Raw genomic sequence first — 112098 nt, 5'->3', positions numbered from 1 at the left:
TGCCCGCATGAGCGGCAGGCCGGCCGTGATCACCGCGCAGAACGGGCCGGCCGCAGCGTTGCTGGTGGCGCCGCTGGCCGAGGCGCTGAAGGTCTCCATCCCCATCATTGCGCTGGTGCAGGACGTGGCGCGCGACCAGACCGACAGGAACGCCTTCCAGGACCTGGACCACATGGGCCTGTTCAAGCCCGTGACCAAGTGGGTGCGCCGCGTGGACCAGGCATCGCGCGTGGAAGACTATGTGGAGCAGGCCATCATCGCCGCCTGCAGCGGCCGGCCTGGCCCCGTGGCGCTGATGCTGCCGGCCGACCTGCTCACCGAGCCTGCCCAGCCGTCCAGCGTGCCCCGGCCCGCCGCACTGGCCCGCTTTCCGCTGGACCGCGCCGTGCCCGAACGGCAATTGCTGGAACAGGCCGTGGGCGCGCTGCTCCAGGCCCGCGCGCCGGTCATCGTTGCCGGTGGCGGCGTGCACATCTCGGGTGCCTGCGAGGCACTGAGCGCCTTTGCCGATGCGTTGAGCCTGCCCGTGGCCACCACCAACATGGGCAAGGGTGCCGTGGCCGAGACGCATGAGCTGTCGCTGGGCGTGGTCGCCAACTGCCTGGGGCCCAATGGCTCGGGCCGCTACCTGAAGGATTTCGTGGCCGGGGCCGACGTGGTGTTCCTGATCGGCAACCGCACCAACCAGAACGGCACGGACAGCTGGACGCTGTACCCGCGCGATGCGCAATTCATCCACCTCGATATCGACGGCCAGGAGATAGGGCGCAACTACGACGCCATGCGCCTGGTGGGCGATGCGCGGCTGGCGCTGCAAGCCATGCTGGACATCGCCGGGGCGCTGGATCTGTCGGCCCGTACCGGCCAGCGCGCTGCCTTGGCCGCACGCATTGCCGAGGGCAGGGAAAGGCACCGGGAGGAGTCGGCCGAAGTGCGCCTGTCCAGCGCCGCACCCATACGGCCCGAACGCATCATGCATGAGCTCGACGCCCTGCTGACCGCCGAGGACACCGTGGTGGCCGATGCCAGCTACTCCACGCTGTGGGTCACCAACTACCTGACCGCGCGCCGGGCCGGCCAGCGCTTCCTCACGCCGCGCGGCCTGGCGGGCCTGGGCTGGGGCATGCCCATGGCCATGGGCGCGCGCCTGGCGCAGGACGGCGGCCAGGTGTTCTGCCTGGTGGGCGACGGCGGCTTCGGCCATGTGTGGTCGGAGATGGAGACCTGCAGGCGCATGGGCATCAAGGTCATCACCGTCCTCATCAACAACGGAATCCTGGGCTACCAGAAGCATGCCGAGCATGTGAAGTTCGGAGAGCACACCTCCGCCGTGAACTTCAGCGGCGTGGACCATGCGGCCATCGCACGGGCCTGCGGCATCCACGGCGTGCGCGTGGAATCGGCCGATGCCATCGCCCCCGCGCTGCGCGCCGCCAGGGCAGCCGAAGAGGCCACGCTGATCGAGGTCATGTGCACCGAAGACGCCTTTCCCCCCATCACCTTCTACACGCCGGAGAGCCACTGATGAGCGCGCCTGAGAACTTCCCCATCCGCACGGCCCTGGTGACCGGCGCCGCACGCGGCATCGGCCTGGCCACCGCCATCGAACTGCTGCGCGACGGCCGCCGCGTGGTACTGGCCGACCTGGCTGCGCCCGACCTGGAACTGGTGCCGCAGGAACTGCGCGCCCGGGCCAGCGCCGTGGTGCTCGATGTCTGCGACGAGGCGGCCCGCCAGCGCGTGGTCGCGGACATGGTGCAGCGCCATGGCGGCGTGGACATCCTGGTCAACAACGCCGGCATCAGTCTCAAGAACGCTAGCGGCCAGTCCAACGGCATCCTCGACGTGGGGCTGGACGAGGTGCAGCAGATCCTGGACGTCAACCTGCTGTCCATGCTGCGCCTGTGCCAGCTGGCGCTGCCGGGCATGAAGCAGCGGGGCTGGGGGCGCATCGTCAACGTGTCCTCCCTGGCCGGGCGCGGCAAGTCCATCGTGGCCGGCCCCGCCTACATGCTGAGCAAGTCCGCCGTGCTGGGCCTGAGCCGCTCCATCGCCTCGGAGATGGGCCAGTACGGCATCACCACCAACTGCGTGGCGCCGGGCCGCATCCTGACGCCGATGGCGCAGCAGGCCGGCGACGAGGTCAACCGCCGCTATGCCGAGCAGATCCCCGTGCGGCGCCTGGGCGAGGCAGCCGAGGTCGGCGCTGCCATCCGCTATCTGTGCGGCGAGTCTGCGGGCTTCACCAATGGCGCCGTGATCGACGTCAACGGCGGCTTCTTCATGAATTGAGGAAGGACGACCCCCTGAGCGGCTGCGCCGCTTCCCCCTCTTGCTTCGCGGGGGGGGGCGGCACCCTCGGTGCGAGGCGGCCCTTCCTCGGTGCCCCCACTTCCAGGGCGTGCCTGTTTCCCGGTCAGTGGGTAGTACGCAGCACCGTGAAATCACGACTTCCAAAGACGACAGAACCCAAGATCGCAACGAGAGACAACCATGCATGCATATCCATCCCCCGCATCTCGCAGATGCCTGCTTTCGGCCTTCTGCGCGGCAGCGCTGGCGGCCGCAGCCGGCGCCCCGGCGCTGGCCCAGGGCACGGACGCGTTTCCCGAGCGGGAACTGACCCTGATCATCAACTACGGCGCAGGCGGCAATACCGACGTGGCCTCGCGCGCCATCGGCAATGCCATGGAGGGCCTGCTCAAAAAGCCCGTGGTGCCCAACAACCGCGCGGGAGCGCAGGGCACGCTGGGTGTCTCGTCGCTGGCCCGGCAAAAGCCCGACGGCTACACGCTGGGCGTGGTGACGTTTTCGACCATCGCCATCACGCCCCACCTCATGAAGGTGGACTACAAGGTCGATGACTTTGACTTCATCGCAGGCGTGGCCCGCTACCGCTATGGCGTGGCCGTGCGCGCGGACTCGCCCTACAAGACCATGGCCGACCTGGTGGCCGCGTCCCGCCAGGGCAAGGGCATCTTCTTTGGCGCGCCGTCCGCGCCCAACAACCTGGCCATGTACGAGCTGGGGCGCAAGACGGGCGGCAGGTTCGAGGAGATCAACTACAAGTCCGGCGCCGAGACCGTGGCCGGCCTGATCGGCGGGCAGGTCGATGTCATCGTGCAGAACCCTTCGGACATCGTCCAGCACGTCAAGGCCGGAAAAATGCGCCTGCTCGCCAGCGCCAGCCCCATGCGCTGGAAGGAGTTGCCGGAGGTGCCCACGCTCAGGGAGCAGGGCTACGACGTGGAGATCGACTCCTGGATCGGCCTGGCCTACCCCAAGGGCGTGCCCCCGGCCCTGCGCGACAGGCTGGAGCGCGTCGCCATGGCAGCCGCCGAGGGGCCCCAGGTGGCGCGCATCTTCGAGTCAGCCGGTGTGGACCCGGCGCCGCTCACCGGCGCCGAATACCGCAGAAAGCTGGTCCAGGGCCATGAGTCCATGGGCGCGGCCATCAAGGCGGCGAATCTGCCGCGCATGAACTGAGGGCGGTCCGGCTGCCCTGGGGGAATGGTGGAATGCAAACCATTCTTATTGCGGACGGCTAAAATACCGCCCCATGTCCGTGCCGCACACGCCTCCAGAATCCATGCTCCAGGTCCAGCAGCTGTATGTGGGCCACCATGCCTGGCTGCTGTCGCGTCTGAAGGCCAGGCTGCGCGACACGGCCGAGGCGCAGGATGTGGCGTCCGAGACCTTTGTGCGCGTGGTGGCCGCGCGCCCCGCTGCCGTGGTGCAGGAGCCGCGCGCCTTTCTGACCACCATTGCCAAGCGCCTGCTGTTCACGCTGTGGCGCCGGCGCGAGCTGGAGCGGGCCTATCTGGAGACCCTGGCCCTGCAGCCCGAGGAGCTGGCGCCTTCTCCCGAAGAGCGTGCCGTGCTGCTGGAGACGCTGGAGCACATCGCCCAGGCGCTGGACGGCCTGCCGCTCAAGGCGCGCCAGGCCTTTTTGCTGAGCCAGATCGACGGCCTGACCTACCAGGCCATTGCCGACCAGCTGGACATTTCCCTGAGCACGGTGCGCCGCCACATGGCCGAGGCCTTCCGGCGCATCGCCATCGCGCTGGCCCGCCAGCAGGCCGGCATTGCGGTGGCGCGCGGCGGCTGACATGGCGGCCTCTCTTTCGCAGGACGGCAGCAGTCTGGATGCCGCCACCGAGGCGGCTGTGGGCTGGCTGGTCACGCTGAACTCGGGCACCGTCAGCGATGGTGAGCGCCAGGGTTTCGAGCAATGGCTGCGGGCCGATGTTGGCCACCGCCTGGCCTGGGAGCGGCTGCAGGCACCGCTGCAGCAGATGCTATCGCCGCTGCGCACCGGCGCGCCTGCGGCCTCGGGCAGCCTGATGGGCCAGGCGCTGCAGCGTGCCGAATCGCGCATCCGCCGTCGCCGCAGCCTGCTGCGCGGCGCGCTGGGATTGGGCGGCATGGCCGTGGGCACCGCCTTCGTGGCCCACCGCCACGCACCCATCAGCCAATGGGCTGCCGACCTGCGCACCGGCACGGGCGAGCGGCGTGATTTTGCGTTGCCCGATGGCAGCACCATCACGCTGGATGCGCGTTCGGCGGCTGACCTGGACTTCAGTGGTGGCCGCCGCACCGTCATCCTGCGCCAGGGCACGCTGCTGGCGCATGCAGCGCCACAGGCCTGGGAGGCAGGGCAAGGCGCCGCCGCCTTCATCGTGCGCACGGCCCACGGCCAGGTGCGCGCGCTGGGCACGCGCTTCGTGGTGCGCCAGGAGGCCGGCAGCAGCCTGGTGAGCATGCTTGAGCACAGCGTGGAGATCACCACGCCACAGGGTGCAAGCCAGGTGCTGGCCCAAGGCCGCAGTGCACGCTTCGGTCCGGCGGGCATTGCCGAGGATGCGACCGAGCCCGGCACCGCCTCGGCTTGGCAGCGCGGCATGCTGGAGGCGCATGACCAGCCGCTGGGCGATGTGGTACAGGCCCTGCGCGCCTACCGCGCGGGCTTCATCCGCGTGGCGCCGCGTGCGGCGGCCCTGCATGTCTACGGCACCTTCTCGCTGGACGACACCGACCGCGCCCTGGCGGCGCTGGCCGAGACCCTGCCCATTGCCGTGAATGTCTACCAGCGTGGCTGGCTGGTGACCATCGAGTGAATGTCGAGTGACTATCGGGTGAGGTCGGTGCCTGCGCGCAAAAAAATGAACACTTTTTGCGGCGCGCTCGACAAGCCTTGGAAACCTGCTTTTCAGGCCCTTCCAACCTCCTTGTCGAGAACCCGCATGCTGCTCTCCTGCCCCTTGCCCTTGCGCACCTTGGCCGCTGCCGCCCTGGCCTGCGCGCTGAGCGCCCACGCCCAGACTTCCCCTTCCGCGCCCGCTGCGCCAGCCGCCTCGTCCGTGCGCAGCTACGACCTGCCGTCCCAGCCGCTGGGCAGCGCGCTGGCGCGCATAGGCGCCGAAAGCGGCCAGCAGATCGGCATTGACGCCGAGCTGGTGCGCGGCCTGACCGCGCCCGCCGTGCGCGGCAGCTACACGCCCGAGCAGGCCGCGCGCGCGGCGCTGCAGGGCAGCGGGCTGGAGCTGGTGCGCACGGGCTCGGGCAACTGGGGCCTGCGCACCGCAGCGCCTGCTCCAGCCTCCGCAGCTGCCGCGGCACGCACCGCAGGCACGGCCCAGGCCATGGCCGAGGTGCGCGTCACGGCCCAGGCCATCACCAGCCCCACCACCGAGCAGACCGGCTCCTACACCACGCGCGCTCTGAGCATCGGCAAGATGGAGCAGTCCATTCGCGAGACGCCGCAGTCCGTGACCGTGGTCACGCGCCAGCAGATGGATGACCAGAACCTGTCTTCCGTCGAAGACGTGATCCTGCAGACCACGGGCGCCACCAAGTCGCAGCGCAACTTCGGGGCCCACGTCTACATGATGCGCGGCTACGAGATCCCGGACTCCAACTACCTGCTCGACGGCGTGGCCGGCGGCACCTACAGCCCCACGGGCTGGGTGCCCATGGACACGGCCATCCTCGACCGCGTGGAGGTGCTGCGCGGCGCGGGCGCCCTGGTGGTCGGCGCGGGCGACCCCAGCGGCGTGGTCAACATGGTGCGCAAGCGCCCGCGTGCGGAAAAGCACTTCGAGTTTGCCCAGAGCATCGGCTCCTGGAACAACTTCCGCACCGAGATCGATGGAGGCGGCGCGCTCAACGAGGCCGGCACGGTGCGCGGCCGCGTGGTGGCCGCCTATACCGACCGCCACAGCTTCATCGACCTGGTGCATTCGCGCTCGCCCATGCTCTACGGCGTGATCGACGCCGACCTGGGCGCCGGCACCAAGGTCACGGCGGGCTACCGCCATGAGCAGACCGACATCGACGGCTACAGCATCTTCGGCCTGCCCAGCTACTCCAACGGCGCCTCGCTGGGCCTGCCGCGCTCCACTTCGCTGGGCCAGCGCTGGAACCGCCACGAGGCCCAGGTGGACGATGTGTTCGGCGAGGTCGAGCACCGCATGGGCGGCGACTGGGTGGCCAAGCTCACGCTCAACCACGGCAAGACCACCATCGACCAGAAGCTGGGGTCGGCGCGCGGCGCCATCGATCCCGTTACCCTGCAGGGCCTGCGCTACGTGGGCAACGATTTCATTGCGCGCGACATCGATGCCACGGGGCTGGATGCCAACGTCACCGGCAGCTTTCAGGCGCTGGGCGGCACGCACAAGGTCATGTTCGGCACCAGCTGGTCCCAGCAGAAGGTGCTGACCCAGTCGGCCTCCTCTGGCGAGGCCATGCCCCTGGACGTCTTCCGTTTCGACCATTCGCGCATCCCCGATCCCGTGGCCCCTCCTTATGACTTCGGTCTCAGGGAGCGCAAGCAACTGCTGGGCATCTACGGCAGCGGGCGCCTGCAGCTGGCCGAACGCCTGCACCTGCACCTGGGCGGGCGCCTGAACTGGTTCAAGTTCCGCTCCAACGACACCTTCACCGGCGCCCTGACCAACGACTACCGCGAAAACGGCCGCTTCACGCCCTATGCGGGCCTGGTCTACGACATCGATCCGCTCTGGTCCGTCTATGCCAGCTACACCAGCACCTTCCAGCCCCAGTCGCAGTACGCCACCGTGCAGGGCAACCGCCTCAAGCCCGCCGTGGGCGCCAACTACGAGGCCGGCATCAAGGGCGAACTGTTCGAGCGCAAGCTCAACGTGGCCTTCTCGGTCTTCAACATCAAGAAGCGCGACGTGGCCGTGTTCGACACCGGCAACGAAGGCCTGTGCCCCGGCGTGACCACCAATGACTGCTACCGCAACTCCAGCGTGCTGCGCAGCAAGGGCTTCGATGCCGAGATCGGTGGCGAGGTCGCGCGCGGCTGGCAGGTCTCTGGCGGCTACACCTGGCTGAACACGCGCGACGACGAAGGCAGCTCGCTGAGCACCGACACCCCGCGCAGCTTGCTGCGCGTGTCCACCAGCTACGCGCTGCCCGGCGAATGGTCGGCCTGGAAGGTGGGCGCCAACCTCAGCGCGCAAAGCCATGCCCGCGTGGACACCGTGCAAAACCCCGGCCATGCCGTGCTGGACCTGCGCGCCTCGTACCGCATCAACCGCAACTGGACGGCCGCGCTCAACATCGGCAACGTGACCGACAAGGTCTACTGGGCTGCCGTGGGCGGCGCGCGCAACGGCACCTACTACGGCATGCCGCGCAATGCCACGCTCACGCTGCGCGGAACCTTCTGAGCGGACTGCCCCTGTGCAGTCTTGCCGCTGCTCCTGTGGGGCGGCAAACGCGCGCAGGGGGCGATTGCCTGAGCCTCAGCGCGGCGCCAGGAACAGCTCCATGCGCTGCAGCTCCTCATCCAGCGCGCTGCGAAAGGCGGCATCGCCGGGCGCCGCGCCGGCCACATAGCCGAATGACGGCTCCAGCCGGCCCTCGCGCGCCTGCAGGTTGGCCCAGCCGATCACATGGCCGCGCCAGAGCATGGGCAGGGCGTAGTAGCCGAGCTGGCGCCGGGCCGGTGGCGTATAGGCCTCGAACTTGTAGGTCCAGCCCCAGAGCAGCGTGAAGCGGCGCCGGTCCCAGACCACGGGGTCGAAGGGCGCGAGCAGGCGCAGCCGCTCGTCGAAGGCATGGCGGCGCGAGCGTGGGTTCTCGTCGGCGGGCCAGTACCAGGTGGTTCCGTCTATGCGGCAGCTGGCCAGCTGCTCGCGCGCCAGCCGCAGCGCCGCCTGGGTCTGCTGCGCCAGATGGGGTGCGCCATAGCCCAGCAGGCGCACCAGGTAGGTCAGGCTGGGAGCCGGCAGCGGTGCGTACTTGCGCACCACCAGGTCGATCAGCGCGGCGGCGCGCCGGGCGCTGGCGGCGGGGCTGTCGTCGGCCGGCGGATGGGCGATGGCCTCGTAGACGCGCGTGCCGCTGTCACGGCGCTTGACGCGCAGCAGGCCGCGGTAGTGCATGCCGTCGAGCAACTGCGTGCTGGCGCTGCCCGAGCCGCCCCAGTAGTTCTTCACGCTTCCGTGCGAGAAATGCTGCTCCACCTCGCGCGGATGCGCGGCGCCGCGCTCGTGCACAAACGCCAGCACCTCGGCGGCCTTGCGCTGCGTCTCGGCATCCCAGGCCTTGCGGGCCTGGCGCGGGTGCATCAGCGCCAGGTGCTCACTGGGCAGAAAGCCGTAGTTGACCAGGCAGTCCTCGTCGATCGCCAGGCGCGCGTAGCGGCGCTCCAGGTCGCCGGCGCGGTAGTCCTTGACGCGGTGGCGCAGCGTCAGGTCCTGCGCCCGGGCCGGGGCGCGGATCGGGTCTGCCTGCACAAAACCCAGGCGCTGTATGGCCGCAGGCAGGGTGGTCGGCGTGAACAGGGTGCGCGCCACGGCATGGCGGCGCAGGTCGTCAAGGCTCGGTTCGGTGGGCATGGCTTGATTGGAGCACGGCAGGGCTGCCGGGCTGGCTGGTCGCCGTGCCGCCGTACTTCCTGATCCTGCCGTGCCGCTCAGGCCTTCCTGGCACGCCTGCGTCGCCACAGCGCGCGCAGCACCCAGCCCAGCGGCAGCACCACCAGCACCAGCCAGGGCAGCACGGCCGCCACGAAGGTGATCAGGGCGGCCATGCTCTCGCCCAGCACATGGCCGGCATCGCGCAGCGCGCGGCCTATGGGGCTGTAGCTGGTGCCGCCCTGCACCAGGGCGCGGGTGGGCGTGAACTGGATCTGTATGTGCTGCTTGCTGGTCTGCTGCTCCAGCACCTTGCGCTGGGCGGCCATGGCGTCCAGCTCGGCCTGCGTGTCCGACAGCGTGCGCTGTATCTCCAGCAGGTCGGACATGGTGCGCTTGGTCGTGGTGTCGCGCAGCATCAGGCGCAGGCTGTCGCGGAACTCGGTACGGTTCCTGATGCGCGCCTCCACGTCGATCACCTCGGCCGTCTTGTCCTCGCTGATGGTGTTCTGCGACACGATGGTGGCCACGCCGGCCAGCGTGCCCAGCAGCCGCTGCACATCGGCCGGCGCCACGCGCATCTCCAGCATGGCGTTGCCGGGCTGCTGGGGCGTCTCGCGCAGAAGGGATGCCGACAGCAGCTCGCAGCGCAGCGTGGCACACAGGTCGCGCACCTGGCCCCAGGCATCGGCCAGCTGTGCCTGCGGCACTTCCACGTTCAGCTCCTGGCGCACGGCCAGAAAGCGCTGGGCCATCTCGTCCTGCGCCGATGTCTCTGGTGCGGCTGCTGCCGCATCCTCGGCCTGCACGGTGGCGGCGCGGCCTTGCTTCATGCCGGCGCCGCCCGCCATGGGCGCGGGGGCGGGCGCAGATTCCATGGCTGCTGTGTCATGCCGCTGGTTGCAGCCCGCAAGGGCCAGCGTGGCAGCCAGTGCCAGCGCGGCCGGCAAGGCCATGCGGGAAGACAGAGTGGAAGGCCGGGGATGCGTCATGAATTTCCTCTTGAAAACAGGCAAGAACAGGCCGCTGTCAGGACTCAAAGCTCAAGGCTCAAGGCTCAGGGCTTGCCGCCGGGGCCGAACATGGTGTCCACCTCGGACTGCAGCTCGAAGATGTCGGACACGGTGTAGAGCCAGTCGCCCTTTTGCAGATGGCCGGGGTCCGGCGGCGTCTCCACGCAGGCCTTGACCAGGGTGAACTGGCCTGCCGGGTCGGGCAGGAACTTCAGGCCCGATATGGAAAACCGCGCCACCCGCCCCACGCCATCGTTGTAGCGCCGGCCCCGGGCGCGCACGTCGGCCAGCTCCGCCATCTGCGGCAGGTGGTCGAACACCGCGTCGTAGAACTCGACGATGGGGCTCTGGTTGGTCCGGGCGCAGCCGTGCACGTACAGGGCGTGGAAGCGCCCGTCCAGCTCCATGGCCACCACGTCGGCCGCGCGGTAGAAGGTAAGGCTGTCGGGCAGGCCCGGCGAGCGTTTGGGCGGCGCGGGCGGCGTGTCCAGGAAGTCCTGGCGGATCTGCGCCGACTTGCGAAAGAAATCATCGCTGAGCGCCACCTCGGCATTGAGCACATCGATGGCCGTGCGCGCGGCCGCGTTCAGGCCCGCGTCGGCCAGGCCGTTCCTGTGCAGCACGATGGCCAGGGCCAGCGCCGTCTTGTGCCGGTACAGCGCCGTTGCCTTGGCGTCGCCTGCGTGCAGCACGCAGCTCCAGCGCCGCAGCAGGGGCGGCAGGGCATGGCCGCCGTAGTTGGCCGCGATAGCGGCATCGTGCCGGCCCAGCGCAAACGTGCGCGCCATCACGCGCGCCACGTCTTCCTCCAGGGTCTGCACCAGGGTGTCGGCTGCCAGCTTGGACAGCGCCTGGGTATGGGTCATGGCCATGGCGTCACTGGCTCCAGTTCGATGGCAGGTTCCTGAAATCCGGCCGGCAGGCCATAGCCGCCGGTGCTGCGTTGTTCGTTGCGGTGCTCGATGCAGTGTTCGATGCTCAGGTCATGGGCTTGCATGGGTCTGTCGCAGGCGCCTTCGCGCCGGGGCAGTTGGAACGCCGGCCAGTGTGCCCCAAGCCGGGCCGCTGGCGGGGTGTGGGCGCCATCGGGTCTGTATCGATCCGCTACCGGCGCGGGCTGCCGTGCTGACGTCTTGCCGTCACATGAAGCGGCAAGACTGGTCATTTGCTTTTCATGCGGTTCATGCGGTTCATGCGGGTCATGTCAAAAGGGGGGCGCCGCCAGCCCCGGGGAGATGCACGATGTTCTGGGACAAGAAGCTCAGGCGCTGGGCCGAGGCCGTGCGTGCGCGGGCCGATCTGCCGGCGCGGCTGGTGCTGTGGAATGGCGAGCAGTTCGACTTCGGCCGCTTCGAGCAGCCGCGCGTCACGCTCACCGTGCGCAGCGCCTCGGCCCTGCCGCTGCTGCTGGACCCCAGCCTGGACCACCTGGGCCAGGCCTATGTGAAGGGCCAGATCGACATCGACGGCTGCCTGCCCGACATCATCGACTTCGGCTATGCGCTGGCTCGCCGCATGTCCAAGACCCAGGGCGCGGGCAAGGGGCCGGGGCGGCTGGCGCTTGCGGCGCGCGCGGCAAGGCGCTTTCGGCACAGCCGCAGCACGGACCGCGAATCCATCCAGTACCACTACGACGTGTCCGACGACTTCTACCGGCTCTGGCTGGACGAGGGCATGGTCTATTCCTGCGCCTACTTCGAGAACGGCGACGAGGACCTGGCCACCGCCCAGCGCAAGAAGCTGGACCACATCCTCACCAAGATCCGCCTGCAGCCGGGCCAGCGCCTGCTGGACATCGGCTGCGGCTGGGGCGCCCTGGTGCTGCGCGCGGCCCAGCACTTTGGCGCGCACTGCGTGGGCGTGACCCTGTCGCGCAACCAGTTCGAAGCGGCCACCGAGCGCGTGCGCGCCGCAGGCCTGGCCGACCGCATCGAGATCCGCCTGCAGGACTACCGCGACGTGCAGGGGCGCTTCGACCGCATCACCAGCGTCGGCATGTTCGAGCATGTGGGCCGCCGCAACCTGCCCATGTACTTTGCGCACATGCGCGAGCTGCTGGCCGATGACGGCCTGGCGCTGAACCACGGCATCACCTCCACCGATGCCGACGTGGGCGCCACGGCGTTGGGCGGCGGTGCGTTCATCGACCGCTATGTGTTTCCTGATGGCGAACTGCCGCACCTGAGCCTGGCGCTGGAGGCCATGCAGCGTGGGGGGCTGGAGGTGCTGGATGTGGAGGGGCTGCGGCGGCATTACGTGCGCACGTTGCAGTTGTGGCTGGAGCGGTTTGAGGCTTGTGTGCCGGAGATTCGGGCGTTGGTGGATGAGGAGAGGTTTCGGATTTGGAGGGTGTATCTGGCGGGGTGTGCTTATGCGTTTGAACACGATGACGTGTCTATCTTTCAGGTTGTTTGTCGGAGGGCGGGGCAGGGGGCTGCTTCGTTGGCTTGGTCGCGGCGGTATATGTACGAGCGGGAGCTGTCCTGATGTCTTGGCGCGCGGGCGGTGTGTAGCTTGTTCTTGACCCTGCCGGGGGGGTGTTTTTTCGAGGCCGGGTCTCGGCCCGGCGGCCGACCTACCTTTCTTTGATTCGTCAAAGAAACGTAGGCCAAAGAAAGACGACCCGGATGTCCGCGACCCCTTCGCTGCGCTGCGGGGCAACCTGCGTCGGGCCGCCTGCGGGGTTCGCCGTGAAACTCACTTCGCGCTGCGCGCTCCGTTCAGACAATCACGGCGAGTCAGATGACGAAGCAGTCCTGTCCTGCGGCAGGACTGCAACCCCGCAGGCGGCCCGACGCAGGCGCGGGCATACGGGAGGGGGGAGCGGAGCGGAATGCCGGGGGCAGGGGTCGCTGGCGCGGCTGATTGTTCTGGTTTTCTGGATGATCCATCCCGGCTGCGCCGGTTTATCGCGGGGGGCTGGCTGCCTAAGCTGGGTGCTTCATCCAAGCACAAGGAGCGTTTCCATGGCAGACCATTCCATTCGCGGCAAGGTGGCGCTGATTGCAGGCGGCGGCAAGAATCTGGGCGGGCTGATTGCCCGCGATCTGACGGGGCACGGCGCGCGGGCCGTGGTGGTGCACTACAACAGCGAGTCTTCCCGGGCCGAGGCGGAGACCACAGTGGCCGCAGTGCGTGCGCTGGGCGCAGAGGCCGTGGCGCTGCAGGGTGACCTGACGCGCGCTGGCGCTGTCGAGCGGCTTTTTGCGGAGGCCGTGGACGCCGTGGGCCGGCCGGACATTGCCATCAACACCGTGGGCAAGGTGCTCAAGAAGCCGCTGATGGAGATCAGCGAGGCGGAGTACGACGAGATGGCTGCCGTCAACGGCAAGTCGGCGTTTTTCTTCCTCAAGGAGGCGGGGCGCCATGTCAACGACCACGGCAAGATCGTGACCCTGGTGACCTCGCTGCTGGGCGCGTTCACGCCGTTCTATTCCTCCTACGCGGGCACCAAGGCGCCGGTGGAGCATTTCACGCGGGCGGCGGCCAAGGAGTTCGGGGCGCGGGGCATCTCGGTCACGGCCGTGGGGCCGGGGCCCATGGACACGCCGTTCTTCTACGGCCAGGAAGGCGCGGACGCCGTGGCCTATCACAAGAGCGCGGCGGCGCTGTCGCCGTTCTCGCCTTCGGGGCTGACGCATATCGAAGACGTGGTGCCCTTCATCCGCCACCTGGTCAGCGACGGCTGGTGGATCACCGGGCAGACCATCCTGATCAACGGCGGCTACACCACCAAGTAGGCCGACCGCTGCGCGGACTATGCTGCGTCCCATGGACCGACTCGACCGATACCGGATCTTCATGCAGGTGGCCGAGATGGGCAGCTTCATCAAGGCCGCCCATGCGCTGGACCTGCCACGCGCCACGGTGTCTGCCGCCGTGCAGCAGCTGGAAGAGCAGGTGGGCGCAAGGCTCCTGCACCGCACCACGCGCCAGGTGAGCCTGACGGCCGATGGTGCCCAGTTGCTGGAGCGTGTGCGCCCGCTGCTGTCAGAGGCCGAGGATGTGGAGCAGATGTTCCAGGCCCGCACGCGCCAGGCCACGGGCCGGCTGCATGTGGATGTGCCCAGCCGCATCGCCCGCCGCCTGCTGGCGCCCGCGCTGCCGGGGCTCATGCGCCGCCACCCGGGGCTGCAACTGGTGCTGGGCTCGTCAGACCGCGCCATCGACCTGGTGCAGGAAGGCGTGGACTGCGCCGTGCGCGTGGGCACGCTGCATGACAGCAGCCTGGTCGTGCGCCCGCTGGGCTGCATTGCCCTCATCAACTGCGCCAGCCCCGCCTACCTGCGCGAGCACGGCCTGCCCGAGCAGCCGCAGGACCTGCTGCACGGCCACTGGAGCGTGGGCTATGCCTCGCCGCGCACGGGGCGGGAACTGCCGTGGGAATGGAGTGGGGCGAGCGATGTGGATGGGGTGAATGGGGTGGATGGGCCGCAGACCCTGGCCGTGCCCAGCCGCGTGGTCACCAACAATGCAGAAAGCTACATCGCCTGCTGCCGCGCCGGTCTGGGGCTGATCCAGATCCCGCGCTATGACGTGCAGCACCTGCTGGACACGGGCGAGCTGGTGGAAGTGCTGCCCGCCCACCGCGCAGCGCCCATGCCCGTGGCGCTGCTGTACCCGCACCGCCGCCAGCGCTCGCGCCGGCTGGCGGTTTTCATCGACTGGTTCGAGGCGCTGATGCGGCCGAACCTGGAGCCGTAGGCGCAACCCCGGCCGCCCCAGCCACCGCAGTCGCCCCGGCCGCAGGCTGGGGCTGGGCCCCATCGTCGTCATGAATGGGCCGGTAGCCGGGCCCGAAGGACACATCGCCCAGCCGCCAGCCCTCGCGTCGGCGAAACGCCCCCCAGAACCGCTTGAGCGTATGCCACTGCATGGCCACCAGTCCGCGCTCGTTGTCGGCATCCACCTCGGGGTCGCTCACGCCCGTGGGGCGCACGGGCTCGTTGGTATAGAGCGCCGTGCCAAACAGCATGTCCCACCAGGGCAGCACCTGCCCAAAATTGCAGTTGTGGCGCGTGGGCCGCTCGGGGTCGCGCAGCATGTGGTGGTGGCGGTGGAACAGCGGGCCCACCAGCACGCGCTCACCCATGCGGCCCAGCCAGCCCAGGCGCAGCCGCACATTGGCGTGCGAGAAGTTCTGCACCAGCTCGCTCAGCAGCCCCAGCAGCGCAAACTCCGAAGGCTCCACCCCCATCGCCAGCCCCACCGTGGCCAGGATGAAGGACTGCAGCATGCCGTCCAGGTAATGGCTGCGGTCGTTGCTCCAGCAGCTCATCTGGCGCTGGCTGTGGTGCATGCTGTGCATGGCCCACCACCAGGGAATCACATGCTGGGCGCGGTGCATCCAGTAATACACCAGGTCGTAGACCACGTAGTACACCAGGAACAGCGCCACCGGATGGTCCGCAAACCACGGCACCCAGTGCTTGAGCCCCGTGGCCTCCTCGGCCGCAGGCCCGCCGCCCAGCATGCTGGCAAACGGCATCAGCACCAGAAAACTGAACAGCGGAAACAGCCCCAGCAGCATCAACAGCGTGTAGTTGCGGTCCACTGTGGTCAGCCGCCGGTCGCTCCAGCGCTCGGCCGGAAACAGGCTCTCCAGCGGCCGCATCACGCCTGCGATCAGGAACAACTGCAGCCCGGCAATCAGCACCGCTTCGGCAATCTCACGCGGATCACCGGCCGCCTGGGCGATGTCCAGCCAGTGGACGGTGGGGGTTACGGCGTGGGTGGCGAGCCAGGTGATGGCTGCCTGCCACAGCTCGGTCAGTGAAGTCATGTCTTGTGCCTGCAAGAAGGGCCGGGGGAAGGCTGGGGGTTGCGGGCGGGATTATGGGGTGGGGGTGTGGAGGGAGTGTGTGGGGGCAGGGAGCATGTTGATATTGAGGGGCTAGCAATAGACCTATTTACGCCCGGCGTCTATCGCTCATCTATCGGAGATAGTGCGCTGGTTTCCGATGGGCTGTTCATGCCATGCCCAGTACCGCCGCCAGCGATTGAGGTCCTCAAGCGGACTTCCCCGCGTTCGATCAACTCTTTCAGTGCATACATGACTTGCTCGGGATCAATCTCGCTGCGCGATGCGCGGGTGGATGTCGCTGATGGCCGGCATGGGGTAGCACTGTAGGTGTTCCAAGACCAGCGTGGCCAACCGTGACGGCTCAATGCCCTTGAGGGTGATCTCGCTGGTGAGCTGAAGGCTGCGAAACAGGCGCGGCGCTTGATAAATTTGATCGTGTTATAGAGCCTTGCCAAGATGCTGGTGTTCAGCTTTTCCAAGAATTCAGCGATGAGCCTTAACTTAGCCAATCGTGCATGCAATCTGGGATCAGTACATATACCGGCATGTAGCTGCCGCCTCCGCCGAAAAAGCCAACGCCGGGTATCACTCGACGTGCATTCCGGACCTCCCGGATCACCCGCATTGCCTCACGCCACATCAGAATCGGTGCCTCTGCTACAGCGTTACTTACGTCTTCGAGCGCCCAGGACGGCAGTTGGCAGCCGTTTAGGAATTTAAGTCCGATATCTGGATTTGAAAGATGGACATTGAAAAGCGCATCTTGGTGCGGCATTCCTGCGAGGGGGAACCAGTAGGTTTTGAACGCGCGGCCTAGTTCGAAGAGGTCGCTGACTGCCGGGAAGGCGGCGACGCTGGGTAAACCATACACGTTTGCCCTATCTGCGAACTCAAAAAGTTCCCGGTTGATTTTTCCCAGCATGTTCTGACCTTCGAGAACCTTAGGCCGTCGAGCGAACACTACTAACACCCTGAATTGCTGCTTGGCATGTCGCTCCTGCGCAACGCTGTTACCCTCGCGCGTAGCCCAGAAGTACATCGGCACAGCGGCACCGAACCTCTGCTTCAGGTGCGAGAGGAGTAGAGGCAAGATGGCGTACTCTGCAGTCCGCTCGGTGAAGAAGCTTGGCATAGGTTCAGGCCTGCAAGGCTGTAGTACTACTAAAAGGGTGTGACCGCGTAGATGGAATTTCCCATATGGGAAATTTCTAGTGAGGGAAGTTTTTCTTGAATACTCCAATCTCGATTCTGTTATCTTTGGTTACACAAGTCTATATTTTTCTCGGAGAGCTTTCCCGAGTCTTCAATAGTGCCAAGGAGGGTTGCCGTGCCAAGAGATTCGCTACAGCTTCGCAACGACTTAGTCGCATGCCTTCCGAGCCTTGTGATAGATAGGTCGCTTGCCGAGTCAGGGCAGCGCGTTGTCTATTTGGCTCACTTTGTGGACTCCAAAATTCCGGCAGACGTTTTGCCTACAGGTGAGGATGAGCCCGGCCAGAGGCCATTCCTCCAAGGCTGGGAAGCATGGGGCGTAGTTGTCGTGAAGGTGGTGTCCGGCGCGGACAACACTACTCTGGCCAGACTTCAAGCTGAAACTGCCATCCTTGAGGATGTCAGACCAGCTAGCTTTCCAAAGCTGTTGTTCTGTAACCTGTTCACAGAAAACCCAGTCACCGATGAGAGGCTCACCGAGCGTCTGTACGTCTCAGTCGAAGAGTTCGTAGACTCGATCCCACTTTGCGACATGGCAGATAAGTACAAGGGTGACGAGAGGGGGATCGCGACACTCGCGCTGGGAATTTCCAACGCGCTGATGCCACTGTGGGTTCACCACCGCAAGTTCGTTCATCGCGACATCAAACCTGCAAACTTGCTGATCCGGCCGTCGGGTGAAGTTGTTGTCATTGATCTCGGGATAGTGCGCGAGACGGGCTCGCCCGGGGTTACGCGTGACGGCCCTGGTCCTGGGCCATTCACACCCGGGTATGGCGCACCCGAGCAGATGGCAAATGAGAAGGAGGCAGTGACCTTCAAGACGGACTTTTTCTCTATCGGAGTAGTCATGTACCAACTTATGGCTGGCTTGGAACCTTTCGCCTCTAAGCCGGGCATGCAGATCCACGAAATCATGATTGCTGCGGCTGGATACGAACCTCCATCACTGGAGAAAGTCGCGGGCGCGTCGCAGGCTTTCTCTGACTTTGTTGCTAAAGCAATGATGAAGATGCCTTGGCAACGGCAGCGCACGCCAGCGCTGTTCATCGAAGAACTTCAGGCGATACTGGCAAATTAACAGAGGAGCACACATGGCGCTGAGACTACTCCATCAGGTCGGGCACAACAGCAACTGGAATGTGGATTCATTCCAGACGGACGGGTGTGGCGATGGCCTTATCCTGAGCCCGCTTCACCAGACGAAGACCACTGTGGAAAAGCTGCCGCTTGTGACTCGCTCAGCATCCATTTTCGACCCTCAATTTTATTTGCCCAGTTCGCGGAAGCCAAAGCTTCTGACGTACCCCTTCTTCCCGGAACAGGTCGATGGCGGGTTTCAGACTTCCACTTTTGTCGCGCATGCCTCTGAGGTGGCCAAAGCCTGCATAGATTTTCAGATTGAGCAGGGATTCAGAAAGGTCGTCGTGCCCACTAGGTACATCAATCAGATGTACCCGTCGTACTTCGATCAGCAGCGGATGTTTACCATTGATGCCTTCATGGAGCATGCGGGTGACCGACCTCTTTGTCTTTCGGTGGCACTCACGGCACCCATGATCCAGGATACGGACTGGCGCCGGCGCGTTCTGAACTGGATTACCTCGTTCCCAAATGTGGATGAGATTTATGTGATGTACGAGTACGAGCGCAACACAAAGCAGGTTCAAGACGCGCAGTTTCTGACCGACTGCATGACCTTCTGCTCCGATGTGCTGAACACAGGTCTTGGCCTAGTCTTGGGCTACACAAATACTGAAGGGCTTCTTTACTCCGCAGCCGGTGATCTAACCATCACCATGGGTGCGTTTGAGAACACGCGCATCTTCTCGGTGGACAAATTTTTAGAATCGGAAGGGGAGCGGCGTGGTCCCAAGGCGCGCATTTACCTTGCCGGATTGCTTAACTGGGTTCAGTTCGAGGATGCCAAGCGAATCCGTGACCGGGTGCCGCGCGTTTGGCAACAGGTTTATCGTGCGACGCCCTGGGCTGACGAGGCGTTGGCTCGCTTGATCGAGCCCACGTTTAATCAGCCGCCGCTATACAAGCACTACTTTCGCAACATGCAAGACCATGTCGACGAGCTTCGCCCTTTATCGATCGCTGAGCGTCGGGCATTTCTCATTCGCAAGGTCAATGCAGCGCTGGAGGCTTACCGGGAAATCGATCGAGCAGGCGTGCCGCTTGAGAAGCATGGTCAAGCTGGCCACCTGCAAGAATGGCGACGAGTTCTAACTAATGCCTGAAGCCAGCTTACGAGTGAGTGCTCGGGACGATAGCACCGCCTGTGCATGCCATCGTTTAGCGAGGCTCATAGGGCCTTGCGTAGCGGCGGCGTGGTGAATGAACAGGCCTTGCCCGCGCTCGATGGAAGCGAGACCCACGCCGGCGATTCGAAAACGGTCCAGCTGAGCAATGGCTGGTCTGGCGAAGGTGTGGTCCAGTACGACCCAGGACTCATCAGCGAATTGCAGATTTCTGTATGCCTGTACCAGTACACGCTGCCAGTCACTTATCTTGGCCTCGACCGCCACGAGTCGCTCGAACGGAGGCGTTCGAAGGCCGGAGATGGTCAATGAATCCCTTGACTGAGCTGCGACGCCCGCTGCTACTAGTTGCGCTACGACTCTCTGCGCGGCGGGTTCGGAGGTTCCCAAAAAGGCTGCGAGTTCGGTCCGGCTTTTAATGGCGTCGCCTACGCCTTGTCTGAGCAGAACGGCAAGACGAGGGGAGACCATTGCGGCAGCCCGCAAGGCCTTGGTACTACGCGGTGAACGTTTGGCTAGAACAAGGTCCGCGACGCCCACGCCTGCATCCACTTCTAGCTCCACACAATACTCTTGGCGCCGTGCGCGCGATACACAGGCGATGATGGCCTTTACGAGGGCTGCTTCCGATTCAAATCCAGTGCTTTTCACGTCTCTGTGCTCGTTCTCTTTTTGTTGGTGGGTTGTCGGCGCGACATTGGCATGACGACATGGGCTAGTGCTTGGCCTCGTCAATGTTCGATATCGGCGAGGAAGGTCAATGACTGGCGGTCTTGCTGCGTGCCTTGATCAATTGCACTCAAGGCCATGAGTTAAAGAAAACGTGGCCCAGCGCACCCTGCAAACCAAGAATTGTGAGCCATGACTCACGCACAACCAGGTTCGATGGGACAAGCAACCTTCGCCACCACTCCCCAACCCAAACTTGAAGACTTGGCCATCGACGCCGTCCTGCACCTGGGCGCTGCCCTCGAAGTGCTGGAGCTGCACGCCAGCCACAAGGTCACGGCCATCAATTGCGTCTGCCGCGACCTGCTGCGCATCTACTACGCCAAGGCCGATCAGGCGCAGTCGCTGGAGCCGCAGGACAAGGAACTGCTGGGCCTGCTGCACGACACGGCGGTGGATTTAGGCTATGCCGTCGAGGTGGTGGACCATCTGAATGGCGACGAGGCCGACGACCCCATCCTCTATGCCGTGAGCTATCTGCTCAAGGCGGCCAAGCGGTTTGCGGATGAGGGCGTTGCTGCGGCGCTTGCCGTGAAGGGGTAGGGCGCAGGGCTGCCGCCTGCGTTGCAGGGGCGGGGCATCAAGGGCAGGGTTTGAGGTGCGCGGCCGTGGCCTGTTCGGTGAGCGGGTCTTCGGCCAGGGCCTGCAGCAGCGCGTCCAGCAGGCCGGGAAAGCGCGCGTCCAGGTCTTCACGGCGCAGGGAGAGCAGGTTTTCGCGGCCGTCGGGGCGCTGCCAGATCACGCCGCTGTCGCGCAGCACGCGCCAGTGGTGGGTCATGGTGGATTTGGACTGGCCCTGCAAGAGCGAGCCGCAGGCGCGCTCATGGCCTGCGGCCAGCGCGCGCACCACGGCCAGGCGCAGGGGGTTGCCCAGGGCGTTGAGCAGGTTTTCCAGGCGTATCTGTTCGCGGTCGGGGTGGTTGGCAAGCATGAATCGTCCAGTCGATGGGGCGCCACTGTGCCATGGAAGCAATGCCGCACGTCGCTGATGCGGCGTGGCGCGGGCAGTTATCTGGCAGACAGGGGCATGGCGTGGTGAAAACATGAATCGTTCTGCAAGAAGTTGCGGAAGATAGTACGATTGTCTTCGTACATTCCAATTGTCATCAACCCTCATTCAACCCCCGCGAGAATCCGACCCTTCGAACCGGCAGATCACGCACTTACGCTTTCGTAGCACCCAGGAGTCCTTTCATGGCCCGCCATACCCCCATAGAACGCTATCGCAACATTGGTATCTCCGCGCACATCGATGCCGGCAAGACCACCACGACCGAGCGCATCCTGTTCTACACCGGGGTGAGCCACAAGCTGGGCGAGGTGCACGAAGGCGCCGCCATCATGGACTGGATGGAGCAGGAGCAGGAGCGCGGCATCACCATCACCTCGGCGGCCACCACCTGCTTCTGGAAGGGCATGGACGGCCGCTTTGACCAGCACCGCATCAACATCATCGACACCCCGGGCCACGTGGACTTCACCATCGAGGTGGAGCGCTCCATGCGCGTGCTCGACGGCGCCGTGATGGTCTATGACGCCGTTGGCGGCGTGCAGCCGCAGTCAGAGACGGTCTGGCGCCAGGCCAACAAGTACAAGGTGCCGCGCCTGGCCTTCGTCAACAAGATGGACCGCACGGGCGCGGATTTTCTGCGCGTGCGGCAGATGATGATCGACCGCCTCAAGGCCAACCCCGTGCCCATCGTGCTGCCCATTGGCGCGGAGCAGCAGTTCACCGGCGTGGTGGACCTGCTCAAGATGAAGGCCATCATCTGGGACGAGGCCACGCAGGGCATGAAGTTCGAGTACCAGGAGATTCCCGCAGCCATGGTGGCAGACGCCAAGAAGTGGCGCGAGTCCATGGTGGAGGCGGCTGCCGAGGCCAGCGAAGACCTGATGAACCGCTACCTGGAAGAGGGCGACCTGCCCGAGGCCGACATCCTGCGCGGCCTGCGCCTGCGCACCATTGCGGGCGAGATCCAGCCCATGCTGTGCGGCTCGGCCTTCAAGAACAAGGGTGTGCAGCGCCTGCTGGACGCCGTGGTCGAGCTCATGCCTTCCCCGCTGGAAGTGCCGCCCGTGGAAGGCCACGCGGAAGACGGCTCCATCATCGTGCGCCATGCCGATGACCGCGAGAAGTTCTCTGCCCTGGCCTTCAAGCTGATGACCGACCCCTTCGTGGGCCAGCTCACCTTTGTGCGCGTCTACTCGGGCGTGCTCAACAAGGGCGACAGCGTGCTCAACTCCGTCAAGGACAAGAAGGAGCGCATTGGCCGCATCGTGCAGATGCATGCCAATGAACGCTTGGAGGTTGATGAAATCCACGCCGGCGACATTGCCGCCTGTGTGGGCCTGAAGGACGTGACCACGGGCGAGACCCTGTGCGACCCGTCCGCGCCCATCGTGCTGGAGAAGATGGTCTTCCCCGAGCCCGTGATCGCCCAGGCCGTGGAGCCCAAGTCCAAGGCCGACCAGGAAAAGATGGGCATTGCCCTGTCGCGCCTGGCGGCCGAAGACCCGTCGTTCCGCGTGCGCACCGATGAGGAATCGGGGCAGACCATCATCGCCGGCATGGGCGAGCTGCACCTGGAAATCATCGTGGACCGCATGAAGCGCGAGTTCAACGTGGAAGCCAACGTGGGCAAGCCCCAGGTGGCCTACCGCGAGACCATCCGCAAGAAAGTCACCGATGTGGACGGCAAGTTCGTGCGCCAGTCCGGCGGCAAGGGCCAGTACGGCCACGTGGTCTTCACGGTCGAGCCTCAGGAACCCGGCAAGGGCTTCGAGTTTGTCGACGCCATCAAGGGCGGCGTGGTGCCGCGCGAGTACATCCCTGCGGTGGAAAAGGGCGTGGTAGAGGCATTGACCAGCGGCGTGCTGGCCGGCTACCCCGTGGTGGACGTCAAGGTCACGCTGACCTTCGGCTCGTACCACGACGTGGACTCGAACGAAATGGCCTTCAAGATGGCGGCCATCTTCGGCTTCAAGGAAGCGGCCAGGAAGGCCAGCCCCGTCATCCTGGAGCCCATGATGGCCGTGGAAGTCGAGACGCCCGAAGACTACGCCGGCACCGTCATGGGCGACCTGTCCTCGCGGCGCGGCATGGTGCAGGGCATGGACGACATGGCCGGCGGCGGCAAGTCCATCAAGGCCGAAGTGCCCCTGTCCGAAATGTTCGGCTACGCCACCTCCCTGCGCTCGCAAACGCAAGGCCGTGCCACCTACTCCATGGAGTTCAAGCACTACGCCGAAGCACCGCGCAACGTGGCCGAGGCGGTGATCAACGCGCGGGTCAAGTAAAAGAGTCTGCGCCACAGGCCAGGCCGTGAGGCCATGGCCGTGGCCGTGGCTCTCACCCTCCCGTATGTCCACGCCTGCGTCGGGCCGCCTGCGGGGTTGCAGTCCTGCCGCAGGACAGGACTGCCTCGTCATCTGACTCGCCGTGATTGTTTGAACGTAGCGCGCAGCGCGAAGTGAGTTTCACGGCGAACCCCGCAGGCGGCCCGGCGCAGGTTGCCCGCAGCGAAGCGAAGGGACGTGGACATTCGGGTCGTCTTTCTTTGGCCTACGTTTCTTCGGCCGGCGTACCGGTGACGAATCAAAGAAAGGTAGGTCGGCCGCCGGGCCGAGACCCGGCCTCGAAAAGCAACCCCCCGGCAGGGGCAAAAAGCGCACCGAACCCACGCCCAACGAAAAACAGCTCCTTGAAGGAGCTGTTTTTCATAAGAGAGGAGAAGCCGGAATCAAGCCTCAGGCTGCTGCTCAGACTCAGCAGTTTCAGCATCAGCGACGGGAGCCGCCTCACCAGAATCCGCCAAAGCCTGCCGCACACCAGCCTTCTCGCCAGCCGAAGCAAACTTGCTGTACTTGCCAACGATGCCGACCAGCGCACCATAAATGCGCGGATTGCCCGCCAGGCATTCCTTCTGCTCCAGGAAATCCGCCTCGCCCGTGAAGTTGCCGACCAGGCCGCCGGCCTCGGTCACCAGCAGGCTGCCGGCGGCCACGTCCCAGATCTGCAGGCCGCTTTCGAAGAAGCCATCGGCAAAGCCGGCTGCCACGTAGGCCAGGTCCAGCGCGGCGGCGCCGGGGCGGCGCACGCCTGCGGTTTCCTGCATCACGTCGCCCAGCATGTTCATGTACTGCTTGAAGTTGTCACCACGGCGGAAGGGGAAGCCGGTGGAGATCAGGCTGTCCTTGAGCTGGATGCGCTTGGACACGCGGATGCGGCGGTCATTCAGGTAGGCGCCGCGGCCGCGCGTGGCCGTGAACAGGTCGTTGCGCGAGGGGTCGTACACCACGGCGTGCTCCACCTTGCCCTTGAAGGACAGGGCAATGCTCACGCAGTACACGGGGAAGCCGTGGATGAAGTTGGTGGTGCCGTCCAGCGGATCGATGATCCAGACGTAGTCGGAGTTCTTGGCGCCGAACTCGTTGCCCGATTCCTCGGCCAGGATGCCGTGGCCCGGGTAGGCGCCCAGCAAGGTTTCGATGATGGCCTGCTCGGCCGCCTTGTCCACCTCGGTCACAAAGTCGTTGACCTGCTTTTGTGCGACACGCACGGATTCCACGTCAAGAGCCGCGCGGTTGATGATGGCGCCGGCGGCGCGTGCGGCCTTGATGGCCACGTTGAGCATGGGATGCAGGTTGGTCGACATAGATTGTGAGGCGTTGGCGGAGCAGCGGCTGTGCAAGGAGAGGACGGTCCTCTCTGGCAAAAGCAGGCTGTTTGACGCGGGTAAGAACGGAAAAAGCCGCGTCCGGCGATGCGGGGCGGCGACAATAGCGCGCAATTTTACCCGCCTTGTCCGTTTTGTGCTGCGCAACCTGTCCCGTCTTGGGGGCTCTGCCGGCGCCGGCAGGCCAGCGACGCCATGAAAACCCGATTCGTACTGATAGAAACCAGCCACGCCGGCAATGTGGGCGCCGCCGCCCGCGCCCTGAAGACCATGGGCTTTGACGACCTGGTGCTGGTGCGCCCGCGCTGGCCCAACGTGCTGCGCAAGGAAGAGACCATCCAGCGGGCCAGCGGCGCGCTGGACGTGCTGGGCAATGCGCGCGTGGTCGAGACGCTGGAGGAGGCGCTGGACGGCATCAGCCACCTGTGCGCCACGGCCATGACGCCGCGCGACTTCGGCCCGCCCACGCGCACGCCGCGCCAGCATTTCGAGCTGCTGCTCAGCGGGGCGCTGGATGTGCTGGCTGCGCCCGATGAAGCGGCGCCGCCCACCGATGCATCCGTGTCCGCACCGGCTCCCGCGCCGCGCTGCAACCAGTCCGGCGTGGCCTTCCTGTTCGGCTGCGAGCGCTTCGGCATGAGCAACGACGATGTCTACCGCAGCGATGTGGCGCTGTCGATTCCGTCCAATCCGCAGTTTGGCTCGCTGAACCTGGGGGCGGCCATCCAGGTGGTGGCTTACGAATGGCGCCAGGCGCTGGGCGGCTTTCCCGTGGTGGAGCACACGCCTGCGCCGCAGCGCGCCGACGCGGCCCAGGTGGCCGGCATGCTGGGCCATTGGGAGCAGGCGCTGGCGCATATCGGCTTTCTTGATCCGGCCGCGCCCAAGAAGCTGATGCCGCGCCTCAACCAGCTTTTCAACCGCTCGCAACTGACCACCGAGGAAATCCACATCCTGCGCGGTGTTGCGAAGGCCATGCTGCAGAGCACCCCACCGAAACGCTAGACTGAGCGGTCTTGTCAACAATAACCAGCCCCTAGATGCTTGACCGCCTGCGCTCCGATATCCAGTGCATCCTCGACCGCGACCCTGCGGCACGCAGCACCTGGGAGGTCATCACCTGTTATCCGGGTCTTCATGCGATCTGGCTGCAGCGCCCGGCGCACTGGTGCTGGAACCATGGCCTCAAGTGGCTGGGGCGCTTCATCTCGCACATCGGCCGCTGGCTCACGGGCATCGAGATCCACCCCGGCGCCGTCATCGGCGAGCGCGTCTTCATAGACCACGGCATGGGCGTCGTCATCGGCGAGACGGCCGTGGTCGGCGACGGCTGCACCATCTACCACGGCGTGACCCTGGGCGGCACCTCGCTGTACAAGGGCGCCAAGCGCCATCCCACGCTGGGCCGCGATGTGGTGGTCAGCGCGGGCGCCAAGGTGCTGGGCGGCTTTGAGGTGGGCGACGGCGCCAAGATCGGCAGCAATGCCGTGGTCATCAAGCCCGTGCCCGCAGGCGCCACGGCCGTGGGCATTCCGGCGCGAATCATCGCCAGCAAGAACGGCCACAGCGCCGACGTGACCGAGCACGACCTGGCATCGGCCAAGGCCGAGTCCATTAAGGTCCCGGCCTCTGCCGCGCCCCAGCCGTTCACGGCCTACGGCATCACCCAGGAAATGGACCCCGTGGCCCAGGCCATGCGCGGCCTGAGCGATGGCGCGGCCGCGCACGAGCAGCAGATCGCGCTGCTGTGGGAGGCCATTGCCAAGCTCTCTGCCGGCAGCAAGGTGGGCGACTGCGTGCCCTGCGAGTCCGAGCGCCCGCAGGCCTTCCAGAAGGACAAGATCGACCAGATCATGGGCAAGTAGGCCTGCAGAAGATCACCAAAGATCCCCCAAGATCCCCCAAGAAGACCGGAGACTCCGACCAGCATGAACGTTGAACAGGCCTTGCATGCGCGCCGCTCCGTGCGCGCCTTCCTGCCCCAGTCGCCCGATGCGGCCCTGGTGCGCTCCCTGATGGAACAGTCGGCACAAGCGGCCTCGGGCGGCAACCTGCAGCCCTGGCGCGTGCTGGCGCTGACGGGCGAGCCGCTGCAGCAGCTGCTCACCGCCGTTGCCGAAGCCGAGCCCCAGGACGCCCAGCCCGGCCTGTCCTACCCGCCCAACCTCTGGGAGCCCTACCGCAGCCGGCGCTTTGCCAATGGCGAGGAGCTGTACCAGTCGCTGGGCATTCCGCGCGACGACAAGCCCGCGCGGCTGGAGCAGCTGGCGCGCAACGGCCAGTTCTTCGGCGCGCCCGTGGGCCTGATCGTGGCGGTGGACGAGCGCATGGGCCTGCCGCAATGGGTGGACCTGGGCATCTACCTGCAGTCCTTCATGCTGCTGGCCTGTGCCAATGGCCTGGCCACCTGCGCCCAGGGCTTCTGGCGCCGCTACAACGACGCCGTGACCCAGGCGCTGGCGCTGCCCGAGGGCTACCACGTGGCCTTCGGCATTGCGCTGGGCTACGAGGACAAGGATGCCCCCATCAACGGCTGGCGCGCCACGCGCGCACCGGTGGCCGAATGGGCACAGATGCGCGGCTTCGACTGAGCAGGGCTTTCAGGCCCCTGGGCAAACCCGCAGGGCAAGGGCGTCTTGCCATCCCCTATACTGCGCTCTGCTCCGGGGTGTGCTGATGCACTGAGATGCCAACCGGTCCATGCGCTGCATGGGCCAGGCGGCGAACCCGACGAACTTGATCCGGTTGATACCGGCGGAAGAAGAGCGGGACCCTGAAGCGGGGCCGAAGTCAGAGGATGGAAGTCCGCCACGGCGGATACACGCAGGGCCGCAACGGCCAGGCAGGCCACCATCCGATGCGCATCGACCCTTGCCAACCAAGGCTGCTCGTGCGCCTTGGCGTGCGTGGCAACCAGGGGCCAAGGCCATACGGCCCTGGCAGGCCCACACTGGCATAGCCCGGTGCGCGGCCTTTGGCACAGCCCAAGGAGTGTCCGGTTCCCGGAGCGTTGTTGATCGACGCTTTGAACGCAAGGAACCCGACATGAACGCTCCCGATTCCATCTTCACCCCCGCAGCCGGCGAAGCTCCAGACGCACAGCGTTTTTCCGACCTGCTGGCGCAGTCGCGCAAGCCGTTCCCGGCCTCCACCAAGAGCTATCTGCAAGGCAGCCTGCACAGCGGCCTCAACGTGCCCGTGCGCGATATCCAGCTGACCAATGGCGAGCAGGTCAGCGTCTATGACACCTCGGGCCCCTACACCGACCCGGCCGTGGCCATCGACGTGCGCAGCGGCCTGCCCGGCGTGCGCAATGCCTGGATCGAGTCGCGCGGCGACAGCGAGTACTACGCCGGGCGCCTGCGCCAGGCCCTGGACGACGGCGGCAAGCGCGGCGAGGAAGACGAGCGCGTGGCCCGCCTGCGGGCCGAGGCCGCATCGCTGCAGCGCCAACCGCGCCGCGCCAAGAGCGGCGGCAACGTCACCCAGATGCACTACGCGCGCAAGGGCATCATCACGCCCGAGATGGAATACGTGGCCCTGCGCGAGAACGGCCGCCGCGAATGGATGGCCGAGTACCAGAAGGACGCCGCGCGCGAGGCGCGCCTGGCCGGCAACGGCCTGGGCGCCGCCATCCCCAAGATCATCACGCCCGAATTCGTGCGCGACGAAGTGGCGCGCGGCCGCGCCATCATCCCGGCCAACATCAACCACCCCGAGATCGAGCCCATGGCCATCGGGCGCAACTTCAAGGTCAAGATCAACGCCAACATCGGCAACTCGGCCGTCACCTCCAGCATCGAGGAAGAGGTCGAGAAGCTGGTCTGGGCCATCCGCTGGGGTGCGGACAACGTGATGGACCTGTCCACCGGCAAGAACATCCACACCACGCGCGACTGGATCATCCGCAACTCGCCCGTGCCCATCGGCACCGTGCCCATCTACCAGGCGCTGGAGAAAGTGGGCGGCATCGCCGAGGACCTGACCTGGCCCATCTTCCGCGACACCCTGATCGAGCAGGCCGAGCAGGGCGTGGACTACTTCACCATCCACGCCGGCGTGCGACTGGCCTACATCCACCTCACGGCCCAGCGCCGCACGGGCATCGTCTCGCGCGGCGGCTCCATCATGGCCAAGTGGTGCATGGCCCACCACCGCGAGAGCTTCCTGTACGAGCACTTCGAGGACATCTGCGACATCATGAAGCAGTACGACGTCAGCTTCTCGCTGGGCGACGGACTGCGCCCCGGCAGCGCCTCGGATGCCAATGACGAAGCCCAGTTCGCCGAACTCAAGACCCTGGGCGAGCTGACCCAACTGGCCTGGAAGCACGACGTGCAGACCATGATCGAAGGCCCCGGCCACGTGCCCATGCACATGATCCAGGCCAACATGACCGAGCAGCTCAAGCACTGCCACGAGGCGCCGTTCTACACCCTGGGCCCGCTGACCATCGACATCGCCCCCGGCTACGACCACATCGCCAGCGCCATCGGCGCGGCCATGATCGGCTGGTTCGGCACCGCCATGCTGTGCTACGTCACGCCCAAGGAACACCTGGGCCTGCCCGACCGCGACGACGTCAAGCAAGGCATCATCGCGTACAAGATCGCAGCCCACGCGGCCGACGTCGCCAAGGGCCACCCCGGCGCCCGCGCCCGCGACGACGCGCTGAGCCAGGCCCGCTTCGACTTCCGCTGGCAGGACCAGTTCAACCTGGGCCTGGACCCCGACACCGCCCAGGCCTACCACGACGAAACCCTGCCCAAGGACAGCGCCAAGGTGGCGCACTTCTGCTCCATGTGCGGCCCCAAGTTCTGCTCCATGAAGATCACCCAGGAAGTGCGCGAATTCGCCGCTGCCAAGGGCGTGGCCGAGCAGGAAGGCATTGCCGCCGGAATGCAGGCCAAGGCCGAGGAATTCAACCGCGCGGGCGGCGAGTTCTATATCCCCATCGTGGCGGCCAGCAGCGATACGACGGCGCGTTGAAATCCGCTGGCTCCTGATCGGTATTGCACTGTGTAGGCTGTTCTTTCCCCACGGTCGATCCAGTTCTGGATCGCATCCCTGACACCGCAGGCGCTGATGTGCCTGCGGTGTTTTTGCTTTGGGGTTCAAGGCGAAGGGCGCAGCCGCTGATCGAGGGGCCTGATACGAGAGTTGCCGCCCAAGCCCTTCGCAAGGCTGAATATTTGCAGAATTTAAATAGTCATCAACTATCGAAATTAAATTATCAATAATTGATGAAGAACTCATGCCACGAAGCGTCGCACAGGCGACACGTTTTTAGAAACTGCTAGCCAGGCGGCCGCTTGTGCCGTTGCTTCATATTGAAGATAGATGTGGTGCCATGCTTTTTATTGAGGTAACATGAAATGCGGTAAGAGGTGGCGCGACGTATGCGGCATACCGATAGAAAAATGAATTCCCGAAAAGGGTATTGAATTCCTCTCGAGACAAAGAATACGCCTGGAATAATGCTGAAACAGGATCCATGAATAGTGACCATGCGCATTCTCCTGATTGCTTACGAATTTCCCCCGATAATTTCAGGTCAATCGCTGCGATGGTTTTATCTGGCAAACGAGTTTGCAAAACAGGGTATTGAAGTCCATGTGCTCTGTCCGAATATGCCGGCGCTACCTCCATTCAGTGAAGAACTTCATGGTGATGTGATCGTGCATCGAACATGGGCCGGGCCGTATGTGGGTGTTTCGCAGAGCATCTATCTGCTCATGTCCAGATTGAAGAATCAGAAGGACTCTCCAGGCAAGGTCGTTCCAGTGGATCCATCGCACCAGTCCACCACCTTGTTGAAAATATACCGTTGGGGTCGGCAGTTTCTCGATCGAATCATATTTCCCGATCTCCGAAGTGAATGGGTTTTTTCTGCCTCGCTGCGATTGATCCAGTTGCTTGGATCGAAATCATATAACGCAATTGTGTCTTCCCATGAGCCTGGTGCGAGCCTGATTCTGGGATTGCTAGGCAAACGGATCTCCCAGCTACCCCTCATTGCCGATCTGGCCGACCCGGTTGTTGCGCCACATGCGCCAAAATGGCGCTACCGCTTTGACCTTGCCTTTGAAGCCATGGTGCTCAAGCGGGCTGACGCCGCCGTTGTGACAACGGAAGCTGCTTCCGAACTGTTCATGAATCGCCATGGCCTGCAGGATATCCGTGAAAAATTCTCATGCGTGACACAAGGCTTTCCAAGCAGAGGTGAGAAAAGCACTCATATCGGTCATCGGTGCTCAGAACTGCTGAAAATAGTCTACACAGGGAATTTCTACGAAGATTTCCGATCGCCAGCGCAACTTGCCATCGCTCTGAAGTCGCTGGAAGACTTGACTATTCAGGTTGATTTCTACGGAAATCACACCGCCTATCAATCGCTGTTCGAAGGAATCGGGAAGGTCATATTCCATGGGGCCGTGGATCATCACATCTGCCTGATGGCTCAACAGAGCTGTGACGTTCTTCTCAGCCTGGGTAACCGACAGGCATTTCAGGTCCCGGGGAAAATTTATGAATACTTGGGCGCGGGAGTTCCCATACTGCATATTGCCATGTCCGAAACGGACGAGGCCGGACTGTTGATTTCGAATGTTGGCGCCGGATGGGCTGTGTGTAACGAATCAGGCCATATAGCGGGGGCAATAAGAGATCTCCATGCAAAGTGGCTGGAGAATGGTTTGAAAGGCGCGCTGGCACGCCGTGAAGATGCCATTGAAGAATATTCCTGGAATCGAAGAGCAGCCCAATATGCAAGAATCATAAGGCGAGTCGCTGATATTTCGGATGGCATCAACTGATTGATTTTGCGAAGAGCAATGAAAATCAAGTCGCTAACGACATTATTATTTGAGCTTAGGTAGCACCACACTTTGAATACGAAAATATGACTAAACTTGAGTCAGATACGCAAGAAAAAAAGAGGCCATGGCGCATAGGCATCTTTGGTACTTTTGACGTTCAAAACTATGGAGATTTGCTTTTTCCGATACTTGCGGAGATGGAGCTTTCGCAACGGCTGGGTTCGGTGGAACTGATTCCGTTTTCATACCATGCCAAATCTCTGGAGGATTGGCCATACAAGGTGGTTTCTCTTGCCGATCTGCCCAACATGGCGATTGAACTCGATGCCATTTTGATAGGTGGTGGTTTCATCATTCGCTTCGACTCATTCGTCGCGCCTGGATATGTGCCGACCGAAGCGTGGATTCATCATCCCACAGGATATTGGTTGACCCCAGCCTTGATCGGGGTCCAGCTTGGAATACCGGTCATCTGGAACGCTCCGGGCATGCATTGCAATGAAATACCGCAGTGGAGCCATCCGTTGCTTTCCTTGGTGCTGCAGTGCAGCCCCTACATTGCGGTGCGTGATGAGCCCAGCAAGAAGGCACTGGAACAATTCGTGGATCATGACCGTGTGAAGCTGGTTCCCGACACGGCATTTTCGTTGGGTCAGCATATGAATGGCCACCCTGCGCAAGAAGCGGCCAGAATTCTTAGGGAGCAACTGGGCCTGAGGAAGCCTTATGTAGTCATTCAGGCGACCCAGAATCTGGAAAAATTAACAGACCACATCAAACGGTTTCGCTCCGAGTTGCCAGACCTCGAATTTCTTCTCTTGCGTCTGGGCCCGGTGCTGTGTGACCATGAGGCATTCATTGATCGAGAATTGCCAAATACCTACAGCCTGGCTGAATGGCCATCGCCCATGGTTCTCGCGGCACTGGTTGCAGAATCAGAAGGTGTTGCTGGGCATAGTTATCATCTTGCAATAACTGCACTTTGCGCAGGAATTCCTGTATTTACGCCCAGCGATCTTTCAATAGGGAAATTTACCGCACTCTCGAGGTTCAGCAGCGTGTATCCATTGTCTACGATGGATTGTGATGATCCACACTGGCTGAGCAGTCGTATTGGCCGAAAGAGTCCATTGGATTTGATGGCGAATGCGCGGGACGAAGTAAAGCTGCATTGGGACCAGGTGGCTGATTCCATCAAGTCCAGCGGCTCGAGTTCAAGGATCGCAATGAACAAATTCCTGATGTCACTGCCGTTTTTTCTTGAGAGTGATAAAAGCGGAACAGCGGAGACGGGATTGCAGGAAAAAAGTTGATTGAGTCAATGCAGGGCTGCTGCTGATTCGTTGGAAAAGCGTCCGAGGTCACACCAACCAGCCATTCGATTCGGATCCATCCTATCAATTTCCATGAAAAATAATACTGAAGAGCAATCGCTATGTTCCTCCACTGTCGGTATCCCAGAAGGGGAGGTCGATCAATCCGGCATGGAGGGACAATCTGGAGTTTCACGCGGGGAAATCCTCGCCTTGCGACAGACCATTGATGAGCTGGAGCGGGAGCTGAAACACAGCAAAGATATCATTGCGTCGCGTGATGTGGGGATTGCATGGCTCAGGAGCGAAGTTGCTGCAATAAAGTTGACGCTTGAGCGGCGAAGGAAAAGCTTCCGATACCTGATGGTCGATGGCCTGCACCTGATTGCAGACCGCTCTCGATTGGCTCGAAACCTGGGGAACATGCTGCTACCCAGCCGGTTAAAGGCCCTGTTGCACTCGGAGTCTCTCAAGAATCAACTGTCAAGCCAGCTGCACGCCCTTCAATCTCTGCAAGGAGATGAGCAAGCATTGTTTCCTGGGGTCAGCAACGGGAAAATGGATATTGTCTGTTTTGCCAACATCGAGTGGTCTGCTCGCTACCAGCGGCCGCAGCATATCATGTCTCAATTCGCGGCCAAGGGACATCGCATTTTCTATATTGCGCGCTCCATCATGCCGGCACAAGGCGAACCGTATGTCATGAAGCAGGTTGCCTCGAATATCTATGAAATAGGGCTTGAGTTTCATGATTCCGAAGACTTCTATGCGCACAGGATGTCTCAGGAAAATCTGAGCGCCGCCAACAGGTCATTGGCACGGTTGATGGTGGACGCCAAGATCAGAGAGGCGCTGATTGTTGTTCACCTGTCCTACTGGACAGCATTGGCGGTCGAACTCCAGCAGAAGCGAGCCTGGCGCCTCCAATACGATTGCATGGATGAGTGGGCAGATTTTCCAGATATAGGTCAGCAACTTCTCCAGGAGGAAGAAATCCTGATCGACAAAGCTGACCTGGTGACTGTCACGGCTTCCTTGCTTGAGAAGAAGTGGCAGGCCGCCAGCAAGAAGTGCATCCTGGTCAGAAACGGGGTGGAGTTTGAATTTTTCTCGTCCAACTGTGTGAAGAATGAGCTTCTGGCACACTTGGAAAAACCAGTCATCGGATTCTACGGTGCACTGGCTCCCTGGGTTGATTTCCAACTTGTGCATTACTTGGCGACAAATCGCCCGAACTGGAGCTTTGTGCTTGTCGGCGATTGCTTCGTCAAGGATATGGCTGGGATAGATCGATTGCCCAATGTGCACTTGCTTGGGAAGAAGGCCTATGAATACATGCCACGCTATCTGCATGGCTTTGATGTCTGCCTGATCCCATTCAAATTGAACAAGGTCACCCATGCGGTGGATCCTGTGAAATTCTATGAATACATAAGCGTGGGCAAGCCCGTTGTCAGTGTTCCTCTGGAGGAGATGGCAATATATGGAGACTACGTTTACTTCGCCCGGGAATATGCGGATTTCCTGAACAAGGTCGAGGTTGCGCTGAAGGAAAATGATCCAGGTCTGACCCAGCGCCGAATTCAGCTGGCCAAAAATAATGGCTGGCACCACCGCTATCTTTCAATGGAACAGGCGCTGCAGACCTTGTATGAAAAATGTTCCATCGTCGTCGTCAGCTACAACAACGCCGATCTGACGCGACAGTGTATTGAGAGCATTGTGGCCCGTACGATGTATCCCAACTACGAAGTGATCATCGTGGACAATGCTTCCCAGGATGACACTCGTGACATGCTACGCAGCATGCAGCGTCAATTCCCGGGCTTGAAGTTGAAATTGATCATCAACGATCAAAACCGTGGCTTCGCTGCGGCCAACAACCAAGGCATTGCGCAGGCCGAGGGGAAGTATGTCGTACTCCTCAACAACGATACCGTGGTCACCAACGATTGGCTGGAGTCCATGCTTCGGCATTTGCAGAACAGTGACATAGGTCTGGTGGGGCCGGTAACCAACTCCGTGGGAAATGAGGCGAAGATCGCCGTTGACTACGTCAATATAGAGCAAATGCACGAGTTTGCCGCTCGCTATACGATTGCAAACGAGGGGCGTCACTTTGAAATTTCCGTATTGGCCATGTTTTGCGTGGCAATGCGTCGTGAGGTGTTCGATGAAATCGGTGAGCTTGATGAAGCGTTCGGCATTGGCATGTTTGAAGATGATGACTACTGCCGCCGAATACAGGCGGCTGGGTATCGGACTGTGTGTGCGGAAGACTCCTTTGTTCATCACTATGGACAAGCTTCGTTCAAGAAGCTGATTGACTCAGGTGAGTATCAGGCGATCTGGGACCGGAATCAGGCGTATTTCGAGAAAAAGTGGGGTGCATGGACGCCCCATACCAATAACCGCAACACCGAAAGGCTCACATGATTTCTGACGAAGAAATTACCGCGGCGCACTGGTCAAAGAATGTGGCGAGCTCCGATGCGTTTTCTCCGCAACTGTACTGGCTTGCCATTCCGGCCGTACAGCGGCGTTTTCAGAGAAAGGCCTGTGCCGGTACCCGGCATGAATGGTGGGGAACCTATTGCATGGAGGAATTTTTTGATCGCCCGCAGTCCTCCGCAAAAATGTTGAGCATTGGTTGCGGAAGTGGCTCTCTGGAACGCGAACTGTTCCGGTTGAACGCTTTTGGAGAATTTGATGCCATTGATATTGCCTCTGGCGCCATCGATATTGCCAGAGCCGAGGCTCGTTCAATGGGGGCAGACAATATCAACTATTTTGTCAGGGATGTTCAAAGCGTCCCGCTGGGAAGCGGGATCTACGACGCTGTCTGGTTCAATGGATCTCTGCACCACATAAAGCATCTGGAATTGGTTTGCCAATCCGTTCGTGCGGCACTTAAGCCTGGGGGATGGGTGTTTTTCAATGAATACGTAGGAGCAAATCAGTTTGCGTTCAACGAATTCCAGCGTACCGTCATCTCCAGCGCGTTTCAATTGCTGCCACCTGCGTATCGTCGGTCTTTTCAAGTGGAACATTTTGGAAAGGTGCAGCATGCAGTCCAACTGCCCGATCCGATTGAAGTGGCAAGGGTTGACCCGTCCGAGGCCATCAGGTCACAGGATATACGAAAAGTACTGTCCGAGAACTTTGTTGAATGTGCATTCAATCCCTGTGGTGGGAATATATTGCAATTTGCCTTGCACGGAATTGCTGGAAATTTTGTGGAAAGCAACCCGCGTTCAATGGCATTGCTTGAAATGCTGTTTCAGATAGAGGATGCGTTGATCTCGAACAGTTTTCTTGAATCGGATTTCGCTGTCGGTGTCATGAGGGCTCCCTGATCCATCAGGTTGATTTCTGGTTGTTGGGCGCCGATGTATCCAGCTCAATCCCCAGATCTACGATTCCGAGAAATGGAGTATTGCGCCCGGTGACCGTGTCAAAGCTCAATAGCCCCACTTGTTTGTCGATCAGCAGAGATGTCTCTTCAGTATGTCCATTCATCAATTTGATGGTGATGTGATACCGACCGGGTGTCAGCTTGGCTGGAAAGCGGAAGGTGAGGCTTGCTTCCAACCATTCGCCACACGGCATGCGGGAAGAGATTTGAAAGTTTTTCCCACCCACCACAAGAAGTCTTGCCTCTTGTACGGTGAGGCTGATATTGGGCAAGAGGACGGATTGATGAAATCGACAATTGATTCTGATGTCGATGGTCTCGCCAAATACGAATGATGAGTAGTGACTGCCTGTGTTGGTGAAGTGGGCGGAGATGATTTCACCCTCTGTAGTGCCGAAGGCGATACGCGCATCATTCACTGTGGTCTTCAATGCTACAGGCGTGGCGCCGCCGCTGGCCCATTGGCGTTGCTCATCCCTCATATCGAGTAAGTACATTTCCGCCATCTCTTCAGGGGAGCCTATTGATTTCAACCTTCCTTCACTGAGGTAAATGGCCTTGTTGCAGAATCTCTTAACCATGCTCATATCGTGAGATACAAAAAGCAGTGTCGTCCCTTTTTGTGCCAGTGCCTCCAGCCGCCCGAGACATTTGAACTGGAATGAGGCATCTCCCACCGCCAATGCTTCATCAATGACCAGAATATCTGGGTCGATACATACAGACACGGAAAACGCCAGCCGAACAAGCATTCCGCTTGAATAGGTTTTGGTGGGTTGATCCATGAAATCACCGATATTTGCAAAATCAGCGATTTCATCAAAGCGGGCATCCATTGCCGCTTTGTCCATGCCGAGCAATGCGCCATTGAGGTAGACATTTTCTCTGCCTGTGAACTCGGGGTTGAAGCCTGAGCCCAATTCCAGCAAGGCTGCGATCTTCCCTCTGGTCACGATATTTCCAGCACTGGCATTGAGTGTGCGACAAATCAGCTGCAATAGAGTGGATTTGCCGCTCCCATTTCGACCAATGATCCCGACGGCATCGCCTTTGGTGACGCGAAAAGAGATATCCTTCAGTGCCCAAAACTCGCGAAATCGCCGCCGTCTCCCAAAGGGAAGCATCTGCATGAACCGGTCCTGCGGGCTGTCATAGACCCGGTAGCATTTGCTCAGCGCTTCAACCTCGATGGAGAAATCAAAGGACATCGGCAAACCCCTCACGGCTTTTCTGAAAGAAGCAGAGTCCCAGGAAGGCGAAAAGACCGGACGCAAGAGTTGATGCAAGCAAAGGCATCGCATCCGGTGTTTTCCCCCAATAGAGCACCATCCGTGCATTCTCGATGACTTGAGCCAATGGATTGAGTTCGATCAGGCTTTTCAGCTCAGCAGGCAAAGTGCTCGTTGGATAGAAAATGGGAGTCAAAAACATCAAAGGCAATAGTAGCGCACCAATGATGTGCCCAACATCCCTAAAATAAACGCCGATGGCACTGAAGATCCATGAAAGTCCCGCCGTCATGAGTATCAGCGGCAGCAATATCACAGGGTAGAGAATGACAGTCCAATGAGGCAGCCCGATCACCAGGCTGTAGAAAGCAAGCAAGACCAGCAGGCTGATACCCATGTGAAATACCGCTACTCCAAGGCTTGTCCATGGCAAGATCTCAAGAGGAAAGACTATTTTCTTCACATAGTTGGGTGTGGATGTGATCAATGCCGGCGCACGGGTGACACATTCTGAAAATAGCCCAAAAACCGTCATTCCAATGAATATGAGAATTGCAAACTCAAAAGATGAGCCGTTACCTCCGATCCATTTGACTGAGAATACATTCCTGAATACCAGGGTATAAACCATCAGCGTAAAAAATGGGCTGATGATTGACCATAGCCAACCCATGACCGAGTTTCTATAGCGCGAATCTATTTCGCGCATGACAATGGCTTGTATCAAATGCCTGTGTTGCCACGGAATAAATGGCTTGGCGATGTCTCCGAATGCTGTTTTTGGCATATGCTTCTAGTTTCGAGACAGGCCGAAGAAATGCTCATCAATATGCAAACGGCGCTTGTGCTGGTTGGTGCAAGCTGCTTCAGCCTGCAACATAGTCGTGCAATTCCAATTCCGAGCCAGGTGGCCACATTGAGCTGATGGACCCCGGCTGATAGAAAGTCACTGTCACACTGCGACGCGATTCACGTACCCGTGCAGAGACCTGGGTCACCTCATGCCAGGAATCATCTGAACGCACGAAGGCTGCCGAGTTCCCGACAATGGGGTTGACAAGGGCTGCGACGTCCTTTGCATCTGATGAGTTCAATATTGCAAGGCAACCACCGTCTGCCGGAAGCCAGTGCTCATTGAAATAGAACACATGCGTAACCTTTTTCTCGGGAAGATCACGGTGTGGCCCGAGAAGTGCCCCGGATCCATAGTGGTAAAGATTCGCCTCCATGGGGAAATTGGACAAATCGATGCCTGTGAGGGATGACATGGCATTGCGGTAATTGTTGGAAATCAAGTCTTGAGCGAACCTTACCCAGCTAGGACTTAGGTATTCTGGGCGGGATAGGCGATTTTCGCCCATGGGAACCAAGGAGCGGGCATCGTATCGATAGTCCTTTTCTCCACCATAGGCCTCTATGGTCCGGAAGTGATCGAATGGGTAAGTCTGAGCAAGCGAAGCGCAGTCCTGTGCTGAATACAGATCAGATATTTCCGCCCAGCGGAAAGGAGTTGTATTCAATTGGCAATTCAAAATTTGATTGAAATCGAGCATCGCTTTGAATTGTGGAGTGGTAATTAAATTATACGATTTTCATAAAAATAATCAACGCCCGAACTGCAACTCTTGCGTTAGGTGATGCATGACTTCACAGTGTGATGAAGCTATTAGTTTTTAACCAATAACACGGCTGTGCGAAAGATGGAATGGGGTTGTCTACCTGTTTGGTGCGGTAGCGGCACATGCGTCCCTGGCTGTCCATGCGCCCGGCAAGTCTCGCTTGCCAACCCTCATCCTTCACCGTGCGTTTGCCTGTTGAGTGATAGCTGTCCCGTGGCCTGCAGCAGCAGTGCACGCGCAGCGTCCAGCGAGGGACCCGCATGCTCATCGATCCGCCGGATATAGGGAGATGTGAGCACAGCCATGGCCTGACCATCGGGTCCGAGGATGGGGTAGGAGATGTCCACCACACCATAGGACTGCAGGCTTTCGCTCTGCCTGTAGCCCGTGCTGCGTATCTGTTCCAGCATGTCGTGCAGCTGTGCCTCGGGCAGATGTACCTCGCCTTCCAAAGGCGTGTGCTCGGCCAGCATCTGCGCGCGGCGTTCGGGTGTCTGGCAGGCCAGCAGCACATGGCCTGACCCGGTGTCCAGCAGCCCGACGCGTGCGCCCAGCCTGATTGACAGGCCCCAGTTCCCGGGGCCGGGGACCTGGGCCACGATCAGGACATTGCCACGGTCGTAGAGGCCCAGGTGGCAGGACTGCTCGGCCTGCCGCGCATAGGCATCCATGACGGGCAGCGCCTGGGTCACGAGGCGGTTGACGGGCGGGTGGCGGTGCGCCAGCGCGAACATCTTGAGGCTGAGCGCATGGCGGTCGCCGCCGGCCGAGCGCATCACATATTGCCGGGCCACCAGCCGCTCGAGCATGCGGTAGATCTCGCTGGGGCCCCGGCCCAGTTCCTTGACGATCTCGGCGCGTGTCAGTCCATCGGGGTGCTCGGCCAGCAGCTCCAGGATGTCCAGCCCCTTGTCCAGTGCCGGCGCGCGGTAGCGCTCGCTGTCTTCTGCGTTGTCCAGTGCTTTGCTCATGCGTGCAGATCTTACGTTCGGGATAGGACTGATCCTGTTTTGGAGGATGCCTTGCGCATCGGGGCAATGCTCTGGGTAAACCATAGGTGCCGAGTTTGAATTTATTCATAAATAATAAATTCATGGATGAATGATTTTGCCGAACCAAGGCATTTTGGTCATAGGCAAGAGGCGATCCCGTCACACCGCCGCACCGCCGGAGTCCCGGCACACATGAGGAGGCCAGTTCCATGGCAGCACTGCATGGCGTTTCCCAGGCACCGGCCAAACGGGTCGGCATGGCTTGGCGGTTCTCAGCCGCTGTTGCGGCGTTGGCATGCGCGGGGGCAGCGCTGGCGGCGGAACCCGGCGCGGCGCAAGGCAGGATCGGGGTCAACCTGCCGCTGCTGACCTCGCCGTTCTGGCAGGCCTACAACGGCTACCTCCCGCAAATGGCGAAGGCCCTCGAGGTCGACGTCCTGGCGCCGGTGAACTCCAACCAGGACCCGGCCCAGCAGATCACCGATGTGGCCAATCTGATCAACCTCGGCGCCAAGGGGTTGGTGGTGGCACCATTGGATTCGGCGGCCATTGGTCGCGCGCTCGCCTTGGCCGAGCAGGGGAAGATTCCTGTGGTGGCGGTGGACGTGGCGCCTACCCGGGGCAAGGTGGCGATGGTGGTGCGTGCCGACAACCGCGCCTATGGCACGCGGTCCTGCCAGTACCTGGGCGCGCAGGTGAAGGCGGGCAAGGTGGTGCAGATCATGGGGGACCTGGCATCGGTCAACGGCCGTGATCGGGCCGAGGCTTTTCGCAGTTGCATGAAGGATTTCCCGGCGCTGCAGGTGCTGGAGATTCCCGCGGCCTGGAAGTCCGATGCCGCCGCCGCCGCGCTCGATGGCCTGCTGTCCGCGCATCCGGACCTGAAGGGCATCTACATGCACGCAGGCGGTGTCTATCTGGCGCCTACGTTGCAGACGCTGCGGCGCAGGGGGCTGCTGCATCCGGCTGGCGATCCGCGGCACATCGTGGTGATCAGCAACGACGGCATCGCGCAGGAGCTGGACGCCATCCGCAAGGGCGAGATCGACGCCACCATCTCGCAGCCCGCCGATCTTTACGCAAAGTACGGCCTGTACTACATCAAGGCAGCGCTGGCCGGGCAGTCGTTCAAGCCCGGGCCCACCCCGCATGGCAGCCGCATCGTGGAGGTGGCTCCGGGCATTCTGGAGGACCAGTTGCCCGCGCCCGTCGTGACGCGCGACAACGTGGAGGACAAGTCGCTGTGGGCCAACCAGCCATGACGATGCCCCCCGGATTCATGGCTGACAGACCGGGCACGCCGGTGATGGAGGCGCGTGGGCTCGGCTTGCGTTTCGGCTCCACGACGGCCTTGCACGATGTGAGCCTGGCGGTCATGCCGGGCGAGTCGCATGCACTGGCTGGCCGCAACGGCGCAGGCAAGTCCACCTTGGTCGCCCTGCTGACCGGCCTGCACCAGCCCGGCACGGGAAGCATCCGCTTCAACGGCCAGCCCGCGCCTGCGGTGACCGACCGCATGGCCTGGCGCCAGCATGTGGCCTGTGTCTACCAGCATTCGACCATCATCGGCAAGCTGTCGGTGGCCGAGAACCTGTTCATCAACCGGCAGCCGCTGCGCCATGGCTGGATTTCCTGGCGCGTGCTGCGGCGCGAGGCAAGGGCCTTGCTGGATGCCTGGCAGATCGATGTGCACGAGGATGCGCTGGCCGGGGATCTGACGGTGGAGGCGCGCCAGCTGGTGGAGATCGCACGGGCGCTGTCGCTGGGCGCGCGCTTCATCATCCTGGACGAACCCACGGCGCAGCTTGACCACGACGAGACGCGGCGGCTGCTCAGGCGCGTGCACGATCTGCAGCAAGGCGGCGTCACGTTTCTCTTCATCTCGCACCACTTGCAGGAGATCTATGAGATTTGCCAGACGGTGACCGTGCTGCGCGATGCGCGCCATGTGGTGACGGCGCCGGTGGCGCAGTTGCCCCGGCAGGCACTGATCGAGGCCATGACGGGCGAGCGGGACAGCCTGGCCGGCTCGCCTTGCACCGCCCACGCACCCCCGGCAGGCTGGGGCACGGGCGTTGCCCCCGTGGTGCTGGCGCTGCAGCAGGTGTGCGGCAAGGGTTTCGGGGCTGTCAGCCTGCAGGTGCGGCGTGGCGAGATCGTGGGGTTGACGGGCTCCACCAGCAGCGGGCGCACGGCCGTGGGCGAGGCGGTGGCGGGTCTGCGGCGCACGACGGCGGGCCGGATTCTGGTGTCGGGCCGCGTGCTGCCGCCCGGTGATGTGGGCGCCGCACTGGCGCACGGCGTGGGTTGCGTGCCGCAGGACAGGCACCGCCAGGGCCTGGTGCCGGGGCAGTCCATTGCCGAGAACGCCACCATGACCATCATGGACAGGCTGGGCCGGTTCGGCTTCGTTGCGCCGGCGCGCCGGCAGGCGGCGGCGATGTCGGCCATGCGTGCACTCGATGTGGCGGCCAGCGGGCCGCAGCAGGCCGTGTCCGGCCTGTCGGGCGGCAATCAGCAGAAGGTGGTGATGGCGCGCGCGCTGGCCAGCGAGCCCGATGTGCTGGTGCTCATCGATCCCACTGCGGGTGTGGATGTGAAGTCCCGGCAGGCATTGCTGGCCGTGGTGGAGGGTGAGCGACTGCAGGGCCGGGCCGTGCTGCTGGCGAGCAGCGAGCTGGACGACCTGCGCACCTGTGACCGCGTGCTGGTGATGTCGCATGGCCATGTGGTGGCCGAACTCGCCAGAGGCTGGGACGACGGTGAACTGATTGCATCCATGGAAGGAGTGAGCCTGCATGCGCACTGACGCCTTTGTCTCGCCGAACACGGCTGTGCCCGTGCCGGCCGCCGGGCGGCTCGCCCTGCACCGGCTGCGCGACTATGCACTGGTGCCTGCGCTGGCCCTGCTGTTCTTGCTGGGAGCCTTGACCAGCCCCAGCTTTCTGACACCGGCCAACCTGGTCAGCATCCTGGGGGCCTCCGCAGCCCTGGCGCTGGTGGTGCTGGCGGAGTCGCTGATCATCATCACGGGCAAGTTCGATCTGTCGGTGGAGTCCACGGTGGGCATTGCGCCGGCGGTGGGCGCCATGCTGGTGATTCCTGCAGCCTCGGGAGGCTTTGGCACGGAATGGCCGGTGGCGGCGGGGCTGCTGGCCATCGCGGCCGTGGGCGCGTGCACGGGTTTTCTCAATGGCCTGTTGGTCGTCAGGCTGCGGCTCAATGCCTTCATCGTCACGCTGGCGATGCTGATCGTGCTGCGCGGCGTGCTGGTGGGCGCGACCAGGGGCGGCACCCTGTTCGACATGCCGCAGCCTTTCTTCGCCCTGGCCACGGCCACGCTGCTGGGGCTGCCGCTGTCGGTCTGGCTGGCGGCGCTGGCGTTCGGCACGGCCGCCGTGGTGCTGCGCCACCACCGGCTGGGCCGCGCGCTGTATGCGATTGGCGGCAACCCCCATGCGGCGCGCGCGGCGGGCATCAATGTGGACCGTATTACCTGGGGCGTCTTCGTGCTGGCCGGCGTGCTGGCCGCAGTGGGCGGGCTGGTGGTCACGGGCTATGTGGGCGCGATCAATGCCAACCAGGGCAGCTCGATGATTTTCACGGTGTTCGCGGCGGCCGTCATCGGCGGTATTTCGCTCGATGGCGGCAAGGGCTCCATGTCGGGCGCGCTGTGCGGCGTGCTGCTGCTGGGCGTGGTGCAGAACCTGTTGACGCTGGCGCAGGTGCCATCGTTCTGGATACAGGCCATCTACGGCGCCATCATCCTCGGCGCCCTGATGCTGGCCCGGCTCGCAGGTGAGCAGCAGCAATAGGCGCGGCCCGCGAATCGCCCGTGCAGAACCCTTTTCAAGCAAGGGAAGGAATGGCTCCATGAGACTCGCCGGAAAACACATTCTCGTCACCGCAGCCGGGCAGGGCATAGGGCGTGCCTGCGCGCTGATGTTTGCCCGCGAAGGTGCCTGCGTGCTGGCCACCGACATCGACCTGCAGGCGCTGGCCGAGCTGGAGGGCAGGGATGGCCTGCGCACGCGGCGGCTGGATGTGACGGATGCGGCCGACATCCTGGCACTGGCCGGGCAGGAGAGGGCTTTCGATGCTGTGCTCAACTGCGCGGGCTTCGTGCACCACGGCAGCATCCTGGACTGCAGCGACGAGGACTGGGCCTTTGCGTGGCAGCTCAACGTCACCTCCATGCACCGCATCATCCGCGCCCTGCTGCCCGCCATGCTGGCCCAGGGCGGCGGCTCGATCATCAACATGTCGTCCGCGGCCTCCAGCGTGAAGGGCGTGCCCCTTCGCCATGCCTATGGCGCCACCAAGGCTGCCGTGGTCGGGCTGACCAAGGCCGTGGCGGCCGACTTCGTCACGCGGGGCATACGCTGCAACGCCATCTGCCCTGGCACGGTGGAGTCTCCGTCGCTGCAGGCGCGCATCGCCAGCCAGGCCCGGCAGCAGGGCGTGCCGCTGCAGCAGGTGCGCGCCGCCTTCGTGGCGCGCCAGCCCATGGGGCGGGTAGGCCAGCCCGAGGAGATCGCCGCGCTGGCCACCTATCTCGCCAGCGATGAATCCCGCTTCGTCACCGGCACGCTGAGCGTGATCGACGGCGGCTGGTCCAACTGAACTGCACAGGACTGCTCCATGAAATTGCTGCGATACGGCCCCAGGGGCCATGAAAGACCGGGCCTGCTCGATGCGCAAGGGCGTGTGCGCGACCTCTCGGGCGTGGTGGACGACATTGCCGGCCCTGTGCTGCTGCCGGACAGCCTGGCGCAACTGGCCGCCCTGGACCCCTTGCAGCTGCCCCTGGTGGAAGGCGTGCCGCAGCACACGCTGCGTCTGGGCCCCTGCGTGGGGCGGGTGGGCAAGTTCGTGTGCATAGGCCTCAACTACTCGGACCATGCGGCCGAGGCCGGCATGCAGGTGCCGCCCGAGCCCGTGGTGTTTGGCAAGTGGACCAGTGCCATCTGCGGCCCGGACGACGCCATCGAGATTCCGCCCGGCTCCGTGAAGACGGATTGGGAGGTGGAGCTTGGCGTGGTCATAGGCCAGGGCGGGCGCCATATCGACGAGGCCCGGGCCATGCAGCACGTGGCGGGCTATTGCGTGGTCAACGACATCTCCGAGCGCGAGTACCAGCTCGAGCGCGGCGGCACCTGGGACAAGGGCAAGGGCTGCGACGGCTTCGGCCCGCTGGGGCCCTGGCTGGTCACGGCCGACGAGGTGCCCGATCCGCAGGCGCTGCGCATGTGGCTGGATGTGGACGGCCGGCGCATGCAGGACGGCAGCACGGCCACCATGGTGTTCGGCGTGGCCTTTCTCGTCAGCTACCTGAGCCGCTTCATGAGCCTGCAACCGGGCGATGTGATCTCCACCGGCACGCCGCCGGGCGTGGGCATGGGCCAGAAGCCGCCCATGTACCTGCGTGCCGGGCAGGCCATGCGGCTGGGCATCGCCGGCCTGGGCGAGCAGCGCCAGACCATGGTGGCGGCCCGCGTGCAACCGAATCCCTCGACAACCGGCAAGGCCTGAGAAGACCATGACGCGAATCCTGTCCCTGCGCGTGCTCGATGTGCGCTTTCCGACCTCCAGGCACCTGGATGGGTCTGACGCCATGAACCCGGACCCGGACTACTCCGCCGCCTATGTGATCCTGGAGACGGACACGCCTGGCCTTGAGGGGCACGGGCTGACCTTCACCATCGGGCGCGGCAACGAGGTCTGCTGCGCCGCCATCGAGGCCATGCGGCACCTGGTGGAGGGCGTGGAGCTTGACTGGGTCCGCCAGGACATGGGGCGCTTTTGGCGCCACATCACCTCCGACAGCCAGTTGCGCTGGATCGGCCCGGACAAGGGGGCGATGCACCTGGCCACCGGCGCCGTGGTCAATGCCGTGTGGGACCTGTGGGCCAAGGCCGAGGGCAAGCCGCTGTGGCGCCTGGTGGCCGATTTCACGCCCGAGGAGTTCGTCCGCGCGCTGGACTTCCGCTACATGACGGATGCCCTGACCGAAGCCCAGGCGCTGGAGCTGCTGCATCGCCAGTCGCCGCGCAAGGCCGAGTGCATCGGCGTGCTGGAGCGCGAGGGCTATCCCTGCTACACGACCTCGGCCGGCTGGCTGGGCTATGACGACGACAAGCTGCGCCGCCTGTGTCGCGAGGCGGTGGCCGGCGGCTTCAACCACGTCAAGCTCAAGGTGGGGCGCAGCCTGCAGGACGACATCCGGCGCGTGTCCATTGCGCGCGAGGTGCTGGGGCCGGACCGCCAACTGATGATCGACGCCAACCAGGCCTGGGAGGTGGGGCAGGCCATCGGCTGGGTGCGGGAGTTGGCCTTTGCCAGGCCCTGGTTCATCGAGGAGCCGACCAGCCCTGACGATGTGGAGGGCCACCGCGCGGTGCGCGAAGCCGTTGCCCCGGTCCAGGTCGCCTCTGGAGAGATGTGCCAGAACCGCATTCTCTTCAAGCAGTTCATCCTGCGTGGCGCCATCGACGTGGTGCAGATCGACGCCTGCCGGCTGGGAGGGGTCAACGAGGTGCTGCTGGTACTCCTGCTGGCCGCAAAGTACGGTCTGCCCGTGTGTCCGCATGCCGGGGGCGTGGGCCTTTGCGAGTATGTGCAGCATCTGTCCATGATCGATTTCGTCTGCGTGTCCGGCACGCGTGAGGGGCGCGTGATCGAGTACGTGGACCATCTGCACGAGCACTTCGTGGATCCCTGCGTGGTACGCAATGCGGCCTATATGCCTCCCGGTGCGCCCGGCTTTTCCATCACGATGAAGCCGGAATCTCTCCACAGATACCGCTTCCCGGCCTGAGCGATGGACGAAGCACCTTCCCTGCAGCGCATAGACGCGCATCTGCACTTCTGGCATTACAGCGCCCGGGACTATCCCTGGATAGGCGAGGGCATGCAGGCGCTGGCGGTGGATTGCACGCCGGAGCAGGTATTGCCGCAGTTGGAAGCCTGCGGCCTGACCGGCGCCATTGCCGTGCAGGCCAGGGGCAGTGTCGATGAAACGCGATACCTGCTGGATCTGGCGCGGCGGCACAGCGGGATTTGCGGCGTCGTGGGATGGGAGGATCTGGCCTGCGACGGCATTGGCGAGCGCCTGCAGTCCTGGCGTGCCGAGCCGGCGCTGTGCGGGTGGCGCCATCAGGTGCAGGATGAGCCTGATGCCTCGGCTTTTGTGTGCTCTGCGACATTCGCACGCGGTCTGTCCGTGCTGCAGCGCCAGGGCTGGACGTACGACGTGCTGGTGTTCGACCACCAGATGGATGCGGCCGCCGCCTTGTGTGCACGGCATGACGCGCACTGGATGGTGCTGGATCACCTGGGCAAGCCGCCACTGGCCGGGCTGGCCCGGGACCAACACAAGGGCCAGGCCCAGGCCGCGTTCGGCCGCTGGCAGGCATCGCTGCAGCGCTTCGCCCCGCTGTCGCATGTCGCGTGCAAGCTCTCGGGCCTGGTGACCGAGGCCGACTGGCGATCCGGCCTGCGCGAGCCTGACCGGGCCTGCCTGCTTCAATGCCTGGACACGGCCTTGCAGGTGTTCGGTCCGCAGCGGCTGATGTTTGGCTCCGACTGGCCGGTCTGCCTGCTGGCCGCGCCATACGCCACGGTCTTTGAGCTGGTGGATGGTTGGGCGTCGTCGCGGCTGTCGGTGTCCGAGCGCGAGGCGCTGTGGGGCGGCACCGCCGCGCGCTGCTACGGCCTGCAGCCGCAAGGCATGACCTGACCACATGGGAGGCAGCATGGACCTGAACCTGAAAGACAAGACCTTCATCGTCACGGGCGGTGCCAGCGGCATCGGGGCGGCCATCTCGCTGCGGCTGGCCGGCGAAGGTGCGGTTCCGCTGATCTGCGGCAAGGACACCATGTCCGCGCGGTTTGAGGCGCAGCTCATGGAGCTGCAGCCCCGGGCCCGCCACTTCCGCTTCGACCTGGTCGATGAACAGGCATGCGGGGAGATGGTGGCCCGCGCTGCGGCGGACTGCGGCCACATCGACGGCCTGGTGAACAACGCGGGCATCAATGACGGCGTAGGCCTGGAGGCAGGGCGCGACGCCTTCGTGCGCTCGCTGCAGGCCAACCTGGTGCACTACTACGTCATGGCCCACCATTGCCTGCCGCACCTCAAGGCCAGCCGTGGCGCCATCGTCAACATCTCGTCCAAGACCGCGCTGACCGGGCAGGGCCAGGCCAGCGGCTACTGCGCGGCCAAGGGGGCCCAGCTCTCGCTGACGCGCGAATGGGCTGCCGCGCTGGCAGCCGATGGCGTGCGCGTCAATGCCGTGGTGCCCGCGGAGGTGATGACGCCGATGTACCTGCACTGGCTGGGCCGCTTCGACGACCCGGGGCGCCAGCTGGAACAGGTCAGCGCACGGATTCCGCTGGGCCGGCGCATGACGGCGGCCGAGGAGATTGCGGACACGGTCGTCTTTCTTCTGTCCGAGCGGGCATCGCACACCACGGGGCAATGGCTGTTTGTCGATGGCGGCTACACCCACTTGGACCGCGCGCTGACCTGACCACCATGGAGACACCATGCGCCAATGCCTTGCACTCGACCTCAGGGATGACCCGGCACTGATCGCCCGCTATGAAGCCCTGCATCGCAGGATCTGGCCGGAGGTGGCGGCGCATCTGCGCAGCCATGGCGTCACCGGCATGGAAATCCACCGCCTTGGAACGCGCATGGTGATGGTCATGGAAACCGATGACGCGGTGCATGACCCCCGGGCCATGTCCCTGGCCGCTGCCATCGACCCGAAGCTGCGCAAATGGGAGGCGCTGATGTGGACCTTCCAGGCGCCCACGCCCTGGACACCTCCCGGCGACAAGTGGACTCCCATGGCCTGCATCTTCCGGCTGGCAGATGCTGCGGCGGACTGAGCATCCGGCGGCCATGCCCCATCCCCGAACGTCGCTCGCCCCCCTTCCAGGGGAAAACACCGGGGCGCCCGCGCCGCAAATGCATAGGTCTGCGCATGAATCGTTCAGGCCTGGCGCCATCCCTGCGGAGAATTCATGAAAGCAGCCTGCAGGGCATCGCAACCACGGGACTGCATGCGCCCGCAAGAACAAGAAGCACAAGAACAAGAAAAAGGGCTGGCGACTGGTTTCAAGCTGCTCCCCATGGCAGCCGTGCTGCGGCCATGGGGATTTTCGCCAATCGGCAATGTCAAGGAGGAGAGGGAGATGAATAAACGCATGATCCGCAGCGCTGGCCTGGCCGCGCTGGCGCTGGGCACGGCCCTGGCGGCCCAGGCCCAGAGTTCGGTCACGCTCTATGGGCGTGTGGTCGCGGGGGTGGACTACCAGAGCAATGTGTACGACCCGGCCACGGGGGGCTCTGGCAATCTGTGGCGGGCCGTGGGCAACCAGTGGGGCACGAGCATGCTGGGTTTCAAGGGGGAGGAGGATCTGGGCGGCGGGCTGCATGCGCTGTTCACGCTGGAGTCGGGCTTCAGCATCGACGATGCCAAGTTCAACGGCGCAGGTTTCTTCAACCGCCGCACCTTCGTGGGCCTGCGCAGCGGCTGGGGCACGCTGAAACTGGGCAAGGACCTGTCGATCTCGGATGCGCACTGGGCGCTGGACCCCACGGGCCAGCAGTTCATCGGCTCGGCCACGCTGGTGCGGGGGCGCAACTGGGGCGGGCATGACAACATGATTTCCTACGAAACGCCCAGCTGGGGCGGCCTGCGCGTGCTGGCGCTGACCGGCCTGGGCGAGCAGCCGCAGGGCGCATCGCGGCTGCGCAAGGATGCGCTGTCCGTGTCCTATACCGCGCCCACGTTCGAGTTGCGCGCCATCTACGATGTGGCCCGCGACGCCAATGGCCGCTTCAGCGATCTGTACACCACCTCCCGCAACCTGACGCTGGGCGGCACGGTGACGCTGTCCGCGCTCAAGCTGTTCGCGGGCTATGAGCAGTTGTCCGCGCCCGACAGCGCGGCTGGCGTGCCCAACAAGGCGCGGCAGTACTGGATGGGCGCGCGCTACAAGGTGTCAGGCCCGCTGACGCTGATCGGCGCGGGCTACCGCACCACGGTCAACAAGGGCGGCGGCAGCGCCAACCTGTTCATGGCGGGCGCCGACTACGCGCTGTCCAAGCGCACGCTGCTGTACGCCAGCGTGGGCAATGTGCGCAATGGCGGCAATGCGAACTTCTCGGTGGAGACCACCAACAACAACCCGGCGCCGGGCGGCAGCCAGACCGGCTTCTACGTGGGCATGGCGCATTCGTTCTGACTCTGGCGGACCCCGGGTGGTGGCTTCAGGAAGCCGGCCACCCTCCGCCTAGGGCCTTGTGCAGCGTGAGCTGGTTCTGCAGGCGTGCCAGGTGCAGCGCGGACAGGGCCAGCTGCGCTGCGCGGCGGCGCTCCTGGGCGTCCAGCCAGGTGCGCAGCGGCACCTGGCCGGCGCGGTAGCGCGCTTCGTACAGCCGCGTGATTTCCACGGATTCCTGCGTGGCGCGCTGCTGGGCCTCTTCCTGGCGGGCCAGTTCGGTGCGGGCGGACAGGGATTTTTCCGTTTCGGCCAACGCGGCGTACAGCGTTTTGCGGAAGTTGACCACCGCCTCTTCGTACTGGCTGCGTGCAATGGCGGTGTTCAGCCGCATCTCGCGCACATTGAGAAACGGCAGGGCCAGGTTGGCGCCCAGGGCCGCCACGGGATTGGCCAGCACATCGAGCAGGGTGCTGCTGGAGGTGCCCAGGCTGCCGGTGAGCGACAGCCGCGGGTAGTAGCTGGCTGCCGTGGCATCGCTGCCGGCCAGGGCGCCGCGCAGCCGCAGTTCGGCGGCGCGCAGGTCGGGGCGGCGTCCCAGCAGGTCGGCGGGCAGGCCCGCCTGCACGGCGGGCAGGTCGGCCACGGGCAGCGCCTGGGGCTCGCCACCGGGCGGCTCGGCGCCCTGCAGCAATTCGGCCAATGCCTGGCGCAGTTCGGCGCGGGCCTGGGTGTATTGGCTCAGCAGGGCCTGCTGTTCGGCCAGGGCCTGCCGGGCCTCGCGCAGCTCCAGGCCGGACACTGCGCCGCTGCGGTACTGGGCCTGCACCAGGTCGATGGTGCGGCGCACGTACTCCAGGCTCTGGCGTGACATGTCCAGGCGCTCGTTGGCCAGCGCCAGTTGCCAGTACAGGTTGGCCGTGGTGGTGGTCAGCGACAGCGCCACGGCATCCTTGTCCTGCACGCTGGCCTGTGCTTCGAAGACGGCGGCATCGCGCTGCGCGCCCAGCCGGTCGAACAGGTCCAGCTCCCAGGCCACGCCCAGTGTGGCGCTGGCGTTCTCCAGGGTGCTGCGCTGGCTGCCCGACAGCGGGCGGCTGGCGCCCGTGCCTACGCTGCCGCTGGGCTGGGGCAGCAGCGCATGGCCTGCCAGTTGCGCCTGCAGCGCGGCACGCCACACGCGGATGCCGGCCGTGGCCATGTCAGGGTTGCGCGCCAGCGCCAGGTCAATCCAGGCATCGAGCCGCGGATCGCCGAAGCCGCGCCACCAGGCATCGGGCATGGGCGTGGCTGCCGGGGGCGATGCCTGTGCATGTTCGAACTGCGCGGGCAGCGCCACCTGGGGCGCTTCGTAGGGGGTGCGCGTGATGGCGCCGCAGCCCGCAAGGGCCACGGCGCATGCCAGCGCGCTGGTCTTGAGCATATGCATGTCAATCTCTGGAGAGGGCCTGGACGGGGTCCAGGCGCGCCGCGCTGCGCGCGGGCAGGAAGCCGAAGGTGATGCCTATGAGCGAGGAGCAGGCGACGGCCAGCACGATGGAGGCGGCCGAGAACGACAGCTGGAAGCTGGAGCCCGACAGGCTCACTGCCAGGCCCAGGCCCAGCGCCAGAGAGACACCCAGGATGCCGCCCACGATGCAGACCAGCACGGCTTCGATCAGGAACTGCTGAAGGATGTCCGACTGGCGCGCGCCGATGGCCATGCGCACGCCGATCTCGCGCGTGCGCTCGGTCACCGACACCAGCATGATGTTCATCACGCCGATGCCGCCCACCAGCAGCGCGATCATGGCGATGGCCGAGACCAGCAGCGTCAGCGTGGTGCTGGTGCGCGTGATGGCCTGGCGGATCTGGTCGGAGTTCCAGACGAAGAAGTCCTTGGTGCCGTGGCGTTCCGTGAGCAGGCTGGTGGCCGCCTTCAGCGCGATCTCGGCCGGCACCTCGTCCTTGATGCGCAGCGTGATGCTGTCCAGGTGGTACTTGCCGACCAGGCGCGTGGCGGCTGCCGTGTAGGGCACGAAGAAGGTGGGCGTGGAGCCGCCGAAGCTGTTTTGCGCGGGGCGCAGCACGCCCACGATCTCCACGGGCATCTCGCCCAGCATCACCACCTCGCCCAGCGGGCTGGGGTTGCCGGGAAAGAGCGCGGTGGCGGCCTTCTGGTCGATGACCGCGACCTGGGCGTGCAGGTCCACGTCGCGCTGGTCGAAGAACCGCCCTGACGCCAGGCGCAGGCCCTTCACGCGGAAATGCTCGAAACCCACGCCCGTCACCTGGGCCATGGCCGCGTTCTCGCGGTACAGCGCCGTGACGCTGACCGATACGTTGGGCGTGGCGCTGTCCACGTAGGGCTGCTCGGCCAGGGCCTGGGCATCGGCGGCGACCAGGGTCTCGATGGCGGCGGCGCGCGTGTCTCCGAAGTCCTTGCCGGGGAAGATGTCCAGCGTGTTCGTGCCCAGCTCGCTGATCTGGTTCATCACCTGCTGCTGCGCACCGCGCCCCAGCGCCACCACCGAGACCACGGCAGAGATGCCGATGATGATGCCCAGCATGGTCAGGAAGGTGCGCAGGCGGTGCGCGTTCATGGCCCGCAGCGCCATGCGCAGCGCTTCGCCGAAGCGGTCGCCGAACATGCGCCAGGAGGCGGCGCGCGGGGCGGCTGTGGCCTCCAACGGGGGCTTGCTTTCATGCGGGGCGCTGCGCCGGTCCGCGATGATGGCGCCGTCGCTGATCTCGATCACGCGCGAGGCGTGGGCCGCCACGGCCATGTCGTGCGTGACCAGGATGATGGTGTGGCCGTCGGCATGCAGCTCCTGCAGGATGCGCATGACCTGCTCGCCGCTGGCCTTGTCCAGCGCGCCCGTGGGCTCGTCGGCCAGGATGACGGCGCCGCCGTTCATCAGCGCGCGGGCAATGGACACGCGCTGCTGCTGCCCGCCCGACAGCTGGCCCGGCCGGTGCTGCATGCGGTCGGCCAGGCCCAGGCGTTCGAGCAGGGCGGCCGAGCGCGCATGGCGGTCCGTGGGCGCCGTGCCGGCGTAGACCGATGGCAGCTCCACATTGCCCTGGGCCGTGAGGTCGGCCAGCAGGTGGTAGCGCTGGAAGATGAAGCCGAAATGCTCGCGCCGCAGCGCGGCCAGCGCATCGGGGCCCAGCTCGCCGGTCTCGCGGCCGGCGATGCGGTAGCTGCCCGAGGTCGGATGGTCCAGGCAGCCGAGGATGTTCATCAGCGTGGACTTGCCGGAGCCCGAGGCGCCGACGATGGCCACCATCTCGCCGGCCTCGATGGTCAGGTCGATGTCCTTGAGCACGGCGACCGTGGTGTCACCCGCGGGGAACTCCCTGCGCAGTCCCCGCATTTGCAGCAATGGCTGGTCCATGCTCACATTCCCATGGGGTCGGCGGCGGGGGCGTTGTTCGGGCCCGCCTCGCCGATCACCACCTGCTCGCCGGCCTCCAGGCCCGACAGCACCTGGGCCTGGGCATTGGTGCGCAGGCCGATGCGCACCTTGCGCTCGGCGACCTTGCCTTCGCCGTCGCGCACGCGCACGGTGTAGCTGTCGTCCTCTGCCCGGCTGCCCAGTGCGGCGGCCGGCACCAGCACGGCCTTGTCGGCCTGGGCCACGCGCACGGTGACCTGGGCGGTCATGGAGGGGCGCAGCTTGCCGTCCGGGTTGGGCACGTCGAACTGGGCGTTGTAGTAGATGGCCTTGGCGGCGGGCGTGGCCGCAGCGGGCGAGGCGCCGCCGCCCGCGTCATTGACGATGGAGGTCGGTGCGGGCTCGATGCGCTCTATCTTCGCCATGTGTTTTTGGCGGTTGCTGCCCAGCGTGGTGAACCATGCGGTCTGGCCGAGCTGGATCTTGTCCACGTCGGCCTCGGCAATCTCGGCACGCACGGTCATCACGTCGAGCTTGGCCAGCATGACGATGGTGGGCGTGGTCTGGAAGGAGTTCAGTGTCTGGCCCTGCTTGGTGACCACGGCCACGATCACGCCGTCCATGGGCGCGACGATGCGGGTGTAGCCCAGGTTGATGCGCTCGGTCTCCACCTGGGTGCGTGCCTGCTCGATCTGGGCCTGCAGGGCGCCGACCTCGGCCTGGGCCGTGTCCAGCGCCGCCTTGGCGGCCTCATGGTCGGCGCGCGAGGTGGCGTCGGCCTGCAGCAGTTCCTGCTGGCGCTGGAAGGTGAGCCGGGCCTGGACGAGGGCCGCGCGCCGCGCGGCCAGTTGGGCCTGCAAGGCGGTGACGGACGCCTCGGCATTGCGCAGCTTGATGCGCTGCGGCTGGGCATCGACTTCGGCGATCAGGTCGCCGGCCTTGACCTGCTGGCCCAGTTCCACATGCAGGCGCTTGACCTGTCCGGAGACCTGGGCGCCCACGGCAACCAGCTCCTTGGCATGCAGCCGGCCCACGGCCAGCACGGTTTGCTCCAGGTTGCCCACGGTGACGGCGGCCGTCGCGTACCGGGTGGCGGGCTTGGCGCTGGCCTTCCACAGTGCGCCCCCGGCGATGATGCAGGCGCCCACCACGGCGCCAATGGTCCACTTGCGATTGAACTTCATTCTTCCCCTGCCGCGCGGTCGGCCGCAGGGGAAGAAGTTCCTGCCCGGCGCCGCGCCCAATGCTCGAACTTACCAGTCTGGCGCGGTTCGATGTCCCGGCATTGACCAAGGCATGGAGATTCAGTGGAGAAAAGCGAGGGGCGGGAGCAGCCGGGCTGCCCCTCCCAGCTCACCGCAAGTTCAGCGCCAGTTCAGCGCCAGTTCAGCGCCAGTTCAGCGCCAGTATTGGCACTTGCTCTCGGCCTTGGTGGTCCAGACCTGCTCGGCCGGCAGCTTCTTGACCAGCTTGTAGTAGTCCCAGGTGCCCTTGGATTCGGCGGGGGATTTCACTTCCATCAGGTACATGTCGTGCACGTAGCGGCCGTCCTCGCGCAGGTAGCCGCTGCCGAAGAAGTCATCCATCTTCATGCCGCGCCAGGTGGCCATGACCTTGTCGGCGTCCAGCGTGCCGGCCTTCTCCACGGCCTTGAGCCAGTTCATGGTGGCCGAGTAGTCGGCCGCCTGGATCTCGCTGGGGCGGCGCTGGGTCTTGGCCATGAAGGCATCGGCGAACTTGCGCGAGGCATCGTTCATGTCCCAGTACCAGCTGGTGGTGAACTGCATGCCCTGGGTGTTCTTCAGGCCCAGGCTGTGCACGTCGGTGAAGAACACCAGCAGGCCGGCCAGCTTCATGTCCTTGGTCACGCCGAACTCGCGCGCGGCCTTGATGGAGTTGATGGTGTCGCCACCCGCGTTGGCCAGGCCCAGGATCTGGGCCTTGGAGTTCTGTGCCTGCAGCATGAAGCTGGAGAAGTCGCTGGCGTTCAGCGGCGTCTTGACCGAGCCCAGCACCTTGCCGCCGCGCGCCTCGATGATCTTGGTGGTATCGGCCTCCAGCGCATGGCCGAAGGCATAGTCGGCGGTCACGAAGTACCAGCTCTTGCCGCCGGCCTCCACCACGGCCGCACCCGTGCCCTTGGCCAGGGCCACGGTGTCGAAGGCGTAGTGCACGGTGTAGGGGCTGCACTGCTCGTTGGTCAGCGCCGAGCTGCCCGCGCCGTTGTCGATGAAGACACGCTTTTTCTCCTGCGCCACCTTGGCCATGGACAGGGCCGTGGCCGAGTTCGTGCCGCCAAACACCAGGCTGATGCCCTGCGTGTCTATCCACTCGCGCGCCTTGCTGGCGGCAATGTCGGCCTTGTTCTGGTGGTCGGCCGTCAGCAGCTCGATGGGCTTGCCCAGCAGCTTGCCGCCGTAGTCGTCAATGGCCATCTGTATCGCCACGGCGCCGTTCTTGCCCTCGACATCGGCATAGAGACTGGACATGTCGGTGATGAAGCCGATCCGAACCTTGTCCTGCTGCGCCAGGGCCGGCGTTGCCAGTGCGGCGGCGCACAGTGCCAGGGCCAGCGGTGTCATCAGCGATGTCTTGGGGCGTTGCTGCATGAAGTCTCCTTGCTTTGGATGGAAAAAGCCCGCTGCTGTTGCGCAGGGGCCGGGGTGATTCCATGCTGGCAGGGACAGGGGCCTGCCGCATTGGGGCAAGCACGGGCTTGGTGGCCCCGGTGCGACAGTCAGGCCGTGCGGCCGCAAAAAAGGCAGCCCTGAGGCTGCCTTGTTGGATGCACCTGAGGGGCCTCCTGGCCCTGGACCTCAGTCAGCAGTGCGCGGCGCGCGCACGGCATTCTTGGGCCGGAACGCCTTGCACACGCTGTCATCCGTTTCCAGATAAGGCCCGCCGATCAGGTCCACGCAATATGGCACGGCCGCAAAGATGCCGTTGACCGTTTGCGTGCCATCAGGGTTTTGCAGGCCTTGCAGAGTCTCGGCAATCGCCTTGGGCTGGCCCGGCAGGTTGATGATCAGGCTCTTGCCACGGATCACCGCCACCTGGCGCGACAGAATCGCCGTGGGCACAAAGGCCAGGCTGATCTGGCGCATCTGCTCGCCAAAGCCCGGCATTTCCTTGTCGGCCACGGCCAGGGTGGCTTCGGGCGTGACATCGCGCAGAGCGGGGCCGGTGCCGCCCGTTGTCAGCACCAGGGAGCAGCCTGCATCGACCAGTTCGATCAGCGTGGCGCTGATGCCGGCCTGCTCGTCGGGGATCAGGCGCGGCTCGAACGTGATGGGGTTCCTGAGTGCGCGGGTGAGCCAGTCCTGCAGGGCCGGCAGGCCCTTGTCCTCATAGACGCCGCTGCTGGCACGGTCGCTGATCGAGACGATGCCGATGCGCACAGCGTCATGGACGGGTTCACTCATCGTCAGCTTCCTCGCCAGCGCCGTCACCGTCCTCGGCAGCCTCGCGGCCCGTGCCGCCCAACTGCTGGCGAACCAGCTGGAACAGGTCGCGGTAGGCGCGGCCCTTGCGCTGGGCCAGGCCGGTGGATTCCTGCACATTGGCCTCATGGGCGCCCGGCATGTCCTTGCGGACCTGGCGGATCAGGGCGCGCAGCTGCTGGGTGTCGGTGTCGGGGAAATGGTCCAGCCAGATAGACAGGGCCGATTCCTCGGCAATCAGGCGGTCGCGCCATTGCTCGGCGGCGTGCAGGGCCATCTTCTCGGCGGCCGAGCCGTTGTGCTGCTCGTCCAGCGCGGCGCGCACGGCGGCGATCTCGGTCTCGTCCAGCTTGCGCATGAGCTTGCCGACGAATTGCATCTGGCGGCGCTTGCCTTCGAAATTGGTGATGCGCTTGGCCTCGGCCAGGGCATCGGCCAGCTGGTCGGGCAATTGCAGGCGCTTGAACAGGTCGGAGCGCAGCGTCAGCAAATCCTTGCCGAGGTCCTGCAAGGCGTCGGACTCGCGCTTGAGATCCGTCTTGCTGGAGTCGGGGGTGCCTTTGAGTTCGGCCTTGAGCTGCAGGTCGAGTTCGCTGCCTTCGGCAACGAAGTGACCTTTGACGTAGTAGCCTTTTTTGGGTTTGCGTGACATGGGGTAGGGGACAAATGCAGTGGCGGCGCGGAGAGCGCTGCAGTGGCGGCTATCATAGCCGCCGCTATGAAAAAACCCCGTCCCCGCTCGGCAAGCACCGCCAAACCGCAGGCTGATTCCGGCTTCAGCTACAGCCAACCGTTTTTTGAAGACTTGGTGGACCGTGCCCTGGTCCACGCCAAGAAGCTCGGCGCCACCAACGCCGGGGCCGAGGCTTCCGAGGGCTGCGGCCTGAGCGTGAGCGTGCGCAAGGGGGCTTTGGAGACCGTGGAGCGCAACCGCGACAAGTCGCTGGGCGTGACCGTCTACCTGGGCAACCGCCGTGGCAACGCCAGCACCTCGGACTTCTCGGATGCCGCCATCCAGCAGACCGTGCAGGCCGCCTACGACATCGCACGCTTCACGGCCGAAGATCCCATGGCCGGCCTGCCCGATGCAGCCGACATCGCCCAGCCCGGCACCCACCGCGACCTGCAGCTGTTCCACCCCTGGGACCTCACCAGCGAGGCAGCGGCCGAACTGGCGCTGCAATGCGAGGAAGCCGCGCTGCGCACGCACAAGCGCATCACCAACAGCGAAGGCGCGGGCGTTTCGGCCCAGCAAAGCCATTTCTTCAGCGCCCACACCAATGGTTTCCGTGGCGGCTACGCCAGCTCGCGCCACAGCCTGTCGGTGGCGCCCATCGCCTCGCTGCCCGGGCGCAATGGCGAGATGCAGCGCGACGCCTGGTACAGCTCCATGCGCAACGCGGCCGACCTGGCCTCGCCCGAAGCCGTGGGCCGCTACGCCGCCCAGCGCGCCCTGAGCCGCCTGGGCAGCCGCAAGATCCCGACCACCGAATGCCCGGTGCTGTTCGAGTCCACGCTGGCCGCAGGCCTGCTGGGCAGCTTCGTGCAGGCCGTCAGCGGCGGCGCGCTGTACCGCCGCAGCACCTTCCTGCTCGACTCGCTGGGCAAGCCCGTCTTCCCCAAGCACATCGAAATCACGGAAGATCCCTTCATCCTCGGCGGCAAGGGCAGCTCGCCCTTCGACGAGGAAGGCGTGCGCGTGCAGGCCCGCAAGGTGGTGGATGCGGGCCGCGTCGAGGGCTACTTCCTGTCCAGCTACTCGGCCCGCAAGCTGGGCATGAAGACCACCGGCAATGCCGGCGGGTCGCACAACCTGGTCATGACCTCGCGCCGCACCAAGGCCGGCGACGACCTGCCCGCCATGCTCAAGAAGCTGGGCACGGGCCTGTTCGTGATCGAGCTCATGGGCCAGGGCGTGAACTACGTGACGGGCGACTACTCGCGCGGTGTTAGCGGCTTCTGGGTGGAGAACGGCGAAATCGCCTTCCCCGTGCATGAGATCACCATCGCCGGCAACCTCAAGGACATGCTCAAGGGCATCGAGGCCGTGGGCGCAGATGCCTACAACTACGGCGCCAAGACCGTGGGCTCGATCTTGATCAACCGGATGAAGGTGGCGGGCAGCTGAGCGCTGGTTCAGCTCAAAAAAAAAAGCGGCTTTTTGAAGCCGCTTTTTTTGTGGATCTACACCACTCGCTGCCTCTGCACGCCCAGCCCCTCGATCCCCAGCTCCATCACATCGCCAGCCTTCAGATAGCGCGGCGGCTTCATGCCCATCCCGACTCCCGGGGGCGTGCCGGTGATGATGAGGTCGCCGGGCTCCAGCGTCATCACGCGGCTGCAGTGGCTGATGAGTTCGGCGCAGCCAAAGATCATGGTGCGCGTGCTGCCGCTCTGGCGGCGCTCCCCGTTCACATCCAGCCATAGCTGCAGGGCCTGCGGATCGGACACTTCGTCGCGCGTGACCAGCCAGGGGCCGATGGGGCCGAAGCGGTCGAAGCCCTTGCCCTTGCTCCATTGGCCACCGCTGCGGTCGATCTGGTATTCGCGCTCGGACACATCGTTGGCAAGGCAGTAGCCGGCCACATGCTCCAGCGCATCGGCCACGGACACATTGCGCGCGCGCTCGCCGATGACGATGCCCAGTTCCACCTCCCAGTCCATGCGTGTGCTGCCTTCGGGCAGGGGGATGTCGTCGTCGGGGCCGCAGGCGCAGCTGGGCCATTTGGCGAAGAGGATGGGCTCCTTGGGAATGGGCATGCCGGCTTCCTCGGCATGGTCGCGGTAGTTCAGGCCGATGGCGACGAACTTGGACATGCCGCTCCAGGGCATGCCGATGCGCACCGGGCCTTGCACCAGGGGCAGCCTGGCAGGGTCGATGGCGGCCAGGGCCCGCAGCGCCTCGCGGCCCAGCAGGCGGGGCGTGTAGTCGTCCAACAGGGCGGAAAGGTCGCGGATCTGGCCTTCGGCATCCAGCAGGCCGGGCTTTTCCTGGCCCTCGGGGCCGAATCTCAGCAGTTTCATGGAGTCTCCTTGGAATGCTCTGGAATGACTTGAAATGGGCCGGCTGCTTAGTCCACCTGGATGCCTGCCTGCCGGATCAACTGGCTCCAGCGTGCCAGGTCGGCTGCCGTCTGCAGCCGCAGTTCTGCAGCCGTGGGGGCGTAGACGCTGGCGCCCATTTTGCGGAATTTCTCGCGCAGTCCGGGTGATGCCTGGGCCTTGTCCACGGCCTGGCGCATGCGCTGCACTTCCTGCGAGGGTGTGTCCTTGGGCGCGTACAGCGCAATCCACAGGTCGCCAACCAGGCCGGCAACGGTGTCGCGGGCCAGGGGCAGGTCGGGCAGGAACTCGCTGCGCTGGTCGGAGAACACGGCCAGGGCTTTGACGTCGCGGCTTTGCAGGTAGGGCATGGCCGAAGGCAGGGTGCTGATCAGCATCTGTATGCGCCCGGCCATCAGTTCGGTCATGGCCGGGGCCACGCCACGGAAGGGGACATGGGAGGCATCCACCTTTTCGGCGCGCTTGAGGAATTCCATGAGGATGTGCGAGTAGGTGCCGTTACCGGCAGAGCCGAAGAAGTACCTGCCCGGCTCCCTGCGCAGCAAGGCCAGCAGCTCGGGCAGGGTGGACGGCGCAAAGTCCTTGTTGACCAACAGCACATGGGGCACGCTGGCAATGCCGGCCACGGGCACGAAGTCGCGCAGCGTGTCGAAGCCCGGGTTGGCGAACAAGCCGGGGTTCATGGTGACGATGCTGGCCGATGTCAGCAGCCAGATGTTGCTGCCGGCTTCGGCGCGTGCCACGTAGGCTGCGCCGACATTGCCCCCGCCGCCGCCCCGGTTCTCGACCACCACGGGCCGGTCGAGTTCGCCGCGTAGCAGCGGCTCCATGACACGCGCCACGATGTCGTTGGAGCCGCCCGGCGCGGCCGGCACCACCAGGGTGACCAGTTGCGCAGGAGCCGCGTGGGCTGGCACAGAGAGCAGGGCGGCATGGCCCAGGGCTGCCGCCGTGGCGACCCTGGTGAGCAAAGTCCTGAGAAAGGCCATGGTATGTCTCCTTCGTTGTATGGGCAGAGGGTTCATTCGGTCGGGGCAGGGTGATCGCTCCAGGCGCCCGGTGGCACCAGGTGCTGGTGCTCGCCCAGCGCAGGGCCCAGGCTGCGGATGGACCCGGGTGTGCGCGACAGGCGCGGAAAGACGTTGTGCATGGGCAGGGGCTGGCCGTCGGCATCGGGGATGCGGGTGATGCAGGCCCTGGCGCGCACATGCTCGTCGGCCAGCAACTGCTCCACGTCAAGCACCGGCCCCACGGTCACCTCCCATTGGCCGAAGTGCAGCAGGTTGTCCTGCAGGCTGCGCTGTGCCACAAAGCCGGCGATCAGCGCGTCCAGCGCATCGACATGTCGCAGCCGTGCCGCGTTGGTGGCGAAGCGGGGATCGCTGCACAGGTCCTTGCGGCCCATGGCCTCGAAAATCCGTTCGGCCATGCGCTGGGTGGAGCCCGACATCACCAGCCAGCGCCCGTCTGCGCACTGGTAGGCATTGCGCGGTGCGGCGATGTCGGCACGGTTGCCCATGCGCCGTGGCCGCTGGCCGGTGCGCTGGAAGATGGCAGGGTCGGGGCCGAGCACGGCCAACATGGGTTCCAGCAGCGACAGGTCCACCACCTGGCCGCGGCCACCATTGGTTTCCACTTCGCGCAGTGCGAACATGGTGGCGCCCACGCCCGCCAGGCCCGCGATCATGTCGGCCAGGCCGAGGTTGGGCAGGGCGGGCGGCTTGTCGGGAAAGCCATTCTTCTGGGCAAAGCCCGAGAAGGCTTCGACCAGGGTGCCAAAGCCGGGCCGTTGCGCATAGGGACCGGTCTGGCCCCAGCCTGAGATGCGCACGATCACCAGGCGGGGATTGCGCTGCAGCAGGACATCGGGTCCCAGTCCGAACTTTTCCAGTGCGCCGTGGCGAAAGCTCTCCACCAGGACCTGTGCCGATTCGGCCAGCTGCAGAAGACTTTGCACATCGGCCCCGTCATGCAGGTCCAGGCAGATGCTTTTCTTGTTGCGCGCGTAGATCTGCCACCACAGCGGCTGGCCGTCGTTCTTCCAGTCGCGCAGGGTATCGCCGCTTGGCGCCTCGACCTTGATCACTTCGGCGCCGAAGTCGGCCAATTGCAGCGTGAGCATGTTGCCTGCAGCCAGGCGCGACAGGTCTAGCACGCGGATGCCGCGCAGGGGCAGGGCGCCTGTGTTGTCCGTGGCGTTCATGCGGCTTCCCCGGTGCTGCGCAGCAACTGGCGTGCGCGCTCTGCAATGGGTGCATCGACCATGCGGCCGTCAACGGCCGCGGCGCCCTGTCCCTGCGCCAGCGCCTGTTCATAGGCCAGCACGGTGTCGCGCGCCTGGCGCAGATCCTCTTGGCTGGCTCCGAAGGCTGCGTGCACGGCCGCCAACTGGGCCGGGTGGATGCAGGCGGCACCTTGCATGCCCAGTGCGCGGGAGATCCGGGCCAGTTCGCCGAACTGCGCAAGATCCGCATAGCCGCCGATGCTGCCTGCCAGCCCCACGGGATGCAGCCCGGCTGACACGGCTGCGATGACCACGGCCTGTGCCGGCATGGCAAGGGCCTGGGGTGTGGGCGCCACGCCCAATGCAGTGGCGAAGTCCTCGCCGCCAAAGGCCAGCGACACCAGCCGGGGCGAGGCCCGGGCAATGTCCTGCAGACGCATCAGCCCGGTGGGCGTCTCCACGATGGCCTGCAGCAGCACCGGCGGGCTTCCGTGGATATCGGCCAGGGCTGCGATGCGCTGCACATCGGCGGCAGATTCCACCTTGGGGATGACCAGGCCATCGCAACCAGCCTGCAAGGCGGCCTCGGTATCGGCCTGTGCCAATGCCCTGTCCGCGTTGATGCGCACCAGCACGGGGCACTGCCCGCGCAGGCTGGCGATGGCCGGTTGCAGCATGGCACGGGCCTGCTCCTTCTGCGCGGGGGCAATGGCGTCTTCCAGGTCCAGCACGAGGGCATCGGCACCGCGCCGCCCTGCGCTGGCCAGCATGCGTGCGGAGGTTGCAGGAACATATAGCAGGGATCGGGGGTGGAACGGCATGGGGCTTGGGTAGCGGAGTGGCGGTAAGCACAATGTAGGCAGCACCTCGCAGCGCATGGCTGAGGAATTCAGAACCGGCCTTCGTGCAAATCGAACCCCTCTTCGGACCTGACATGGAATTGCGCCAGCTCAGATACCTGATTGCCGTGATCGATGCCCAGAGCATCACCCGCGCCTGTGATGTGCTGCACGTGGTGCCATCCGCCGTGAGCCACCAGCTCAAGCTGCTAGAGCAGGAACTGCAAAGCACGCTGCTGGTGCGTGGCGCGCTGGGCGTGCAGCCCACGGCCACGGGCCGGCTGCTGTACGGCCAGGCACAGGCCATCCTGCGGCAGGTGGCCGATGCGCGGGCCTGCGTTCAGGTCGAGGAATCGCAGGTGGCCGGTTCTGTATCGGTGGCCATTGCGGGCAGCATCGCCCAGGTGCTGGCCGTTCCCCTGCTGGCCGCCTGCCGTGAGCGCTGGCCGGCCGTCATCCTGTCCATCCACGAAGGGCTGAGCGGCCATCTGGTGGAGGGCGTGCACAGCGGCCGCTTCGACATGGGGGTGCTCTATGCCTCGGAGGCCACGGCCAAGCTGGAGACGCGGCCCGTGGCACGCGAGCCTTTCTTCTTCGGCTGCGCCCGCGCCCTGGCACCCGAGGCGGATGGCAAGCCCATGTCGCTGCAGGATCTGGCACGGCATCCACTGCTGCTGCCCAGCCTGCCCAATGCCACGCGCGGTGCGCTGGACCGGGCCTTTGCGGCGCTGGACACCGGCTACCAGGTGGCAGGCGAGGTGAACTCCACTGCCACCCAGATCGGTGCGGTGCGCGCAGGGCTGGGCGCCAGTGTGCTGCCGTGGATCAGCCTGCGCATGCTGCGGCCACGGCGCTCCACGGTGATCCGCCCCCTCGACGTCGAGCACCTCTACCGCGACGTGCTCACGGCCACGAAGCCGCAGGCCGTCCGCAGCCGGGCCAGCGCCATGGTGCTGGCGCAGTTGGAGCACCTGCTGCGGGATATCTACGCGCCCCTGGCTTCCCATCGCTGATTGCAGACCGCTGGCAGCGCCATGCCTGCATGCCGGCAAGGCGCTGTCCTACTGGATGTGCAGGGTTTGGGAAGGCGACACGACTGATTCAAATTGTCAAATTTGTTCCTGAATGTGTTTCTTCCGTGCCAGCAGTCTGGCCGGTTTGCGTAGGTGGTTCGAGGGAGAGCGACGTGGGTTTTCTGAGGCGTATGAAGTTGGGAACCATGCTGGGCATGGGTTTTTTCGCGGTGATCGTGGTTTGCGTATGCGTGGCGGCCTTCGGCTGGATGAAGTTGCGTGACCAGGGCGAGCAGCTGCGCGTGCTGGCCGAGGACCGCATGGGCAATCTGGCCCGGCTGCAATCGCTCAAGGACAACGCCAATGCGTCGGCACGGGTGGTGCGCAATCTGGCGCTGATCACCGACCCGGCGCAGATGGCCGAGGAGAGCCGCCGGCTGGATGAGGTGGTTGCCAGGAACGGCCTGGTCATGAAGGAGTTGGACCAGCGCCTGCAGACCGAGCAGGCGCGCCGGCTCTTTGCCGACATACGTCAGGCGCGCCAGCCTTTCGTGGAGACCATGCGCCAGGCCGGTGACCTGGGCCTGGCCAACCAGGGCGATGCCGCCAGGGATCTGATCATGGGGCGCCTGCGCTCCTTGCAGACCACCTATTTCGATGCGGTCGAGGCACTGGTCGATTACCAGAAGGCACAGACGCAGGCCACGGTGGACGGCTCGCTGCGCCGCGTGGCCGAAGACGGCGTGGCCATGCTGGTGCTGACGCTGCTGGCCGCCGCGCTGGGCGGTCTGGTGGCCTGGATGATCACCAGGACGGTCAAGCAGCAGTTGGGCGGAGAGCCCTCCTATGCCGCCGGGGTGGCACGCCAGATCGCGCAGGGCGATTTGTCCGTGCGGGTGCAACTGGCGCCCGGCGACACCTCCAGCCTGCTGCGCGCCATGGAGGACATGCGGGCCGGCCTGGCGCGCGTGGTTGCCGATGTGCGGCAAAGCAGCGAATCCATTGCGACCGGCGCCAGCCAGATTGCCTCGGGCAATGCGGACCTGAGTCAGCGCACGGAAGAGCAGGCCAGCAACCTGGAGCAGACCGCCGCCTCCATGGAGGAGATGAACGCCACCGTCAAGCTCAATGCCGATACGGTGCGTACCGCCACCCAGCTGGCCGCTTCGTCGAGCCAGGCCGCCACCGGCGGCGGCAAGATCGTGGACCGCGTTGTCGCCACCATGGAGCAGATCACCGCGAGTTCCCGGAAGATCGAGGACATCATCGGCGTGATCGACTCCATTGCCTTCCAGACCAACATCCTGGCGCTCAATGCCGCCGTGGAGGCGGCGCGGGCCGGCGAGCAGGGGCGAGGCTTTGCCGTGGTGGCATCCGAAGTGCGCAGCCTGGCCCAGCGCAGCGCGGGGGCAGCCAAGGAGATCAAGGCCCTGATAGGCGAGAGCGTGTCCAAGGTGGACGAGGGATCGGGCCTGGTGAGCGAGACGGGTTCCGCGATGAAGGACATCGTCCAGCAGGCGCAGCGCGTTGCCGACCTGATCGGCGAAATAGGCGCGGCCACGGCCGAGCAGGCCGACGGTGTGGCGCAGGTGGGCGATGCCGTCGTACAGCTTGACCAGGTCACGCAGCAGAATGCGGCCCTGGTCGAGGAATCGGCGGCGGCTGCCGCAAGCTTGAACGCGCAGGCTGCCAGGCTGGTCGATCTGGTCAGTCTGTTCAAGCTGGACGGGGTGTCCTCGTCCGTCTCCCTGCCCGCGTCCTCACCGGCCCAGGCGCCAGCGCCGGCCGCCGCAGGCAGCAAGGGCGGCCAGCGGACGAGGGCCTCCGCAGCGGCACCCAGGGTTGCTGCAGCGCCTGCCAAGGTCACCCCGCTGCGCAATGCGGGCGAGCGTGTGGACGAGAACTGGGAAGTGTTCTGACCGCGAGCGCGGCAATGCCGCGCTGTGCGCGTGGAACCGGGGGACTTGCCGGCCTCATGCCGTCGGATGGGGTGGGGTCTGCCCAGGTGCATGCCCCGGCGCCTGCCCAGATGCCTGCCCAGGTGCCTGCCCCGGTGCATGGGCCGGCATGTTGCGCACATGCAGGTCCAGCTGCGGGAAGGCCACGGCAATGCCAGCGTCCTTGAGCCGGTCGTTGACGCGGCGGTTGAGGTCGTGGCGCACGGGCAGGCGGTCTTCGACCTTGCCCACGTAGGCGCGCAGCTCGAAGCGCTGGCCGTTGCCTTCCAGCGCCATGAACCAGCAGTTGGGCTCGGGTTCGCGCAGCACCTGGGGGTGTTCCCTGGCAATGCCCAGCAGCATGTCGCGCACTCGCTCGGGGTCATTGCCGTGGGCCACGGGCACGTCGATCACCAGGCGGGTCACGTCGTCGCTCAAGGTCCAGTTCGTCACCTGGCCCGTGATGAAGGTCTTGTTGGGGATGACGATTTCCTTGTTGTCGAAGTCCAGCACCGTGGTGGCCCGCGTGCGGATGCGCGTGACGGTGCCGGTGAGGGTGTCGATGGTGATGACATCGCCCACGCGGAAGGGCCGCTCCACCAGCAGGATCAGGCCCGAGACGAAGTTGGCGAAGATCTCCTGCAGGCCGAAGCCCAGACCCACGGTGAGCGCCGCCACCATCCACTGCAGCTGGCCCCAGCGCAGGCCCAGCAGCGTGAAGGCGCTGACCGTGCCCGCGATGGTGATGGCGTAGCGTGCCAGCGTGGCCAGGGTGTAGCGCGCGGAGCTGCTGATGCGGTTGGAGGCCGACAGCGTCACTTCCAGCAGGCCCGGCAGGTTGCGTGCAAAGCTGAAGGTGAGCAGCAGGATCATCACGCCCAGCAGCGCGTCCATCAGGCTCACGGGGGCGGCATGCGCGATGCCGTCGGCGCCGGTGTTGGTGGTGTACCAGAGCACCACGCCTTCCGAGCGCAGCAGCGCAGGCAGCACGGGCAGCCAGGCGTAGACCAGGGTCAGCACGACCAGCACCTGCTGCAGCAGGCCCAGCAGCCGGTGCGCCTGGGCGCCCACGGTGACCAGGGCCATCTGGGTGGCTTCGTCGGTGGGTGCTTTGCCGGTGTCCACGCCCGAGCCGCTCTGGGCCAGCCTGGCGGCTTCGCGCAGCCGGTTCAGCGCCAGGCGCCGTTCGCCCAGCAGCAGCCAGCGCCGCAGCAGGTTGACCACGACCTCGACCGCGCCCAGGAACACGAAGCTGGCCATCAGGGCCTGGATGAATTCGGTGGCCGTGTAGACATAGCCGAGCACGATGCCCACGGCCAGCGCGCTGAGCATGAGCATCAGCACCACGCTGACGATCTGGCCCCAGTGGATGCCGGGCCGCTTTTGCTGCATGACACGGCGAAAGTACAGCCAGGCCATCCAGGCCAGGCCCAGCGACAGCATGAGGATGGAGATGCGCCCCCAGGTGCTGATGGCGTGGTTGTCATGGCTGTAGAAGGCCAGGCCGCCCAGCAGTTCTGCAGGCACGATCAGCCAGGCGGCGCGGCGCACCATCTGGCGCAGCATCTGCACGCGAGCGGCCGGCCAGCCGAAGTGGGCCAGTGCCAGCCCGCCCGGGCAGAACAGGGCGTTGAGCAAGGTGGCCACGAAGATGAAATCGCTGAGCTGGACCAGGGTGGCGCCCAGCGGCTCCAGCGCCGTGCCCACGGTTTCCGGGCCTTGCAGCAGGCTGCCCAGCGCCGCGGCTGCAAAGCTCCAGGGCAAGGTGTAGAGCAGGCTCCAGCCCAGCGCGAGCAGGCTCAGCCCGAAGTTGTCGCGCATGAAGTCGCCCACGCGCACGGCGATGGACTGCAGCTGGCGCAGCGCATAGCGGCGCAGGCCCAGCAGCAGGGCCACGATCAGGCCGACGGCGCCAAAGGCCCAGGGATCGTTCCAAATGCTGGCGGCCAGGGCGCGCGCGGTTTTCCAGGGGGAGCTGCTGCCTTCGATGTCCTGCTCCAGCGCCTGCCACTCGCTGAGCCAGGTGCGGTCCATGGGGCGGTGGCTGGGGAACCACAGCAGTTCCTTGTCCAGCACCTGGCGCAGTTCGTTGCCGCTGCGCAGGGCGGCGCGCAGGGCTTCATCGGTCTGCTCCAGCACGGCAATGCGGCGCAGCAAAACGGGCTGCAATTGATCGGTGAGCGCCACCTGCCGGGCCAGCAGGGCGGTCTGCTGTGCCGAGGTGGAGGCATTGCTGGCAGTGGTGGCGCTGGCGGCAGGTTCAGGTGCCCCCACGCCGCCTGCATCCGCAGCGTCGGCCGGGGCCTGTGCCGCACTGTCCGCGCCGGGGTTCTGGCGCCATTTGCTGGAGTTGAACAGCATCAGCCGCAGCTCGGCCAGCTGGCGCTGCACGGCGCGGTGCCTGGACTGCAAGGTGTTGCCGGAGGACAGCTCCACGCGCTGCTGCCACAGCCACTGGCCCACGGCCGCACTGCCACCGCCCAGCCTCAGGCGTGCCTGGGTGTCGCGCAGCGTGGCGCTCAATTGGTCGCGGACATATTCGTCATTGGCCAGGGTCTTGCGCTCCTGCGCCAGTTCATTGGAGTTCTTGAGGATCTGCGCGGCCAGCGCCGCATTGCGCTGGGCCAGGTCGCGTATGGCGGGATCGGCGGCGGAAGCGTGCTGGGCGGCCAGCTCCATCTCCTGCACCTGCTGCTCCAGTTGCTGGCGGCTGCGCTCGGCAATGCGCTGGGTCAGCCAGGCGGCGCGCGGCATGCGCTCCAGCAGCTCGCGGCGCTGGGCCTGCAGCTGTGCGGCCAGCAGGCGCTGGCGGGCTTCGATGGTGGACTGCTCTTCCTGGCGCAGCGCCAGCTCCAGCAGGGCGCGGCGGTGCTCTGCGCTGCGCCGTGCCTGGCGGGCCTGGGTGAGGTCGGGGGCTTCGCCGGGCTCGGCGGTCACGGGCTCGGCGTTTTCCTGCGCGCGTTGTTGGAGGATGGACAGATCGATGCGTCCCGGGCCGGGCTGCGAGACCAGGTTGGCCTGGTCGGCCGCGGATTTTTCGATGCCCACCTTGAGTGCGGCGATGGCATCGCGTTCATCGGCCAGCAGGCGTTCCAGCACTTCCTGGCTGGCGTTGGCGGGAACGCGTTCCTTCCAGCGATCGAACAGGCTGCCCAGCTGCTCGTCGCTCAGCGGCGCGGGCAGGGCCGGCACGGGCGTGCGTGCCCTGGCGCGCAGGCGGTCCAGTTCCTGCGCCAGCGCATCGGCTTCCTTTGTGGCCGATGCGGCGGCATCCAGTTGGGCCTGAATGGCGTTGCTTCGTTCCTTGTCGGACGCGGAGCCACCGCCCAGCGTGCCCTGCAAGGCACCCAAAGGGCCTGCTGCCGGTGCGGCCTTGGCCAGGCCCGGTGCCAGCAGGGCGAGCAGCAGGCCGAGCACCAGGCACATGGCCCGCAGCAGGTGCATCGGCGTCACGGCAGCCAGTTTGCGCGATGGGCGACCGGCGGCAAGTAGGGGGTTGTCGGCAGGAGACATCGGTTCTGAATTCGGGCCTGTGCCGCTGTGTGAGTGCGGACTATCATTTGTCAAAAGTGGGAGCGTCAGGCGCTGTATTCACGGGCCTTGCTGCAGGCCCGGCTGGCTCAAGCCCCTGTCCCGGCGCCGCAAAAAGCGGGGTAGTCCAGGAACCTGACATTGTGACCTCGCGCGCAATGCAGACATGTGGGACGTATGAGCTATTCAAAGCCGATGCAAGGTGCTACAACAGTTCCACACGGTAGCGAATGCCTTGCAACTTCGCGGCACTGTTCGCCCTCGGGTGCCGCCGGGAGAGGTCGTATGGATGTCATCAGCAACTCGGCTGCACGTTACGTTCGCCTTCGCGAAGAAGAGATGTCGCTGGACGAATTTCTCGCCCTGTGCCAGCGCGATCCCATGGCTTACGAAGGTGCTGCCCAGCGCATGCTGGCAGCCATCGGCGAACCTGAAATGGTGGACACGCGCAATGATCCACGCCAGTCGCGGCTGTTTGCCAACAAGGTCATCCGGCGCTATCCGGCCTTCGCCGAGTTCTATGGCATGGAAGACTCCATCGAGCAGGTGGTGAGCTTCTTCCGCCATGCGGCCCAGGGCCTGGAAGAGCGCAAGCAGATCCTCTATCTGCTGGGCCCCGTGGGCGGTGGCAAGAGTTCCATCGCCGAGCGCCTCAAATACCTGATGCAGAAGGTGCCGTTCTACGCCCTCAAGGGCTCGCCCGTGAACGAGTCGCCACTGGGCCTGTTCGACCCCGTGGAGGACGGGCCGCTGCTGGAGGAGCAGTTCGGCATTCCCCGGCGCTGCCTCAACCATGTGCTGTCGCCCTGGGCCGTCAAGCGCCTGGAGGAGCTGGGCGGCGATATCCGCCAGTTCCGCGTGGTCAAGCGCTATCCCAGCATCTCCAGGCAGGTGGGCATTGCCAAGACCGAGCCCGGCGACGAGAACAACCAGGACATCTCCAGCCTGGTGGGCAAGGTGGACATCCGCAAGCTGGAGAACTTTGCCCAGGACGACACCGACGCCTACAGCTACTCGGGCGGCCTGTGCCTGGCCAACCAGGGCCTGCTGGAGTTCGTGGAAATGTTCAAGGCGCCCATCAAGGTGCTGCACCCGCTGCTGACGGCCACGCAGGAGAGCAACTACAAGGGAACGGAGGGCTTTGGCGCCATTCCCTTCGACGGCATGGTGCTGGCCCACAGCAACGAGAGCGAGTGGAAGGCCTTCCGCAACAACCGCAACAACGAGGCCTTCCTGGACCGCGTTTACATCGTCAAGGTGCCGTACTGCCTGCGTGTTTCCGAGGAGGTGCGCATCTACGAGAAGCTGATCCGCGAGTCGTCCCTGGCCAGCGCCGTTTGCGCGCCCGGCACGCTCAAGATGATGGCCCAGTTCGCCGTGCTCACGCGGCTGAAGGAGCCCGAGAACTCCAGCATCTTCAGCAAGATGCAGGTCTATGACGGCGAAAGCCTCAAGGACACGGACCCGCGCGCCAAGAGCTTCCAGGAGTACCGCGACTATGCGGGCGTGGACGAGGGCATGTCGGGCATCTCCACGCGCTTCGCGTTCAAGATCCTGTCCAAGGTCTTCAACTACGACAGCACCGAGGTGGCGGCCAACCCGGTGCACCTGATGTATGTGCTGGAGCAGCAGATCGAGCGCGAGCAGTTCCCGGCCGAGCTGGAGACCAAGTACACCAGCTACATCAAGGAGTACCTGTCGCCGCACTATGCCGAGTTCATCGGCAAGGAAATCCAGACCGCCTATCTGGAGAGCTACAGCGAGTACGGCCAGAACATCTTCGACCGCTACGTCACCTACGCCGACTACTGGATACAGGACAGCGAGTACCGCGACAACGATACCGGCGAGGCCTTCGACCGCAACGCGCTCAATGCCGAGATGGAGAAGGTCGAGAAGCCCGCGGGCATTGCCAATGCCAAGGACTTCCGCAACGAGATCGTCAACTTCGTGCTGCGCGCGCGGGCCAACAACCAGGGCAAGAACCCCAGCTGGACCAGCTACGAGAAGCTGCGCGTGGTGATAGAGAAGAAGATGTTCTCCAATACCGAGGAGCTGCTGCCCGTGATCAGCTTCAACGCCAAGGCCAGTGCCGAGGACGCGCGCAAGCACGAGGACTTCGTCACCCGGATGGAGGCCAAGGGCTATACGTCCAAGCAGGTGCGCCTGCTGTGCGAGTGGTACCTGCGCGTTCGCAAGAGCAACTGACGGGTGGGTGCGCCGCCCTTCGGCGCGCCCGGGCTGGGGGGAACAGATGGCATTGCAAATCATCGATCGCAGGCTGGCCGGCAAGAACAAGTCGGTGGGCAACCGCGAGCGCTTCGTGCGCCGCTACAAGGCGCAGATCGCCGAGGCGGTGCGCCGCGCGGTGGACAAGCGCGGCATCCGCCACATGGAGGAGTCCGAGAGCGTCTCCATCCCGCGCAAGGACATCCGCGAGCCCGTGTTCCACCACGGGCAGGGCGGTGTCCATGACACGGTGCACCCGGGCAACACCGAGCATGTGCGCGGCGACCGCATTGCCCGGCCGCAGGGCGGCGCAGGCGGCGGCTCCCAGGCCAGCGACAGCGGCGAGGGCGAGGACGACTTCACCTTCACCCTGACCAAGGAAGAGTTCATGGAACTGTTCTTTGAAGACCTGGCCCTGCCGCGCCTGCTGCGCACCCACATCGGCAACACCATGCAGTACAAGACGCGCCGCGCCGGCTACAGCCACGACGGCACGCCGCACAACCTGGCCCTGCTGCGCACCATGCGCGGCGCCCTGGGCCGTCGCATTGCGCTGACCAAGGCGCCGCACCGCGAACTCAAGGCACTGGAAGAGCAGCTGCAAGCGCTGCTGGCGCAGGACGATGGCACCAGCGAGGCGGCGGCCGAGCTGCAGCAGCGCATCGATGCGCTGAAGCTGCGCATGGGCACGGTGGCCTTTCTCGACCCCATCGATCTGCGGTTTCGCAACCGCACGCGCGTGCCTGCGCCCATCAGCCAGGCCGTGATGTTCTGCGTGATGGATGTGTCCGGCTCCATGGACCAGGACCGCAAGGACCTGGCCAAGCGCTTCTTCATCCTGCTGTACCTGTTCCTGACGCGGCACTACGAGAAGATCGACATCGTGTTCATCCGCCACCACACGCAGGCGGCCGAGGTCAGCGAGGACGAGTTCTTCCACTCCCAGGAAAGCGGCGGCACGGTGGTCAGCAGTGCGCTGGTGCTGCTGGACCAGATCATCCGCGCGCGCTACCCGTCCGGGGACTGGAACATCTACGTGGCCCAGGCCAGCGATGGCGACAACTTCGGCGACGACGGCTCCAACTGCCGCAACCTGCTGGTCGAGAAAATCCTGCCGCTGGTGCGCTACTTCGCCTATGTGCAGGTGGTGCAGGAAGAGCAGAGCCTGTGGCAGGAGTACAGCCAGGTGCTGCCGCTGTTCTCGCACTTCGCCATGCGCAAGGTGTCGGACGCCAGCGAGATCTATCCCGTGTTCCGCGACCTGTTCAAGAAAGAGGGGGTATCGGTATGAACCTCTCTCACTATCCCGTGCTGGCGCCCCGCCATGCCACGCCGCAGTGGAAATCCCATCTGGCCAGCGACCGGGCCCAGCGCATCGTGCCCTCCGCGCCGCTGCCGGCGGGGGCGCGGCCGGCCGAGCCTCTGCCCGATCCCAGCGACTGGACCTTCGAGCTCATCGAGCGCTATCACGCAGCGATTGCGGCCGCCGCCGAACGCTACGGCCTGGACACCTATCCCAACCAGCTGGAAGTGATCTCGGCCGAGCAGATGATGGACGCCTACGCCAGCGTGGGCATGCCCGTGGGCTACCGCCACTGGAGCTATGGCAAGGAATACATGGCGACGGAGCGGCGCTACCGGCGCGGCCACATGGGCCTGGCCTACGAGATCGTCATCAACTCCAATCCCTGCATCAGCTATCTGATGGAGGAAAACACCACGGCCATGCAGGCCCTGGTGATCGCCCATGCGGCGTACGGCCACAACAGCTTCTTCAAGAACAACTACCTGTTCGGCATGTGGACGGATGCGGGCAGCATCATCGACTACCTGGTCTATGCGCGCGACTTCATCTCCCAGTGCGAGGAGCGCCACGGCCTGACGACGGTGGAGCAATGGCTGGACTCCTGCCACGCGCTGTCCAACCTGGGCGTGGACCGTTACCGCCGCCCCTCCAAGAAAAGCCTGGCGCGCGAGCGGGCCGAGCGCGAGCAGCGCGAGGCCTATGCCCAGCAGCAGGTCAACGAGCTGTGGCGCACCCTGCCGGCCCGCCCCGGCAAGGACAGCGCGGCGCAGCACAGCGAGCGCTTTCCCAAGGAGCCCGAGGAAAACCTGCTGTACTTCATCGAGAAGAACGCCCCGCTGCTGGAGCCCTGGCAGCGCGAGATCGTGCGCATCGTGCGCAAGATCGCCCAGTACTTCTATCCGCAGCGCCAGACCCAGGTGATGAACGAGGGCTGGGCCACGTTCTGGCACTACACCCTGCTCAACACCCTGTACGACGAAGGCTGGCTGACCGACGGCGTGATGATCGAATGGCTGTCCTCCCACACCAACGTGATCTACCAGCCGCCCGCCGGCCACCGCGCCTACAGCGGCATCAATCCCTATGCGCTGGGCTTTGCCATGTACCGCGACATCCGCCGCATCTGCCAGGACCCGACCGAGGAAGACCGCCGCTGGTTCCCCGACCTGGCAGGCACGCCCTGGCTGCCGGCGCTGCACCATGCCATGCAGAACTTCAAGGACGAGAGCTTTGTCGGCCAGTACCTGAGCCCGCAGCTGATGCGCGACATGCGCCTGTTCTCCATCCATGACGATGCCAGCGAACGCGAGCTGCTGGTCAGCGCCATCCACGACGACGACGGCTACCGCACCCTGCGCCAGACCCTGTCGCAGCAGTACGACCTGGGCGCGCGCGAGCCCAATATCCAGGTCTGGAACGTGAACCTGCGCGGCGACCGCTGCCTGACACTGCGCCACACGCGCTACCAGGGCCGGCCGCTGTCCGACGATGCGCTGGAAGTGCTCAAGCACGCAGCGCGCCTGTGGGGCTTTGGCGTGCAGATGGAAAGCGTCAACGGCGATGGCGACGCGCCCGTGCTGCTGCACTCCGTGCCCGCGCCACCGGCCTGATCAAGCAAGACGCTAGCGCAGCGTGCCCACGTACTTGCGGTTTTCCGCACGCTGGCGCATCAGCTCGCCGGCGCGCTGCATGAGCGGCGAGCGCTCGGCGGGCCCGGCCAGCGCGGCGTTCCAGGCCGCTTCGAAGCGGTGGGTCCAGTCCACCAGTTCGGGCGTGCTGCGCGCCCCTTCCTGCTCCCGGGCGAAGCGGATGATTTCGGCGGCGTACTCGGCATTGGCTGCCAGCCATTCGGTATCGGTCACGCGGCCGCAGCTTCTGCGCAGCAGCACATGCAGGTGCGCGGCGATGGCCAGGAGTTCGCTTTCGGGCATGTAGTGGGCACTCCTTCGGTTTGACGATCATCGGGCGCCGGGCCGCTTTGCGGCTCGGCCGTTCATCCACTCAGGCGTTCGCGGTGCAGCGCCAGGTCCAGGCCCTGCAGCTCGCTTTCCTCGTCCACGCGCAGGCCGATCAGCATGTCCAGCAGCCACAGCAGCACGGCCGTGGCCACCAGCGTGAACAAGGCCACGGCCAGCACGCTCACGGCCTGGGTGAGCACGCTGCCCTGTACGCCGCCGATCTGCGGGCTGGCAAACACGCCTGTCAGCAGCGATCCCACGATGCCGCCCACGCCATGCACGCCAAACACATCCAGCGAATCGTCCGCGCCCAGCAGCCGCTTGAGGCCCGTGGCGCCCCAGTAGCAGGCGACACCGGCGATCAGGCCGATACACAGCGCCGACAGCGGCGTCACGAAGCCGGCCGCCGGCGTGATCGCCACCAGGCCGCCGACCAGCCCCGAGCACAGCCCCAGCAGCGTGGCCTTGCCGCGCACCACATACTCGGCCAGCGACCAGGCCAGGGCGCCCGCGCTGGCGGCAATGTGGGTGACGGCCAGCGCCAGCGCCGCCCGGCTGTCCCCGGCCAGCGATGAGCCGGCGTTGAAGCCGAACCAGCCCATCCACAGCAGGGCCGCGCCCATCATGGTCAAGGCCAGGTTGTAGGGCTCGAAGGGCTCGTGCCCGTAGCCGCGGCGCGGCCGCAGGAACCAGGCGCAGACCAGGCCGGCCACGCCCGCGTTCACATGCACCACGGTGCCCCCGGCAAAGTCCAGCGCGCCCATGCGCGCCAGCCAGCCGCCGGGCTCCCACACCCAGTGCGCCACCGGTGCATAGACCAGCAGGCTCCACAGGCCCACGAAGATCAGCATGGCACCGAAGCGCATGCGCTCCACCCAGGCGCCCACCAGCAAGGCGGCGGTGATCACGGCAAAGGCCAGCTGGAACATGGCATAGGCTGCTTCAGGCACATGCGGCGCCAGGTGGCTCACGGCCACCAGGCCCTTGGCGGCGTTGAAATCCAGCCCCGCGAACCAGGCGCGCGAATCACCGCCTATCCACGCATTGCCTGGCGTGAAGGCCAGCGAGTAGCCGAGTGCAAACCACAGAATGCTCACCAGGCAGGCAATCGCCACCACGCTGGCCATGGTGTTGAGCACGTTCTTGCGGCGCACCATGCCCGCATAGAACAGCGCAATGCCGGGCAGCGTCATCAGCAGCACCAGCACCGTGGCCGTCATCAGCCAGACCGTGTCCACGGCGCTGATGGATTCCACCGCCACCAGCGACGGCCGCGTGATCGCCTGCTCGGCCGCCTGCGCCGTCTGCGCCGCACCCAGGACCGCGACCCATCCTCCCCCCACCAATGTTCTCAATGCCCGTGCGCACCTGTGCATGCAATGACTCCCTTGTTTGTTGTGGTCATGGGGCCGTCTGCCGTTGCCGCCATGGCTGCATTGGCCGGCCTGCAGCGGCCTTGCACAAGTCGTGCCAGCGCATACGGGGCCCCTGGGGCCCGAGCGATGCGGCCGGAACACCAAAACGGGAAAACCGCGAGTCAAAACAGGGCAGCCGGGCAGGCGGTGCACCATCGCCGTGCGGTGGTGCAGCTCTTAAACTGCCTGCATGAATCGAAGAAATCTGATGTGCGCCGCGCTGCTCGCCTGTCTGTCACAGGCGGCTCTGGCGGCTGCCGAATTGCAGGACAAGCCCGAATGGGACCGCTTCTTTGCCGATGCCAAGGTCGATGGCAGCATCGTCGTGGTCGATGCCAGAGGCCAGGCTGAAGCCGTCTACGTCCACAACCGTGACCGCGCGGCGCGGCGCTACTCGCCCGCTTCCACCTTCAAGATCCCGCACAGCCTGTTCGCGCTGGACGCCGGGCTGCTGCGCGATGAATTCCAGCGCATTCCCTGGGATGGCGTGAAGCGCCAGTTGCCGGCCTGGAATGCCGATCAGGACCTGCGCTCGGCCATGCGCAACTCCACCCTGTGGGTGTACGAAGGCTTTGCCAGGGAGCTTGGCAGCGCGCGTGAGGCTGCCTACATGCGCAAGATCGACTACGGCAATGCGCTGGCCACGGGCGAGGCGCCTTTCTGGGTGGAAGGCGACCTGGCCATTTCGGCGCTGGAGCAGGTGGCCTTCCTGCAGCGGCTGTACCGCAATCGGCTGCCATTGCCGGCGGAGCACCAGCGGCTGGTGAAGGACGTGATGATCAACGAGGCGGGCCCGGACTGGATACTGCGCGCCAAAACCGGCTGGACGGGCCGTATCGGCTGGTGGGTGGGCTGGGTGGAATGGCCGGCCGGCCCCGTGTTCTTCGCCATGAACATGGACACGCCCCACCGGCTGGCCGACCTGCCCAAGCGCCAGGGCATCACGCGCGACATCCTGCGCTCCATCAACGCGTTGCCCAAGGCGCCGTAGCGCGCGGGACAAGGGCTATGCGTCAGCCCGTCAGCCCATCAGCCCATCAGCCCATCAGCCCATCAGCCCTGGAGGCCGCTTGTCGGCCTTGCGCTCCACCGGATTGGCGGTGAGCCAGTTGGACGGGTACTGGCGCATGAACTCGCGCGCCTTTTCCACGCGCGCGTTGAGCCAGGCGTCGTAGGCGCCTTCGTTGAGAATCGCCGGCATGCGCTTTTCCGCGCCGGGCTGCTGGTAGCGGTGCAGCAGCGCATGGCTGTTGGCGTTGACCGTGAGCAGGGCGTAGCTCAGCAGCACCTCGCCGTCGGGGCCCGTCCACTGCGCCCACACGCCGGCCACGCCCATGGGCTTGCCGTCGATGCGCGAGATGCGCGTGGGCAGGGCCTTGCCGTTGCGGTAGTCATCCTCGAAAAAGGCGGCCATGGGCACGATGCAGCGCTGGCCATTGAGCCAGGCATCGCGGAAGGCCTGGGCCGTGGAGACGGTCTCCGAACGCGCATTCACCAGCTTGAGCGCGCGCAGCCGGCCGTCCGAAGCCGACTTCACCCAGTGCGGCACCAGGCCCCATTGGGCGGCAACCAGCTCGCGTGCGGGAGTGGTGGGTGCTGCAGGCGGTGTGTCGGGAGCTGCAGGTTCTGCCTGTTCAGCGGCTGCCTCTGCAGCCACGGCGACGCTGCGGATGAAAAAGCCGGACTTGCGCGGCGTCATGTTGCGCTCGCTGGCCGCGGGCGCTTCCACGTCGAAGGCGTCGCGGTAGGCGTCGGCTTGCGACAGGGATTCGTAGTGGGTACTCATGCGCGGATGGTACCTGCGTGTCCCGGGGGTAACGGCAAGGCGAGAGACTATTCCCTGCGCATTGCGAGCCCGGCGCCGCTGCCGGGTCGATACACTGCCGCGGATTCCATGGCCTCAGGAAAGGAAGCGTGAATGCGGATATGGGTACTGGGCCTTGCAGGCCTGTTGAGCGGCTGCGCAATCTCTGCAGGCATGTGCGATGCCCTGGGTCCCGGCACAACCGCGTCGCTGGTCCTGCCCCAAGGCGCCTCGGCCGAGCAGGCCTTTGCCTGCCTTGACGAAGCCGTGGCCGGCGAAGAGGGCGCCTACCACCTTGGCAACGGCCATGCCATCCGCGACACCAGGGCGGGCGTGCTGGAGACGGCCGACTACGGCGCGCCCAACGTGGCGGGCTTTCGGCTGAGGGCCGAGGTTTCCAGGAGCAAGCCTGCCACTCTGGATCTGTCACTGCGCGGGGCGGGCGCCTATTGCGCCGACCTGGGCGTGGACAGGGAAATGGCCCGGCTCATCGATGGCGCCGGCCGCTGCCTTCGGCGCTGATGCGCCTTCCGCGTCGGCTCCATCGGGACGGGCCCGGAGTCAGACGGTGATCGTCCCGGTCAGGTAACGCGCGCAGTGGCCGGCCACCTCGACGCTGGCATCCGTCACTTCGCAAAACAGCGTGCCCGTGCGGCGCGAGGCCTGGTGGCCGATCAGACGGTTCTTGCCCAGCCTGCCCGCCCAGTAAGGCGCAAGCGCCGCATGGATGGAGCCCGTGACGGGATCTTCCTCGCCGCCATTGGCGGGCCAGAAGTAGCGGCTGACGAAGTCATACGCGGCGCCCGCATCCGCAGGCGCCGTCACCACCACATCCAGCGGCCCCAGCGATTTAAGGCGTTCCAGATCCGGCTTGACGGCCAGCACATCGGCCTCGGCGGCGTAGACCGCCACGTAGGCCTGCTGGTTCACAAGATAGGCCGTGGGCGCGGGCGTCAGGCCTTCGCGCAGCGCGGCCGGCACCTCATCCAGCGGCTTGGCATCGCGGCGCGGGAAGGTCATGACGATGCGTCCGCCATCCTCCTGCGTGGCGGTGACCTTGCCCACGGCAGCGGCCCAGAACGTGATGCTGCGCAGCGCGGGATCGGCCTCGAAGAGCACGAAGGCGCTTGCCAGCGTGGCGTGGCCGCAGAACGCGATCTCCGTGAGCGGGGAGAACCAGCGGATCTCGAAGGCGGCGCGCTCGGCACTCCAGACCAGGAACGAGGTTTCCGAGAGATTGTTCTCTGCCGCAATGGCCTGCAGCGTGGAATCGGCAAGCCATGCATCCAGGGGAATGACGGCGGCCTGATTGCCCTTGAATCGTTCCGATGTGAATGCGTCGATGACGTGGATGGGGAGTTGCATTTGCAAAAAGCCTTTGGGTCGGATTCGTGTGCAGCCCGTCATTGTTGTCTCTGTCTCCAATGGCTGCGCGCGGATTCTACGGTCCCGCAGGACAGAGCTGAGGCACGCATGCCCGGCATGCCGTCCCGCGCGGCTGCGGGGCGCCGCGTGGGATGCCTCGCCCCATCCCTTGCTTGAAATGCCCGCTCCCGGCTGCAAGGCTCACTCAATGCCCAGAACCGTTTTCATGGCAGTCCAGGCCACGCCGTTCAGGCGGGTGGAATAGCTGAGTGCCTGATCTTCACTGGCAATGGCGGCAGGCAGTCGATAGCCGAATACGCTGCCGTCGAATTCCGTATAGCCCCGCGTCACGCCTTGCATGAAGGTCTTGCCAGGGAAGTCGGCAAAGCTCAGCAGGCGCACGCCCTGGGAGGTGGAGAGGGTGTAGGCGCTTTGCGAATGCGCGGTGCAGGCGCCCAGATCGCTGTAGGCCGGAGGGGTGGACTCACAGCTGTAGAACTGGGCGTTGGCCGCGTCGATGAAGGCCACGCGCAACACATGGTTGGCATCGACCGGCCCCGCCGCCCCGACTGTCGAGGCGCGCACGGTGGCTGGAGTCGACAGGTTCACCGCGCTGGCCGGGCGGCCGGCAATCATGGCTTCCAGCGTGGCGAAGCCGAAGCGGTCCGCGGCCGTGTTGTTGATGAAAGCTGGTGACCGGTTCAACTGCACCGACAGTGCAGTGCGTATCTGTGCGCCCTGCGGGAAGACGGCCGAGCCCAGCGTGGCGGGGTCCATTTCGATGGAGCGGTCATGGCGGATGCCCTCAGCCTGCAGCGTTGTGTCTCCGGCACGCAATTGCGTGATGACTTCGGCCATGGGCTTGCCGCTGACGTCCTGCGAAGCGGTGGTAAAGCCCAGGTAGGCGGTGGACTGGTTGCACAGCAGTGTGCGCGAGGGAACCCCCTGTGTCGTCAGGCGCGCAACGGAACTGTCGCAGCGCGTCCATCCGGTGCTGGTGAGCGTGACGGACGGGAACAGCGCTTCCTGCGTACTGGGCGCACCGTTGGTTTTTCCGCTGCGTGTCTCGAACTGGTGGGCAAAGCCGTCTGCCTGGACGACGCCATCGGACCTGCGTTCACGCACGGAGTAGTTCTGCGCGTTGCCGTAGTTCAGGAACGCCAGTTGGTTCGATGCCACGGCCGCTGCGCCAGGTGCCGTCACCTGGATAGGCACGCCCAACTCAAGCGCGTAGGCGGTGACCTTGGCGGCTGTGCGCGCGGTATCCGCAAGCACGGCGGCACTGGAGGCCGCGTCGCTCTGGTAGTCGTAGATCCTGGCGGCGTCGATGCCGAGCTGGCGGGCCACTGCAGCCTCGGCCACTTCCCTGGCCGTGCCGGCCGCGATGGCCTTTTGCACCAGGCTGGTCAGTGGATTGATCTGCGCGGATTTGCCAGCCGGTGCAGACAGCACGAACGCCTTGGCTGTGGCGGTGCTGGTGGGGTCCGCAGTGTCCACGGATTCGGGTGTGATGCGAGCCAGCACGGGAGCCTGGTTGAAGGCAGCGGTGGCTGCCGCATCGCCGGGTTGATAGGTCAGGCTGAACTTGCCGTCGCTGCCGGTGGCCGCTGCGCTGGGTTCGCCCGTGTCGCAGGCTGCATTGGCGTTCAGATCCACGCAGACTGCAGCGTTGCGCACGGCCTGGTCGATGGCGACGGTGCCTGACAGCGTGATGGCCGGCTGTGTCACGGTGCCGCCGCCGGTGCCCCCGCCGCTGTCGGTACCGCCGCTGCCTCCTCCACAGGCATAGAGGCTTGCAACAAGGCCGCACAGCAGCAAAGGGCGCACGGCGGGAAGGGAAGTGGATGCACGGGATTGAATTTGCATGGTGTCGGTACAGGAATGTGTGTGGCAAGCCAACTCTATTTGTGACACGCAACAAACAAAATGATGCAATTGCACTATCCTGAAGCGCTGCCGGGGTGGGACAAGAGGGCACGGCACGCGCAACACCCGCCCGTGCAGTTGTTCTCAACGTATCGAAGAGAGGCAGGCAAGCCGCCATGGACGCTGCGTACAACCACCTGCTGCTGAACCTCTACCGGCTATCGCACGAGCAGCCTGTCGAGCATTTCCAGGACCAGGCGCTGGACCTGCTCAAACCCGTGCTGCCCTTCGACTCGGCCATGTGGGGCTCGGCCACCATGACGACGGCCGGCATCGATATCCACACCATCCATCTTCACCTGCAGCCGCCCGAAATGCTGCAGGCCTATGAAGAGGTCAAGCACCTGGACACGGCGGCGCAGGCCATCGCCAGGCACCCCAGCGAGACGCTGGCCTTTGAAGCGAGGACCTGGTTCGGTGGCAGGCACCAGGGGGCGCTGCGCGACTACGGCAGGCGCTTCGAGCAGTCGCACTTCTTCATCGGCGGGATGGTGGACCCGGCCACTCTTTACACGCGCTGGCTCACGCTGTTTCGCGCCCGCACGGATGCGCATTGCACCGAGGGCGAGCGCCAACTGCTGGCCGCGCTGCTGCCCCATGTGCAGCAGGCGCTGGAACTCAACCGCCTCACGCATCTGGGGCAGCTTCGACAGGGCCTGGCCCGTGATCCGTTGGGCTCGGCACTGGCAGACCCGCGCGGCATCATCCACCACATGGACGTCGTCTTCGAGCACGCCTTGCGCGCCGAATGGCCGGGCTGGCAAGGTCCTCGCCTGCCTGCGGCCGTGCAGACTGCGGCACAGGGTGGCGTCCATCGTCTGGTGGCCCACACCCTGGTCATCACGCTGTTCACGCAGCACGGCCTGCTGTGGCTGCGAGCGCGCCCCCGGTGCGCAGCCGACGGGCTGTCCCCCCGCGAAGCCACGGTTGCCCGGCTTGTGGTCCGGGGCCTGACGCACAAGCAGATTGCAGTCCAACTCCAGCGTGCTCCTGCCACGGTGCGCAATCAGATCCGCTCCATCTACGAAAAGCTGGGCATTGCCAACGTGGCGTCGCTTGCCGAGGCACTCCGGCTGATGGATTGAGGCCAAGGTCCAGGAAAACCCTGGTGTAGTTTGCAAGTGCTTGTGAAAAATAGAATGAAGATTCGTTCTACTATCGGTTCCCATGCAAGACGAGGCCTGGACCTTCTTTCCGCACGCGGGATCGCGCCATGTGCAGACGCTGCGCGTGGCGCTCAGGCTGTTTGTGGAGCGGGGCTTCTTCAATACCTCGATACAGGACCTGTGCGCCGAGGCCGGCGTGTCCATCGGTTTCTTCTACAACCACTTTGCCGACAAGGAAGGCATTGCGCGCGAGCTGTACCGGCATTTGCTGGCGCGCATGAATGTGCTGCTTGACGATATCGAGGAGCGGCACGCGGGCAGCGCCCAGCGCTGCCGCGAGGTGCTGCGCATGCTGTTCGGGCTGGCCGAGGCCGAGCCCGAGGCCATGGGCTTCGTGGTCAATGCGCGCCACCGCGAGTTTCTGCCCGACGAGCAGGCCATCTGTTCGGCCTCGGCCTTCGTGCGCATGCGCGGCTTTGTGTTCGCCGGCATGACCGATGGCGAGATCCGCCAGATGGAGCCCATGGTGGCGGCCAGCCTGATGTATGGCAGCGCGATCCGCATGATCTGCCTGCGGCTGGACGGCATCATCGACACGCCCATAGAGCCCCTGTTCGACGCGCTCTGGGACGGGGTATGGCGATCGCTCAAGCCTGACTGAGCGGCGCATTTTCCGGCGCTGGCGCCGTGCGGCGCCAGCGGTTGTTCCACTGAGGCGAAAGCACAAGGAGTAGCAGGGATGGCGCATCACATCTTGATCATCGGAGGGGGCATTGGCGGCACCATGACCGCCAACCACCTGGTCAGCAAGCTGTATCCGGAGGTGGTCACAGGCAAGGTGCGCATCACCATGCTGTCGAACTCGCCCTGGCATTACTACAAGCCGGCCTTCATGTACGTGGCCTTCAATGCCTTCTTCCGCGACGAGTTGCGGCGCAGGCAGCGCGGCCTGCTGCGGCCCGAGATCGACTTCCTGGTGGAAGAGGTGGAACGCTTCGACTTCGCACTGCAGGCCGTGCACTGCAGGAGCGGCAAGCGCTTCGGCTACGACCATCTGGTGATCTCCACGGGCTGCGTGCCCTCGCCCGAGCGCATCGAAGGCCTGGCCGAGGCCGGCGACCACTTCTACCAGCACGCGCCCGCGCGGCAGCTGGCCGACAAGCTGGCGCGCATAGAAAAGGGCCGCATCTTCGTCACCGTCACCTTTCCAAAGACGCCCAATGTGCCGCACCAGTGCGGCATCGCGCCCATAGAGACCACGCTGATGCTGGACGACCTGCTGCGCCGGCGCGGCGTGCGCGACAAGGTGGAGATCGTCTACACCTATCCCACGGTCTCGCAGCTGCTGCGCAACTGCCTGTTCCTGCAGAAGGACACCTGCGAGATCCTGCCCACGGTGTTCGAGCAGCGCGGCATTCGCCACCAGCGCGGATTCACGCTGGCGCGCGTGGACCCGGAGGCCAAGGTGGCCCACTCGGAGGAGGGCCAGGCCGAGGACTTCGACATCCTCATGGCCACGCCGCCCATACGCGCCGTGCAGGCCGTGCGCGACTGCGGCCTGTCGCAGGCGCAGGACGGCGAAGGCTGGCTGCCCACCGACCACGAGACCATGCAGGTGCTGGGCCAGAGCCATGTCTATGTGCTGGGCGATACGGTGGACCTGCCGGTGAGCAAGGCCGGCGGCGCCTGCCACAACCAGTCGCCCGTGGTGGTGAACAACATCGCCTCGCAGATCCGCTTCGGCCGCACCAGCGATGGCTACGACGGGCGCGTGGTGGCCATCGCCCAGATGGGCCTGGACGGCGGCATGCCGCTTTGGTACGACTACCAGGTCGACGTCAAGCCCACGCCGCCGACCAAGGTCGGCTCGATGATGCGCAAGGGCTTCAACCGCGGCATGTACTGGGCCGTGGCCCGCGCCCTGGTCTGAGGCCAGGGCCTTTGCATTGTCATTCCAAGCACGAAGACAAGGAGCACCGAGATGAACATCGTTTCCGACATTCCCGTGGCGCAGCCCGCCGCTGGCGGCCTGCTGCAGGACGACGCCGCGCTGCAGGGGCTGGCCGAGCTAATGGGCAAGCTGGAGCCGCTGCTGGCGGGCCGGCGCCTGAACCGCGTGGTCGATCTGCTGTCGGCCACGGCGGACCTGGTGGACATGGCAGACGACTACATGGTCGAGAAGGTCGCCAAGGCCTTCGAGGATGGCGTGGGCGGGGCCTGGGCCGCGGGCAATGCCGCGCGCCTGGCGGCGGCCCAGGTGCAGGCCATGGAGGAAACGCCCACCCTGATCGGCCTGATGCGCATGGCACGCGAGCCCGATGTGCGGCGCGGCCTGGCCTTCATGCTGGCCATGGCCGGCGCGCTGGGGCGGCAGCATGCCCACGATCCCATCGACTACGCGGCGGACTGAAACGCAGGGCCGAGCCACGGCCGCCCGGCAGCGCACGGGCTGCGGTGGTACAAACGCCGGGGGCGGATGTGATCCGCCCCTTTTCTTTTTGCCCATTGCCTGCCATGCCTTCTTCCTGTTCCTTGCCGGTGCTGCCGGCCGCTGTCCCTGACCATTGCAGGCCCCGCTGCACCGAGGGCAGGGCATGACCGCGCAGCACCTGAGCCGTGGCGACTGGGCGCGTGCGCTGCTGGTCATCCTGATCTGGGGCACCAACTTCGTGGCCATGAAGTTCGGTCTGCTGACGCTGTCGCCCATGCTGCTGAGCGCGCTGCGCTTCGTGGTGGCGTCGCTGCCCTTTTTGCTGTTCGTGCGCCCGCCCAAGTCGGTGGGCTGGCGCTATCTGGCCGCCTATGGGCTGGTGCAGGGCGTGGGCCAGTTCGGCATGCTGTTCCTGGGCCTGAAGCTGGGCATGCCGGCCGGCATGGCCTCGGTGGTGCTGCAGACGCAGGCCTTCGTCACGCTGCTGCTGGCCGCCTTCCTGCTGGGCGAGCCCGCGCGCCTGTGGCATTGGCTGGGCCTGGTGGTGTCGCTGGGCGGGCTGGTTGCCATTGGCAGCGCCCATGGCGAAGGCGACAACGCCATGACGCTGGCCGGCTTTTTGCTGACCGTGGGTGCAGCCTGCATGTGGGCCGTGTCCAACATGATCACGCGCTATGCGGCGCGCAGCGGCCCCTACGAGCCCTTCCCCTTCATCGTCTGGAGCAGCATCTTCCCCATCGCGCCGCTGATGGCCCTGGCCGTCTGGACCGATGGCGCGGATACGGTCGTGCAGCAACTGGCGGGGATCGACCTGACCGCCGTGGCCTCCATCCTGTACCTGGCGCTGCTGGCCACGCTGCTGGGCTACGGCCTGTGGACGCGCCTGCTGCAGCGCTATGCGGCCGGCACGGTGGCGCCGCTGTCTCTGATGGTGCCCGTGGTGGGCCTGGTCTCGGCCATGCTGCTGCTGGGCGAGCGGCCCACCTTGATGCAGTGGATGGGCACGCTGGCCGTGCTGGCGGGCATGGTGATCAACCAGTTCGGCGGGCGCTGGCTGGCGGGGCGGGCGCGATAGGGGAAAAGGCGCCAGGGAGATGGTCGGGGCCGGTGGCAGGAGGCCGGCTTTGCATTTCTTTAAATGACTCGGGTAATAAAAATCATTATCATTCCCGCTCTTTGAAAGGCGGCGTGCTTCAGGCGCGCGGCCAACGCCCGGCGCCGCACAGACCTTGGACTGTTGTGGCGCCTTTGTCCGTCCGGGCCTGCGCTGCGGCCGCGGCGTCCGGAACGGGCAACGATCCGCAAGAAAGGTCATCTCCATGCAAGCCTCGACCCCGGGAGGGTCCTCTCCATCCTTGCTGCGCTACCGCGTGGCCGTGGCCTCGCGCGCCTTGGCAGCGATCGGCGGCGGCTATCTGCTGTCGGCCGCCTGCGCCGCCACGGGCGCGCGCGCCATGGTCTGGCTGGGCGTGGAACGGGCCGATGCGGCGCTGGGCTCGACGCTGCTGGCCTTCATCATCTACGCCGTGGCGGCCATGTGGGCCTTCGGCTGCGCCAGCGCCTGGCGCGCCTGGGCCGTGATCGGCCTGCCGGGCGCGGGCCTGGGACTTCTGGCCTGGATGCTGTCGAACGGAGCCGCCGCATGAGGGCAGACGGCAAACCCGAGGGACTGCGCCAGTCCATGTCCTGGCTGCACACCTGGAGCGGCCTGCTGCTGGGCTGGCTGCTCTACGCGGTGTTCTTCACGGGCACCCTGAGCTATTTCCGCGACGAGATCAACGACTGGATGCGGCCCGAGCTGCACGGCTCGGTGCAGGACGCCGACACCGCGCAGCGCGCGCTGAACGCCATGCAGCGCATCGCGCCGGAAGCCACGACCTGGACGCTGGGCCTGCCCGGCCCGCGCCAGGTAGCGGTGGCCGCATCCTGGCGCGAGCCCGGCGCCGCCACGGGCCGCGCAGGCACCAAGCGCGCCGAGATCGACGCCGCCACGGGCGAGAAGCTGGAGCCGCGCGAGACACGCGCAGGCAACTTCTTCTACCGCTTCCACTTCGAGCTGCACGCCATGCCGCGCATCTGGGGCCGCTGGATCGTGGGCTTCGCCACCATGCTGATGTTCGTGGCCATCATCACGGGCGTGATCACGCACAAGAAGATCTTCACGGACTTCTTCACCTTCCGCCCGCGCAAGGGCCAGCGCTCCTGGCTGGACGCGCACAACGCCACGGCCGTGCTGGCATTGCCGTTTCACATCGTCATCACCTTCAGCGGCCTGGTGCTGCTGATGTTCATGCTCATGCCCTGGGGCATACAGGCGGCCTACAACGGCGACACCAATGCCTACTTCGCCGATGTGCGCGGGGCACGCGGGCAGGCGGCCAACCAGGGCCCGGGCGCGCGCGGTGGCAAACAGGAGCGCCAGGCGGCCGCGCTGGCCGATATCGCGCCCATGATGGCCGAGGGCGCGCGCCGCTGGCCCGAGCACGGCGTGGGCAGCATCACCGTCAACGCGCCCGGCACCTCGCGCGCGGTGGTCGAGCTGCGCGAAGGCGGCGGCATGAGCCTCATCAACCGGGGCCAGTCCGAGACCCTGCGCTTCGACGGCGTGACCGGCCAGTTGCAGGCCAGCCCCGAGGCGCCCGCCATCTCCTGGGTGCGCGCCACCAGCAACGTGATCACCGGCGTGCACCTGGGCCGCTTTGCCGAGCCCGCCACGCGCTGGCTGCTGCTGCTCAGCGGCGTGGTCGGCACCTTCATGGCCGCGTCCGGCATGGTGCTGTGGGTGGTCAAGCGCATGCCCGAGCGCCGCAAGCTGGGCCGCACGCCCTTCGGCCACCGGCTGGTGGAGGTGCTCAACGTGGGCTCCATCGCGGGCCTGTCGGTGGCCGTGGCCGGCTTCTTCTGGCTCAACCGCCTGCTGCCCGTGCCCATGCAGGCACGCAGTGATTGGGAGATCAACGGCTTCTTCATCATCTGGCTGCTGTGCCTGCTGCATCCGCTGCTGGTCTCGCACCGCAATGCCTGGCTGCAGCAGATGGCGCTGGCCGCCGTGCTGTACGCGCTGCTGCCCCTGCTCAACCTGCTGACGGGCGGCGCTTCGCTGGTGCAGACCCTGGCCAACGGGCAGTGGAGCATCGCCAGCTTCGAGCTGCTGATGCTGGGCCTGGCCGCCATCCACGGCGTGGTGGCCTGGTGGCTGCTGCGCGGCAAGCCGGCAGCGGCTGCATTGCCTGCAGCCGCCCGCACGCAAACCCGCACCACCAGCCATGCCCCCACGCTGGAGCGCGCGTCATGATGATTCTTGCCGCCTTTTTTCTGGCCTTTGCAGGCTTTGCCGTCATCGCCGCTTCCATGGACCGGCACCAGGACCAGCTGGGCACCGAAGGCCTGGCACCCGCGCGCCTGAAGGCCTGGCGGCTGGCCGGCTACGCGCTGCTGGCCCTATCGCTGGCGCCTTGCCTGCTGCGCTGGAATGCCTCGGTGGCCTTGGCCGCCTGGCTGGGCCTGCTGACCTTTGCGGCCCTGGCCCTGGGCCTGCTGCTGACCTATGCGCCGCAGTTCGCGCGGCGTGTGGCCGCTGCTGCAGCGGCGGCGGGGCTGCTGGCCTGGCTGGTGGCTGGCTGATTCAATAGGCGGCAGCTGCCTGCTGTGCAGGCGCGGCCACCGGCGAATCATCGAACTGCGCGCGCAGCCTGCGCGCCGCATTCGCAAACAGCAGCACATCCACGCCCACGGCCACGAAGCTGCAGCCCAGATCCAGGTAGCGGCGGGCCAGGGCGGGGTCCGAGGTCAGGGTGCCGGCCGCCTTGCCGCTGGCGATGATGGTCTTCATGGCGGCTTCGATGGCGGCCTGCACTTCGGGGTGGCCCGGGTTGCCGCGGTGGCCCATGGAGGCGGCCAGGTCGGCGGGGCCGATGAAGACGCCGTGCACGCCGTCCACCGCGCAGATGGCTTCAAGGTTGTGCAGAGCGGCCACGGTCTCGGCCTGCACCAGCAGGCAGATCTCGTCGTCGGCCACCTGCAGGTAGTCGCCGCGTGCGCTCCACTGCGATGCGCGGCCCACGGCGCTGCCCACGCCGCGCACGCCCAGCGGCGGGTAGCTCGTGGCGGCCACCACGGCGCGCGCCTGTTCGGCCGTGTCCACCATGGGCACGAGCAGGGTGGTGGCGCCTATGTCCAGCATCTGCTTGATCAGGGCCGTGCTGCCTTCGACCACGCGCACCACGGCCTGGGCCGGGTGCGGGGCCACGGCCTGTAGTGCGGCCAGGGTGCTGCGCACGTCGTTGGGCGCGTGCTCGCCGTCGATCAGCAGCCAGTCATAGCCGCAGGTGGCGGCAGCCTCGGCCAGGTAGGGGTCGGCCATGGACAGCCACAGGCCGATGCGGGGCTGGCCTGCGGCCAGGGCGGTCTTGAAGGGGTTATGGGCTGGCATGGTGTCCGGTGATTTCGTTGAGGGAAAGATTCAGTCCAGCAGGCCCTGGCAGACGTACTTGGTGTGCAGGTAGTCGTCCAGGCCGTGGGTGGAGCCCTCGCGGCCGTAGCCCGATTCCTTGACGCCGCCGAAGGGCGCTGCCTCGGCGGCCAGTGCGCCTTCGTTGATGCCGACGATGCCGGTCTCCAATGCATCGGCCATGCGCCAGATGCGGCGTGCGTCGTTGCTGTAGAAGTAGGCGGCCAGGCCGAAGGGCGTGTCGTTGGCGGCGGCGATGACCTCGTCCTCGCTGTCGAAGACCGTGAGCGGCGCCACGGGGCCGAAGGTTTCCTCGCAGGCGCAGGCCATGGAGGCATCGGCGCCCGTGAGCACGGTGGGCGCGTAGTAGTTGGCGCCCAGGGCATCCAGGCGCCTGCCGCCCGTGAGCACCCTGGCGCCGCGCGCCACGGCGTCCTGCACATGGCGCTCGATCTTTTCCACGGCACGCGCATTGATCATGGGGCCGATCTGCGAGGCCGGGTCGCTGGCCGGGCCCACGTGCAGCGCGGCCACGCGCGCGGCCAGCTTCTGTGCGAACGTGTCGTGCACGCTGCGGTGCACGAAGACGCGGTTGGGACACACGCAGGTCTGGCCGCCATTGCGGAACTTGGCGGCCATGAAGCCATCGACGGCGGCCTCGATGTCGGCGTCCTCGAAGACGATGAAGGGCGCATTGCCGCCCAGCTCCAGCGAGAGCTTCTTGAGCGTGTCGGCGCTGCGCCGCGCCAGGTGCTTGCCCACGGGCGTGGAGCCCGTGAAGGTGATCTTGCGCACGCGCGCGTCGTCAAGCCAGACATCCACCACCTCGGGCGTCTTCTCGCGCGAGGCCGTGACGATGTTGAGCACGCCGGCCGGCACGCCCGCCTCCTGGGCCAGCAGCACCAGGGCCAGCGAGGTCAGCGGCGTGTCTTCCGCGGGCTTGCAGACCACGGTGCAGCCGGCGGCCAGTGCGGGCGCGATCTTGCGGGCGATCATGGCGGCCGGAAAGTTCCAGGGCGTGATGGCAGCCACCACGCCCACGGGCTCGCGCAGCGCAAACATGCGCCGGCCCGGCACGGGTGCGGGAATGATCTCGCCGTTCATGCGCGTGGCCTCTTCGGCAAACCATTCGATGTAGCTGGCCGCGTAGGCGACCTCGCCCTTGCCCTCGGCCAGGGGCTTGCCCTGCTCGCGGCTGATGAGGCGGCCCAGGTCGTCCTGGTGGGCCAGCACCAGGTCGTTCCAGCGCTTGATGATGGCGGCGCGCTGTTTGGCAGGCGTCTTGCGCCAGGCGGGGAAGGCGGCATGCGCGGCGTCCAGCGCGGCGCGGGCCTCGGCGGCGCCGGAGTCGGGCACCTCGGTGATCAGTGCGCCCGTGGCGGGGTCGGTCACGGCCAGGCGCGGGGCAGGTGCGGCGGGCGTGGCCGTCGCGGTCGTCCATTGGCCGGCGATGAAGTTGGCGCTGCGCAGCAGCTCGGGGCGGGTCAGGGTCAGTGGCATGGAATCGGTGGATACAAGGTTTGTAAGGGGCGGCTCAGCTCACGATGCCCAGGTGCCAGGGCACGAACTCATGGTCGCCCAGGCCCAGGGCCTCGCTCTTGGTGGGCTCGCCGCTGGCGTGGCGCAGGATCTGCGCGAAGATGCGCTGCCCCATCTCGGGCACGCCGCATTCGCCGTCCACGATCAGGCCGCAGTTGATGTCCATGTCTTCCTCCAGGCGGCGGTACATGGGCGTGTTGCTGGCCAGCTTGATGGTGGGCGCGGGCTTGCTGCCGAACATGGAGCCGCGCCCCGTGGTGAAGCAGATCAGGTGCGCGCCGCTGGCAATCTGGCCCGTGGAGGCCACGGGGTCGTAGCCCGGCGAGTCCATGAACACAAAGCCCGGCTCGGTGATGGGCTCGGCATATTCGTAGACGGCGCGCAGCGGCGTGGTGCCGCCCTTCATGGCCGAGCCCAGCGATTTCTCGAAGATGTTGGCAAGGCCGCCGGCCTGGTTGCCGTGGCCGACCACGCCGTTGAACTGCGCGTTCTGGCCGGCCGCGTAGCGCTCCCACCAGGCCAGGCGGTCCAGCAGCTTCTGCCCCACGGCAGGCGTGATGGCGCGGCGCGTGAGCATGAATTCCACGCCATGGATCTCGGGCGTTTCCGACAGGATGGCCGTGCCGCCGTGGCGCACCAGGATGTCCATGGCCGCGCCCAGGGCCGGGTTGGCCGTGATGCCCGAAAACCCGTCCGAGCCGCCGCACTCCAGCCCGATCTTCAGGTGGCTGGCACTGACCGTGCTGCGCCGCGCGGCATTGGCCTCGGGCAGCATCTCTTCGATGGCGCGTATGCCTGCCTCTATGGTCACGCGCGTGCCGCCCACTTCCTGCATCACCAGCGTCCGCATGAGCCGGCCTTCGCTCAGGCCCTGCGACTCCACCAGGGCATCGACCTGGTTGCGCTCGCAGCCCAGGCCCACGATGAGCACGCCGGCCAGGTTCGGGTGGCGCGCATAGCCGGCCAGCGTGCGGCGCAGCACATCGAAATGCTCGCTGGGCGAGGACATGCCGCAGCCGCTGGTCTGGGCGAAGGCCACCACGCCGTCCACGTTGGGGAATGCCGCCATGCGCTCGGCCGTGAAATGCGCGGCAATGCGCTTGATCACCGTGGCCGAGCAGTTCACCGACGACAGGATGCCGATGAAATTGCGCGTGCCCACGCCGCCGCCGGCGCGCACAAAGCCCTGGAAGCTGGCGCGCTGCGCCTCCGGCACATAGTCCACGGGCCGCACATCGGCGCCGAAGGCCGGGTCGCGGTAGTAGTCCACGATGCGCAGGTTGTGGCTGTGCACATAGTCGCCGGCCTCCAGCTCGCGCATGGCCACGCCGATCACGGTGTCGTACTTCTTCACCTGCTCGCCCTCGGCAATGCGGCGCGCGGCGATCTTGTGGCCCGCAGGCACCTGGGCGCGGGCGCGCACGCCCAGTTCGGGAATCTCCTGGCCCAGCGACAGAGCGGTCTTGGCGACCAGCACGTTGTCGTTGGGATGCAGGTGCAGCAGGGGGCTATCGGTGCGGGACATGCGGGACATGCGGGGCTTTCATCGGTGTGGGTTCGCGGGCTGTCAGCCCTTCATCAATTCGCGCAGCTTGAGCTTGTCGATGAGGACGGTCTCCTTCTGGTAGACCGTGTTCACGTACTTCTCGTAGTCCGGGCCGTCCAGGTAGAGCAGCGGCGCATCCAGCTTCTCGGCCACGGACTTGAACTCGGGGCTGGCCACGGCGGCGCGGAAGGCCTCGCGCAGCCTGGCCGCCACGGCCGGGTCCAGGCCACGTGGCGCGCCAATGCCGTTGGGCGCATCGACCACCACGTCGTAGCCGCATTCGCGCAGCGTGGGCACGTCCTTGAAGCGCGCCGTGCGCTGCTCGCCCCAGGTGGCCAGCAGGCGCAGCTTGCCGGCTTCCACATGGGGAGCCCAGGAGCTGGAGTCGGCCAGCGCATCCACGTGGCCGCCCAGCACGCCCTGCAGTGCCTCGGCGCCGCCCTTGTAGGGCACATGGTTGAGCTGTATGCCGGCCACGCCCGCAAACTCCTCCATGCCTACATGCGTGGCACCGCCCACGCCTGCATGGGCATAGGTCACCTGGCCAGGCCTCGCCTTGGCGGCGGCCACGAAGTCCTTGAGCGTCTTGAACGGCGAATTGGCGGGCACGGCAATGCCGAAGGTCTGGCCCGAGGTGCGCGCGATGTAGGTGTAGTCCTTGCGCGGATCGGCCTGCAGGCTGCCCAGTTGCGAAAAGCGCGTGACCGAGATGGGAATCTGGCCGATGGTGTAGCCGTCCGCCCTGGCCGAGGCCAGCGCCTTGGCGCCGATCATTCCCGATGCGCCCGCACGGTTCTCCACCGCAATCGGCTGGCCCAGCAGCTTGCCGGCCACGGTGCACAAAGCGCGCATGGACTGGTCGGCCGTGCCGCCCGCAGGCCAGGGGCAGATGAAGGTGATGGGGCGTTCGGGCCAGTTCTGGGCGAAAAGAGGTCCGGTGGCGGCCAGTGCGCTGGCGCCGAGGGTGGCGAGCACGAATTCGCGCCGGCTTGCATGGCGTGTGCGTGGGGTGTTCATCGCTTGTCTCCTGTATTGGCTTTTTGCAGCCCTGTGATCCGGGCCTTGGGCTGACTGGCGCGATTGTTCAGCGCCTGATCATGACAATCCAATGAAAAGATAGACTGGCTTCATAACCTCAAAGCTATGAAGACCCCATGAGCAAGATAGACCGCGTGCTGCGCTCCAACCTCAAGCTGCGCCACCTGCAGCTGCTGGTGGCCCTGGACCAGTTCCGCCACCTGGGCCGCGCCGCCGAGTTCCTGGCCGTGACCCAGCCCGCCGTCTCCAAGACCCTGGCCGAGATCGAGCGCATGCTGGACATGACGCTGTTCGAGCGCTCCACGCGAGGCACCGAGCCCACAGCCGCCGGCGTCAGCATGGTGCGCTTTGCGCGCTCGGTGCTGGCGGGCTTCGAGCGCACGCGCGATGAAATGGCGGCCGAGGCCAGCGGCACACGCGGGCGCACCAGCGTGGGCGCCATGGTGGTGGCCACGCCCGTGCTGCTGGCGCGGGCCGTCGAGCAGTTGAAGGCGCGATCGGCCCAGACCACGGTGCTGGTCGAGGAGGGCGATCTCACGCGGCTGCTGCCCAAGCTGCGCATGGGCGAGCTGGACCTGTTCGTGGGCCGGCTCGAACCCGGCTATGCCTCGCCCGACCTGGAAACCGAAGCCCTGTACGACGAGCCCATGGTCGCCGTCGTGCGCCCCGGCCATGCGTTGCTGGCGCAGCCTGCCAACTGGCAGGCGCTGGCCGACATGCCCTGCGTCATGCCCCCGCCCTGGGCATCGCTGCGCGTGAAGCTGGAGCAGCAGTTCTTCGCCCACGGCCTGCATCCGCCGGCCGATCTGGTCGAGTCCGCCTCATTCCTGTCGCAGATCAGCTTCCTGCACCAGCGCGGCGCCGTGGCCTTCATGGCGCGCGGCGTGGCCGAGCATTTCGCGCAGCAGGGACTGGTCGCCGTGCTGGATCTGCCCGTGCCCATCGACCTGCCGGCCGTGGGCCTGATCACCCTGCGCGGCCAGCCGATGACGGCGACGACGCGGTTGCTGGTGGAGTGTTTGCGGGCGGTGGTGGGCAAGTCGTTGGCTACAGCACGCCACGGCGAGCAATTGCAACATGGCAGATAAGGAAACGCAGCAATGTCTGAAGATAATCCATGGCCCAGCGGCGAATCAAAGCCGGTCATCCTGTTGTCTGATGGGCCTTCGGAGCTGTCCAGAAAGCACGGACTGCATTTTGTGAGAGATGTTGACGATCTGGATGTCTGCCATTATTGCTATGCCTTGGATAAGGATGTTGGTACCATCCTCTTTCATTTCTACGTGAATTCGCCAGCCAAAGGCACAGCGATCTATGTGGACAGAGGTGTTGAGACGGTTTTTGCCATCAACAAGCTGATGGCGAATTTTTCCATTCACCCATCTGAGGTGAAGTGGGTTCAGTCGGACATGTAGATGCGCCCATGAAGAACATGCTTGTAGTATCGAAAACCTGCGATGCGGGCAAAATTCAATCCAGTCCGCTTCCGCATGGCTGTTTCGTTGTGACGGGGAAGGGTAAGGACCCCGGATTCAATCTTGCAATAACGAGGTTGCTGGAGATCGGGTGTGAATTCTTTGCGACGTGGGGAGACTACTCCGACGCGGAAGAGATCATTGATGACTTGATTCTGGACGCCGGCGATATGGATGCTGTCACTATCTCCCTGAACGAGAGCTTGGAGGATGCCGTTGAATTCTTCGCTCATGGCGCATTTCCCGGGCTCAATTGCGTGAGATTTGTATTGCTGATTTGCCAAGATGCACCAGAGAATCTGATGTTGAAAGCAATATCTCTGTTTGAAAAGGAGTTGAATCTGTAGGAATGTCTTGGGTTTCTGTTGGCTGAAGATGATTTAAGAATCCATCTGGATGAGATTCAATTCATGATCTGGAATAATTTTCTTGTAGACGGCGTTCATGAGGCTGCAGCACTGATCGGTTATCTTGCGAGTTCTTTGGATCTTTCTCCTGGTGATTTTTGTGCAATAGATTCAGTCGAGCAGCTCGTGGAGCAAAAGGCAAAAATTGTTTTGCTGATTGAAGATTCTCATGAATTCCAAGGGATGAAAATGGTCACTGTATATCTTGAAGAGGATGTTGTGGTGGAGAATTCAACCTTTGCTTTTATGGCAAGGAATTTCAAGATTGATATTTATTTGCCTGACGAAGATTCCGGATATTATCGTGATCTTGTTTTGCTGGATAAAACGGGTGGGATGAAGAAAGTCACCCTTCAGGGGAGTTGACTCAATGAGTACAATTATCCAGGATATTGCGGAACAGGTTCTGGTGAAATATGGTTCATTGCGTGAACCCAATTACTTTGAATTATCTGCTCCATCTTGTGATGCCAGTGCGCTGAAAGAATCGATTGAGCATATCGCTGAGTCACAAGACTATTCAGATGTGAACGATGATGTGTGCTATCGCCTTGACATCAATGGCAGTATTGGTTGTTATGAGATTTTTATTTCCTGGGTCGGAAATTATGTGGCCATCCTGGAAAATTCTGACAAATCAGGCAGGCAGGTGATTTCAGGGGCAGGGTGCGATCATTTGTTGAATCAAATAATTGAAAAGATAGTATCGGCTGGATTTGTCATTCTGGAAAAGAGTGTTCTTTTGATGAATATGGATTTCACGCTGATAAATTCAGACGATGATTTTGCTCCGGTATACAAGGTACTATTTACCGACCACGATCTCAGGTTCTCTTGAGGTATTTGATTACCCAATGTAGTGGGCTGAGATAGCCCTTCGCCCTCTCGATTCCAGGCAATGGCTTGCGGTGCCGCTTGACGCGTTCCGGAACCCACGGCCTTGCGTTAGGTGACATGGGTGGTGCGCGATTGCGGGGCGGGCTGTCCGGGGTTGCATCCCCATCTGCACAGCCCTCAGCTCTGCGCCACCGGCATGCCCACCACCAGCCCGTCGAGCTGCGGCGATACCGTGATCTGGCAGGCCAGCCGCGAGTCGCCGCGCACGTCGAGGGCGAAGTCCAGCATCTCCCTTTCGCCGCCCTGGGCCGGGCCCACGCGGTCCAGCCACTCCGGTTGTATGTAGACATGGCAGGTGGCGCAGGCACAGGCGCCGCCGCACTCGGCATCGATGCCCGGCACGCCGTTGGAGACAGCGGCGCGCATGAGGCTCTGGCCGTCGGTGGCCTGCACCACGTGCTCGCGGCCGCTGTGTTCTATGAAGGTGATGGTGGTCATGGCGTGGGTGGGGCTTTTGGGGGGAGGGGCGGGAAACCGGGGTCGGCGCAGTGCGTGGCGGCGATGGCCTTGCGCGCTGCCATGAATTCGCCCGGTGAGTTCACGCATTCGGCGGCGCACAGCTGGCCACCGCGCAGGTGCAGGACGGCGAACCTGCCGCTGGCCGGGTCGCCGCGCAGCACGGTCTGGTCGCCATGGCCGGGCAGGCCGGCGATCTGCAGCTTGGTGTCGTACTGATCGGACCAGAACCAGGGCGCTTCATGGGCGGGCAGTGCGCGGCCCGTGATGGCGCAGGCTGCGCGCCGGGCCTGTTCGAGCGCGCTGGGCACGCTTTCGAGCCGGTGCAGCCCGGGGTAGCCGGCCAGGGGGCGGCGCGTGGCATCGCCTATGGCGTAGATGCCGGCCATGGCGGTACGGCCTTCGCCGTCCACGGCAATGCCGCCCGCGCAGTCCAGGCCGAGGGACTGCGCCAGCTCCACGCTGGGCGCTGCACCCACGCCGATGAGCACGGCATCGCACTCCAGGCGGGAGCCATCGGCCATCCTCAGGCCCGTGATGCCGGTGGGGCTGTCGCCCTGGATGGCGGTGACCGAGGCGTTGAAATGCATCTCCACGCCCTGGCCTGCATGCAGGCCGTGCAGATGTGCGGCCATCTGGGGCGAGGCGCTGCGCGACAGCAGCCTGCCTTCGCGCTCGATGACCCGGACCTGCACCCCCAGCTTGCGGGCCGTGGACGCGACTTCGAGACCCACATAGCCGCCGCCGATGATGGCCAGGCAGCGGGCGGTCTGCAGGTGGCCCCGCAGCGCCTGCGCGTCTTCCATGGTGCGCAGGTAGGTCACGCCGGGCCGCTCACCCCCGGGCAGGGCCAGCCAGCGCGGTGCGGCGCCTGTGGCAATGACCAGGTGGTCGTAGTGCAGTGCCGACCCGTCGTTCAGCGCTACCTGCCGCGAGCCCGGCTCTATGGCCATGGCGCGCACGCCCAGGCGCAGGGCAATGGCCTGGTCGGCATAGGCGCTGGCGGGCCGCAGCAGCAGGTCGTCCGGGCCCATGGCCTGCTGCAGCCAGGCCTTGGACAGCGGCGGGCGCTGGTAGGGCGGCAGGTCTTCGCCGCCGACCAGAGTGATGGGACCCGGGTGGCCGTACTGGCGCAGCAGGGCGGCCAGGGTGCCGCCGGCATGCCCGGCGCCGATGATGACGGCGTGGCCTTGGGGGTGTTGTGCGGGGGTCATGATGCACCTTTGCACGAGGCCTGGACTGCGGGGCGGGCGCAGATCTCGTCCCAGGCTTGCCGCATGAAGCGTGCGGCCGCCACGTTCTGCGCCAGCAGGTCATAGCGTGCGCCCAGGCCGTAGTCGGGCAGGTTGATGAATTCGGTGGTGAGGTGGCGCAGCGGGCTGTGCGGGTGCGCGTGGTGGTAGGCCAGCACCTTGCGGATGGCCTCTTTGGAGGGCTCCAGCAGATAGGCGTGCCAGGGCGAATGCCATTCGCCGGGGCCGGGCCGCAGCATGGGGTACTGGATGCCCCGGCCCGGGCTGCCGTCCTCGTTGCGGTGCCACAGGTTCAGGGGTTGGTTGGGGCCGGTTGCGCGCAGCTGGGCCCAGCGCACGATGCCCATGTCCAGCCATTGTTCGCACAGCGAGCCGGGCTCGAAGGGGTCCAGCACCAGTTCGCCGCTCTCGACCAGTTCGCGCACGCCCGACAGTTCCTGCTCGGCCGGGTTGCCGATCTTGAAGTTCACATGGCTGTAGTCCAGCGTGAAGTGGAAGGGCACGCCATGCGCCTGCACGCGCCGGGCCACCTCGCGTACGCGCAGGAAATCCTCGGTCCACATGTTGACGTGCAGCTCGAAGCTGGGCTCCACGCCCAGAGACATGGCGTCGTCGTAGACGCGCAGGTAGTGGTCGGTGATCTCGGCATCGTCCAGCACATGGCCGTCGCGGTGGTGCTTGAAGGTCATGATGTTGTGGCAGCGCGCGCCTATGGCCTGGCAGATGCGCAGGTTGTGGGCCAGCAGGGCCTCGTCCTCGCCCAGGCGGTAGAACCAGCTGGCCGTGTGCACGGGCAGATTGAACTCGGCGATGGCGGCCTCGTACTCGGCCATTTGCGTGCGCAGAGGCAGGCGGTCGAAGCAGTCGAAGGCGCCGGTTTCACTGACCAGGCGGAACTGCTCGCGTATGGGCAGCTCCTGAAGGCCGATGGGCTGGTGGCGCGAGGAGCGCTGCACGCCACGGCCGTTGCAGCCGATGGGCGGGAGGGTCGGGTGGGTGTCGTCGTGCATGGCCCGCCCCTCAGCCGCCCGTGGGCGCGCCCTCGATCATGCGGTCCACCATGCGGCGCATGCGCCGGGGGGCCGCATCGATGGCGATCTTGATGGTCTTGCGCGTGGCAAAGCGCTTTTCGTTGCGCTCTATGGCTTCGAGGATGGCCTTGTCCTCGGCGAAGGCTACGCGGAAGTCGGCAGAGAGGGCCGCATTGGTGTCGGCATCGGCCGTGAAGTTCTTGACGTGCAGCCAGTGGTCGATGGAGGTGTTCCGGTCCACGGGCGTCATGAAGTGGCAGGCATAGATCTGCATGCAGTTGTCGCGCCGGCCCTCGGGGGCGCCCGTGCCCGTGGCGGCACTGCCGAAGTCGATGATGGCGATGCTGGGCGCGTGGTAGTGGTAGTAGTGCCAGCGGTCCACGTTGCCGCTGAAATTGCCGTACTTGGCGAACAGCGGAATGGCCGGCGCATCGATGATCCAGCGCCAGGTGACGATGCGGCCGTCCAGCTCCTCGTGGTGCACGGGGATGTCCTCGCTGGCCGCGTTGCCCAGCGTGCTCAGGTGCACGAAGCTCACATGGGCCGGATCGCAGAGGTTGTCGGCCAGGTTCAGGTAGTTGGCCTGGATGCGCAGCGCATCGCCTTCGACGGCGCTCCACGCCGGGTCGTGGTACTGGGGCAGGTCGAACACCGGCACGCTGTCGGCGCGCGAGGGATCGCCCATCCAGATCCAGACCAGGCCCATGTTCTCCTTGACCGGATAGGTGGTCACCACGGCGTTGCCCGGGATCATGTACTGGCCCGGCACGCGCGTGCAGCGGCCGCTGCAGTCGAAGGTCAGGCCGTGGTAGCCGCATTCGATGGCATCGCCCTTGAGCTTGCCCATGGACAGCGGCAGCAGGCGGTGGGGGCAGGCGTCCTCCATGGCCACGACGGCGCCGGCCTCGGTGCGGTAGAGCACCACGTCGCGTTCGACGATGCGGTGCGCCGACAGCTGGCGGCCCACGTTGCGCGACCAGGTCAGCGGGTACCAGGTATCGAGTACATAGGTTTCCATGGGGACTCTCCTTGTTGAGTGTTCACTCAATTTTGTTTGAGTGAACACTCAATTTCAATATGGCGTTTTTCCCTAGAATGGCCGACGCAACGCCCCCTTCACCTGACGCCGCGCCCATGACCACTGATCCCGAGGAAGTTCCCGCCACCCCGAAGCGCAAGGCTGCGCCCGCCAGGAAAGCCGCTGCGAAGTCGGCCCCTTCCAAGGCCCCTTCCAAGGCGTCTGCCAAGGCGTCTGCGGGGCGCAAGCGGACTGCCAAGACCGGCAAGACGACCAAGGAGGCCATCTTGCTGGCGGCCGAGATCGAGTTCGCCAGAAGTGGCTACGACGGCGCCAGCGTGCAGCGCATCGGCAAGCAGGCCAAGTGCTACGAGAGCCTTCTCTACTACCACTACGGCAGCAAGGACAAGCTGTTCGCCGCCGTGCTGGAGAACGCCTACCGCAAGCTGGTGGAGGCCGAGGCGAAGCTGGTGGTGGACTTCGACGATCCGCGCGCGGCGCTGGAGGCCGTGGTGCGCTTCATGTGGCGCTACTACCAGGAGCACCCGGAGCTGATCTTCCTGCTCAACACCGAAAACCTGCTCAAGGGCAAGCACCTGAAGAAGGCCTCGGGCATACGCGACTTCTTTCCCAACGCCATCACGCTGCTGCGCAAGGCCGTGGAATCGGGGATGGCCCAGGGCCTGTTCCGTCCCGATGTGCACATCGACGATCTCTACATCACGGTCATGGGACTGGGCTACTTCTACCTCTCCAACCGCCACACGCTGAGCGCCTTCTTCGACAAGGAGCTGCTGCAGCAGGCCGAGCTGCAGCGCTGGGGCGACCACATGGTGGAGACGGTGTTGCGCGTGGTGCAGCAGCCACCGGCCCAGCCCCAGCCCAGGACTCAGAAATAGTGACGCAGGCCCAGGCCCCAGGTCTGGCCGCTGCCGGCGCCCGTGCCCGTGATGCGGTCGTGCAGGCTGTTGAGGTAGATGTCCGTGCGCTTGGACAGGGGGTAGTCATAGCCCACGGCCCAGGTGTTGCGCCTGGCGTCTTCGGCGCCCGAGGTGCGCGCATGGCCATATGAGGCCAGCACGGCGCCCGGGCCTGCGGGAATGGACAGGCCGAACTGGCCGCTGTTCCTGCGGCGGTCCGCGCCGGCCACGGTGTCGGCCAGCCGCTGGTATTGGGCGAACAGCTTGACCATGCCCAGATCGTAGGAGCCGCCCAGCAGCCAGGCGCTCTGGCGGTCAAAGCCGGTGGCGGTAGCGGTGGTGGCGGCATTGGGATAGGCCACGCTCTGGTAGGCGAGGGCGGCGGCGAATGCGCCGCCCGCATAGCTGAGGCTGGCGCCGTACTTGTCCGCATCGCGGCGCTGGGATGCGGGCGTGCCGGCCGGCGGCTCGAACGAATACTGCAGCCGTGCCGTGAATCCGCCCCAGGACGGGCTGGTGTAGAGCAGGCTGTCGCTCCAGCCCGAGTCGCCCCGCAGCGGCGCGGCGGCCGTGCCGTTGGGCCCGAAGCTGTGCAGCACCGCGGGTGAGAACGAAAAGGACCCTGCATACGGGTTGAAGGCGATGGTGGCCAGCCAGTAGGGCGTGGTGTTGCGCCCCAGTTGCAGCGTGCCCCAGCCGCTGCTCAGCCCCACATAGGCGCTGCGCGCAAAGAAGGCGTCATTGGCAAAACGCCCTTCGGCGCCGCTGTCCGCGCGGTAGAAGGCCTCCAGTGCAAACACGGCCTTCAATCCAGAACCCAGGTCCTCCGTTCCGCGCAAGGCCCAGAAATTCGTCTGCATGCCGCCTGGCGTGAGCACGCCCGTGCCTTTGTCCGCGCCCAGCGGGCGCGAGAACCCCGCGAAGGCATCGATCTGACCCTGCAGCGTGACCTGCGCGCCCGCCGGCAGCGGGGCGATGGCATGGAGCAGGGCAAGTGCCGGGGTGGCCAGGGCAATGGCGTGTCCTGTCCTTGATTGCAGTCTGGGCATGGGTTGTCTCCTCGGTTCTGATCACGGATTTCATTCCGCAGATTCGGGGTTTTGAAGCGTATGCACTTGAATTGAGTCGTGTTCACTACAAAGGAGCACCAAGGCATTGCGTGAGTTGACGCCCCTTGTTTCCCTTGCGTACAGGGATTTTTGTGCGACTTGATCGATGATGGCTATCGGGAAACTACTTGATTTGTTTTTGACTATCGTGCGTAGCATTGAGCGTAGGCACTTGAAATTTCCACTGCAGACAGATGTTTCCGCCGGATCCGGCTGCAGTGCGCCAACGCGGCGACGCAGGGCCATGAACGGTGGCAATGGTCAACACAGCAATGAGCTGAAATGTCAGTTCACAGCAATGCAGGCATTGGCGGTATGCAGGGGCAGGGGGTCCATTTGCGGGAGCAGGAGAAGGAGCAGCGGCAGCTGTACGGGCGCGTGACGTGGCGGCTCGTGCCCTTCTTCTGCCTGTGCTACCTGGCCGCCTATCTGGACCGCATCAACGTGGGGCTGGCCAAGCTGCAGATGCAGCAGGACCTGGGCTTCAGCGAGACGGTCTACGGCCTGGGTGCGGGCCTGTTCTTCGTGGGCTACATCCTCTTCGAGGTGCCCAGCAACCTGGTGCTGGCGCGCATGGGCGCGCGGCTGTGGATCGCGCGGATCATGATCACCTGGGGCCTGATCTCGGGCGCGACCATGTTCGTGAGCACGCCCATGCAGTTCTATGTGCTGCGCTTTCTGCTGGGTGTGGCCGAGGCGGGGTTCTTTCCCGGCGTCATGCTGTACCTGACCTACTGGTATCCCACGCGCATGCGCAGCAAGATCATGGCACTGTTCCTGATCGGCCTGCCGCTGGCCAGCCTGGTCGGGGCGCCGCTGTCGGGCTGGATCATGACGGCCTTTGCCGGCGTGCGTGGCCATGCGGGCTGGCAGTGGCTGTTCTTCCTGGAGGCGATTCCCTCGGTGGTGCTGGGCCTGCTGGTCTTCGTCTACCTGCCCAACAGCATCGAGTCGGCCAAATGGCTGTCGCCGCGCGACAAGGGCGTGCTGCGCGCCAACCTCGACAGCGACAGGCTGGCCGAGTCCCACCATTCGCTGTGGGCGGCGTTGTCCAGCGGCCGGGTCTGGCTGCTGGGCCTGATCGACCTGAGCCTGATGATGTCCACCTATGCCATCAGCTTCTGGCTACCCACCATCATCCGCGAGGCCGGGGTCAGGAGCACGGCCGAGATCGGCCTGCTCACGGCCGTTCCCAATGCCTTTGCCATCGCTGCGCTGCTGCTCAACGGCATCAGCTCCGACCGGCGCCGCGAGCGGCGCTGGCACATCGTGCTGCCGGCACTGGCGGGCGCGGCCGCCATGGCGCTGAGCACGCTGTACACCGGCCATGTGTTCGCCACCGTGCTGCTGTTCTCTCTGGCGACGGCGGGCATCATGGCAGCCTTTCCCGTGTTCTGGTGCCTGCCCGCCACGTTCCTGACGGGGCCGGCGGCGGCCGCAGGCATTGCGCTGATCGCCTCCATTGCCAACCTGGGAGGCTTTGCGGCCACCTATTTACTGGGCTGGCTCAAGGATCTCACGCACTCGTCGAGCGCAGGCCTGCTGCTGTTCGCCGCCTGCCTGGTGGCCGGCAGCCTCTTGACGCTGGCCCTGCCCAAGGCCGTGGTCAACCGCTGAGGTCAGCCTGTGCGCCTGTTCAGCGCATGGTCACGAACTCCTCGGCCGCCGTGGGGTGGATGGCCACGGTGTCGTCGAAGTCGCGCTTGGTGGCGCCCATCTTCAGGGCCACGGCAAAGCCCTGCAGCATCTCGTCCATCCCCAGGCCGATGCCGTGTATGCCCACGATGCGTTCCTCTGGGCCCACGCAGACCAGCTTCATGCGCGCGGGCTGGCGGTGGCGCGTGACTGCCGTGTACATGGCGGTGAAGGCCGATTGGTAGACCTTGACCTGATCGTCGCCAAAGCGCTCGCGTGCCTGCGGCTCGGTCAGGCCCACGGTGCCGATGGGTGGGTGGCTGAAGACCACGGTGGGTACGTTGTCGTAGTCCAGGTGCTCGCCGGTCTTGCCGTTGAACAGGCGCTCGGACAGGCGCCGGCCGGCGGCCACGGCCACGGGCGTGAGTTCGATGCGGCCCGTGATGTCGCCCACGGCGTGGATGCCGGGCACATTGGTGTCCTGGAACTTGTCCACCTCGATGTGGCCGCTGTCCTGCAGCGCCACGCCTGCGGCCTCCAGGTTCAGGCCCGAGGTGTCGGGCCTGCGGCCCACGGCCCAGACCACGCAGTCCACGGTGTGGCTGCTGCCGTCCTGCAGTTGCAGGTCCAGGCTGCCGTCTGCGTTGCGGACCACGGCCTTCGGGGTGGCCTGGCGGTGCACGGCGGGGCCTTCGGCCTCCATGATCTCCATCAGGGTCTGGCTCAGCAGCGGATCGAACCCGCGCAGTGCCGAGTTCTGGCGCAGGAACAGATGGGTCTGCGATCCCAGCGCGTGCAGCACGCCGGCAATCTCCACGGCGATATAGCCGGCACCCACCACGGCCGTGCGCGCAGGCAGGGCCTTGAGGGCGAAGAAGCCGTCCGAGTCGATGCCCAGCTCGGCGCCCGGAATGTCGGGCCGTGCCGGGCGCGTGCCCGTGGCGATGAGGATGTGATCGGCACTGAGCCGCTGGCCGCCCACCTCCACGGTGCGTGCATCCACGAAGCGGCCAAAGCCCTGGATCAGCTCGACCTTGTTGCGCGCCAGGCCGCTTTCATACGAGGCATGGATGCGGTCGATGTAGGCGCTGCGGCTGTCCAGCAGGCGCTGCCAGTCCAGGCGGTCGACGGTGGCATCCCAGCCGTAGTCGGGGCCGTAGCGGTGCATGGCCTCGCCGATCTGGGCCGCATGCCACATGACCTTCTTGGGCACGCAGCCCACGTTGACGCAGGTGCCGCCGATCTCGCCGGCTTCGATCAGCGCGCAGTGGCGCCCGTGCATGGCGGCGCGGTTGGCCGATGCAATGCCGCCGCTGCCGCCGCCGATGACGATGTAGTCGTAGTGCTTCATGGAGATTCCGTGCTGTGTCTGAGCGGCCCGAATGCCGCAGCCGGCCATCTTGCCCTGTTCGCCGGCCAGGGGCCTGCGGCGGGGGCAATGCCGTGATCTCCAGGCGGCAGGCTCAGCTGCGCTGCGGCTCCAGCGTCTTCGTGTACAGCGCCTTGCCGTCCAGGTCCTTGAGCACCACGGTCAGCGCCTGGCTGCGGTGGTCTATGTCGAGCTGGCCGAAGAACTGGAAGCCTTCGCTGGGCGCGGAGTTGGCGTGGCCCGCGCTTTTCTGGAACACGACTTCGCCGCCAAAGGTCTTGTCCATCTCGTTGGGGCCGAAGCCGCCCGCATTCAGCGGACCGGAGACGAATTCCCAGAACGGGTCGAAGTCCTGGAAGCTGGCGCGCTCGGGGCTGAAATGGTGGGCGGCCGTGTAGTGCACGTCGGCCGTGAGCCAGACCACGTTGCGGATGCCCGCATCCTTGATGCCCTTGAGCAGGCGCGCCATCTCCAACTCGCGGCCCCGGGGCGCGCCGTGCTCGCCATTGGCCACGGCCTCCCACTGGGCGCGGCCTTCGGCATCCTTGCCGTCGGGCACGAAGAGGCTGATGGGCATGTCGCTGGCGATCAGCTTCCAGGTGGCGCGGCTGCGCTTGAGGCCGTCCAGCAGCCACTGCACCTGGGGGCGGCCCAGCATGTCGGTGTCCGGGCCTTCGGCCGCCTGCAGGTTGTGGCTGTTGGGGCCGCGGTGGCTGCGCATGTCGATCACGAAGATGTCGGCCAGCGGGCCCTGGGGCAGGCGGCGGTACAGGCGCTGGTGCATGGCCGCACCGAAGGGACGCATGGGCGCGTATTCCATGAAGGCGCGCTGGCCGCGCGCCGCCAGCAGCTGCACGTTCTTTTCGGTGTAGCGCGCGTCGTTGGCCACGCTCTTGCTGTCCGAGTAGTTGTTGGTGACCTCGTGGTCGTCCCACTGCCAGATCTGGGCGACCTCGCTGCCCAGGGCGCGCACGTTGGCGTCCATGAGGTTGTAGCGGTGGCGGCCCCGGAATTCGTCCAGCGTCTCGGCCACCTTGGCGACCTCGGGCGTGACCAGGTTCTTCCACAGCGTGCCGTCGCGCAGCTTCATCTGCGCGGCGATGGGGCCGTCGGCATAGATGGTGTCGCCGCTGTGCAGGAACACGTCGGGGTCGGTCCTGCGCATGGCCTCGTAGATGCGCATGCCGCCAAAGGCCTCGTTGATGCCGAAGCCCTGGCCTGCGGTGTCGCCGCTCCACACCAGGCGCAGCGGCCGCGTGGCGGGCATGCCCGCCGCCAGCGGCGTGCGAAAGTGCCCCTGCACGGCGGGCGAGCGCACATTGGCGCTGGCAAAGTCCTCCAGCACCACGCGGTAGAAGATGTCCTGGCCCGCAGGCAGGCCCTGCAGGTCGATGCGGCCCGTGCCGTCGCTGCTGTCCATCAGCAGATCAGGCCCGCGCACGCGCGTGGGGTTGGCAAAGCCGGAGGTGGTGGACCATTCGATCCACATGCGCGCATCGCGGCTGGCGCGCGCCCAGACGATGGCGCGGTCAGCCAGCACATCGCCGCTTTGCAGGCCCGAGGGCAGCAGCGGCCGCGCCGCGTCGCGCGTGATGGCGGCGGGGGCCACCTGGGCCTGGAGGATGGAGGGCAGCAGCGAGCCGCCAGCGGCGGACAGCAGAAGATGGCGGCGGAGCATCATGGCGGGGGAGTGGGCGTGGCAAAGCGTTTGGCAGGGCGTTTGGCAGGGCGTTTGGCAGGGCGTTTGGCAGGGCGTTTGGCAGGGCGTTTGGCAGGGCGTTTGGCGACCCAGCCTAGCGCCCACCGATGACCGGGCCGTGACCGTGCGTTGGCCCGGGATGGATTGCAGGCACAGCCGTGCCGCACACGATGGATGGGATGGGCATGGATTCTCTGATCACGGCGGCGGCCCGTGCGCTCGCGGTTGGCGACCCCCTTGGTGCGCTGAACCGGGTGGCGCTGCGCGACGATGCGCCCGCGCTGGCACTGCGTGGCATCGCCATGGCGCAACTGGGCGATCTGGTACGGGCCCGGGCCTTGCTGCGCAGCGCTGCGCGCGCCTTCGGCACCCATGAGGCCGTGGCCCGCGCCCGCTGCGTAGTGGCCGAGGCCGAGATTGCACTGGCCCTGCGCGAGCTGGCATGGCCGGCCCGCAGGTTGGTTGCGGCGCGGGCGGTGCTGCAGGCGCATGGCGATGCTGTGAACGCCGCGCATGCAGGCTATCTGGAAATACGCCGGTGCCTGCTGCTGGGCCGGCTGGGCGAGGCCGAGGGTCTGCTGGGCGGACTGCGGCCCGCGCTGCTGCCTGCCGCCTTGCAGGCGTTCCATGCCCTGGCCCTGGCGGGTATCGCCATGCGCCGATTGGACATCCGTGCGGCGCACGGTGCGCTGGCCGATGCCGCGCAGGCGGCCGGCGCCGCCGGCATTGCAGCACTGGCCGCCGAGGTGGGGCAGGCCGCCCAGGCCCTGCACGCGCCTGCTGCGGTGCTGCTGGAGCGGGAGCCGGCCGGACCGCAGGCTCAGAAGCTGCTGTCGCTGGATGAGGCCGGGACCCTGCTGGCTTCGGGCGCGCTGGTGGTGGATGCCTGCCGCCATGCGGTGCGCGCCGGAGCGGTGGCGGTCTCGCTGGCGGGGCGCCCGGTGCTGTTTGCGCTGGCGCGCGCGCTGGGCGAGGCCTGGCCCGGCGATGTCTCACGCGAGGCGCTGGTGGCGCAGGTATTTCGCGCCCGGCAGGCCGATGAGTCGTACCGTGCGCGTCTGCGTGTCGAGATCGGCCGCCTGCGCCGCCTGCTGCGGCCGCTGGCCGAAGTTCACGCCACGCCCCTGGGATTTGTGCTGGCGCCCCGGCAGGCCCGGGTGGCCGTGCTGGCACGGCCCGTGGAAGGTGCGCCGGGCGTGCTGTGCGGGCCGGTGCTGGCGCTGCTCTCCGATGGCGAGGCCTGGGCCAGTTCGGCGCTGGCCCTGGCACTGGGCGCGAGCCAGCGCAGCGTCCAGAGGACCCTGGAGGCGCTGGAGCGCGACGCGCTGGCGCAGCCCGTGGGCCGGGGGCGCGCCCGCCGCTGGGTGGCCCGGCCTGCGCCGGGATTCACGACGACTTTGTTACTCCCCGCTGTGCTGCCGGCTGGCTAGCATGGGCCGACCAACGCAACCAGGAGTTCAGCATGAAGACAGAAGCTGCAGAAATCATCCGCGAGTACGGTCCCTTTCCCGGCATCGATTGCGTGCACGGGGTGTCCTACGACGGCAGCCAGGTCTGGTTCGCCACCGGCACCCAATTGCAGGCGCTGGACCCCGACAGCGGCCGGATCGTGCGCAGCATCCCTGTGCCGGGCGATGCCGGCACGGCCTTCGATGGCCGGCATCTGTTCCAGATCGCCAATGACCGTATCCAGAAGATCGACCTGTCCACCGGCCATGTGCTGGCCACCATTCCTGCACCCGGGGGCGGCGGCGATGCCGGCGATTCGGGAATGGCCTGGGCCGAGGGCTCGCTGTGGGTGGGCCAGTACCACGGCCGCAAGATCCATCAGATCGATCCCGACACCGGGGCGGTGCTGCGCACCCTGCAGGCCAACCGCTTCGTCACCGGCGTCACCTGGGTGGACGGCCAGTTGTGGCACGGCACCTGGGAAGAGGGCCAGAGCGATCTGCGGCGCCTGGACCCGGACAGCGGTGCCGTGCTGCAGCGGCTGGAGATGCCGGCCGGCACCGGCGTGTCGGGGCTGGAGTCCGACGGCGGCGACCGCTTCTTCTGCGGCGGCGGAGAAAGCGGCCGCATCAGGGCCGTGCGCCGGCCCCGGCAGGCGCAGCAGCCCTGAGGCCTACCTGCCCGCGATCTGTGCCGCGATGGCCTGGCCCACTTCGGTGGTGCTGGCCGTGCCGCCCAGGTCGGGCGTGCGGGGGCCGTTCTTGATGACTTCCTCGATGGCCGAGACGATGGCGTCGTGCGCCGCGCGGCCTGCGCCCTGGCCGTGGGTCAGGAAGTCCAGCATCAGCGCTGCCGACCAGACCATGGCGATGGGGTTGGCGATGTTCTTGCCGTAGATGTCGGGCGCCGAGCCGTGCACGGGCTCGAACAGGCTGGGGAAGCTGCGGTCGGGGTTGAGGTTGGCCGAGGGGGCCAGGCCGATGGTGCCCGTGGTGGCCGGGCCCAGGTCGCTGAGGATGTCGCCGAACAGGTTGGTGGCGGCCACCACGTCGAAGCGGCCCGGCTGCAGCACGAAGCGCGCGGTCAGGATGTCGATGTGCTGCTTGTCCAGCGTGACGTCCGGGTAGGCCTTGGCCACGTCCTCGGCGCGCTGGTCCCACCAGGGCATGCTGATGGCGATGCCGTTGCTCTTGGTGGCCAGGGTGACGTGCTTGCGCTCGCGGCTTTGGGCCAGGTCGAAGGCGTACTTGAGCAGGCGCTCGGCACCCTTGCGCGAGTAGACCGATTCCTGGATCACGATTTCGCGGTCCGTGCCCTCGTACATGATGCCGCCCAGCGAGGTGTATTCGCCTTCGGTGTTCTCGCGCACCACGTAGTAGTCGATGTCGCCGGGCTTGCGGCCGGCCAGCGGGCAGGGCACGCCCTCGAACAGGCGCACGGGGCGCAGGTTGATGTACTGGTCGAACTCGCGGCGGAACTTGAGCAGCGAGCCCCACAGCGAGACATGGTCGGGCACGGTGGCGGGCCAGCCCACGGCACCGAAGAAGATGGCGTCCATGCCGCAGAGCTGCGCCTTCCAGTCGTCGGGCATCATTTTTCTGTGGGCCAGGTAGTAGTCGCAGTGGGCCCAGTCGAAATGGTGGAATTCGAGCTTGATCGCAAAGCGGCTGGCGGCGGCCTCCAGCGTGCGCAGGCCTTCGGGCATGACTTCCTTGCCAATGCCGTCACCGGCGATGACGGCGATCTTGAATGTGTCTTGCATGGTGTCTGTCCTTGGATCGAATGGATGGATATGAAGCGGCGCCGCTGAAAGCCTGGCCGCATGCATGGCATTGTTGGCTGCGCCAGGGCTAAATACAATCGGCCAACTGTGGTTCCATTGTTTACAGATCGTGAATAAACAACCGGCTCCCGAAGACCTGCGTGTCTTCACCGTGGTGGCCCGCAAATCCGGCTTTGCCGCTGCGGCCGAGGAATTGGGTGCATCGCCCGCCTATGTGAGCAAGCGCATCCGCCTGCTGGAGCAGGAGTTGGGCGTGAAGCTGCTGCACCGCACCACGCGCCGCGTGGCCGTGACCGAGGAGGGCGAGCGCGTATTCCACTGGGCGCAGCGCATCCTCGACGACATGGACCAGCTGATGCAGGAGGTGGCCATCACGCGCAGCGAGCCGCGCGGCCTGCTGCGCGTGAGCAGCAGCTTCGGCTTCGGGCGGCATGTGATCGCGCCGGCGCTGTCCCGGCTGGTGGAGCGCCATCCGGGGCTGCAGGTGCGGCTGGATGTGTTCGACCGGCTGGTGGATGTGGCGGGGGAGGGCTTCGATCTGGATGTGCGCGTGGGCGACGAGATCGCGCCCCACCTGATTGCGCGGCGGCTGGCCGACAACCACCGCGTGCTGTGCGCGGCGCCTGCCTACCTGGCGCGCCGTGGCACGCCGCGCACGCCGGCCGAGCTGTCGGCCCATGACTGCCTGGCCATCAAGGAGCGCGACCAGGCCTTTGGCGTGTGGCGGCTGCGCGCGGGCGCCGCCGAGCAATCGGTGAAGGTCACGGGGCCGCTGTCGGCCAACAACGGGGAGATGGTGGTGCAGTGGGCCGTGGACGGGCGCGGCATTGCGCTGCGCTCGTTGTGGGATGTGGGCGCCCATCTGCAGGCCGGGCGCCTGGTGCAGCTGCTGCCCGAATGGCGGCAGGAGGCCAATGTCTGGGCGGTCTATCCGACGCGGCTGCAGCTGTCGGCCAAGGTGCGGGTGTGTGTCGAATTCCTGCAGGAGCACTTTCAGCAGGAATGGGCGGCCGCAGCGTCCTGAAAAGGGCGCGGCTGCCGCAGCAGGCTCAACCTGCCAGGGCGGCCTTGACGGCAGCGGACACCTGGCCCATGTCGGCCTTGCCAGCCAGTTGCGCCTTGACCGCGCCCATGACCTTGCCCATGTCGCCGGGGCCGGAGGCGCCCAGCTCGGCCACGATGGCCTTCACGGCGGTGGCCACTTCCTCGGCCGACATGCGTGCGGGCAGGTAGGCGGTCAGCACGGCCATTTCGGCCTTTTCCTTGTCGGCCAGGTCCTGGCGGCCCGCGCCCTCGAAGGCGGCGATGCTGTCCTTGCGCTGCTTGATCAGCTTGTCCACGATGGCGATGACGGCGGCGTCGTCGAGCTCGACGCGCTCATCGACTTCCTTTTGCTTCATCGCGGCCAGCAGCAGGCGGATGGTGCCCAGGCGTTCGCTGTCCTTGGCGCGCATGGCGGTCTTCATGTCTTCGGTGATCTGGGCCTTGAGGCTCATGGCATTTCTCCTGAGGTAGTGGCGTCGGAAAACAAAAACCAAAAAACAAAAACAAAAAACCCGCGCCTGGCGTCCCGAGCGCGGGTTTTGCGGCTGACGAGAGCCGGCTGGTCAAGGGCTGATCAGTACAGCTTCTTGGGCAGCTGCATGCTGCGAACGCGCTTGTAGTGACGCTTGACGGCGGCAGCCTTCTTGCGCTTGCGTTCGGATGTGGGCTTCTCGTAGAACTCGCGAGCGCGCAGGTCGGTCAGCAGGCCGAGCTTTTCGATGGTGCGCTTGAAGCGGCGCAGGGCAACTTCATAGGGCTCGTTTTCTTTTACGCGGATGGTGGTCATTAGCTAGATTTCCAGATATCTG

General features: G+C 65.5%; 100 protein-coding genes and 1 riboswitch (1 of these 101 only partly in view). Of the genes, 58 read left to right on the top strand and 42 right to left on the bottom strand.

Features of this window, described 5'->3' with window-relative positions; translation table 11 throughout:
- The 6 genes from AC57B5_RS11395 to AC57B5_RS11370 form a co-directional block, all read left to right on the top strand.
- Positions 1-1525, top strand: the 3' portion of a protein-coding gene (locus tag AC57B5_RS11395; RefSeq protein ID WP_496399560.1) for an acetolactate synthase catalytic subunit. It extends 203 nt beyond the left edge of the window; only the last 1525 of its 1728 coding nucleotides appear in the window; its start codon lies beyond the left edge, outside the window; its stop codon occupies positions 1523-1525.
- Complete coding sequence (locus tag AC57B5_RS11390; protein WP_496399559.1) at positions 1525-2292, top strand: SDR family oxidoreductase; 768 nt, start codon at positions 1525-1527, stop codon at positions 2290-2292. The genes AC57B5_RS11395 and AC57B5_RS11390 overlap by 1 nt, the downstream gene beginning before the upstream one ends.
- A gap of 201 nt (positions 2293-2493) precedes the next feature.
- Positions 2494-3486: a tripartite tricarboxylate transporter substrate binding protein gene (locus tag AC57B5_RS11385; protein ID WP_012204208.1), complete on the top strand. Its 993-nt coding sequence runs from the start codon at positions 2494-2496 to the stop codon at positions 3484-3486.
- Between the two features lie 103 nt (positions 3487-3589).
- Positions 3590-4108 carry a sigma-70 family RNA polymerase sigma factor gene (locus AC57B5_RS11380; protein ID WP_013803538.1) on the top strand — a complete coding sequence of 173 codons (519 nt, stop codon included), beginning with the start codon at positions 3590-3592 and terminating at the stop codon, positions 4106-4108.
- A gap of 1 nt (position 4109) precedes the next feature.
- Complete coding sequence (locus tag AC57B5_RS11375; protein WP_496399558.1) at positions 4110-5117, top strand: FecR domain-containing protein; 1008 nt, start codon at positions 4110-4112, stop codon at positions 5115-5117.
- Between the two features lie 126 nt (positions 5118-5243).
- The gene (locus AC57B5_RS11370; protein ID WP_496399557.1) at positions 5244-7697 is read left to right on the top strand and encodes a TonB-dependent siderophore receptor; all 2454 of its coding nucleotides are present in this window, start codon (positions 5244-5246) and stop codon (positions 7695-7697) included.
- A gap of 75 nt (positions 7698-7772) precedes the next feature.
- On the opposite strand, the gene AC57B5_RS11365 is transcribed toward AC57B5_RS11370, so the two are convergent.
- The 4 genes from AC57B5_RS11365 to AC57B5_RS11350 all read right to left on the bottom strand — a co-directional run bounded on the left by AC57B5_RS11365 (position 7773) and on the right by AC57B5_RS11350 (position 10898).
- Positions 7773-8870 carry a DNA glycosylase AlkZ-like family protein gene (locus AC57B5_RS11365; protein ID WP_496399556.1) on the bottom strand — a complete coding sequence of 366 codons (1098 nt, stop codon included), beginning with the start codon at positions 8868-8870 and terminating at the stop codon, positions 7773-7775.
- A gap of 77 nt (positions 8871-8947) precedes the next feature.
- Positions 8948-9880: a DUF4349 domain-containing protein gene (locus AC57B5_RS11360; protein ID WP_496399555.1), complete on the bottom strand. Its 933-nt coding sequence runs from the start codon at positions 9878-9880 to the stop codon at positions 8948-8950.
- 65 nt (positions 9881-9945) lie between these two features.
- Positions 9946-10773 carry a hypothetical protein gene (locus AC57B5_RS11355; protein WP_496399554.1) on the bottom strand — a complete coding sequence of 276 codons (828 nt, stop codon included), beginning with the start codon at positions 10771-10773 and terminating at the stop codon, positions 9946-9948.
- Complete coding sequence (locus AC57B5_RS11350) at positions 10764-10898, bottom strand: hypothetical protein (protein WP_257762791.1); 135 nt, start codon at positions 10896-10898, stop codon at positions 10764-10766. The genes AC57B5_RS11355 and AC57B5_RS11350 overlap by 10 nt, the downstream gene beginning before the upstream one ends.
- Before the next feature lie 245 nt (positions 10899-11143).
- Here AC57B5_RS11350 and AC57B5_RS11345 point away from each other — a divergent pair, with 245 nt between their 5' ends.
- The 3 genes from AC57B5_RS11345 (at position 11144) to AC57B5_RS11335 (ending at position 14605) form a co-directional block, all read left to right on the top strand.
- On the top strand, positions 11144-12388 hold the full coding sequence (locus AC57B5_RS11345) for a class I SAM-dependent methyltransferase (RefSeq protein WP_496399553.1): 1245 nt from the start codon (positions 11144-11146) through the stop codon (positions 12386-12388).
- A gap of 479 nt (positions 12389-12867) precedes the next feature.
- A complete protein-coding gene (locus tag AC57B5_RS11340) occupies positions 12868-13641 on the top strand; it encodes an SDR family oxidoreductase (protein WP_496399552.1) in 774 nt (257 codons plus the stop codon).
- 31 nt (positions 13642-13672) lie between these two features.
- Positions 13673-14605, top strand: a complete 933-nt coding sequence (locus AC57B5_RS11335) for a LysR family transcriptional regulator (RefSeq protein ID WP_333907701.1) — start codon at positions 13673-13675, stop codon at positions 14603-14605.
- Here the strand turns inward: AC57B5_RS11335 and AC57B5_RS11330 are convergent.
- Both AC57B5_RS11330 and AC57B5_RS11325 read right to left on the bottom strand, forming a co-directional pair.
- Positions 14559-15683, bottom strand: a complete 1125-nt coding sequence (locus AC57B5_RS11330; protein WP_496399551.1) for a sterol desaturase family protein — start codon at positions 15681-15683, stop codon at positions 14559-14561. The genes AC57B5_RS11335 and AC57B5_RS11330 overlap by 47 nt on opposite strands.
- 517 nt (positions 15684-16200) lie before the next feature.
- The gene (locus AC57B5_RS11325) at positions 16201-16836 is read right to left on the bottom strand and encodes a hypothetical protein (RefSeq protein ID WP_496399550.1); all 636 of its coding nucleotides are present in this window, start codon (positions 16834-16836) and stop codon (positions 16201-16203) included.
- Positions 16837-17145: 309 nt separating this feature from the next.
- Between AC57B5_RS11325 and AC57B5_RS11320 the strand changes: the two genes are divergently transcribed.
- From AC57B5_RS11320 to AC57B5_RS11305, 4 genes are all read left to right on the top strand, one after another.
- Positions 17146-17997, top strand: coding sequence for a serine/threonine protein kinase (locus AC57B5_RS11320; RefSeq protein ID WP_496399549.1), 852 nt, complete (start codon positions 17146-17148; stop codon positions 17995-17997).
- A 13-nt stretch (positions 17998-18010) separates the two neighbouring features.
- On the top strand, positions 18011-19162 hold the full coding sequence (locus AC57B5_RS11315) for a hypothetical protein (RefSeq protein ID WP_496399548.1): 1152 nt from the start codon (positions 18011-18013) through the stop codon (positions 19160-19162).
- Between the two features lie 93 nt (positions 19163-19255).
- Positions 19256-19495, top strand: coding sequence for a hypothetical protein (locus tag AC57B5_RS11310; RefSeq protein ID WP_496399547.1), 240 nt, complete (start codon positions 19256-19258; stop codon positions 19493-19495).
- Between the two features lie 549 nt (positions 19496-20044).
- Entirely contained in the window at positions 20045-20455 is a 411-nt protein-coding gene (locus AC57B5_RS11305) for a hypothetical protein (protein WP_496399546.1), read from the top strand.
- Positions 20456-20492: 37 nt separating this feature from the next.
- Here the strand turns inward: AC57B5_RS11305 and AC57B5_RS11300 are convergent, their stop codons facing one another.
- Complete coding sequence (locus tag AC57B5_RS11300) at positions 20493-20843, bottom strand: ArsR/SmtB family transcription factor (protein ID WP_012204227.1); 351 nt, start codon at positions 20841-20843, stop codon at positions 20493-20495.
- Positions 20844-21106: 263 nt separating this feature from the next.
- Between AC57B5_RS11300 and fusA the strand changes: the two genes are divergently transcribed.
- Positions 21107-23209 (top strand): elongation factor G, encoded by a 2103-nt coding sequence (gene fusA, locus AC57B5_RS11295; RefSeq protein ID WP_496399545.1) that lies wholly within the window; start codon positions 21107-21109, stop codon positions 23207-23209.
- 443 nt (positions 23210-23652) lie between these two features.
- Here fusA and AC57B5_RS11290 read toward each other — a convergent pair whose 3' ends face one another.
- Positions 23653-24567 carry an inositol monophosphatase family protein gene (locus AC57B5_RS11290; RefSeq protein WP_012204229.1) on the bottom strand — a complete coding sequence of 305 codons (915 nt, stop codon included), beginning with the start codon at positions 24565-24567 and terminating at the stop codon, positions 23653-23655.
- 216 nt (positions 24568-24783) lie between these two features.
- Between AC57B5_RS11290 and AC57B5_RS11285 the strand changes: the two genes are divergently transcribed.
- From AC57B5_RS11285 to AC57B5_RS11250, 8 genes are all read left to right on the top strand, one after another.
- On the top strand, positions 24784-25593 hold the full coding sequence (locus AC57B5_RS11285) for an RNA methyltransferase (RefSeq protein WP_496399544.1): 810 nt from the start codon (positions 24784-24786) through the stop codon (positions 25591-25593).
- Between the two features lie 35 nt (positions 25594-25628).
- Positions 25629-26453 (top strand): serine O-acetyltransferase, encoded by an 825-nt coding sequence (cysE, locus tag AC57B5_RS11280; protein ID WP_013803521.1) that lies wholly within the window; start codon positions 25629-25631, stop codon positions 26451-26453.
- 63 nt (positions 26454-26516) lie between these two features.
- The gene (locus AC57B5_RS11275) at positions 26517-27179 is read left to right on the top strand and encodes a nitroreductase (RefSeq protein ID WP_012204232.1); all 663 of its coding nucleotides are present in this window, start codon (positions 26517-26519) and stop codon (positions 27177-27179) included.
- 63 nt (positions 27180-27242) lie between these two features.
- A riboswitch (TPP riboswitch) is annotated at positions 27243-27368 on the top strand.
- 265 nt (positions 27369-27633) lie between these two features.
- Complete coding sequence (gene thiC, locus AC57B5_RS11270) at positions 27634-29577, top strand: phosphomethylpyrimidine synthase ThiC (protein WP_315533033.1); 1944 nt, start codon at positions 27634-27636, stop codon at positions 29575-29577.
- 518 nt (positions 29578-30095) lie between these two features.
- Positions 30096-31403 carry a glycosyltransferase gene (locus tag AC57B5_RS11265; RefSeq protein WP_496399543.1) on the top strand — a complete coding sequence of 436 codons (1308 nt, stop codon included), beginning with the start codon at positions 30096-30098 and terminating at the stop codon, positions 31401-31403.
- An 86-nt stretch (positions 31404-31489) separates the two neighbouring features.
- Positions 31490-32719 carry a polysaccharide pyruvyl transferase family protein gene (locus tag AC57B5_RS11260; protein ID WP_496399542.1) on the top strand — a complete coding sequence of 410 codons (1230 nt, stop codon included), beginning with the start codon at positions 31490-31492 and terminating at the stop codon, positions 32717-32719.
- Positions 32720-32812: 93 nt separating this feature from the next.
- Positions 32813-35155, top strand: coding sequence for a glycosyltransferase (locus AC57B5_RS11255; protein WP_496399541.1), 2343 nt, complete (start codon positions 32813-32815; stop codon positions 35153-35155).
- A complete protein-coding gene (locus AC57B5_RS11250; protein WP_496399540.1) occupies positions 35152-36075 on the top strand; it encodes a class I SAM-dependent methyltransferase in 924 nt (307 codons plus the stop codon). Before AC57B5_RS11255 ends, AC57B5_RS11250 begins: the two co-directional genes overlap by 4 nt.
- A gap of 4 nt (positions 36076-36079) precedes the next feature.
- On the opposite strand, the gene AC57B5_RS11245 is transcribed toward AC57B5_RS11250, so the two are convergent.
- The 4 genes from AC57B5_RS11245 to AC57B5_RS11230 all read right to left on the bottom strand — a co-directional run bounded on the left by AC57B5_RS11245 (position 36080) and on the right by AC57B5_RS11230 (position 39953).
- Complete coding sequence (locus tag AC57B5_RS11245) at positions 36080-37342, bottom strand: ABC transporter ATP-binding protein (RefSeq protein ID WP_496399539.1); 1263 nt, start codon at positions 37340-37342, stop codon at positions 36080-36082.
- On the bottom strand, positions 37332-38150 hold the full coding sequence (locus AC57B5_RS11240) for an ABC transporter permease (RefSeq protein WP_496399538.1): 819 nt from the start codon (positions 38148-38150) through the stop codon (positions 37332-37334). Before AC57B5_RS11240 ends, AC57B5_RS11245 begins: the two co-directional genes overlap by 11 nt.
- 79 nt (positions 38151-38229) lie before the next feature.
- A complete protein-coding gene (locus AC57B5_RS11235; RefSeq protein WP_496399537.1) occupies positions 38230-38916 on the bottom strand; it encodes a 2OG-Fe(II) oxygenase in 687 nt (228 codons plus the stop codon).
- Between the two features lie 236 nt (positions 38917-39152).
- Positions 39153-39953: an IclR family transcriptional regulator gene (locus AC57B5_RS11230; RefSeq protein WP_063326830.1), complete on the bottom strand. Its 801-nt coding sequence runs from the start codon at positions 39951-39953 to the stop codon at positions 39153-39155.
- Positions 39954-40231: 278 nt separating this feature from the next.
- Here AC57B5_RS11230 and AC57B5_RS11225 point away from each other — a divergent pair, with 278 nt between their 5' ends.
- From AC57B5_RS11225 to AC57B5_RS11180, 10 genes are all read left to right on the top strand, one after another.
- Entirely contained in the window at positions 40232-41236 is a 1005-nt protein-coding gene (locus AC57B5_RS11225) for a sugar ABC transporter substrate-binding protein (protein ID WP_496400106.1), read from the top strand.
- A 17-nt stretch (positions 41237-41253) separates the two neighbouring features.
- On the top strand, positions 41254-42783 hold the full coding sequence (locus AC57B5_RS11220; protein WP_496399536.1) for a sugar ABC transporter ATP-binding protein: 1530 nt from the start codon (positions 41254-41256) through the stop codon (positions 42781-42783).
- On the top strand, positions 42773-43789 hold the full coding sequence (locus tag AC57B5_RS11215; protein WP_496399535.1) for an ABC transporter permease: 1017 nt from the start codon (positions 42773-42775) through the stop codon (positions 43787-43789). The genes AC57B5_RS11220 and AC57B5_RS11215 overlap by 11 nt, the downstream gene beginning before the upstream one ends.
- Positions 43790-43847: 58 nt before the next feature.
- Positions 43848-44597: an SDR family oxidoreductase gene (locus tag AC57B5_RS11210; RefSeq protein WP_496399534.1), complete on the top strand. Its 750-nt coding sequence runs from the start codon at positions 43848-43850 to the stop codon at positions 44595-44597.
- A gap of 18 nt (positions 44598-44615) precedes the next feature.
- Positions 44616-45506 (top strand): fumarylacetoacetate hydrolase family protein, encoded by an 891-nt coding sequence (locus AC57B5_RS11205; RefSeq protein ID WP_374005761.1) that lies wholly within the window; start codon positions 44616-44618, stop codon positions 45504-45506.
- 7 nt (positions 45507-45513) lie between these two features.
- Positions 45514-46791, top strand: a complete 1278-nt coding sequence (locus AC57B5_RS11200; protein WP_496399533.1) for an L-fuconate dehydratase — start codon at positions 45514-45516, stop codon at positions 46789-46791.
- A gap of 3 nt (positions 46792-46794) precedes the next feature.
- On the top strand, positions 46795-47712 hold the full coding sequence (locus tag AC57B5_RS11195; protein WP_496399532.1) for an L-fucono-1,5-lactonase: 918 nt from the start codon (positions 46795-46797) through the stop codon (positions 47710-47712).
- A gap of 16 nt (positions 47713-47728) precedes the next feature.
- On the top strand, positions 47729-48505 hold the full coding sequence (locus AC57B5_RS11190; protein ID WP_496399531.1) for an SDR family oxidoreductase: 777 nt from the start codon (positions 47729-47731) through the stop codon (positions 48503-48505).
- A 16-nt stretch (positions 48506-48521) separates the two neighbouring features.
- The gene (locus AC57B5_RS11185; protein WP_126311746.1) at positions 48522-48869 is read left to right on the top strand and encodes an L-rhamnose mutarotase; all 348 of its coding nucleotides are present in this window, start codon (positions 48522-48524) and stop codon (positions 48867-48869) included.
- Positions 48870-49175: 306 nt separating this feature from the next.
- Positions 49176-50231, top strand: coding sequence for a porin (locus AC57B5_RS11180; protein ID WP_034391372.1), 1056 nt, complete (start codon positions 49176-49178; stop codon positions 50229-50231).
- Positions 50232-50256: 25 nt separating this feature from the next.
- On the opposite strand, the gene AC57B5_RS11175 is transcribed toward AC57B5_RS11180, so the two are convergent.
- The 6 genes from AC57B5_RS11175 to yjgA form a co-directional block, all read right to left on the bottom strand.
- Positions 50257-51636, bottom strand: a complete 1380-nt coding sequence (locus tag AC57B5_RS11175) for an efflux transporter outer membrane subunit (protein ID WP_496399530.1) — start codon at positions 51634-51636, stop codon at positions 50257-50259.
- A gap of 1 nt (position 51637) precedes the next feature.
- Positions 51638-53584 (bottom strand): MacB family efflux pump subunit, encoded by a 1947-nt coding sequence (locus tag AC57B5_RS11170; RefSeq protein WP_043822875.1) that lies wholly within the window; start codon positions 53582-53584, stop codon positions 51638-51640.
- Between the two features lie 2 nt (positions 53585-53586).
- Positions 53587-54768 (bottom strand): efflux RND transporter periplasmic adaptor subunit, encoded by a 1182-nt coding sequence (locus AC57B5_RS11165; RefSeq protein ID WP_013803516.1) that lies wholly within the window; start codon positions 54766-54768, stop codon positions 53587-53589.
- A gap of 213 nt (positions 54769-54981) precedes the next feature.
- Positions 54982-56193, bottom strand: a complete 1212-nt coding sequence (locus AC57B5_RS11160; RefSeq protein ID WP_012204238.1) for an ABC transporter substrate-binding protein — start codon at positions 56191-56193, stop codon at positions 54982-54984.
- Positions 56194-56400: 207 nt separating this feature from the next.
- Positions 56401-57006, bottom strand: coding sequence for a molybdopterin adenylyltransferase (gene mog / locus AC57B5_RS11155; protein ID WP_013803515.1), 606 nt, complete (start codon positions 57004-57006; stop codon positions 56401-56403).
- Positions 56999-57676, bottom strand: coding sequence for a ribosome biogenesis factor YjgA (gene yjgA, locus AC57B5_RS11150; RefSeq protein WP_496399529.1), 678 nt, complete (start codon positions 57674-57676; stop codon positions 56999-57001). The genes mog and yjgA overlap by 8 nt, the downstream gene beginning before the upstream one ends.
- A gap of 66 nt (positions 57677-57742) precedes the next feature.
- Between yjgA and pmbA the strand changes: the two genes are divergently transcribed.
- On the top strand, positions 57743-59152 hold the full coding sequence (pmbA, locus tag AC57B5_RS11145; protein WP_496399528.1) for a metalloprotease PmbA: 1410 nt from the start codon (positions 57743-57745) through the stop codon (positions 59150-59152).
- Between the two features lie 56 nt (positions 59153-59208).
- Here pmbA and AC57B5_RS11140 read toward each other — a convergent pair whose 3' ends face one another.
- The 4 genes from AC57B5_RS11140 to AC57B5_RS11125 are packed head-to-tail and all read right to left on the bottom strand — an operon-like array spanning position 59209 to position 63132.
- The gene (locus AC57B5_RS11140; protein WP_496399527.1) at positions 59209-60048 is read right to left on the bottom strand and encodes a fumarylacetoacetate hydrolase family protein; all 840 of its coding nucleotides are present in this window, start codon (positions 60046-60048) and stop codon (positions 59209-59211) included.
- Between the two features lie 47 nt (positions 60049-60095).
- Entirely contained in the window at positions 60096-61076 is a 981-nt protein-coding gene (locus AC57B5_RS11135; RefSeq protein ID WP_238002749.1) for a Bug family tripartite tricarboxylate transporter substrate binding protein, read from the bottom strand.
- A 32-nt stretch (positions 61077-61108) separates the two neighbouring features.
- Positions 61109-62290, bottom strand: coding sequence for a CaiB/BaiF CoA transferase family protein (locus AC57B5_RS11130; RefSeq protein WP_496399526.1), 1182 nt, complete (start codon positions 62288-62290; stop codon positions 61109-61111).
- Complete coding sequence (locus AC57B5_RS11125) at positions 62287-63132, bottom strand: HpcH/HpaI aldolase/citrate lyase family protein (RefSeq protein ID WP_486300893.1); 846 nt, start codon at positions 63130-63132, stop codon at positions 62287-62289. The genes AC57B5_RS11130 and AC57B5_RS11125 overlap by 4 nt, the downstream gene beginning before the upstream one ends.
- A 113-nt stretch (positions 63133-63245) precedes the next feature.
- Here AC57B5_RS11125 and AC57B5_RS11120 point away from each other — a divergent pair, with 113 nt between their 5' ends.
- Complete coding sequence (locus tag AC57B5_RS11120) at positions 63246-64163, top strand: LysR substrate-binding domain-containing protein (RefSeq protein ID WP_063326814.1); 918 nt, start codon at positions 63246-63248, stop codon at positions 64161-64163.
- A gap of 191 nt (positions 64164-64354) precedes the next feature.
- A complete protein-coding gene (locus AC57B5_RS11115; protein ID WP_496399525.1) occupies positions 64355-66082 on the top strand; it encodes a methyl-accepting chemotaxis protein in 1728 nt (575 codons plus the stop codon).
- Positions 66083-66136: 54 nt separating this feature from the next.
- Here AC57B5_RS11115 and AC57B5_RS11110 read toward each other — a convergent pair whose 3' ends face one another.
- On the bottom strand, positions 66137-69544 hold the full coding sequence (locus AC57B5_RS11110) for a mechanosensitive ion channel domain-containing protein (RefSeq protein ID WP_496400105.1): 3408 nt from the start codon (positions 69542-69544) through the stop codon (positions 66137-66139).
- Positions 69545-69916: 372 nt separating this feature from the next.
- Here AC57B5_RS11110 and AC57B5_RS11105 point away from each other — a divergent pair, with 372 nt between their 5' ends.
- From AC57B5_RS11105 to AC57B5_RS11095, 3 genes are read left to right on the top strand one after another with little or no spacing between them, the layout of a single operon-like run.
- Positions 69917-71839, top strand: coding sequence for a PrkA family serine protein kinase (locus AC57B5_RS11105; protein WP_012204247.1), 1923 nt, complete (start codon positions 69917-69919; stop codon positions 71837-71839).
- Positions 71840-71885: 46 nt separating this feature from the next.
- On the top strand, positions 71886-73151 hold the full coding sequence (locus AC57B5_RS11100) for a YeaH/YhbH family protein (RefSeq protein ID WP_097203007.1): 1266 nt from the start codon (positions 71886-71888) through the stop codon (positions 73149-73151).
- Positions 73148-74776, top strand: a complete 1629-nt coding sequence (locus AC57B5_RS11095) for a SpoVR family protein (RefSeq protein WP_013803510.1) — start codon at positions 73148-73150, stop codon at positions 74774-74776. The genes AC57B5_RS11100 and AC57B5_RS11095 overlap by 4 nt, the downstream gene beginning before the upstream one ends.
- Before the next feature lie 12 nt (positions 74777-74788).
- Here AC57B5_RS11095 and AC57B5_RS11090 read toward each other — a convergent pair whose 3' ends face one another.
- The gene (locus tag AC57B5_RS11090; RefSeq protein WP_013803509.1) at positions 74789-75097 is read right to left on the bottom strand and encodes a hypothetical protein; all 309 of its coding nucleotides are present in this window, start codon (positions 75095-75097) and stop codon (positions 74789-74791) included.
- 62 nt (positions 75098-75159) lie between these two features.
- Positions 75160-76500: an ammonium transporter gene (locus tag AC57B5_RS11085; RefSeq protein WP_013803508.1), complete on the bottom strand. Its 1341-nt coding sequence runs from the start codon at positions 76498-76500 to the stop codon at positions 75160-75162.
- A gap of 229 nt (positions 76501-76729) precedes the next feature.
- On the opposite strand from AC57B5_RS11085, the gene blaOXA reads away from it, so the two are divergent.
- A complete protein-coding gene (gene blaOXA / locus AC57B5_RS11080; RefSeq protein ID WP_496399524.1) occupies positions 76730-77530 on the top strand; it encodes a class D beta-lactamase in 801 nt (266 codons plus the stop codon).
- A gap of 54 nt (positions 77531-77584) precedes the next feature.
- Here the strand turns inward: blaOXA and AC57B5_RS11075 are convergent, their stop codons facing one another.
- Positions 77585-78325 carry an SOS response-associated peptidase gene (locus AC57B5_RS11075; RefSeq protein ID WP_013803506.1) on the bottom strand — a complete coding sequence of 247 codons (741 nt, stop codon included), beginning with the start codon at positions 78323-78325 and terminating at the stop codon, positions 77585-77587.
- A 132-nt stretch (positions 78326-78457) separates the two neighbouring features.
- Between AC57B5_RS11075 and AC57B5_RS11070 the strand changes: the two genes are divergently transcribed.
- Entirely contained in the window at positions 78458-78865 is a 408-nt protein-coding gene (locus AC57B5_RS11070) for a hypothetical protein (protein WP_496399523.1), read from the top strand.
- 39 nt (positions 78866-78904) lie between these two features.
- On the opposite strand, the gene AC57B5_RS11065 is transcribed toward AC57B5_RS11070, so the two are convergent.
- Together AC57B5_RS11065 and AC57B5_RS11060 are read right to left on the bottom strand one after the other, a co-directional pair.
- Positions 78905-79708 carry a PhzF family phenazine biosynthesis protein gene (locus AC57B5_RS11065; RefSeq protein WP_496399522.1) on the bottom strand — a complete coding sequence of 268 codons (804 nt, stop codon included), beginning with the start codon at positions 79706-79708 and terminating at the stop codon, positions 78905-78907.
- A gap of 201 nt (positions 79709-79909) precedes the next feature.
- Complete coding sequence (locus AC57B5_RS11060) at positions 79910-81574, bottom strand: hypothetical protein (protein ID WP_496399521.1); 1665 nt, start codon at positions 81572-81574, stop codon at positions 79910-79912.
- A gap of 176 nt (positions 81575-81750) precedes the next feature.
- Here AC57B5_RS11060 and AC57B5_RS11055 point away from each other — a divergent pair, with 176 nt between their 5' ends.
- The 8 genes from AC57B5_RS11055 (at position 81751) to AC57B5_RS11020 (ending at position 88795) form a co-directional block, all read left to right on the top strand.
- Positions 81751-82719: a helix-turn-helix transcriptional regulator gene (locus tag AC57B5_RS11055; RefSeq protein ID WP_043822896.1), complete on the top strand. Its 969-nt coding sequence runs from the start codon at positions 81751-81753 to the stop codon at positions 82717-82719.
- An 82-nt stretch (positions 82720-82801) separates the two neighbouring features.
- Positions 82802-83401, top strand: coding sequence for a TetR/AcrR family transcriptional regulator (locus AC57B5_RS11050; RefSeq protein WP_012204257.1), 600 nt, complete (start codon positions 82802-82804; stop codon positions 83399-83401).
- A gap of 78 nt (positions 83402-83479) precedes the next feature.
- Positions 83480-84670 (top strand): NAD(P)/FAD-dependent oxidoreductase, encoded by a 1191-nt coding sequence (locus AC57B5_RS11045; RefSeq protein ID WP_496399520.1) that lies wholly within the window; start codon positions 83480-83482, stop codon positions 84668-84670.
- Between the two features lie 51 nt (positions 84671-84721).
- Entirely contained in the window at positions 84722-85150 is a 429-nt protein-coding gene (locus tag AC57B5_RS11040) for a helical membrane plugin domain-containing protein (RefSeq protein WP_496399519.1), read from the top strand.
- 184 nt (positions 85151-85334) lie between these two features.
- Positions 85335-86246, top strand: a complete 912-nt coding sequence (locus AC57B5_RS11035) for an O-acetylserine/cysteine exporter (RefSeq protein ID WP_012204260.1) — start codon at positions 85335-85337, stop codon at positions 86244-86246.
- Between the two features lie 244 nt (positions 86247-86490).
- Complete coding sequence (locus AC57B5_RS11030) at positions 86491-86817, top strand: DUF3649 domain-containing protein (protein ID WP_012204261.1); 327 nt, start codon at positions 86491-86493, stop codon at positions 86815-86817.
- On the top strand, positions 86814-88466 hold the full coding sequence (locus AC57B5_RS11025; protein WP_496399518.1) for a PepSY-associated TM helix domain-containing protein: 1653 nt from the start codon (positions 86814-86816) through the stop codon (positions 88464-88466). The genes AC57B5_RS11030 and AC57B5_RS11025 overlap by 4 nt, the downstream gene beginning before the upstream one ends.
- The gene (locus AC57B5_RS11020) at positions 88463-88795 is read left to right on the top strand and encodes a DUF3325 family protein (RefSeq protein WP_269197099.1); all 333 of its coding nucleotides are present in this window, start codon (positions 88463-88465) and stop codon (positions 88793-88795) included. Before AC57B5_RS11025 ends, AC57B5_RS11020 begins: the two co-directional genes overlap by 4 nt.
- A gap of 1 nt (position 88796) precedes the next feature.
- On the opposite strand, the gene hpaI is transcribed toward AC57B5_RS11020, so the two are convergent.
- From hpaI to AC57B5_RS11000, 4 genes are read right to left on the bottom strand one after another with little or no spacing between them, the layout of a single operon-like run.
- The gene (gene hpaI, locus AC57B5_RS11015) at positions 88797-89603 is read right to left on the bottom strand and encodes a 4-hydroxy-2-oxoheptanedioate aldolase (protein ID WP_496399517.1); all 807 of its coding nucleotides are present in this window, start codon (positions 89601-89603) and stop codon (positions 88797-88799) included.
- Between the two features lie 30 nt (positions 89604-89633).
- Complete coding sequence (locus AC57B5_RS11010) at positions 89634-91121, bottom strand: NAD-dependent succinate-semialdehyde dehydrogenase (RefSeq protein WP_496399516.1); 1488 nt, start codon at positions 91119-91121, stop codon at positions 89634-89636.
- 34 nt (positions 91122-91155) lie between these two features.
- Positions 91156-92685 (bottom strand): UxaA family hydrolase, encoded by a 1530-nt coding sequence (locus AC57B5_RS11005; protein ID WP_496400104.1) that lies wholly within the window; start codon positions 92683-92685, stop codon positions 91156-91158.
- 42 nt (positions 92686-92727) lie between these two features.
- Complete coding sequence (locus AC57B5_RS11000) at positions 92728-93723, bottom strand: Bug family tripartite tricarboxylate transporter substrate binding protein (protein WP_034391410.1); 996 nt, start codon at positions 93721-93723, stop codon at positions 92728-92730.
- A 137-nt stretch (positions 93724-93860) separates the two neighbouring features.
- Here AC57B5_RS11000 and AC57B5_RS10995 point away from each other — a divergent pair, with 137 nt between their 5' ends.
- The 5 genes from AC57B5_RS10995 (at position 93861) to AC57B5_RS10975 (ending at position 96464) form a co-directional block, all read left to right on the top strand.
- A complete protein-coding gene (locus AC57B5_RS10995; RefSeq protein ID WP_496399515.1) occupies positions 93861-94832 on the top strand; it encodes a LysR substrate-binding domain-containing protein in 972 nt (323 codons plus the stop codon).
- Between the two features lie 12 nt (positions 94833-94844).
- Positions 94845-95159 (top strand): hypothetical protein, encoded by a 315-nt coding sequence (locus AC57B5_RS10990; protein ID WP_156897932.1) that lies wholly within the window; start codon positions 94845-94847, stop codon positions 95157-95159.
- A gap of 8 nt (positions 95160-95167) precedes the next feature.
- The gene (locus AC57B5_RS10985; RefSeq protein ID WP_496399514.1) at positions 95168-95566 is read left to right on the top strand and encodes a hypothetical protein; all 399 of its coding nucleotides are present in this window, start codon (positions 95168-95170) and stop codon (positions 95564-95566) included.
- Positions 95567-95629: 63 nt separating this feature from the next.
- Positions 95630-95992 (top strand): hypothetical protein, encoded by a 363-nt coding sequence (locus AC57B5_RS10980; RefSeq protein ID WP_496399513.1) that lies wholly within the window; start codon positions 95630-95632, stop codon positions 95990-95992.
- Positions 95993-95996: 4 nt separating this feature from the next.
- Positions 95997-96464 carry a hypothetical protein gene (locus AC57B5_RS10975; protein WP_496399512.1) on the top strand — a complete coding sequence of 156 codons (468 nt, stop codon included), beginning with the start codon at positions 95997-95999 and terminating at the stop codon, positions 96462-96464.
- A 176-nt stretch (positions 96465-96640) separates the two neighbouring features.
- Here AC57B5_RS10975 and AC57B5_RS10970 read toward each other — a convergent pair whose 3' ends face one another.
- From AC57B5_RS10970 to AC57B5_RS10955, 4 genes are read right to left on the bottom strand one after another with little or no spacing between them, the layout of a single operon-like run.
- Entirely contained in the window at positions 96641-96961 is a 321-nt protein-coding gene (locus tag AC57B5_RS10970; RefSeq protein ID WP_097202995.1) for a 2Fe-2S iron-sulfur cluster-binding protein, read from the bottom strand.
- Positions 96958-98193, bottom strand: a complete 1236-nt coding sequence (locus AC57B5_RS10965) for an NAD(P)/FAD-dependent oxidoreductase (protein WP_496399511.1) — start codon at positions 98191-98193, stop codon at positions 96958-96960. The genes AC57B5_RS10970 and AC57B5_RS10965 overlap by 4 nt, the downstream gene beginning before the upstream one ends.
- Positions 98190-99242, bottom strand: coding sequence for a xylose isomerase (locus AC57B5_RS10960; protein ID WP_496399510.1), 1053 nt, complete (start codon positions 99240-99242; stop codon positions 98190-98192). Before AC57B5_RS10960 ends, AC57B5_RS10965 begins: the two co-directional genes overlap by 4 nt.
- A 10-nt stretch (positions 99243-99252) precedes the next feature.
- Entirely contained in the window at positions 99253-100281 is a 1029-nt protein-coding gene (locus AC57B5_RS10955) for an aromatic ring-hydroxylating dioxygenase subunit alpha (protein ID WP_496399509.1), read from the bottom strand.
- A 116-nt stretch (positions 100282-100397) separates the two neighbouring features.
- Between AC57B5_RS10955 and AC57B5_RS10950 the strand changes: the two genes are divergently transcribed.
- The gene (locus AC57B5_RS10950; protein WP_496399508.1) at positions 100398-101180 is read left to right on the top strand and encodes a TetR family transcriptional regulator; all 783 of its coding nucleotides are present in this window, start codon (positions 100398-100400) and stop codon (positions 101178-101180) included.
- Here the strand turns inward: AC57B5_RS10950 and AC57B5_RS10945 are convergent.
- A complete protein-coding gene (locus tag AC57B5_RS10945; protein WP_496399507.1) occupies positions 101171-102250 on the bottom strand; it encodes a porin in 1080 nt (359 codons plus the stop codon). The two genes, AC57B5_RS10950 and AC57B5_RS10945, sit on opposite strands and share 10 nt — an antisense overlap.
- A 342-nt stretch (positions 102251-102592) precedes the next feature.
- Between AC57B5_RS10945 and AC57B5_RS10940 the strand changes: the two genes are divergently transcribed.
- Entirely contained in the window at positions 102593-103927 is a 1335-nt protein-coding gene (locus AC57B5_RS10940) for an MFS transporter (RefSeq protein ID WP_486703788.1), read from the top strand.
- A 19-nt stretch (positions 103928-103946) separates the two neighbouring features.
- On the opposite strand, the gene gorA is transcribed toward AC57B5_RS10940, so the two are convergent.
- Positions 103947-105296: a glutathione-disulfide reductase gene (gene gorA / locus AC57B5_RS10935; protein ID WP_496399506.1), complete on the bottom strand. Its 1350-nt coding sequence runs from the start codon at positions 105294-105296 to the stop codon at positions 103947-103949.
- A gap of 112 nt (positions 105297-105408) precedes the next feature.
- Positions 105409-106995: an alkaline phosphatase D family protein gene (locus AC57B5_RS10930; protein ID WP_238002763.1), complete on the bottom strand. Its 1587-nt coding sequence runs from the start codon at positions 106993-106995 to the stop codon at positions 105409-105411.
- A gap of 203 nt (positions 106996-107198) precedes the next feature.
- Here AC57B5_RS10930 and AC57B5_RS10925 point away from each other — a divergent pair, with 203 nt between their 5' ends.
- Both AC57B5_RS10925 and AC57B5_RS10920 read left to right on the top strand, forming a co-directional pair.
- Positions 107199-108443 carry a helix-turn-helix domain-containing protein gene (locus AC57B5_RS10925; RefSeq protein WP_496399505.1) on the top strand — a complete coding sequence of 415 codons (1245 nt, stop codon included), beginning with the start codon at positions 107199-107201 and terminating at the stop codon, positions 108441-108443.
- 32 nt (positions 108444-108475) lie between these two features.
- The gene (locus tag AC57B5_RS10920; RefSeq protein WP_319075099.1) at positions 108476-109132 is read left to right on the top strand and encodes a Vgb family protein; all 657 of its coding nucleotides are present in this window, start codon (positions 108476-108478) and stop codon (positions 109130-109132) included.
- A 3-nt stretch (positions 109133-109135) separates the two neighbouring features.
- On the opposite strand, the gene AC57B5_RS10915 is transcribed toward AC57B5_RS10920, so the two are convergent.
- Positions 109136-110224: a tartrate dehydrogenase gene (locus tag AC57B5_RS10915; RefSeq protein ID WP_496399504.1), complete on the bottom strand. Its 1089-nt coding sequence runs from the start codon at positions 110222-110224 to the stop codon at positions 109136-109138.
- A 130-nt stretch (positions 110225-110354) separates the two neighbouring features.
- Here AC57B5_RS10915 and AC57B5_RS10910 point away from each other — a divergent pair, with 130 nt between their 5' ends.
- Positions 110355-111269 (top strand): LysR substrate-binding domain-containing protein, encoded by a 915-nt coding sequence (locus AC57B5_RS10910; RefSeq protein WP_170962064.1) that lies wholly within the window; start codon positions 110355-110357, stop codon positions 111267-111269.
- A gap of 25 nt (positions 111270-111294) precedes the next feature.
- On the opposite strand, the gene AC57B5_RS10905 is transcribed toward AC57B5_RS10910, so the two are convergent.
- The gene (locus AC57B5_RS10905; protein WP_012204282.1) at positions 111295-111741 is read right to left on the bottom strand and encodes a GatB/YqeY domain-containing protein; all 447 of its coding nucleotides are present in this window, start codon (positions 111739-111741) and stop codon (positions 111295-111297) included.
- 122 nt (positions 111742-111863) lie between these two features.
- Positions 111864-112076, bottom strand: coding sequence for a 30S ribosomal protein S21 (gene rpsU, locus AC57B5_RS10900; RefSeq protein ID WP_012204283.1), 213 nt, complete (start codon positions 112074-112076; stop codon positions 111864-111866).
- Between the last annotated feature and the right edge of the window lie 22 nt (positions 112077-112098).

This window comes from Delftia sp. BGA-UO-ETr-SB1, assembly GCF_059567865.1.
Note: the sequence above shows the minus strand (reverse complement) of the source record. Positions and strands in the feature narration are given on the sequence as shown.

Excerpts from the sequence above, each read along its gene's own strand:
- AC57B5_RS11390 (WP_496399559.1), top strand. The coding sequence starts at position 1,525 with ATGAGCGCGCCTGAGAACTTCCCCATCCGCACGGCCCTGGTGACCGGC.
- AC57B5_RS11385 (WP_012204208.1), top strand. The coding sequence starts at position 2,494 with ATGCATGCATATCCATCCCCCGCATCTCGCAGATGCCTGCTTTCGGCC.
- AC57B5_RS11380 (WP_013803538.1), top strand. The coding sequence starts at position 3,590 with ATGCTCCAGGTCCAGCAGCTGTATGTGGGCCACCATGCCTGGCTGCTG.
- AC57B5_RS11375 (WP_496399558.1), top strand. The coding sequence starts at position 4,110 with ATGGCGGCCTCTCTTTCGCAGGACGGCAGCAGTCTGGATGCCGCCACC.
- AC57B5_RS11370 (WP_496399557.1), top strand. The coding sequence starts at position 5,244 with ATGCTGCTCTCCTGCCCCTTGCCCTTGCGCACCTTGGCCGCTGCCGCC.
- AC57B5_RS11365 (WP_496399556.1), bottom strand. The coding sequence starts at position 8,870 with ATGCCCACCGAACCGAGCCTTGACGACCTGCGCCGCCATGCCGTGGCG.
- AC57B5_RS11360 (WP_496399555.1), bottom strand. The coding sequence starts at position 9,880 with ATGACGCATCCCCGGCCTTCCACTCTGTCTTCCCGCATGGCCTTGCCG.
- AC57B5_RS11355 (WP_496399554.1), bottom strand. The coding sequence starts at position 10,773 with ATGGCCATGACCCATACCCAGGCGCTGTCCAAGCTGGCAGCCGACACC.
- AC57B5_RS11350 (WP_257762791.1), bottom strand. The coding sequence starts at position 10,898 with ATGCAAGCCCATGACCTGAGCATCGAACACTGCATCGAGCACCGCAAC.
- AC57B5_RS11345 (WP_496399553.1), top strand. The coding sequence starts at position 11,144 with ATGTTCTGGGACAAGAAGCTCAGGCGCTGGGCCGAGGCCGTGCGTGCG.
- AC57B5_RS11340 (WP_496399552.1), top strand. The coding sequence starts at position 12,868 with ATGGCAGACCATTCCATTCGCGGCAAGGTGGCGCTGATTGCAGGCGGC.
- AC57B5_RS11335 (WP_333907701.1), top strand. The coding sequence starts at position 13,673 with ATGGACCGACTCGACCGATACCGGATCTTCATGCAGGTGGCCGAGATG.
- AC57B5_RS11330 (WP_496399551.1), bottom strand. The coding sequence starts at position 15,683 with ATGACTTCACTGACCGAGCTGTGGCAGGCAGCCATCACCTGGCTCGCC.
- AC57B5_RS11325 (WP_496399550.1), bottom strand. The coding sequence starts at position 16,836 with ATGCCAAGCTTCTTCACCGAGCGGACTGCAGAGTACGCCATCTTGCCT.
- AC57B5_RS11315 (WP_496399548.1), top strand. The coding sequence starts at position 18,011 with ATGGCGCTGAGACTACTCCATCAGGTCGGGCACAACAGCAACTGGAAT.
- AC57B5_RS11305 (WP_496399546.1), top strand. The coding sequence starts at position 20,045 with ATGACTCACGCACAACCAGGTTCGATGGGACAAGCAACCTTCGCCACC.
- AC57B5_RS11300 (WP_012204227.1), bottom strand. The coding sequence starts at position 20,843 with ATGCTTGCCAACCACCCCGACCGCGAACAGATACGCCTGGAAAACCTG.
- fusA (WP_496399545.1), top strand. The coding sequence starts at position 21,107 with ATGGCCCGCCATACCCCCATAGAACGCTATCGCAACATTGGTATCTCC.
- AC57B5_RS11290 (WP_012204229.1), bottom strand. The coding sequence starts at position 24,567 with ATGTCGACCAACCTGCATCCCATGCTCAACGTGGCCATCAAGGCCGCA.
- AC57B5_RS11285 (WP_496399544.1), top strand. The coding sequence starts at position 24,784 with ATGAAAACCCGATTCGTACTGATAGAAACCAGCCACGCCGGCAATGTG.
- cysE (WP_013803521.1), top strand. The coding sequence starts at position 25,629 with ATGCTTGACCGCCTGCGCTCCGATATCCAGTGCATCCTCGACCGCGAC.
- AC57B5_RS11275 (WP_012204232.1), top strand. The coding sequence starts at position 26,517 with ATGAACGTTGAACAGGCCTTGCATGCGCGCCGCTCCGTGCGCGCCTTC.
- thiC (WP_315533033.1), top strand. The coding sequence starts at position 27,634 with ATGAACGCTCCCGATTCCATCTTCACCCCCGCAGCCGGCGAAGCTCCA.
- AC57B5_RS11265 (WP_496399543.1), top strand. The coding sequence starts at position 30,096 with ATGCGCATTCTCCTGATTGCTTACGAATTTCCCCCGATAATTTCAGGT.
- AC57B5_RS11260 (WP_496399542.1), top strand. The coding sequence starts at position 31,490 with ATGACTAAACTTGAGTCAGATACGCAAGAAAAAAAGAGGCCATGGCGC.
- AC57B5_RS11255 (WP_496399541.1), top strand. The coding sequence starts at position 32,813 with ATGAAAAATAATACTGAAGAGCAATCGCTATGTTCCTCCACTGTCGGT.
- AC57B5_RS11250 (WP_496399540.1), top strand. The coding sequence starts at position 35,152 with ATGATTTCTGACGAAGAAATTACCGCGGCGCACTGGTCAAAGAATGTG.
- AC57B5_RS11245 (WP_496399539.1), bottom strand. The coding sequence starts at position 37,342 with ATGTCCTTTGATTTCTCCATCGAGGTTGAAGCGCTGAGCAAATGCTAC.
- AC57B5_RS11240 (WP_496399538.1), bottom strand. The coding sequence starts at position 38,150 with ATGCCAAAAACAGCATTCGGAGACATCGCCAAGCCATTTATTCCGTGG.
- AC57B5_RS11235 (WP_496399537.1), bottom strand. The coding sequence starts at position 38,916 with ATGCTCGATTTCAATCAAATTTTGAATTGCCAATTGAATACAACTCCT.
- AC57B5_RS11230 (WP_063326830.1), bottom strand. The coding sequence starts at position 39,953 with ATGAGCAAAGCACTGGACAACGCAGAAGACAGCGAGCGCTACCGCGCG.
- AC57B5_RS11225 (WP_496400106.1), top strand. The coding sequence starts at position 40,232 with ATGGCTTGGCGGTTCTCAGCCGCTGTTGCGGCGTTGGCATGCGCGGGG.
- AC57B5_RS11220 (WP_496399536.1), top strand. The coding sequence starts at position 41,254 with ATGGCTGACAGACCGGGCACGCCGGTGATGGAGGCGCGTGGGCTCGGC.
- AC57B5_RS11215 (WP_496399535.1), top strand. The coding sequence starts at position 42,773 with ATGCGCACTGACGCCTTTGTCTCGCCGAACACGGCTGTGCCCGTGCCG.
- AC57B5_RS11210 (WP_496399534.1), top strand. The coding sequence starts at position 43,848 with ATGAGACTCGCCGGAAAACACATTCTCGTCACCGCAGCCGGGCAGGGC.
- AC57B5_RS11205 (WP_374005761.1), top strand. The coding sequence starts at position 44,616 with ATGAAATTGCTGCGATACGGCCCCAGGGGCCATGAAAGACCGGGCCTG.
- AC57B5_RS11200 (WP_496399533.1), top strand. The coding sequence starts at position 45,514 with ATGACGCGAATCCTGTCCCTGCGCGTGCTCGATGTGCGCTTTCCGACC.
- AC57B5_RS11195 (WP_496399532.1), top strand. The coding sequence starts at position 46,795 with ATGGACGAAGCACCTTCCCTGCAGCGCATAGACGCGCATCTGCACTTC.
- AC57B5_RS11190 (WP_496399531.1), top strand. The coding sequence starts at position 47,729 with ATGGACCTGAACCTGAAAGACAAGACCTTCATCGTCACGGGCGGTGCC.
- AC57B5_RS11185 (WP_126311746.1), top strand. The coding sequence starts at position 48,522 with ATGCGCCAATGCCTTGCACTCGACCTCAGGGATGACCCGGCACTGATC.
- AC57B5_RS11180 (WP_034391372.1), top strand. The coding sequence starts at position 49,176 with ATGAATAAACGCATGATCCGCAGCGCTGGCCTGGCCGCGCTGGCGCTG.
- AC57B5_RS11175 (WP_496399530.1), bottom strand. The coding sequence starts at position 51,636 with ATGCATATGCTCAAGACCAGCGCGCTGGCATGCGCCGTGGCCCTTGCG.
- AC57B5_RS11170 (WP_043822875.1), bottom strand. The coding sequence starts at position 53,584 with ATGGACCAGCCATTGCTGCAAATGCGGGGACTGCGCAGGGAGTTCCCC.
- AC57B5_RS11165 (WP_013803516.1), bottom strand. The coding sequence starts at position 54,768 with ATGAAGTTCAATCGCAAGTGGACCATTGGCGCCGTGGTGGGCGCCTGC.
- AC57B5_RS11160 (WP_012204238.1), bottom strand. The coding sequence starts at position 56,193 with ATGCAGCAACGCCCCAAGACATCGCTGATGACACCGCTGGCCCTGGCA.
- mog (WP_013803515.1), bottom strand. The coding sequence starts at position 57,006 with ATGAGTGAACCCGTCCATGACGCTGTGCGCATCGGCATCGTCTCGATC.
- yjgA (WP_496399529.1), bottom strand. The coding sequence starts at position 57,676 with ATGTCACGCAAACCCAAAAAAGGCTACTACGTCAAAGGTCACTTCGTT.
- pmbA (WP_496399528.1), top strand. The coding sequence starts at position 57,743 with ATGAAAAAACCCCGTCCCCGCTCGGCAAGCACCGCCAAACCGCAGGCT.
- AC57B5_RS11140 (WP_496399527.1), bottom strand. The coding sequence starts at position 60,048 with ATGAAACTGCTGAGATTCGGCCCCGAGGGCCAGGAAAAGCCCGGCCTG.
- AC57B5_RS11135 (WP_238002749.1), bottom strand. The coding sequence starts at position 61,076 with ATGGCCTTTCTCAGGACTTTGCTCACCAGGGTCGCCACGGCGGCAGCC.
- AC57B5_RS11130 (WP_496399526.1), bottom strand. The coding sequence starts at position 62,290 with ATGAACGCCACGGACAACACAGGCGCCCTGCCCCTGCGCGGCATCCGC.
- AC57B5_RS11125 (WP_486300893.1), bottom strand. The coding sequence starts at position 63,132 with ATGCCGTTCCACCCCCGATCCCTGCTATATGTTCCTGCAACCTCCGCA.
- AC57B5_RS11120 (WP_063326814.1), top strand. The coding sequence starts at position 63,246 with ATGGAATTGCGCCAGCTCAGATACCTGATTGCCGTGATCGATGCCCAG.
- AC57B5_RS11115 (WP_496399525.1), top strand. The coding sequence starts at position 64,355 with ATGAAGTTGGGAACCATGCTGGGCATGGGTTTTTTCGCGGTGATCGTG.
- AC57B5_RS11110 (WP_496400105.1), bottom strand. The coding sequence starts at position 69,544 with ATGCACCTGCTGCGGGCCATGTGCCTGGTGCTCGGCCTGCTGCTCGCC.
- AC57B5_RS11105 (WP_012204247.1), top strand. The coding sequence starts at position 69,917 with ATGGATGTCATCAGCAACTCGGCTGCACGTTACGTTCGCCTTCGCGAA.
- AC57B5_RS11100 (WP_097203007.1), top strand. The coding sequence starts at position 71,886 with ATGGCATTGCAAATCATCGATCGCAGGCTGGCCGGCAAGAACAAGTCG.
- AC57B5_RS11095 (WP_013803510.1), top strand. The coding sequence starts at position 73,148 with ATGAACCTCTCTCACTATCCCGTGCTGGCGCCCCGCCATGCCACGCCG.
- AC57B5_RS11090 (WP_013803509.1), bottom strand. The coding sequence starts at position 75,097 with ATGCCCGAAAGCGAACTCCTGGCCATCGCCGCGCACCTGCATGTGCTG.
- AC57B5_RS11085 (WP_013803508.1), bottom strand. The coding sequence starts at position 76,500 with ATGCACAGGTGCGCACGGGCATTGAGAACATTGGTGGGGGGAGGATGG.
- blaOXA (WP_496399524.1), top strand. The coding sequence starts at position 76,730 with ATGAATCGAAGAAATCTGATGTGCGCCGCGCTGCTCGCCTGTCTGTCA.
- AC57B5_RS11075 (WP_013803506.1), bottom strand. The coding sequence starts at position 78,325 with ATGAGTACCCACTACGAATCCCTGTCGCAAGCCGACGCCTACCGCGAC.
- AC57B5_RS11070 (WP_496399523.1), top strand. The coding sequence starts at position 78,458 with ATGCGGATATGGGTACTGGGCCTTGCAGGCCTGTTGAGCGGCTGCGCA.
- AC57B5_RS11065 (WP_496399522.1), bottom strand. The coding sequence starts at position 79,708 with ATGCAACTCCCCATCCACGTCATCGACGCATTCACATCGGAACGATTC.
- AC57B5_RS11060 (WP_496399521.1), bottom strand. The coding sequence starts at position 81,574 with ATGCAAATTCAATCCCGTGCATCCACTTCCCTTCCCGCCGTGCGCCCT.
- AC57B5_RS11055 (WP_043822896.1), top strand. The coding sequence starts at position 81,751 with ATGGACGCTGCGTACAACCACCTGCTGCTGAACCTCTACCGGCTATCG.
- AC57B5_RS11050 (WP_012204257.1), top strand. The coding sequence starts at position 82,802 with ATGCAAGACGAGGCCTGGACCTTCTTTCCGCACGCGGGATCGCGCCAT.
- AC57B5_RS11045 (WP_496399520.1), top strand. The coding sequence starts at position 83,480 with ATGGCGCATCACATCTTGATCATCGGAGGGGGCATTGGCGGCACCATG.
- AC57B5_RS11040 (WP_496399519.1), top strand. The coding sequence starts at position 84,722 with ATGAACATCGTTTCCGACATTCCCGTGGCGCAGCCCGCCGCTGGCGGC.
- AC57B5_RS11035 (WP_012204260.1), top strand. The coding sequence starts at position 85,335 with ATGACCGCGCAGCACCTGAGCCGTGGCGACTGGGCGCGTGCGCTGCTG.
- AC57B5_RS11030 (WP_012204261.1), top strand. The coding sequence starts at position 86,491 with ATGCAAGCCTCGACCCCGGGAGGGTCCTCTCCATCCTTGCTGCGCTAC.
- AC57B5_RS11025 (WP_496399518.1), top strand. The coding sequence starts at position 86,814 with ATGAGGGCAGACGGCAAACCCGAGGGACTGCGCCAGTCCATGTCCTGG.
- AC57B5_RS11020 (WP_269197099.1), top strand. The coding sequence starts at position 88,463 with ATGATGATTCTTGCCGCCTTTTTTCTGGCCTTTGCAGGCTTTGCCGTC.
- hpaI (WP_496399517.1), bottom strand. The coding sequence starts at position 89,603 with ATGCCAGCCCATAACCCCTTCAAGACCGCCCTGGCCGCAGGCCAGCCC.
- AC57B5_RS11010 (WP_496399516.1), bottom strand. The coding sequence starts at position 91,121 with ATGCCACTGACCCTGACCCGCCCCGAGCTGCTGCGCAGCGCCAACTTC.
- AC57B5_RS11005 (WP_496400104.1), bottom strand. The coding sequence starts at position 92,685 with ATGTCCCGCACCGATAGCCCCCTGCTGCACCTGCATCCCAACGACAAC.
- AC57B5_RS11000 (WP_034391410.1), bottom strand. The coding sequence starts at position 93,723 with ATGAACACCCCACGCACACGCCATGCAAGCCGGCGCGAATTCGTGCTC.
- AC57B5_RS10995 (WP_496399515.1), top strand. The coding sequence starts at position 93,861 with ATGAGCAAGATAGACCGCGTGCTGCGCTCCAACCTCAAGCTGCGCCAC.
- AC57B5_RS10990 (WP_156897932.1), top strand. The coding sequence starts at position 94,845 with ATGTCTGAAGATAATCCATGGCCCAGCGGCGAATCAAAGCCGGTCATC.
- AC57B5_RS10985 (WP_496399514.1), top strand. The coding sequence starts at position 95,168 with ATGAAGAACATGCTTGTAGTATCGAAAACCTGCGATGCGGGCAAAATT.
- AC57B5_RS10980 (WP_496399513.1), top strand. The coding sequence starts at position 95,630 with ATGATCTGGAATAATTTTCTTGTAGACGGCGTTCATGAGGCTGCAGCA.
- AC57B5_RS10975 (WP_496399512.1), top strand. The coding sequence starts at position 95,997 with ATGAGTACAATTATCCAGGATATTGCGGAACAGGTTCTGGTGAAATAT.
- AC57B5_RS10970 (WP_097202995.1), bottom strand. The coding sequence starts at position 96,961 with ATGACCACCATCACCTTCATAGAACACAGCGGCCGCGAGCACGTGGTG.
- AC57B5_RS10965 (WP_496399511.1), bottom strand. The coding sequence starts at position 98,193 with ATGACCCCCGCACAACACCCCCAAGGCCACGCCGTCATCATCGGCGCC.
- AC57B5_RS10960 (WP_496399510.1), bottom strand. The coding sequence starts at position 99,242 with ATGCACGACGACACCCACCCGACCCTCCCGCCCATCGGCTGCAACGGC.
- AC57B5_RS10955 (WP_496399509.1), bottom strand. The coding sequence starts at position 100,281 with ATGGAAACCTATGTACTCGATACCTGGTACCCGCTGACCTGGTCGCGC.
- AC57B5_RS10950 (WP_496399508.1), top strand. The coding sequence starts at position 100,398 with ATGACCACTGATCCCGAGGAAGTTCCCGCCACCCCGAAGCGCAAGGCT.
- AC57B5_RS10945 (WP_496399507.1), bottom strand. The coding sequence starts at position 102,250 with ATGCCCAGACTGCAATCAAGGACAGGACACGCCATTGCCCTGGCCACC.
- AC57B5_RS10940 (WP_486703788.1), top strand. The coding sequence starts at position 102,593 with ATGTCAGTTCACAGCAATGCAGGCATTGGCGGTATGCAGGGGCAGGGG.
- gorA (WP_496399506.1), bottom strand. The coding sequence starts at position 105,296 with ATGAAGCACTACGACTACATCGTCATCGGCGGCGGCAGCGGCGGCATT.
- AC57B5_RS10930 (WP_238002763.1), bottom strand. The coding sequence starts at position 106,995 with ATGATGCTCCGCCGCCATCTTCTGCTGTCCGCCGCTGGCGGCTCGCTG.
- AC57B5_RS10925 (WP_496399505.1), top strand. The coding sequence starts at position 107,199 with ATGGATTCTCTGATCACGGCGGCGGCCCGTGCGCTCGCGGTTGGCGAC.
- AC57B5_RS10920 (WP_319075099.1), top strand. The coding sequence starts at position 108,476 with ATGAAGACAGAAGCTGCAGAAATCATCCGCGAGTACGGTCCCTTTCCC.
- AC57B5_RS10915 (WP_496399504.1), bottom strand. The coding sequence starts at position 110,224 with ATGCAAGACACATTCAAGATCGCCGTCATCGCCGGTGACGGCATTGGC.
- AC57B5_RS10905 (WP_012204282.1), bottom strand. The coding sequence starts at position 111,741 with ATGAGCCTCAAGGCCCAGATCACCGAAGACATGAAGACCGCCATGCGC.
- rpsU (WP_012204283.1), bottom strand. The coding sequence starts at position 112,076 with ATGACCACCATCCGCGTAAAAGAAAACGAGCCCTATGAAGTTGCCCTG.